99 protein-coding genes, 1 tRNA gene and 1 pseudogene (1 of these 101 only partly in view) are annotated in these 113,340 nt (G+C 67.7%); 52 read left to right on the top strand and 49 right to left on the bottom strand.

The genetic code is table 11. The features are described from left to right. Together cobT and cobS are read left to right on the top strand one after the other, a co-directional pair. Positions 1-792: the 3' portion of a nicotinate-nucleotide--dimethylbenzimidazole phosphoribosyltransferase gene (gene cobT, locus LCM15_RS09925; protein WP_224856661.1), read on the top strand. The gene continues 219 nt to the left of window position 1, outside the view; only the last 792 of its 1,011 coding nucleotides appear in the window; its start codon lies beyond the left edge, outside the window; its stop codon occupies positions 790-792. Beyond that, a complete protein-coding gene (gene cobS / locus LCM15_RS09920; protein ID WP_224855926.1) occupies positions 789-1,538 on the top strand; it encodes an adenosylcobinamide-GDP ribazoletransferase in 750 nt (249 codons plus the stop codon). The genes cobT and cobS overlap by 4 nt, the downstream gene beginning before the upstream one ends. Before the next feature lie 26 nt (positions 1,539-1,564). On the opposite strand, the gene LCM15_RS09915 is transcribed toward cobS, so the two are convergent. Then, positions 1,565-2,482 (bottom strand): threonine/serine dehydratase, encoded by a 918-nt coding sequence (locus LCM15_RS09915; RefSeq protein ID WP_224855924.1) that lies wholly within the window; start codon positions 2,480-2,482, stop codon positions 1,565-1,567. 77 nt (positions 2,483-2,559) lie between these two features. Between LCM15_RS09915 and LCM15_RS09910 the strand changes: the two genes are divergently transcribed. Continuing rightward, a complete protein-coding gene (locus tag LCM15_RS09910) occupies positions 2,560-3,402 on the top strand; it encodes a TIGR00730 family Rossman fold protein (protein WP_224855922.1) in 843 nt (280 codons plus the stop codon). A 72-nt stretch (positions 3,403-3,474) separates the two neighbouring features. On the opposite strand, the gene LCM15_RS09905 is transcribed toward LCM15_RS09910, so the two are convergent. Further along, positions 3,475-5,361 carry a polysaccharide biosynthesis protein gene (locus LCM15_RS09905; protein ID WP_224855920.1) on the bottom strand — a complete coding sequence of 629 codons (1,887 nt, stop codon included), beginning with the start codon at positions 5,359-5,361 and terminating at the stop codon, positions 3,475-3,477. A gap of 392 nt (positions 5,362-5,753) precedes the next feature. On the opposite strand from LCM15_RS09905, the gene LCM15_RS09900 reads away from it, so the two are divergent. Beyond that, a complete protein-coding gene (locus tag LCM15_RS09900) occupies positions 5,754-6,776 on the top strand; it encodes an aspartate-semialdehyde dehydrogenase (protein ID WP_224855919.1) in 1,023 nt (340 codons plus the stop codon). Between the two features lie 717 nt (positions 6,777-7,493). Further along, complete coding sequence (locus LCM15_RS09895; protein ID WP_224855917.1) at positions 7,494-7,817, top strand: hypothetical protein; 324 nt, start codon at positions 7,494-7,496, stop codon at positions 7,815-7,817. 7 nt (positions 7,818-7,824) lie between these two features. Here the strand turns inward: LCM15_RS09895 and LCM15_RS09890 are convergent, their stop codons facing one another. Continuing rightward, entirely contained in the window at positions 7,825-8,472 is a 648-nt protein-coding gene (locus LCM15_RS09890) for a carbonic anhydrase (protein ID WP_224855915.1), read from the bottom strand. A 152-nt stretch (positions 8,473-8,624) separates the two neighbouring features. On the opposite strand from LCM15_RS09890, the gene LCM15_RS09885 reads away from it, so the two are divergent. The 3 genes from LCM15_RS09885 (at position 8,625) to LCM15_RS09875 (ending at position 11,391) form a co-directional block, all read left to right on the top strand. Next, a complete protein-coding gene (locus tag LCM15_RS09885) occupies positions 8,625-9,005 on the top strand; it encodes a hypothetical protein (protein ID WP_224855913.1) in 381 nt (126 codons plus the stop codon). A gap of 176 nt (positions 9,006-9,181) precedes the next feature. Further along, entirely contained in the window at positions 9,182-10,564 is a 1,383-nt protein-coding gene (locus LCM15_RS09880) for a leucyl aminopeptidase family protein (protein WP_224855911.1), read from the top strand. Further along, complete coding sequence (locus tag LCM15_RS09875) at positions 10,561-11,391, top strand: NlpC/P60 family protein (RefSeq protein WP_224855909.1); 831 nt, start codon at positions 10,561-10,563, stop codon at positions 11,389-11,391. The genes LCM15_RS09880 and LCM15_RS09875 overlap by 4 nt, the downstream gene beginning before the upstream one ends. A 99-nt stretch (positions 11,392-11,490) precedes the next feature. On the opposite strand, the gene LCM15_RS09870 is transcribed toward LCM15_RS09875, so the two are convergent. Genes LCM15_RS09870 through LCM15_RS09855 form a run of 4 tightly spaced genes read right to left on the bottom strand, consistent with a single transcriptional unit; the run spans position 11,491 to position 18,198 of the window. Next, on the bottom strand, positions 11,491-13,530 hold the full coding sequence (locus tag LCM15_RS09870) for a hypothetical protein (protein ID WP_224855907.1): 2,040 nt from the start codon (positions 13,528-13,530) through the stop codon (positions 11,491-11,493). Then, complete coding sequence (locus LCM15_RS09865) at positions 13,527-16,325, bottom strand: DUF4159 domain-containing protein (RefSeq protein WP_224855905.1); 2,799 nt, start codon at positions 16,323-16,325, stop codon at positions 13,527-13,529. The genes LCM15_RS09870 and LCM15_RS09865 overlap by 4 nt, the downstream gene beginning before the upstream one ends. Beyond that, positions 16,325-17,200, bottom strand: a complete 876-nt coding sequence (locus tag LCM15_RS09860; protein ID WP_224855903.1) for a DUF58 domain-containing protein — start codon at positions 17,198-17,200, stop codon at positions 16,325-16,327. Before LCM15_RS09860 ends, LCM15_RS09865 begins: the two co-directional genes overlap by 1 nt. Further along, entirely contained in the window at positions 17,197-18,198 is a 1,002-nt protein-coding gene (locus LCM15_RS09855; RefSeq protein WP_224855901.1) for an AAA family ATPase, read from the bottom strand. The genes LCM15_RS09860 and LCM15_RS09855 overlap by 4 nt, the downstream gene beginning before the upstream one ends. A gap of 69 nt (positions 18,199-18,267) precedes the next feature. On the opposite strand from LCM15_RS09855, the gene LCM15_RS09850 reads away from it, so the two are divergent. Next, positions 18,268-18,855 (top strand): DUF1285 domain-containing protein, encoded by a 588-nt coding sequence (locus LCM15_RS09850; RefSeq protein ID WP_224855900.1) that lies wholly within the window; start codon positions 18,268-18,270, stop codon positions 18,853-18,855. A 262-nt stretch (positions 18,856-19,117) separates the two neighbouring features. Further along, positions 19,118-19,573, top strand: a complete 456-nt coding sequence (locus LCM15_RS09845) for a GNAT family N-acetyltransferase (protein WP_224855898.1) — start codon at positions 19,118-19,120, stop codon at positions 19,571-19,573. Between the two features lie 260 nt (positions 19,574-19,833). Here the strand turns inward: LCM15_RS09845 and LCM15_RS09840 are convergent, their stop codons facing one another. Further along, positions 19,834-20,652, bottom strand: coding sequence for a sulfotransferase family protein (locus tag LCM15_RS09840; protein ID WP_224855896.1), 819 nt, complete (start codon positions 20,650-20,652; stop codon positions 19,834-19,836). Positions 20,653-20,824: 172 nt separating this feature from the next. Between LCM15_RS09840 and LCM15_RS09835 the strand changes: the two genes are divergently transcribed. Together LCM15_RS09835 and LCM15_RS09830 are read left to right on the top strand one after the other, a co-directional pair. After that, positions 20,825-22,402: a DUF5928 domain-containing protein gene (locus tag LCM15_RS09835; RefSeq protein WP_224855894.1), complete on the top strand. Its 1,578-nt coding sequence runs from the start codon at positions 20,825-20,827 to the stop codon at positions 22,400-22,402. Between the two features lie 7 nt (positions 22,403-22,409). Then, a complete protein-coding gene (locus LCM15_RS09830; protein WP_224855892.1) occupies positions 22,410-22,778 on the top strand; it encodes a histidine triad nucleotide-binding protein in 369 nt (122 codons plus the stop codon). Positions 22,779-23,081: 303 nt separating this feature from the next. Here the strand turns inward: LCM15_RS09830 and LCM15_RS09825 are convergent, their stop codons facing one another. Next, complete coding sequence (locus LCM15_RS09825; protein ID WP_224855890.1) at positions 23,082-24,008, bottom strand: ABC transporter ATP-binding protein; 927 nt, start codon at positions 24,006-24,008, stop codon at positions 23,082-23,084. A gap of 75 nt (positions 24,009-24,083) precedes the next feature. On the opposite strand from LCM15_RS09825, the gene LCM15_RS09820 reads away from it, so the two are divergent. The 8 genes from LCM15_RS09820 to LCM15_RS09785 all read left to right on the top strand — a co-directional run bounded on the left by LCM15_RS09820 (position 24,084) and on the right by LCM15_RS09785 (position 31,090). Continuing rightward, positions 24,084-24,257, top strand: a complete 174-nt coding sequence (locus LCM15_RS09820) for a zinc-finger domain-containing protein (RefSeq protein WP_224855889.1) — start codon at positions 24,084-24,086, stop codon at positions 24,255-24,257. 53 nt (positions 24,258-24,310) lie between these two features. Continuing rightward, the gene (locus LCM15_RS09815; RefSeq protein WP_224855887.1) at positions 24,311-25,237 is read left to right on the top strand and encodes an AEC family transporter; all 927 of its coding nucleotides are present in this window, start codon (positions 24,311-24,313) and stop codon (positions 25,235-25,237) included. After that, entirely contained in the window at positions 25,234-25,686 is a 453-nt protein-coding gene (locus LCM15_RS09810; RefSeq protein ID WP_224855885.1) for a YaiI/YqxD family protein, read from the top strand. Before LCM15_RS09815 ends, LCM15_RS09810 begins: the two co-directional genes overlap by 4 nt. Positions 25,687-25,690: 4 nt before the next feature. Next, a complete protein-coding gene (locus LCM15_RS09805) occupies positions 25,691-26,311 on the top strand; it encodes an HAD family hydrolase (protein ID WP_224855883.1) in 621 nt (206 codons plus the stop codon). Beyond that, positions 26,308-27,219, top strand: coding sequence for an ornithine cyclodeaminase family protein (locus LCM15_RS09800; RefSeq protein ID WP_224855881.1), 912 nt, complete (start codon positions 26,308-26,310; stop codon positions 27,217-27,219). The genes LCM15_RS09805 and LCM15_RS09800 overlap by 4 nt, the downstream gene beginning before the upstream one ends. Before the next feature lie 377 nt (positions 27,220-27,596). Beyond that, positions 27,597-29,483, top strand: coding sequence for a DNA mismatch repair endonuclease MutL (gene mutL, locus LCM15_RS09795; protein ID WP_224855879.1), 1,887 nt, complete (start codon positions 27,597-27,599; stop codon positions 29,481-29,483). Then, complete coding sequence (locus LCM15_RS09790) at positions 29,480-30,613, top strand: DNA recombination protein RmuC (RefSeq protein WP_224855877.1); 1,134 nt, start codon at positions 29,480-29,482, stop codon at positions 30,611-30,613. The genes mutL and LCM15_RS09790 overlap by 4 nt, the downstream gene beginning before the upstream one ends. A gap of 147 nt (positions 30,614-30,760) precedes the next feature. After that, positions 30,761-31,090 carry a DUF3775 domain-containing protein gene (locus tag LCM15_RS09785; protein ID WP_224855875.1) on the top strand — a complete coding sequence of 110 codons (330 nt, stop codon included), beginning with the start codon at positions 30,761-30,763 and terminating at the stop codon, positions 31,088-31,090. An 11-nt stretch (positions 31,091-31,101) separates the two neighbouring features. Here the strand turns inward: LCM15_RS09785 and LCM15_RS09780 are convergent, their stop codons facing one another. Beyond that, entirely contained in the window at positions 31,102-32,355 is a 1,254-nt protein-coding gene (locus LCM15_RS09780; protein WP_224855873.1) for a DNA polymerase IV, read from the bottom strand. 67 nt (positions 32,356-32,422) lie between these two features. Between LCM15_RS09780 and LCM15_RS09775 the strand changes: the two genes are divergently transcribed. Further along, positions 32,423-32,815: an NUDIX hydrolase gene (locus LCM15_RS09775; protein WP_224855871.1), complete on the top strand. Its 393-nt coding sequence runs from the start codon at positions 32,423-32,425 to the stop codon at positions 32,813-32,815. Positions 32,816-32,828: 13 nt separating this feature from the next. Here the strand turns inward: LCM15_RS09775 and LCM15_RS09770 are convergent, their stop codons facing one another. Then, on the bottom strand, positions 32,829-33,146 hold the full coding sequence (locus tag LCM15_RS09770; RefSeq protein WP_224855868.1) for a hypothetical protein: 318 nt from the start codon (positions 33,144-33,146) through the stop codon (positions 32,829-32,831). A 121-nt stretch (positions 33,147-33,267) separates the two neighbouring features. Between LCM15_RS09770 and LCM15_RS09765 the strand changes: the two genes are divergently transcribed. Next, positions 33,268-34,167, top strand: coding sequence for an SPFH domain-containing protein (locus tag LCM15_RS09765; protein WP_224855866.1), 900 nt, complete (start codon positions 33,268-33,270; stop codon positions 34,165-34,167). Then, positions 34,164-34,430, top strand: coding sequence for an NfeD family protein (locus tag LCM15_RS09760; protein WP_224855864.1), 267 nt, complete (start codon positions 34,164-34,166; stop codon positions 34,428-34,430). Before LCM15_RS09765 ends, LCM15_RS09760 begins: the two co-directional genes overlap by 4 nt. A 38-nt stretch (positions 34,431-34,468) precedes the next feature. Here LCM15_RS09760 and pyrF read toward each other — a convergent pair whose 3' ends face one another. Together pyrF and LCM15_RS09750 are read right to left on the bottom strand one after the other, a co-directional pair. After that, the gene (pyrF, locus tag LCM15_RS09755) at positions 34,469-35,185 is read right to left on the bottom strand and encodes an orotidine-5'-phosphate decarboxylase (protein ID WP_224855862.1); all 717 of its coding nucleotides are present in this window, start codon (positions 35,183-35,185) and stop codon (positions 34,469-34,471) included. 52 nt (positions 35,186-35,237) lie between these two features. Next, positions 35,238-35,561: a hypothetical protein gene (locus LCM15_RS09750; protein WP_224855860.1), complete on the bottom strand. Its 324-nt coding sequence runs from the start codon at positions 35,559-35,561 to the stop codon at positions 35,238-35,240. A 192-nt stretch (positions 35,562-35,753) separates the two neighbouring features. On the opposite strand from LCM15_RS09750, the gene clpB reads away from it, so the two are divergent. Next, positions 35,754-38,369, top strand: a complete 2,616-nt coding sequence (clpB, locus tag LCM15_RS09745; RefSeq protein ID WP_224855858.1) for an ATP-dependent chaperone ClpB — start codon at positions 35,754-35,756, stop codon at positions 38,367-38,369. A gap of 87 nt (positions 38,370-38,456) precedes the next feature. On the opposite strand, the gene LCM15_RS09740 is transcribed toward clpB, so the two are convergent. The 5 genes from LCM15_RS09740 to LCM15_RS09720 form a co-directional block, all read right to left on the bottom strand. Beyond that, positions 38,457-39,884: an amidase gene (locus LCM15_RS09740; protein ID WP_224855856.1), complete on the bottom strand. Its 1,428-nt coding sequence runs from the start codon at positions 39,882-39,884 to the stop codon at positions 38,457-38,459. 160 nt (positions 39,885-40,044) lie between these two features. Further along, the gene (locus tag LCM15_RS09735; RefSeq protein WP_224855854.1) at positions 40,045-41,142 is read right to left on the bottom strand and encodes an ABC transporter ATP-binding protein; all 1,098 of its coding nucleotides are present in this window, start codon (positions 41,140-41,142) and stop codon (positions 40,045-40,047) included. 5 nt (positions 41,143-41,147) lie between these two features. Next, the gene (locus LCM15_RS09730; RefSeq protein ID WP_224855852.1) at positions 41,148-42,062 is read right to left on the bottom strand and encodes a carbohydrate ABC transporter permease; all 915 of its coding nucleotides are present in this window, start codon (positions 42,060-42,062) and stop codon (positions 41,148-41,150) included. Further along, the gene (locus LCM15_RS09725) at positions 42,055-42,927 is read right to left on the bottom strand and encodes a carbohydrate ABC transporter permease (RefSeq protein ID WP_224855850.1); all 873 of its coding nucleotides are present in this window, start codon (positions 42,925-42,927) and stop codon (positions 42,055-42,057) included. The genes LCM15_RS09730 and LCM15_RS09725 overlap by 8 nt, the downstream gene beginning before the upstream one ends. An 84-nt stretch (positions 42,928-43,011) precedes the next feature. Further along, positions 43,012-44,256 carry an ABC transporter substrate-binding protein gene (locus tag LCM15_RS09720; RefSeq protein WP_224855848.1) on the bottom strand — a complete coding sequence of 415 codons (1,245 nt, stop codon included), beginning with the start codon at positions 44,254-44,256 and terminating at the stop codon, positions 43,012-43,014. Positions 44,257-44,468: 212 nt separating this feature from the next. Here LCM15_RS09720 and LCM15_RS09715 point away from each other — a divergent pair, with 212 nt between their 5' ends. The 8 genes from LCM15_RS09715 (at position 44,469) to LCM15_RS09680 (ending at position 54,251) form a co-directional block, all read left to right on the top strand. Further along, positions 44,469-45,206: a response regulator transcription factor gene (locus tag LCM15_RS09715; protein ID WP_224855846.1), complete on the top strand. Its 738-nt coding sequence runs from the start codon at positions 44,469-44,471 to the stop codon at positions 45,204-45,206. Continuing rightward, positions 45,203-46,645 carry a sensor histidine kinase gene (locus LCM15_RS09710; protein ID WP_224855844.1) on the top strand — a complete coding sequence of 481 codons (1,443 nt, stop codon included), beginning with the start codon at positions 45,203-45,205 and terminating at the stop codon, positions 46,643-46,645. The genes LCM15_RS09715 and LCM15_RS09710 overlap by 4 nt, the downstream gene beginning before the upstream one ends. Before the next feature lie 214 nt (positions 46,646-46,859). Next, the gene (locus tag LCM15_RS09705) at positions 46,860-48,251 is read left to right on the top strand and encodes an ethanolamine ammonia-lyase subunit EutB (protein ID WP_224855841.1); all 1,392 of its coding nucleotides are present in this window, start codon (positions 46,860-46,862) and stop codon (positions 48,249-48,251) included. Then, positions 48,248-49,042: an ethanolamine ammonia-lyase subunit EutC gene (gene eutC, locus LCM15_RS09700; RefSeq protein ID WP_224855838.1), complete on the top strand. Its 795-nt coding sequence runs from the start codon at positions 48,248-48,250 to the stop codon at positions 49,040-49,042. Before LCM15_RS09705 ends, eutC begins: the two co-directional genes overlap by 4 nt. 157 nt (positions 49,043-49,199) lie before the next feature. Beyond that, complete coding sequence (locus LCM15_RS09695) at positions 49,200-49,973, top strand: DeoR/GlpR family DNA-binding transcription regulator (RefSeq protein WP_224855836.1); 774 nt, start codon at positions 49,200-49,202, stop codon at positions 49,971-49,973. Positions 49,974-50,247: 274 nt separating this feature from the next. Continuing rightward, complete coding sequence (locus tag LCM15_RS09690) at positions 50,248-51,642, top strand: NAD(P)/FAD-dependent oxidoreductase (RefSeq protein ID WP_224855834.1); 1,395 nt, start codon at positions 50,248-50,250, stop codon at positions 51,640-51,642. Beyond that, the gene (locus tag LCM15_RS09685) at positions 51,639-52,856 is read left to right on the top strand and encodes an NAD(P)/FAD-dependent oxidoreductase (protein ID WP_224855832.1); all 1,218 of its coding nucleotides are present in this window, start codon (positions 51,639-51,641) and stop codon (positions 52,854-52,856) included. The genes LCM15_RS09690 and LCM15_RS09685 overlap by 4 nt, the downstream gene beginning before the upstream one ends. A 3-nt stretch (positions 52,857-52,859) precedes the next feature. Further along, on the top strand, positions 52,860-54,251 hold the full coding sequence (locus LCM15_RS09680) for an FGGY family carbohydrate kinase (RefSeq protein WP_224855830.1): 1,392 nt from the start codon (positions 52,860-52,862) through the stop codon (positions 54,249-54,251). Positions 54,252-54,412: 161 nt separating this feature from the next. On the opposite strand, the gene LCM15_RS09675 is transcribed toward LCM15_RS09680, so the two are convergent. The 3 genes from LCM15_RS09675 to LCM15_RS09665 all read right to left on the bottom strand — a co-directional run bounded on the left by LCM15_RS09675 (position 54,413) and on the right by LCM15_RS09665 (position 57,273). Continuing rightward, on the bottom strand, positions 54,413-55,690 hold the full coding sequence (locus tag LCM15_RS09675) for a TRAP transporter large permease (RefSeq protein WP_224855828.1): 1,278 nt from the start codon (positions 55,688-55,690) through the stop codon (positions 54,413-54,415). 6 nt (positions 55,691-55,696) lie between these two features. Continuing rightward, positions 55,697-56,206 carry a TRAP transporter small permease gene (locus LCM15_RS09670; protein WP_224855826.1) on the bottom strand — a complete coding sequence of 170 codons (510 nt, stop codon included), beginning with the start codon at positions 56,204-56,206 and terminating at the stop codon, positions 55,697-55,699. 65 nt (positions 56,207-56,271) lie between these two features. Then, the gene (locus LCM15_RS09665) at positions 56,272-57,273 is read right to left on the bottom strand and encodes a DctP family TRAP transporter solute-binding subunit (RefSeq protein ID WP_224855824.1); all 1,002 of its coding nucleotides are present in this window, start codon (positions 57,271-57,273) and stop codon (positions 56,272-56,274) included. A gap of 454 nt (positions 57,274-57,727) precedes the next feature. Here LCM15_RS09665 and ggt point away from each other — a divergent pair, with 454 nt between their 5' ends. Continuing rightward, positions 57,728-59,395, top strand: a complete 1,668-nt coding sequence (gene ggt, locus LCM15_RS09660) for a gamma-glutamyltransferase (RefSeq protein ID WP_224855822.1) — start codon at positions 57,728-57,730, stop codon at positions 59,393-59,395. A gap of 32 nt (positions 59,396-59,427) precedes the next feature. After that, the gene (locus LCM15_RS09655) at positions 59,428-60,162 is read left to right on the top strand and encodes an SDR family NAD(P)-dependent oxidoreductase (protein WP_224855820.1); all 735 of its coding nucleotides are present in this window, start codon (positions 59,428-59,430) and stop codon (positions 60,160-60,162) included. A gap of 274 nt (positions 60,163-60,436) precedes the next feature. On the opposite strand, the gene LCM15_RS09650 is transcribed toward LCM15_RS09655, so the two are convergent. From LCM15_RS09650 to LCM15_RS09625, 6 genes and pseudogenes are all read right to left on the bottom strand, one after another. Then, a complete protein-coding gene (locus tag LCM15_RS09650) occupies positions 60,437-61,756 on the bottom strand; it encodes an NAD(P)/FAD-dependent oxidoreductase (protein WP_224855818.1) in 1,320 nt (439 codons plus the stop codon). Then, complete coding sequence (locus LCM15_RS09645) at positions 61,753-62,571, bottom strand: ABC transporter permease (RefSeq protein ID WP_224855816.1); 819 nt, start codon at positions 62,569-62,571, stop codon at positions 61,753-61,755. The genes LCM15_RS09650 and LCM15_RS09645 overlap by 4 nt, the downstream gene beginning before the upstream one ends. Next, positions 62,568-63,458: an ABC transporter permease subunit gene (locus LCM15_RS09640; RefSeq protein WP_224855814.1), complete on the bottom strand. Its 891-nt coding sequence runs from the start codon at positions 63,456-63,458 to the stop codon at positions 62,568-62,570. Before LCM15_RS09640 ends, LCM15_RS09645 begins: the two co-directional genes overlap by 4 nt. Before the next feature lie 3 nt (positions 63,459-63,461). Next, complete coding sequence (locus LCM15_RS22835) at positions 63,462-64,103, bottom strand: TOBE domain-containing protein (protein WP_224856659.1); 642 nt, start codon at positions 64,101-64,103, stop codon at positions 63,462-63,464. Between the two features lie 59 nt (positions 64,104-64,162). Next, positions 64,163-64,943: pseudogene (locus LCM15_RS09630) on the bottom strand (ABC transporter ATP-binding protein); the annotation flags it as partial. A gap of 66 nt (positions 64,944-65,009) precedes the next feature. Further along, on the bottom strand, positions 65,010-66,095 hold the full coding sequence (locus LCM15_RS09625) for a polyamine ABC transporter substrate-binding protein (RefSeq protein ID WP_318246061.1): 1,086 nt from the start codon (positions 66,093-66,095) through the stop codon (positions 65,010-65,012). Between the two features lie 151 nt (positions 66,096-66,246). Between LCM15_RS09625 and LCM15_RS09620 the strand changes: the two genes are divergently transcribed. Further along, positions 66,247-66,906 carry a GntR family transcriptional regulator gene (locus tag LCM15_RS09620; protein WP_224855810.1) on the top strand — a complete coding sequence of 220 codons (660 nt, stop codon included), beginning with the start codon at positions 66,247-66,249 and terminating at the stop codon, positions 66,904-66,906. A gap of 342 nt (positions 66,907-67,248) precedes the next feature. Next, positions 67,249-68,649, top strand: coding sequence for an aspartate aminotransferase family protein (locus LCM15_RS09615; RefSeq protein WP_224855808.1), 1,401 nt, complete (start codon positions 67,249-67,251; stop codon positions 68,647-68,649). A 103-nt stretch (positions 68,650-68,752) separates the two neighbouring features. On the opposite strand, the gene LCM15_RS09610 is transcribed toward LCM15_RS09615, so the two are convergent. Continuing rightward, positions 68,753-69,127, bottom strand: a complete 375-nt coding sequence (locus LCM15_RS09610) for a rhodanese-like domain-containing protein (protein ID WP_224855806.1) — start codon at positions 69,125-69,127, stop codon at positions 68,753-68,755. A 151-nt stretch (positions 69,128-69,278) separates the two neighbouring features. After that, positions 69,279-70,517 carry an MFS transporter gene (locus tag LCM15_RS09605; RefSeq protein ID WP_224855804.1) on the bottom strand — a complete coding sequence of 413 codons (1,239 nt, stop codon included), beginning with the start codon at positions 70,515-70,517 and terminating at the stop codon, positions 69,279-69,281. 143 nt (positions 70,518-70,660) lie between these two features. Between LCM15_RS09605 and zapE the strand changes: the two genes are divergently transcribed. Further along, on the top strand, positions 70,661-71,737 hold the full coding sequence (gene zapE / locus LCM15_RS09600) for a cell division protein ZapE (protein ID WP_224855802.1): 1,077 nt from the start codon (positions 70,661-70,663) through the stop codon (positions 71,735-71,737). A 596-nt stretch (positions 71,738-72,333) separates the two neighbouring features. Here zapE and LCM15_RS09595 read toward each other — a convergent pair. From LCM15_RS09595 to LCM15_RS09585, 3 genes are all read right to left on the bottom strand, one after another. Then, positions 72,334-73,611 carry a bifunctional folylpolyglutamate synthase/dihydrofolate synthase gene (locus LCM15_RS09595; protein ID WP_224855800.1) on the bottom strand — a complete coding sequence of 426 codons (1,278 nt, stop codon included), beginning with the start codon at positions 73,609-73,611 and terminating at the stop codon, positions 72,334-72,336. Beyond that, positions 73,608-74,525: an acetyl-CoA carboxylase, carboxyltransferase subunit beta gene (gene accD / locus LCM15_RS09590; protein WP_224855798.1), complete on the bottom strand. Its 918-nt coding sequence runs from the start codon at positions 74,523-74,525 to the stop codon at positions 73,608-73,610. Before accD ends, LCM15_RS09595 begins: the two co-directional genes overlap by 4 nt. A gap of 68 nt (positions 74,526-74,593) precedes the next feature. Then, on the bottom strand, positions 74,594-75,481 hold the full coding sequence (locus LCM15_RS09585) for a CPBP family intramembrane glutamic endopeptidase (protein ID WP_224855796.1): 888 nt from the start codon (positions 75,479-75,481) through the stop codon (positions 74,594-74,596). A 195-nt stretch (positions 75,482-75,676) separates the two neighbouring features. On the opposite strand from LCM15_RS09585, the gene LCM15_RS09580 reads away from it, so the two are divergent. From LCM15_RS09580 to LCM15_RS09565, 4 genes are all read left to right on the top strand, one after another. Beyond that, positions 75,677-76,255, top strand: coding sequence for a dihydroxy-acid dehydratase (locus LCM15_RS09580; protein WP_224855794.1), 579 nt, complete (start codon positions 75,677-75,679; stop codon positions 76,253-76,255). Between the two features lie 118 nt (positions 76,256-76,373). After that, on the top strand, positions 76,374-77,147 hold the full coding sequence (locus tag LCM15_RS09575) for a DUF6478 family protein (protein WP_224855792.1): 774 nt from the start codon (positions 76,374-76,376) through the stop codon (positions 77,145-77,147). 12 nt (positions 77,148-77,159) lie between these two features. Beyond that, positions 77,160-77,537 (top strand): hypothetical protein, encoded by a 378-nt coding sequence (locus LCM15_RS09570; RefSeq protein ID WP_224855790.1) that lies wholly within the window; start codon positions 77,160-77,162, stop codon positions 77,535-77,537. 102 nt (positions 77,538-77,639) lie between these two features. Beyond that, complete coding sequence (locus LCM15_RS09565; protein WP_224855788.1) at positions 77,640-78,551, top strand: DMT family transporter; 912 nt, start codon at positions 77,640-77,642, stop codon at positions 78,549-78,551. A 61-nt stretch (positions 78,552-78,612) separates the two neighbouring features. Here LCM15_RS09565 and LCM15_RS09560 read toward each other — a convergent pair whose 3' ends face one another. Continuing rightward, positions 78,613-79,122 (bottom strand): Hint domain-containing protein, encoded by a 510-nt coding sequence (locus LCM15_RS09560; RefSeq protein WP_224855786.1) that lies wholly within the window; start codon positions 79,120-79,122, stop codon positions 78,613-78,615. A gap of 123 nt (positions 79,123-79,245) precedes the next feature. Between LCM15_RS09560 and LCM15_RS09555 the strand changes: the two genes are divergently transcribed. The 4 genes from LCM15_RS09555 (at position 79,246) to LCM15_RS09540 (ending at position 88,834) form a co-directional block, all read left to right on the top strand. Then, positions 79,246-79,329, top strand: a tRNA-Leu gene (locus LCM15_RS09555). A gap of 723 nt (positions 79,330-80,052) precedes the next feature. Next, positions 80,053-80,727 (top strand): filamentous hemagglutinin N-terminal domain-containing protein, encoded by a 675-nt coding sequence (locus LCM15_RS09550; RefSeq protein ID WP_224855784.1) that lies wholly within the window; start codon positions 80,053-80,055, stop codon positions 80,725-80,727. A 92-nt stretch (positions 80,728-80,819) separates the two neighbouring features. Then, on the top strand, positions 80,820-87,059 hold the full coding sequence (locus tag LCM15_RS09545) for an MBG domain-containing protein (RefSeq protein ID WP_224855782.1): 6,240 nt from the start codon (positions 80,820-80,822) through the stop codon (positions 87,057-87,059). Between the two features lie 20 nt (positions 87,060-87,079). Next, positions 87,080-88,834 (top strand): ShlB/FhaC/HecB family hemolysin secretion/activation protein, encoded by a 1,755-nt coding sequence (locus LCM15_RS09540; RefSeq protein ID WP_224855781.1) that lies wholly within the window; start codon positions 87,080-87,082, stop codon positions 88,832-88,834. 209 nt (positions 88,835-89,043) lie between these two features. Here the strand turns inward: LCM15_RS09540 and LCM15_RS09535 are convergent, their stop codons facing one another. Both LCM15_RS09535 and pcaQ read right to left on the bottom strand, forming a co-directional pair. Then, on the bottom strand, positions 89,044-89,535 hold the full coding sequence (locus LCM15_RS09535) for a MarR family winged helix-turn-helix transcriptional regulator (protein ID WP_224855779.1): 492 nt from the start codon (positions 89,533-89,535) through the stop codon (positions 89,044-89,046). A 161-nt stretch (positions 89,536-89,696) separates the two neighbouring features. Beyond that, a complete protein-coding gene (pcaQ, locus tag LCM15_RS09530) occupies positions 89,697-90,611 on the bottom strand; it encodes a pca operon transcription factor PcaQ (protein WP_224855777.1) in 915 nt (304 codons plus the stop codon). 183 nt (positions 90,612-90,794) lie between these two features. Between pcaQ and pcaD the strand changes: the two genes are divergently transcribed. Genes pcaD through LCM15_RS09505 form a run of 5 tightly spaced genes read left to right on the top strand, consistent with a single transcriptional unit; the run spans position 90,795 to position 94,277 of the window. Then, positions 90,795-91,583, top strand: coding sequence for a 3-oxoadipate enol-lactonase (gene pcaD, locus LCM15_RS09525; protein WP_224855775.1), 789 nt, complete (start codon positions 90,795-90,797; stop codon positions 91,581-91,583). After that, positions 91,576-91,962: a 4-carboxymuconolactone decarboxylase gene (gene pcaC / locus LCM15_RS09520; RefSeq protein WP_224855773.1), complete on the top strand. Its 387-nt coding sequence runs from the start codon at positions 91,576-91,578 to the stop codon at positions 91,960-91,962. The genes pcaD and pcaC overlap by 8 nt, the downstream gene beginning before the upstream one ends. Then, positions 91,959-92,684, top strand: a complete 726-nt coding sequence (pcaH, locus tag LCM15_RS09515; protein ID WP_224855771.1) for a protocatechuate 3,4-dioxygenase subunit beta — start codon at positions 91,959-91,961, stop codon at positions 92,682-92,684. Before pcaC ends, pcaH begins: the two co-directional genes overlap by 4 nt. Before the next feature lie 4 nt (positions 92,685-92,688). Continuing rightward, positions 92,689-93,381, top strand: a complete 693-nt coding sequence (gene pcaG, locus LCM15_RS09510) for a protocatechuate 3,4-dioxygenase subunit alpha (RefSeq protein WP_224855769.1) — start codon at positions 92,689-92,691, stop codon at positions 93,379-93,381. Between the two features lie 59 nt (positions 93,382-93,440). Continuing rightward, a complete protein-coding gene (locus LCM15_RS09505; RefSeq protein ID WP_224855767.1) occupies positions 93,441-94,277 on the top strand; it encodes a 3-keto-5-aminohexanoate cleavage protein in 837 nt (278 codons plus the stop codon). Between the two features lie 367 nt (positions 94,278-94,644). Here the strand turns inward: LCM15_RS09505 and LCM15_RS09500 are convergent, their stop codons facing one another. Then, the gene (locus LCM15_RS09500) at positions 94,645-95,508 is read right to left on the bottom strand and encodes a helix-turn-helix domain-containing protein (protein ID WP_224855765.1); all 864 of its coding nucleotides are present in this window, start codon (positions 95,506-95,508) and stop codon (positions 94,645-94,647) included. A 93-nt stretch (positions 95,509-95,601) separates the two neighbouring features. Between LCM15_RS09500 and pobA the strand changes: the two genes are divergently transcribed. Next, entirely contained in the window at positions 95,602-96,780 is a 1,179-nt protein-coding gene (pobA, locus tag LCM15_RS09495) for a 4-hydroxybenzoate 3-monooxygenase (RefSeq protein WP_224855763.1), read from the top strand. Between the two features lie 300 nt (positions 96,781-97,080). Here the strand turns inward: pobA and LCM15_RS09490 are convergent, their stop codons facing one another. The 10 genes from LCM15_RS09490 to cyoA all read right to left on the bottom strand — a co-directional run bounded on the left by LCM15_RS09490 (position 97,081) and on the right by cyoA (position 108,345). After that, positions 97,081-98,142 carry a 3-carboxy-cis,cis-muconate cycloisomerase gene (locus LCM15_RS09490; protein ID WP_224855761.1) on the bottom strand — a complete coding sequence of 354 codons (1,062 nt, stop codon included), beginning with the start codon at positions 98,140-98,142 and terminating at the stop codon, positions 97,081-97,083. A gap of 82 nt (positions 98,143-98,224) precedes the next feature. After that, entirely contained in the window at positions 98,225-99,427 is a 1,203-nt protein-coding gene (locus tag LCM15_RS09485; protein ID WP_224855759.1) for an OpgC family protein, read from the bottom strand. Then, positions 99,414-101,201, bottom strand: a complete 1,788-nt coding sequence (mdoH, locus tag LCM15_RS09480; RefSeq protein ID WP_224855757.1) for a glucans biosynthesis glucosyltransferase MdoH — start codon at positions 101,199-101,201, stop codon at positions 99,414-99,416. The genes LCM15_RS09485 and mdoH overlap by 14 nt, the downstream gene beginning before the upstream one ends. Before the next feature lie 11 nt (positions 101,202-101,212). After that, positions 101,213-101,395, bottom strand: coding sequence for a hypothetical protein (locus LCM15_RS09475; RefSeq protein WP_224855756.1), 183 nt, complete (start codon positions 101,393-101,395; stop codon positions 101,213-101,215). Next, a complete protein-coding gene (locus LCM15_RS09470; RefSeq protein ID WP_224855754.1) occupies positions 101,392-103,026 on the bottom strand; it encodes a glucan biosynthesis protein in 1,635 nt (544 codons plus the stop codon). Before LCM15_RS09470 ends, LCM15_RS09475 begins: the two co-directional genes overlap by 4 nt. A 366-nt stretch (positions 103,027-103,392) precedes the next feature. After that, positions 103,393-104,112, bottom strand: a complete 720-nt coding sequence (locus LCM15_RS09465; RefSeq protein WP_224855752.1) for an SURF1 family protein — start codon at positions 104,110-104,112, stop codon at positions 103,393-103,395. A gap of 64 nt (positions 104,113-104,176) precedes the next feature. Continuing rightward, positions 104,177-104,560, bottom strand: a complete 384-nt coding sequence (gene cyoD, locus LCM15_RS09460) for a cytochrome o ubiquinol oxidase subunit IV (RefSeq protein ID WP_224855750.1) — start codon at positions 104,558-104,560, stop codon at positions 104,177-104,179. Next, entirely contained in the window at positions 104,560-105,219 is a 660-nt protein-coding gene (gene cyoC / locus LCM15_RS09455) for a cytochrome o ubiquinol oxidase subunit III (RefSeq protein WP_224855748.1), read from the bottom strand. The genes cyoD and cyoC overlap by 1 nt, the downstream gene beginning before the upstream one ends. Continuing rightward, complete coding sequence (cyoB, locus tag LCM15_RS09450; RefSeq protein ID WP_224855746.1) at positions 105,216-107,210, bottom strand: cytochrome o ubiquinol oxidase subunit I; 1,995 nt, start codon at positions 107,208-107,210, stop codon at positions 105,216-105,218. Before cyoB ends, cyoC begins: the two co-directional genes overlap by 4 nt. Further along, positions 107,200-108,345, bottom strand: coding sequence for a ubiquinol oxidase subunit II (gene cyoA, locus LCM15_RS09445; protein WP_224855744.1), 1,146 nt, complete (start codon positions 108,343-108,345; stop codon positions 107,200-107,202). The genes cyoB and cyoA overlap by 11 nt, the downstream gene beginning before the upstream one ends. Before the next feature lie 409 nt (positions 108,346-108,754). Between cyoA and htpX the strand changes: the two genes are divergently transcribed. After that, entirely contained in the window at positions 108,755-109,702 is a 948-nt protein-coding gene (htpX, locus tag LCM15_RS09440; protein ID WP_224855742.1) for a zinc metalloprotease HtpX, read from the top strand. A gap of 12 nt (positions 109,703-109,714) precedes the next feature. Here the strand turns inward: htpX and LCM15_RS09435 are convergent, their stop codons facing one another. The 3 genes from LCM15_RS09435 to LCM15_RS09425 are packed head-to-tail and all read right to left on the bottom strand — an operon-like array spanning position 109,715 to position 112,720. Continuing rightward, the gene (locus LCM15_RS09435; protein ID WP_224855740.1) at positions 109,715-111,235 is read right to left on the bottom strand and encodes a PhnE/PtxC family ABC transporter permease; all 1,521 of its coding nucleotides are present in this window, start codon (positions 111,233-111,235) and stop codon (positions 109,715-109,717) included. Beyond that, a complete protein-coding gene (locus LCM15_RS09430; protein WP_224855738.1) occupies positions 111,204-111,866 on the bottom strand; it encodes an ATP-binding cassette domain-containing protein in 663 nt (220 codons plus the stop codon). The genes LCM15_RS09435 and LCM15_RS09430 overlap by 32 nt, the downstream gene beginning before the upstream one ends. Next, on the bottom strand, positions 111,863-112,720 hold the full coding sequence (locus LCM15_RS09425; RefSeq protein ID WP_224855736.1) for a putative selenate ABC transporter substrate-binding protein: 858 nt from the start codon (positions 112,718-112,720) through the stop codon (positions 111,863-111,865). The genes LCM15_RS09430 and LCM15_RS09425 overlap by 4 nt, the downstream gene beginning before the upstream one ends. Between the last annotated feature and the right edge of the window lie 620 nt (positions 112,721-113,340).

The raw sequence follows: 113,340 nt of genomic DNA, 5'->3' as shown, positions 1-113,340 counted from the left end.
GGCAATCACGGCGTCTGCGCGCAGGGGGTGAACCCGTTCCCGCAGGAGGTCACCGCGCAGATGGTGGCCAATTTCGAGCGTGGTGGCGCGGCCATCAACCAGCTCTGCGTGCTGAACGGCGCAGAACTCTCGGTGGTGGCGCTCGATCTCGACCGCCCGACCGCCGATGTCACGCAAGCGCCGGCGATGACCGAGGCCGAGACGCTCGAGGCCATGCGCCGCGGGGCCGCCGCGGTCGACCCCGACGCCGACGTGCTGATCCTCGGCGAGATGGGCATCGGCAACTCCACCATCGCTGCGGCGCTGGCGCACGCGGTGTTCGGCGGCGATGCGAAGAGCTGGGTGGGGCGCGGCACCGGCTCGGACACGCCCGCCATCGCGCACAAGGCCGACGTCGTGGCCCGCGCCGTGGCCCTGCACGAGGGGGCGACAGGGCTGCAGATCCTCGCGGCCCTCGGCGGGCGCGAGCAGGCGGCGATCTGCGGCGCGGTGATCGCGGCGCGGCTGGCGCGCATCCCGGTTCTGCTCGACGGCTTCATCTGCACCGCCGCCGTCGCACCGCTGCACGCGGCACGGCCCGGTCTTCTCGATCACTGCCTGATCGGCCATGCCAGCGCCGAGCCCGGCCATCGCGGCATGACCGAGGCGATGGGCAAGCGCCCGATCCTCGATCTGGGCATGGCGCTTGGCGAGGGCTCGGGCGCGGCGCTGGCGCTGGGCGTCCTGCGTGGGGCGCTGGCCTGTCACAATGGCATGGCGACCTTCGCAGAGGCCGGGGTCTCGGGCGGGTGAGGCGGCGGCGCCTCCCCGAGATCCGCCTGGCGCTGATGATGATGACGCGCCTGCCCGTCGGGTCCTTCGAGGGGCCCGCGCCCGAGATCACCCATGCCCGCTGGGCCTTTCCGCTGGCCGGGGTGCCGCTGGCGCTGATCGTCTGGGCGGTGCTGGCGGGGGCGGGGGCGCTGGGCCTGCCGCCGCTCGTCGGCGGGCTGCTGGCGGTCACCGCGCTGGTGCTGGCGACCGGGGGGCTGCACCATGACGGCCTTGCCGATTTCTCCGACGGCATGGGCGGGCGCGACCGCGCGCAGCGGCTCGAGATCATGCGCGACAGCCGGGTCGGCAGCTACGGCGTGCTGGCGCTGATCCTTGCCGTGGGGCTTGGCGCGGCGGCGCTCGCGGCTTTCCCCTCCGGGCCACAGACCGGTCTTGCACTGCTGCTCTGCGCCGTGGTCAGCCGGCTGGCGATCCTCGTGGTGATGGACTGGCTGCCGCCTGCCCGCGATGACGGGCTGGGCCATCTCGCCGCCAGCGCCGGCAAGGACCGGATGTGCTGGCTGCCCGGCGGGCTGCTGTCGCTGCTGATCGTGCCCTTCGTGGGCCTCGCCGGCGTCTTGGCGCTCTTGGTGATGACCGCCGCCGTCTGGATCGTCGGCCAGCGCGCCAAGGCGCGGCTCGGAGGCCAGACCGGCGACGTTCTGGGCGCGGTGCAGCTCTGTTCCGAGATCGCCGGCTGGGTGGTGCTCAGCGCCGCGCTCTGAGCACCCCGAGCCATTGGGTCAGCGGGTCAGCCCAGCGGGTCGGGTGCGATGTTGCCGCCGCAGACCAGCACCGCCACCCGCTCGCCCGGCTCGGGCACGTAGGCGCCCGAGCGCAGCGCGGCGAGCGCCGTGGCACCGGCGGGTTCGACCAGCAGGCGATGGCTTTGCCACAGCGCGGTCTGGGCCTCGGTAATGGCCTCGTCCGCGACCAGGACCGAAGCGCCGAGATGCGCCTGCGCCAGTTCGTGGCAGATGCTGCCCACCCGGCGCGCGCCGAGCGCGTTGGCGGCCACGCCCGAGACCTGCACATCGACCGGCGCCCCGGCGGCGAGACCCGCGTGCAGCGCACAGGAGGTCTCGGGCTCGACCGCGACGACCTTGCGCGTGCCCTGCAGCCAGCCCAGCGATCCGGCGATCAGCCCGCCGCCGCCGACCGCGATCAGCACGGTGTCGGCCTGCAGCCCCTGTTCTTCCCATTCACGCATCAAGGTGCCCTGACCGGCCACCGTGCCGGGGGCGTCGTAGGCGTGGACCTGCATCGCGCCGGTCTCGGCCTCGTAGGCGCGGGCCGCGTCGAGCGCGTTGGCGTATTCGCCCGGCACCACGGTCAGCGCCGCGCCGGTGCGCTCGATCAGCGCGATCTTGGCGGGGCCGGCCATCTCGGGCACGAAGATCTGCGCCTTGTGGCCAAGCCGGGTCGCGGCATAGGCGACCGCCGCGCCGTGGTTGCCGCCCGAGGCCGCGACTACGCCCGCCTCGGGCACCGGCTCGGACAGCAGCGTGTTGAAGGCCCCGCGCGCCTTGAAGCTGCCGGTGTGCTGGAGCTGTTCGAGCTTGAGCTCGACGGGGCGCGTCCAGAGCGTGGCGGTCGTCATGGTGGGGGTGATCTGAGCGTGGCCCTCGATCCGGGTGGCGGCGCTCGAGATTGCGTGTTTCCAGTTCATTTCCGGTCTTCCGATAGTGTCGCGGCAGATCGGCACGCTATAGTCAGTCTAAAGGCAGGACAAGGATACCCCAGAGCATGAACGACGAACGCCATTCCATCTTTCGCGACGCGGGGCGCGATCGGAAGACCGCCGAGGACATTCCCGACACGCCGCAGACTCGCGCTCCCTCGTACCGGCTCGCTTTCGCCGACGAGGGGTTTCTGTGCCGCGAAGAGCTGCGCCCGGTACGCCTCCAGCTCGAGCTGCTCAAGCCGCAGCTCCTGATGGACGAACACCAGATCGACTCGACCGTGGTGCTGTTCGGCGGCGCCCGCATTCCGTCGCCCGCCGAGAAAGCCGGGGCGCGCACGCAGACGCTGGCCGACCTGTCGCATTTCTACGAGGAAGCGCGGCTCTTCGCGCAGAAGATGACCGAAAAGTCGCTGGCCTCGGGCAACCGCGAATTCGTGGTCACCACCGGCGGCGGCCCGGGCGTGATGGAGGCCGGCAACCGCGGCGCGGAGGAGGCCGGCGGTGTGTCGATCGGGCTCAACATCGTGCTGCCGCACGAGCAGGCGCCGAACGAATACGTGACCCCGGATCTGTGCTTCAACTTCCATTACTTCGCGATCCGCAAGATGCACTTCCTGATGCGCGCGCGGGCGATCTGCGTGTTCCCCGGCGGCTTCGGCACGCTGGACGAGATGTTCGAGGCGCTCACCCTGATCCAGACCGGGCGCATGGAGCGAGTGCCGTTCCTGCTGTTCGGGCGGGCGTTCTGGGAAAAGATCATCAACTGGGAGGCGCTCGAGGACGCGGGCACCATCAGCCCCGAGGATCTCGACCTGTTCCGCTTCGTGGAGACCGCCGACGAGGCTGCCGCGATCATCGAGGAGTGGGACCCGGCGCCGCCGCGCGACGATATTCCGGGGCGCTGAGTCGCTGCCTGAAACGAGAAAGGGAGGCCATCGGCCTCCCTTTTTTCTATGCCCGTATGCGGGGAGCCAGCCTCAAACGCGCTGCTTTTCCCCGGCGTTCTCGTCCGATTCGTGGCGCTCGACCCAGCGAGAGATGATGCCGCGGGCCATGGGTTCGTCGAGCGTTCCGATGGCCTGACGAAGATCCTTGAGGGCGGTGGCGATCTCGAACTCGGACAGGTAGCTTTCCTGCGCGCGCATGATCTTGTGGTGCGGCGTGGTCAGCATGTCGGAGGAGATCAGCAGCTCTTCGTGCAGCTTCTCGCCCTTGCGCAGGCCGGTGACCTGGATCTCGATATCACCGTCGGGATTGTTGGCGTTGCGCACGGTATAGCCGGCGCCTTCGATCATCTGCCGAGCAAGCTTGTGGATCGGCACCGGGTCGCCCATGTCGAGCACGAAGACATCGCCGCCACGCGCAAAGGAGCCGGCGAGCAGGACCAGTCGGGCGGCCTCCGAGATGGTCATGAAGTAGCGGGTGACCCGTTCGTCGGTGAGGGTGACCGGCCCGCCGCGGGCGATCTGCTCTTCGAAGAGGGGGATCACCGAGCCCGAAGAGCCCAGCACGTTGCCGAAGCGCACCATCGAGAAGCGGGTGCCGCTGCTGCGGGTGGCGAGATCCTGAACGATCAGCTCGGCCAGCCGCTTGGAGGCGCCCATCACGTTGGTCGGGCGCACCGCCTTGTCGGAGGAGACGAGGATGAAGCGCTCGACCCCGGCCTCGCGCGCGGCCTCGGCGAGGACCTTGGTGCCGATGACGTTGTTGTTCATGCCGGAGAGCACGTTGCATTCGACCAGCGGCAGGTGCTTGTAGGCGGCGGCGTGCAGCACCACCTCGATCTCGTGCTCGCGCATCAGATCCGCCATCAGCGTCTCGTCGAGGACCGAGCCCAGCACCGGCACGATGGTCATGTTGCTGGCGAGATCGCGCAGTTCCTTGTCGATGTTGTAGAGGCTCAGCTCGGCATGATCGACCAGCACCACGCAGTCGGGCTTGCAGGCGATGAGCTGGCGGCACAGCTCGGAGCCGATCGAGCCGCCGGCACCGGTCACCAGAATGCGGCGGCCGCTATAGGCGTGGCTGACGCCGGGAAGCTCGGACTCGAGGCGGTTGCGCCCGAGCAGATCGTCGAGCGACACCGGCGCGACGCGCTTGCGCAGCTCGCCCTCGCCGACCAGCTCGGCAAAGGAGGGCAGGGCGTGCACTTCGCAGCCGATCATGCGCAGGCGATGGGCGATGCGGGCCAGCTGGGGCTGGCTGATCGACGGCATGGCAAGCACGACACGGTCGATGCGCTTGCGGGTCACCAGATCGCCGATCGCCGAGGGGGCGTGCACTCTCAACCCCGCGACCATCTTGCTCTGCAGAGTCGGGTTGTCGTCGACGAACAGCACCGGCTCGACCGCGCGATCGTGGCGCAGTGCCGCCACCAGTTGCTGACCGGTCTGCCCGGCGCCGTAGATCAGCACCCGCATCCGGGTCTGGCCGCGGCGATAGATCTCGAGCAGGACCTGACGCAGGGCGATGCGCCACGTGGCGCAGAGCACCAGCAGCAGTAGAGCAAAGTTCACATGGACCGGCATCGACAGGCTCGGCGCGATCAGGCCGTCGAGCCCCACGCTGAGCACGCCGCAGGTCGCCGCAAAGGCCGCGGTGCGGGTGACGCCGCGGATATCGTAGGCGTTCAGCGTGAAGAGCGGCAGGCCGATCCACCACGACGCGGCGCTGCCCGCTGCCACGAGCACCGCCAGCATCGGCGCGATCTGCAGGGCCGAGGAGCCATCTGGGCTCATCTGGCCGGTCAGTACCAGCGCGGTGAAGAACGCGATCGCGATGGCCGCCGAATCCATGAGGAGGAAGAAGAGTTGCTTTTGCGCTCGCGTCAAAGTTGTGACGATCTTGTAGAGCTTCTGCAGCATGTCTTCCTGTCCTTGACGAACGAAGTTCGTTTAATTCGCGCATTCAAACGGCTGGAGGATCGAGCTTTTGGCCGGCCCGACGGGCGGCGCCAGTCTGTGCCCAACGCGTCCTCAAATCCAGCTCTCGTTTACGCGAGTGCCTAATCTCTATACAAGGTGGATTTGCTGCAACTGCGAGAATTGGCGGGTTTTCACCGATTTGACCCCGGTTTTGCCGTCGAAAGCGGCGCTCGCCGCCGTTTGCAGCAGATCCGACCGGTGACGGAACCCCGGTTTCACACCCCATCTCTCCGAAGCCCCTTTCGCTGAAGGGGGGCATGAGGTATCACGCGCGCCAATCCGACGTGCCGCGGGAGCCGTGCGCACGCGTATTGCAAACGAAGGAGAGCCAGATGGGCTATAAGGTCGTTGTCGCAGGCGCCACGGGCAACGTGGGTCGTGAAATGCTGAACATCCTCGCCGAGCGCGAGTTTCCGGTGGACGAGATCGCGGTGCTGGCATCGCGCCGTTCGCTCGGCACCGAAGTGAGCTTCGGCGACAAGACACTCAAGACCCAGGACCTCGCCACGTTCGATTTCACCGGCTGGGACATGGCGCTCTTCGCCATCGGGTCCGACGCGACGAAAGAGTACGCGCCCAAGGCCGCCGCCGCGGGCTGCGTGGTGATCGACAACTCGTCGCTCTACCGCTACGATCCGGACGTGCCGCTGGTCGTGCCCGAGGTGAACGCAGACGCGGTGCTGGGCTATTCCAAGAAGAACATCATCGCCAACCCCAACTGCTCGACCGCGCAGATGGTGGTGGCGCTCAAGCCGCTGCATGACCGCGCGAAGATCAAGCGCGTCGTGGTCTCGACCTACCAGTCGGTCTCCGGCTCGGGCAAGGAAGGCATGGACGAGCTCTGGGATCAGACCAAGGCGGTCTACAACCCTGTCTCCGAGGTGCCGCCGAAGAAGTACCCCAAGCAGATCGCGTTCAACGTGATCCCGCACATCGACGTCTTCATGGAAGACGGCTCCACCAAGGAAGAGTGGAAGATGGTCGCCGAGACCAAGAAGATCGTCGACCCGTCGATCAAGGTCACCGCGACCTGTGTGCGGGTGCCGGTCTTTGTCGGGCACGCCGAGGCGATCAACATCGAGACCGAGGATTTCCTCGATGAGGACGAGGCCCGCGATATCCTGCGCGAGGCGCCGGGCATCATGGTCGTCGACAAGCGCGAGGACGGCGGCTACGTCACGCCGGTGGAATGCGTCGGCGATTTCGCCACCTTCATCAGCCGCATCCGTCAGGACTCGACGATCGAGAACGGTCTGAACTTCTGGTGCGTGTCGGACAACCTGCGCAAGGGCGCGGCGCTGAACGCGGTGCAGATCGCCGAGGTTCTCGGCCAGAAGGTCCTGAGGAAGGGCTGATCTTTCTGCCACTTCGTTGAGCTGACCATGACGGGGCCCTCGCGGGCCCCGTTTTCGTTTCGGGGCAAAGGCCGGGGGCAGGCTCTCCGAACGGACAGGTGCGCTCGACCGTTGGCCTTCGGTCCTAGCCGTCGGCCCGATGGCGAGGGCGCGGGCGAGCCGGCTAGAACAGGGAGGAGGCGGAGAGCCCGCCATGTCCCTGGCCAATACGGCCCCCGTCCTTACGGAGGAAACCGGTTATGACCATCGATTTTCTCGCGCGCGCCCGCGATCGTCGCATCGAAGCCCTGATCGCCCGCAGCCTGTTGCTCTCCATCCGCCACCGGCGCCCGCCATCGCGGGTCCTCAGGCGGTGGCTGCGTGGGCTCCGCAGGCGCAAGGCCCTCGCTCCCCTCGCTCCCCTCGCGCCCCGTTCGCCCGATGTCTCTCTCGCTCTCTCCGGGGTAACGGGGCGCGGCGTGCCCGGGTGCCGGTTCGGCACGCTGGGCGCCGGCCCGTCAGGTTGCGTTCCGGTGCTTGCCGTTGCGCGGCCTGACGGAGCGTCTGTGACGGTGTTCGGGCGCAAGCGGCGGTCTGCGGTCATAAAGACCCTGCGTGCCCGGGCCCGACAGTGCTGTGCCGAGCGTGGAGACTGCTCATGTTGCCCGGGATGAGCCGCGCGCCTCAATCAGGTCCAATTCAAAGTGCAATTTAATCAAACTGGTAAGGAGATGACAGATGCGTAACGAGTTCCGCGCCAGCGTTGGCGCCGCCCCCCTGACCATGCAACTCGACTGCGAGAGCGCGGCCCTGCTTCGGCAGATCCTGCTGCCGGTCGTCGAGGCCGCCACCGACTGGCCGGGCCTCGCGGGGGCGCTGGCCCGCAAGGGCTATGGCCTGACCTTCCGCAGGGGCCGCATGGTGATCGTGCAGAACGAGACCGGCCGGCCCGTCAGCACCGGGCGTGGTCTCGGGATGCCGCTCGCCGGGCTTGCGGCCCGTCTGGGCCGCCCGTCCCTGCGGCTCAGCCGAGACGGATGCTCGGCTGAACTGCACGCCTGAGCGCGGCTCAGATTTCCTCGAAGCGACCGATCTTCGGGTCGAAGACCTCGATGTTGCCCTTGCCGATCTCGTGCCAGACACCGTGCAGGGTCAGCTCCTGGTTCTCGACCGCTTCGCGCACGAAGGGGAAGGTCATCAGGTTCTCAAGCGAGGTCAGCACCGCCTGATGCTCGAGCGCCTTCGAGATCTCGTCCTCGGGCAGGTCCTTCACCTTCTCGTAGCCGGGGCGGAGGATGTCCATCCAGCGGCCGACGAAGCTCGATTTCTCCTCCAGCGCCGGCGCCCGGCCCGAGCACATGTCGAGACAACCCTGCACGCCGCCGCAGCTCGAGTGGCCCATGACGATGACATGCGCCACCTTGAGCGCGGTCACCGCGTATTCCACCGTGGCCGAGGTGCCATGGTGGTCGCCATCGGGCTCGTAGGGCGGCACCAGATTGGCGACGTTGCGGTGGATGAAGAACTCGCCGGTGTCGGCCCCGAAGATCGAGGTCACGTGCACGCGGCTGTCGCAGCAGGAGATGATCATGGCGCGGGGATGCTGACCCTCCGAGGCCAGTCGTTTGAACCATGCATGGTTCTCGGCATAGCTCGTCGCTTTCCATCCATGAAAGCGCTGCACGAGATATTGCGGAAGCGGCTTTGCGTCCTGCATGTCATTCTCCTGTTCACGTCACGCACCGGCCCCGGAAATACGCTGGATCCAGTAAGAATTCGAGAGAATAAATGCATTCCGCGTAACCTTTTGGGAAGACCTTGCCTCTATCTCTTCTCCGCGGTCGGGGCAGGTGAAGCAGGGAGGCTGCGGTGGATCAGGTGGCAAGGCTGTCGCCGCGCGAACCGGCCGCGGTCGATCCGGACCGCCTCGTGCAGCTTTATGAACGCTTCGGCGCGCAGCACGGCGAGGATCTGGTGTGCCGCGCGATGGAAGAACTGGCCGTCTGCCTCGGGCAGGCCGGGCGCCTCTACGAGGCCGGAAACCGCGACGAACTGCGTCACTGCGCCGGCGTGCTTGCCTCTCTGGCGGACGAGATCGGCATGACGGCGCTACGCCGCGTCGCCGAGAGCGTTGCGCTCTGTATCGATCGCGCCGACGCTGTGGCACTGGCGGCGGTGCTGGCGCGCATGGCGCGGGTCGGCGAGCGCTCGCTCTACGCGATATGGGATTTGCAGGACCTCACGATCTGACGGCGAGGGCGGCTCCGGCGGGCAGGGCGGCTCTGCCTTGCTGGGCACACCAGCGGAGGGCCTGTCCGGCGCCGGAAAGCCGCTGTCGCGCGCGCATCTCCCGGAGGGCCTTGCAGGTGCGGCGGGCTGCGCTAGGCTCGCGCCAATTGTCTCCCCTCCTAGAAAGGCCCCCTCCCATGCCGTTCCGTTTCGCCGATCCCTCGACCCCCTCTCTGCCCCTGCACCTGATCGAGGCCGACGGGCTCGCGGGGTGGCTCGAAGACCAGCCAGAGGCATGGCGTGGCTGGGTCGAGACCAGCGGGTTCTCCGGTGCCATCGGCGAGGCGCTGATCCTGCCCGGCTCCGACGGCACCCCCGCCGCGGCGATCGCGGGCTACGGCACGCCGGCCGCGCGCCGCCGCGGACGGTTCGCGCTGGCCGCCGCGGTGGCGCGGCTCGGCACCGGCACCTATCGCATTGCCAGCGGCCTGCCCGAGGCCGCCGCCGCCGAGGAGGCGCTTGGCTGGTTGCTCGCGGGCTACCGATTCACCCGCTACGCCGGCAGCAACGCCACCGGCGCGCAGCTCGTTGCGCCCGAGGGCGTCGACTCCGCGCGGATCGAGATCCTTGCCGAAGCCGAGGCGCTGACCCGCGATCTGGTGAACACCCCGGCCTCCGACATGGGCCCGCAGGAGCTCGAAGACGCGGCCCGCGCGCTGGCCGGAGAATTCTCGGCACAGATCGAGGTGATCGCCGGCGCGGAGCTGGAGCAGGGCTTCCCGATGATCCACACGGTCGGCCGCGCCAGCACCCGCGCGCCGCGCCTCATCGACATGCGCTGGGGCGAGGAAGGCCCGACGCTGACGCTGGTCGGCAAGGGGGTCTGCTTCGACACCGGTGGCATCAACCTCAAGCCGGGCAGCTCGATGGGGCTGATGAAGAAGGACATGGGCGGCGCCGCCAACGTGCTCGGGCTGGCCCGCGCGATCATGGCGCTGGACCTGCCGCTGCGTCTGCGGGTGCTGATCCCGGCGGTGGAAAATGCCGTGGCGGGCGATGCCTTCCGCCCGCAGGACATCCTGACCTCGCGCAAGGGGCTGACGGTCGAGATCAACAACACCGACGCTGAAGGCCGGCTGGTGCTGGCCGATGCGCTCGCGTTGGCCGACGAGGAGACGCCCGACCTTATCGTGTCGATGGCCACCCTGACCGGGGCGGCGCGGGTCGCGGTCGGGGCGGACCTTGCACCGTTCTACACCGATGACGAGCCGCTGGCGGCGGCGCTGGCAGGCGCGGGCACCGCGCAGGCCGACCCGCTCTGGCGGATGCCGTTCTGGGAGCCCTACGAGGCGAAGATCGAGCCCGGCATCGCCGATCTCGACAACGCGCCGGCGGGCGGCATGGCCGGCTCGATCACCGCGGCGCTGTTCCTGCGCCGCTTCGTGACCGACAGCCCGCGCTACGCGCATTTCGACATCTACGCCTGGAACCCGTCGCCGCTGCCGGCGCGGCCCAAGGGCGGCGTGGGGCAGGGCCCGCGCGCAATCCTCGCGGCCCTGCCGGAGGTGCTGGGCCTGTGAGCGACCGGCGCCTGACCGCCGCCAACGACCGGGTCGTCGCCCGGTCGCTGGCGGCGCAGTTTCCCGAGCTGACGCCGGTCGACCCGGTGGCGTCCTTCGTCTGCGCGCCGGTGGTCGACCTGCTAGGCCGACCGGGCGGCGGGCGCGAGCGTCAGCTGCGCTATGGCGACGCGTTCGAGCTGCTTGAAACCCGCGACGGCATGGGCTTTGGCCTCGCCCCCGGTGCGGGCTACGCGGGCTGGGTTGAGTCCGAGGCGCTCAGGCCCGCCACCGCGCGCGGCACACCCACCCATCGCGTAGCCGTCCGTCAGACCCACGCCTACCCGGCGCCCAACTTCAAGGCGCACGAGAGCTGCGCCCTGTCGCATCTCTCGTCACTGGTGGTCACGGGCCGCGACGGGCGGTTCTGCGAGACCGAGCTTGGCTGGGTGCCGGCAATGCACCTGACCGAGGCATTGGCGTCCGATCCGGTGGCCGAGGCGGCGCGCTATCTCGGCACGCCCTATCTCTGGGGTGGCAACTCGGGCTTCGGCATCGACTGTTCCGGGCTGGTGCAGGCCGGGCTTTCGGCCTGCGGCATCGCCTGCCCGGGAGACAGCGACCTGCAGGAAAAGGCTCTGGGTGAGACGCTGGCGCCGGGCAGCGCGCCCCGGCGCGGAGACCTGTTGTTCTGGAAGGGCCACGTGGCGTGGGTCTCGGACCCCGAGACCATCCTGCACGCCAATGCCCATCACATGGCGGTGGCCTACGAGGGGCTGTCCGAGGCGGTGGCGCGGATCGAGGCGCAGGGCGACGGCCCGGTCACCCGGCACGCGCGGTTGGGATAAGACCACGCTCAGGGCCGGGGTATGGAGCCTGTCCCGGGCGCCGGCCGGTCTGGAGCGCCCGGGCCACCCCCGCGCATCGCGACGGTCGCGGCCCGGGCTCTAGCGTCGGCCCTCGCGCAGCCACGCGCCGATGATGAAGCCCGCGGCCAGCAGCAGCGTCAGCCATGCCGGCAGCAGCGGGATCTGGCGCACGTCCATCGTCTCGTAGGCCTCGCGCGGGGTCAGGCCGATCCAGCCGCGCCCGGCGGCGGGGCGCCCGGCGCTGACTGCGCGGATGCTCGGCAGGCCGTCCTCTAGCGACATCACGCCGCCGCGCATGGTGTCGATCACCGGCTCGAGCGCCTCGCCGCTGGCGATGGTCTGCTCGAACTCGCGCGGGGCCGCCGGGCCGAGGCCGATCACCGCCTCTTCCTCGCCTTCCGACAGGCGATAGAGCCCGATCTCCGGCCCCTCGTAGAGCGCCTCGAACCGGCCGGGGGAGACCTCGGAGAGCGTCACCTCCTCGGTCTCGCCATCGGGGCGGGTCACGGTGACGGCGCCGACATCCTCGTTCAGCGACCGGCGGATGATGCGCATGGTCTGGCCGGTGGCCTCGGCCCACAGCGCCTCTTCCTCGAGCTCGGGCTCCTTCATCATCCAGTGCGCCAGCCGGCGCAGCAGGTCGAGCTGCGGACCGCCGCCCTTATAGCCGCGCGACCAGAGCCAGGCCTGATCCGAGCCCAGAAGCGCCACGCGCCCCTCGCCGACCCGGTCGAGCACCAGCAGCGGCCGGTCGTCGACCCCCGACATCACCACGTCGCCGCTGATCGGCTCGAGCTCGATCTGGCGCAGCCACGGGCCCCAGCTTTCGGGATCGCCCAGACCGGCGGTCACCGGGTGGCGCTCGCCAAGCTCGGTGACGCGCGGGCTGTAGCTTTCGTCGATGACGCGGGCGGTGGGTTCGGCGGGCAGCACCTCTGCCAGCGGCGAGCGATAGATCGAGTCGGCACTGGCGAAATCGGGTCCGGCCGCGACCAGCACGGCGCCGCCCTTCTCGACATAGTTGCGCACGTTTTCCAGATAGATCGCCGGCAGGATGCCGCGGCGCTTGTAGCGGTCGAAGATGATCAGGTCGAAATCGTCGATCTTCTCGAGGAACAGCTCGCGCGTGGGGAAGGCGATGAGCGACAGCTCGGTCACCGGCACGCCGTCCTGCTTCTCGGGCGGGCGCAGGATGGTGAAATGCACGAGATCGACGGAGCTGTCGGATTTCAGCAGATTGCGCCACGTGCGGCCGCCAGCATGGGGCTCGCCCGAGACCAGCAGCACGCGCAGCCGGTCGCGCACGCCGTTGATCTGGACCAGCGCGGCGTTGTTGCGGTCGGTCAGCTCGCCCTCGGCTTCCGGCGTCGAGAAGCGGATCACGTTGAGCCCACCATGCGGCAGCTCGATCGGCAGTTCGACATCCTCCCCGATGGGCACGGTGAACTCCTGCGGCTCGGCGCCGTCGACCGAGATGTCGAGCCGTGTCTGGATCGCGCCCGGCGCGGCGCCGTCGTCCTGCACCCGCAGGGTCAGGGTGACCGGCTCGCCGAGGATGGCGAAGGCGGGGGCGTTTTTCACCACGAGGCGGCGGTCCCAGTCGGTGTCGCGCCCGGTCATCAGCAGGTGCATGGGGGCGGGCAGGTTCGGCGCGCGCTCGAGGTCGTGCAGCCGCCCGTCCGACAGCAGGAAGATCCCGGCGATGCGCCCGCGCGGTTCCTCTGCCATGGCGGTGGAAAGCGCGGTCATCAGCTGGGTGCCGCTGTCGCCCTCGCCGTCGCCCACCTCGATGCGGCGGATCTCGGTGTTGGGGCGGGCCTCGATGCGGGCCTGCAGCGTGTCGGCGGCGTCCTCGGTGACCGAGAGCCGGTCGGCGAGGCGCTGCGAGGCGCTCTGGTCCACCACCATCAGCACGATATCGGACAGCGGCGCGCGGTCTTCCTCCTGAAAGGAGGGCTGGGTGAGGGCGGCCACGAGGATCAGCCCCGCCACGAAGCGCAGCGGCCAGCCGTTGAGCCCGCGCCACAGCGCGAGGATCACGCCGGCCAGCGCCACCGCGCCAAGCGCGTAGATGGCCACCCAGGGCAGCAGCGGGTCGAAGACGATCTGTCCGGTCATTGGCCAAGCCTGTCGAGCAATGCGGGCACGTGCACCTGGTCGGATTTGTAGTTGCCGGTGAGCACGTGCATCACGAGGTTGACCCCGAAGCGATAGGCGATCTCGCGCTGGCGCTCGCCGGCGAAGCCCGAACCGATGCGCACCAGCGGGGCGCCGCGCTCGTCGATCGCCCAGGCGGAGGCCCAGTCGTTGCCGCCGATCACCACCGGGGTCACGTTGTCATTGAGGTTGCGGAACGGCATCCCCTCGACCTGCTCGGCATCCGGGGCCGCGGCCTCGACCCAGACGTCGCGGCTGGCATAGCGGCCGGGGAAATCCTGCAGCAGGTAGAAGGTGCGGGTGAGCACGTGATCCTGAGGGATCGGCTCCAGCGGTGGAATGTCGAGCGGCGCGGCAAGATCCTGCAGCTTGCGGCCCTCGGGGCTTGAGGTGCCGAAGCCGGCCACGTCGGAATCGCGGGTGTCGAACAGGATCATGCCGCCCGAGCGCAGGTAGTCGTTGAGCTTGGCATAGGCGGCGTCGGACGGAATCGGCTGATCGGCGGTGACCGGCCAGTAGAGCATCGGGTAGAAGGCCAGCTCGTCGGTTTCCAGATCCACGCCCATCGGGGCGGCGGGCTCGACCGAGGTGCGGTAGAACAGGATATCCGACAGGCCGCGCAGCCCGGCCTCGGCAAGGTCGTCAAGCTGGCGGTCGCCGGTCAGCACATGCGCCAGCGTCACCTCGGAGGCGGCAAGCATGGCGGCGGCCTCGTCCTCCGGGCTGGCGGCGGGGCTGTCCTGTGCGCGCGAGGGCACCGGCGTCAGGCTCAGCGCGAGGGCCGCGAGAATGGCGGCGGTGCCGGCGCGGGGCCGGGTCCCGCCAAGGCGGCCCGACAGGGCGAGGGAGGCGATGACATCGGCCAGCAACAGCGCGATGGCCCCGGCCAGCAGCCAGCCCGCCAGCGGCGTTTCCTCCGGGCGCGAGAGCCCCTCGACGCTGATGCGCTCGGGCCAGACGGCGGGCTCGAAGACGCTGTCGACGCTGACCACGTTGCGCGCCAGGCTGCGATCCTCGCCCTGGTAGAGGCCGGGGATGAGATCGGGGCCGAGCGGAGCGCTCAGCAGCGCTTCGCCCGCGACGCCCGGCAGGTTGCCCGCATCGCCGACGCGGCCAAAGGCGTCGAGCACCCGCAGCGGCTGCCAGATCGTGCCTTCGAGATCCTCGGGCGCCGGAGCCGCGGGCATCGATGACACGGCCAGTCGCTCGAGCATCTGCACGAACAGGCCCGAGAGCGGCAGGCTCGACCATTCGGCATTGGCGGTGACGTGGAACAGCACGACCTGGCCCTGTCCAACGCGTTTGCGGGTCACCAGCGGCGTGCCGTCGGTGAGCTGCGCGATCACCCGCGCGGCCAGCGTCGGATCGGGCTGCGCCATGACCTGCGAGGTCACGGTCACGTCGTCGGGGATCGCGAGGCCGAAGAACGGGCTGTCCTCGGCGAAGGGCGCGAGCGATTTCGGCTCGCCCCAGCTCATGGCGCCGCCGACGCTGCGCCCGCCGGCGCGCAGGCGCACCGGCATCAGGGGGTCTTCGTCGTTGCGGCTGACATCGCTTGCGGCAAGCCGGGGACCGGCAAAGCGCAGAAGCGTGCCGCCGGATTCGAGCCATTCGAGCACACCGGCCTCTTCGCCCGGCGACAGCGTCGCGACATCGGCCAGCACGATCACGTCGGGGTTGGCCGGCAGCACCTCTTCGAGCGTGCCGTCGAGCAGGTCGGCGGTCGGCTCGAGCGCGCGGTCGAGGAAGTGCAGCGGCGAGAGCAGCTCCAGCCCTTCGCGGTTCTCGTTGCCGGCGATCAGCGCCACTTCGCGGCGGCGCAGGCTGTCATCAGGCAGCGTCACCGCGCCGGCGCTGCGGGCGCCTTCGATCTCGAAGCGGGTGATCCGCGCCCGCAGTTCGGCGGGCAGGTTCAGCTCGAGCTCGGCCTCGGTGGCGGATTGCTCGAAGCGCACCGTGTTGCGCACCAGCACCGCCGGGTTGCCCGCCGGGTCGAGGCCGTGGCCGGCAATCGTCACCTCGGCTTCGGGGCCGGGACGCAGACGGTGCAGCGTCAGCCGGACATGGCCGTCCTCGAACCGGGCCGGGGCCAGCGTGTAATGGGCGCGGGGGCTTTCGAACACGGTCACCTCGCCGCGCGCCTCCAGCGCCGCAAGCAGCAGCGCGCGGCTGTCGCGCGCCAGCCCGTCGGACATCCAGTAGCTGTCGAATTCCTCGTCGGGCAGCATCTCGATCGCCTGCGCGACGCGCGCGTCGTCGGGTTCCCATGGCTCGGGCAGGATGCCGGTGAGCCGCGATTTCAGCACGCCCGCGGCCTGGAACTGCGGTGCCTCCGGCGCGGTCAGGCGCAGCAGCGCCACCGGGCGCGCCGCGCGCTCGGCGCGGGCGAGCAGCGTGTCGAGGGCGGCCTGCCGCTGGCGCCAGTCCGACGCGCTCGACCAGCTGGCATCCATCACCACCAGCAGCGGGCCGGAGCCCGCCTCGGCGCCGCTCTGCTCCTGCGGGTTCAGCACCGGCCCAGCGAGCCCGACGATCACCGCGGCGACGGCGAGCATCCTGATCAGCAGCAGCCACCACGGCGTGCGGTCGGTGACCTGCTCTGCGTCCTTCAGGCCGAGCAGCAGCACCACGCCCGGAAACATCCGGCGGATCGGCGCCGGCGGCACCGCGCGCAGGATGATCCACAGCACCGGCAGCGCCAGAAGCCCAAGCAGCAGCCAGGGCGCGGTGAACCCGAGAGGGCCGAGCATGGTCATCAGCGGCCTCCGTCCATGGCGCGATAGACCCACAAGAGCGCCGACTGGGCGCTCTCGGAGGTATGGTGGCACATGTATTGCCAGCCCGTTAACCGAGACAACCGGTCGAGCCGGTCCTTGCGCTCGGCGAGGCGCTCGAGATAGCGCGTCCGCAGGTCGCCGGCCTTGAGCGTTTCGTGCGCGACGCTGCCGCCGACGCTGTGAAAGATCGTGCGGCCCTTGAACGGGAAGCTCTCTTCGGTCGGGTCGAGCACCTGCAGCAGCACGCCGCGCACGCCGCGATCGGCGGCCTTGGTCAGCGCCGCCTCCACGGGATCGAGATCGCCGAGGAAGTCCGACACGAACATCGCCCGGGCGTGCGGGATGATGCCGCGCGCCTCGGGCTCGGAATAGTCGTCCTCGGTGTCGTCCGAGAGCGCCTCGGCCAGCCGCAGCACCTGCACGTCGCCGTTGCGGGGCGGCAATTGCCAGCCGGTGAAGCCCACCCGCTCGCCGCCGCGGATCAGCAGGATCGCGGTGGCCAGCGCCACGAGGCGGGCGCGCTCGCCCTTCTGTGGCAGGTTCTGGTCCGAGGTGAACCGCATCGACGCGCCGCCATCGACCCAGAGCTGCACGCTCTGGGCGATCTGCCATTCGCGCTCGCGCACGAACTGCTCGTCGCCGCGGGCCGAGCGGCGCCAGTCGATGCTGCGATAGCTGTCGCCCGAGCGCAGCGGGCGGTACTGCCAGAAATCGTCGCCCATCCCCGACCGCCGCCGGCCGTGTTCGCCCAGCAGAACGGTGCCGGCGAGATGCTCGGCGCGCGCCAGAAGCGCCGGAAAGCGGCTGGCCTCCTGCTGCGCGTCGCGACGAAGATGGGTGACGGTGTCGGTCAAGCTGCCGCCTCGGTGCGGGTCAGCCCGCCCGCGATGTCGTCGATGATGGCGCCAAGATCCTCGCCGCGGGCGCGGGCCGAGAAGGTCAGCGCCATGCGGTGCACCAGCACCGGGCGCGCCATGTCGATCACGTCGGCGGGCGAGGGGGCCAGACGGCCCTGCAGCAGGGCACGGGCGCGCACGGTCATCATCAGGGCCTGCGCCGCCCGCGGGCCCGGGCCCCAGGCCACCGTCTCGCGCACCCGGTCGGAGGCGGCGGGATCATCGGGACGGAAGGCGCGCACCAGATCGAGGATCATCTCGACCACCGCGTCGCCCACCGGCATCCGCCGCAACAGCGTCTGCGCCGCCGCCAGCGTCTCGGGGTCGAAGACCCGGTGCGCCTGCGCGTCCTCGGTGCCGGTGGTGGCCAGCAGGATGTCCTTCTCGGTGGAACGGTCCGGGTAGGCCACGTCGATCTGCACGAGGAACCGGTCGAGCTGGGCCTCGGGCAGCGGGTAGGTGCCCTCCTGCTCGATCGGGTTCTGCGTGGCGAGCACGTGGAAGGGCCGCGCGAGCGGGCGGGTCTCGCCGGCGACGGTCACCTCCTTCTCCTGCATCGCCTGCAGCAGCGCCGACTGGGTGCGCGGCGAGGCGCGGTTGATCTCGTCGGCCATCAGGAGCTGGCAGAAGATCGGGCCGGGGATGAACTTGAAGGCCCGCGCGCCGTCGCTGCCGGTCTCGAGCACCTCGGAGCCGAGGATGTCGGCGGGCATCAGGTCGGGGGTGAACTGGATGCGGTTGCCGTCGAGGCCCATCACCGTCGACAGCGTCTCGACCAGTCGGGTCTTGCCGAGGCCGGGCACGCCGATCAGCAGGGCATGGCCGCCGCAGAGCAGCGAGGCCAGCGTCAGCTCGACCACCCGCTCCTGCCCGATGAAGCGGCTGTTGATGGCGCGCTTGGCTTCGGCAAGCTTCACTTCGAGCGCTTCGATCTCGGCGACCAGATCCTCGGCCATGCACTGTCTCCCTTGAAATCCCTTGTTTACGTTTCAACTCTATCTCGGGGTAGATAAATGGCAAAAGCAATGACGGCACAAAATTCCGTGACACCATCTGCAGACGGGCTGGCTGCCTCCGCGCGCGCCATCAAGGAGCGCGGTTTGCCCCCCGTGCACAAGTGGAACCCGCCTTTTCTGGGCGATATCGACATGCGCATCGCCCGCGACGGGACGTGGTACTACCTCGGCTCGCCGATCGAACGGCCCGCGATGGTCAAGCTGTTCTCGTCGATCCTGCGCAAGGATGGCGAGGATTACGTGCTCGTCACGCCGGTCGAGAAGGTGGGAATCACCGTCGAGGATGCGCCCTTCGTCGCCACCGACTTCGACATCACGGGCGAGGGCGAGGCGCAGGTGCTGCGCTTCCACACCCATGTCGGGGACGAGGCCGTCGCCGGGCCAGACCACCCGATCCGCGTCGACATCGACCCCGAGAGCGGCGAACCCTCGCCCTATGTCCTCGTGCGAGCCAATCTCGAGGCGCTGATCGACCGCAAGAGCTTTTATCGGCTCGTCGAGCTTGGCACCGAGCACGAGATCGACGGCGAAAGCTGGTTCGGCGTGTGGTCGTCGGGGCAGTTCTTCCCCATCGCTCCGTCCGAGGCCACCGAGTAGTCGGCTTAAACGACCCAAGCGCGCCAAGGGGGAGTGCTGCGGCGGCCCGCCGTGGGAAGCGGGTCTGTTCCGAGGGATCCGACCCGAATGCAAAGCGCTTTCGGCTTAGTCCGGACTTTCGCGGCGCGCTGTATCGGGGTCTTTCGCGCGGCCGAGGGTCGGTTTCTCCGCCGTCGGTGCGGCGGTCCGGGCTCGCTGGGATGTGCCACGCAGGTGTCACCGGGATCTCGTCATCGTCGCCACCCTGTCCTATGCTGCCGGAATGACGACGACTTTCTCAATCACACGCGCGGCTCTGGACGACGTTCCGAACCTCGTTCCCCTCTACGAACGCTTCTTCGCGGAAGACGCCATCACGGTCGCGCGCCCCGAGATCGAGGCCAACCTGAGGCAGATGCTCGCCGACGACCGGGCCGCGGTGTTCGTTGCGATGGCTGGCGGAGAGGCGGTCGGGCTGGCCTCCGGGAGTCTGACCTGCGGCGTCGAGTTCGGCTGGGCGGCGGAGATGGAAGATCTGTTCGTGGTGCCCGAGAGTCGAGGGCAGGGCCTGGCCCGCCGGCTGGTCGAGGTCACGCTTGCATGGGCCGACGAGCGCGGGGCGCGCCAGACCCTTCTCGTCATCACGCCGGAGGCCGAGGAGGCGCAATCGCTCACCGCGCTCTACGCCAAGTTCGGGTTCGTCCGCTCGGACCGGGTCTTGATGTACCGCACCCAGTGACCGGCCGGGCCTTGCGGCCGGATCGGTGCGTCACACGAAGGCGCCCCATCGCGTCTCCATATCAACTGATTTCGACGCATCCCCAGACCGGGTGATCGGGAAGCACGGAGGCGCCTCAGGGTATCGGACACGGCTTTTCACGACCCTCGCGGCACCTACGCGAAGTCGCTGTGTCCTGTGCAGCCTTTGGTCTGGCGCAGCGATGGCGTGCAGGCGCCGGATGTTCGTGACACCCGGCAGAGTCGCAGGGCAGAGCGCGCCTAGTCGCCGAGCTTGGCGTGCACCTCGTCGAGGTCGATCTCGCCGATGGGCATCTTGTTGGCCGGGGTCTCGAAATCGTATTTGAAGAGCTCGAAGTCGCGCTTGTAGATCTCGTAGACCAGATGCATCGACAGGTCGTCGAAATAGTCCTCGACCGGGTGCAGGCGCTTCGGCCCGTGGCCCTCGGATTCGTTGAAGCGGGGGATGTTGGCCAGATCGACCGCGTGAGGCGTCTGCACATGGTCGAGCACGGCCTGCATCCCGTCGTCGAACTGCTCGGTCCAGAAGATCTTGTCGTAGCGTCCGCCATTGACGATGAAGGTCGAGACATGCCCCGAGATCGCCGACCAGTGGATGTCGGGCTCCATCGGGCGCCGCCAACGGATGGTGTCGCGTACGAAGAGCAGGAAGCGGCGGAAGCTGCGGATCTGGTCGAACCCCTCCTTGCCGTCCTCGCCGCCGACCTCGATGCCGTATTTCTGCACCAACAGCGGCACGAGGTTGCCGCGGTAGCGCTTGCCGTTGCGCTGGATGCCGCAGATCTTGTCGAAGAAGCTCGACAGCACGCGGCTGTAGGGATTGCGCACGCAGGTGAAGGCATAGGAGGCGTGGGTCTTCACATTGGCCCGGATGATCGGCTGGCTGTCGTCCCGGGCCCATTTGTGCAGGCCCTGCCGCGCATCATGGATGTCGCCGTCGTAGAACACGCCGTGATCGGAGTAGTACATGATCTGGCCGATCGTCGAGCAGGCGCATTTCGGCACCACCCGGTACACCATGCTCTCGCTCTCGGTCATCCACGTGCCCGGAAACCCCATCTGCCCTGCCTTTCGTCAATGCGCCCGCCCGGCGCCGCGTGTCCCGGCGGTATCTTATGACGTGTCAGGCGCGCGGGAACTCAAAAAATCAGACAAACGCGGTTTCTTCAACGTCCGTTCGTCTCTATCAACGGACGGAAGCGGGCAAAATGAAGGGCTGACGGTTTCCTGAATGGCAAAGATTGCCTTCATCCTCCTGTGTCACAAGGACCCTGACGCCGTCATCAAGCAGGCGCAGAGCCTGACCGCAGTGGGCGATTACATGGCGATCCACTTCGACGCCCGCGCCCCGAAGGCCGCCTATGACCGAATCCGCACGGCGCTGGCCGACAACCCCAACGTCGCCTTCGCGAAACGGCGGGTGAAATGCGGCTGGGGCGAGTGGAGCCTTGTTCAGGCGACGCTGAACGCCGTCGAAACCGCGGTGGAGGCGTTTCCGCGCGCCTCGCATTTCTACATGCTCTCGGGCGATTGCATGGCGATCAAGTCGGCGGAATACGCTCACGCCTATCTCGACCGGCGCGATGTCGATTACATCGAGAGCTTCGATTACTTCCATTCCGACTGGATCAAGACCGGATGGAAGGAAGAGCGGCTGATCTACCGCCACTGGTTCAACGAGCGCAGCCAGACGAAGCGGTTCTACGCGATGTTCAACCTGCAGAAGCGGCTCGGGATGACGCGCGAGATCCCGGCGGATCTCGAGGTGATGATCGGCTCGCAATGGTGGTGCCTGCGCCGCCGCACGGTGGAGTGGATCCTTGCCTTCTGCCGCGAGCGGCCCGACGTCATGCGCTTTTTCCGCGGCACGTGGATCCCGGACGAGACCTTCTTCCAGACGCTGGTGCGCCACCTCGTGCCCGGGCACGAGATCGAGTGCCGCGCGCTGACCTTCCTGATGTTCTCCGATTACGGGATGCCGGTGGTGTTCTACAACGATCACTACGATCTGCTGCTGGCGCAGGATTTCCTCTTCGCCCGCAAGATCAGCCCGGAGGCGCGCGACCTGAAGCGGCGGCTGGGGGTGCTCTACGCCTCGACGGGGGCGCGTTTCCAGATCTCCAACGAGGGGCAGGCGCTGTTCCGGTTCCTGACAGGGAAGGGGCGCATCGGGCGCCGCTTCGCAGCGAGGTTCTGGGAAGCCGAGAGCTCGCTCGGGCGGGAGCGCGAGCTGCTCATCGTGTTGTGCAAGAAATGGCACGTGGCGAAGCGGCTGACCGCGCGGATCCGTGCGCTGACCGACATCCCCTGCATCGACTACCTGTTCAACGAAGCGGAGTGCGCGCTGCCGGATCTTGGCGGCATCCAGTCGAGCATGAGCAAGCGCCACCGCCACCGGCGGGCGCTGATGCGGATGCTGTTCGAGTTCCATGACACCGATCGGCTGGTGATCTGCCTCGATCCGCAGAACCTCGACCTGCTGGAGGATTTCTGCCGCGACCGCTCGGTCTCGCGGCTGCTGGAGATCGAGTGCCAGTTCACCGACGCCTATCTCCGCGGACATGCGATGCGGGTCGGGCTGGCCGGCGCGCATACGCCGAGGGACACGCTGACCCGCTTGCTGCCGACGATCCGCAACGACATGGTGCACGAGAGCGACCGCATTCGCGATGCGCAGTTCGACAATCACCTGCGGATCCGCGAGATCGATCCGCCCGACGTCAACGCGCGCGCGCTTGCGGCCTTTCTGAGCCTGCCCGAGGACATTGCCCGGGCGCTTGCCGACACCGATCACCTGTTCGCCGATTGAGGATAGAATGCCCTACAGCTACGACACCGACAACATCTTCGCCAAGATCCTGCGCGGCGAGATCCCCAACGACACCGTGCTCGAGACCGAGCACAGCCTGGCGTTCAACGACATCCGCCCGCAGGCGCCGATCCACGTGCTGGTGATCCCAAAGGGCGCCTATGTGAGCTACGACGATTTCGCATCCAACGCCTCGGATGCGGAGATCCTCGACTACACCCGCGCCATCGCAAAGGTCTGCGAGATGAAGGGGGTCGCGGCCGAGGGCTTCCGGATGATCTCGAATGCCGGCGCGCACGGGGTGCAGGAGGTGCCGCATCTGCACGTGCACATCCTCGGCGGCCGCGGCCTTGGCCGGATGCTCGAGCGCGGCTGACCCCTTGATGCAAGGCGGCGCGGCCCGTCGGGCCGCACAGGCTGTCTCACCACCGCCTCCGGGCGGTGGCTCGGGCCCGTGGCCGGCGTGACGCCCTTGCCGGGGTTTGCGCTTTTGTTGCGGTCCGGCCTGCCTCCGGCGGGGATATTTGAGGCCAGAAGAAGACAGGGGCGCGGCGCCTCGTCTTCTCTGGTTCGAAAATACCTCGGGGGAGTCGCGGCGCAGCCGCGGCGGGGGCAGCGCCCCCTCTGCCCGTCGTGTCGCGCGCGGCGCTCTTCATGGCAAGGCCCAAGCCGGTGTGGCTCAGGCGGCGGGACGGGACCGGGTCAGTTCGAGGAAGACATCCTCGAGATCGGCCTGTTCGGTGCGGACATCCTGGATCCGGATGCCGGCGCGGCGCACCAGTTCGAGCACGTCCTCGGCGCTGGTGTCGGTGGCCCGGTAGCTCAGAGCGATGAGCCCGCCCTCGCGGCGCTCGGCGGTGATGCCGGGGGCTTCGGGGAGGGTGTCGGGCCAGGTGTCGGGCTGGATCACCATGGTCTTGGCGTCGATCTGGCCGAGCAGGTTGGCGGTGCTGTCACGCGCCACCACCGCGCCCTGGTTGATGATGGCGATCTCGTCGCACATCTCCTCGGCCTCCTCGAGGTAGTGGGTGGTGAGGATGATGGTCATGCCAAGCTCGCGGTTCAGCCGGCGCACGTTCTGCCAGAGCATCTGGCGCAGCTCGATGTCGACTCCGGCGGTGGGCTCGTCGAGCACGAGGATGCGCGGGTGGTGCACCAGCGCCTTGCCGAGCAGCAGCCGCCGGCGCATCCCGCCCGAGAGCGTGCGGGCATAGGCCTCGGCCTTGTCCGTGAGGCCCACCATCTCGAGGATTTCGTCGCTGCGGCGGTCGCGCTTGGGCACGCCGTAGAGCCCGGCCTGCACCTCGAGCGCGTCGCGCGGGGTGAAGAACGGGTCGAGGTTGAGCTCCTGCGGCATCACCCCGATCGAGGCGCGGCTCTGGCGCGGGTTGCGGTCCTGGTCCCAGCCCCAGATCGAGACCTTGCCGGAGCTTTTCAGCACCAGACCGGCGAGGATGTTGATCAGGGTCGACTTGCCCGCCCCGTTGGGGCCGAGCAGGCCGAAGATCGCGCCCGTGGGCACCGTGAGATCGACGCCCTTGAGGGCCTCCTTGCCGCCTGCGTAAGTCTTGCGCAGCGCCTCGATGCGGATCGCGTCTCCACTCATGCCGAGCCTTGCTCCTGTTCTGGTCTTCGCCCATAACGCAGTTAGTGCAGGTGTGACGAAAAGGAAACCGCAGCGATGGCGACCGAAGCCCCGGAAATCAAGATCGTCGACAGCCACCGCATCGCCTGTGACGGCGGTGAGGGGGCGCTGGGCCACCCGCGTGTCTGGCTGATGATCCCCCCCGAAGAGGGGTTCGTGGAATGCCCCTATTGCGATGCCAAATACGTGCATCGCGATTTCGAGGGATAAGGTCGAGCCAGGCCAACCGGGCGGCAGACACCCGCCGAACCTGACGGGGTGACATGCTCGCCATCTTTCTCAAGACCGTACCGTTCTTTGCCCTGATCGGGCTGGGCTACTGCGCCGCGCGCATCCGCTTCTTTCCCGAGGCGGCGACGGCGGCGCTGACCAAGTTCGTGTTCTACTTCGCGCTGTCGGCGATGCTGTTCCGCTTCTCGGCCTCGCTGTCGATCTCGGCGATCTTCGATGCGCGGCTCGCGGCGGCCTACCTGGCCGGCACGCTGGCGGTCTATCTGGTGGCCACCGGGGCGGCGCTCCTGCGGCGTCAGGATCTGCAGACCGCCGCCATCGAGGCGCAGACCGCCAGTATCGGCAATACCGGGTTTCTCGGGCTGCCCATGCTGGCCTTGCTGCTTGGCGAGGCGGCGGTGGCGCCGATCATCCTGATGCTCAGCATCGATCTGATCGTGTTCGCCTCGCTGCTGGTGATCCTGGTGACGGTGGCGCGCGAGGGCCGGATGTCGCTGGGGGTCTTCGCCACCATCGGCATGGGGCTGGTGAAGAACCCGATGATCGTGTCGATCGTCGCGGGGCTCGCCGTGTCGTCCTCCGGTCAGTCCCTGCCCACCGTGGCGGACGAGTTCGTCACCCTGCTCGGCAATGCCGCGACGCCCTGCGCGCTGTTTGCCATCGGCGCCTCGCTGGCGTCGAAATCCGCCGAGCGGCTGGCGGTGTCGGGCTGGCTGAGCTTTGCCAAGCTGGTGCTGCATCCGCTGTTCGTGGCGGCCGGGGTCTACCTGCTGTTCGCGGTGCCGCCGTTTCAGGCGGCGGTGGCGGTGGCCACGGCCTCGCTGCCGGTGGCGGGCAATGTCTACATGCTGGCGCAGCATTACGGCATCGCGCCGCAACGGGTCTCGGCGGCGATCCTGATCTCGACCGCGTTCAGCATCCTCACCGTGAGCACGGTGATCGCGCTGGTGAACCCGTGAGCGCGCTGTATATCGACGCCGACGCCTGCCCGGTGAAGGCCGAGGCGGAGCGCGTCGCCACCCGCCACAGGATCCGCATGTTCGTGGTCTCGAACGGCGGGCTGCGGCCCTCGCAGAACCCGCTGGTCGAGACGGTGATCGTGCCGGAGGGGCCGGACGTGGCCGACATGTGGATCGCCGAGCGCTGCGGGCCGGGCGACGTGGTGGTGACCGGGGACATCCCGCTGGCCTCGAAATGCATCGCCGCCGGCGCGGCGGTGCTGCGTCACAACGGCGAGCGCTTCACCGAGGCCAATATCGGCCAGCAGCTGGCGATGCGCGACCTGATGGCGGATCTGCGCGCCGCCAACCCGCTGAACCAGGGCGGCGGCGGCAAGGGCTTCACCAAGGCCGACCGCTCGCGCTTTCTCAACGCGCTGGAGCGCGAGATCCGGCAGGCGAAAGGCTAGGCCCATGGCGATCGGCGCGGTGATCTTCGATATCGGCAACGTGCTGCTGCGCTGGCAGCCCGAGCTCTATTACGACGCCCTGATCGGCCACGAGCAGCGGCGCGAGATGTTCGCAGAGGTCGACCTGCACGGCATGAACGAACGCATCGACGCGGGCGAGGACTTCCGCGGCGTGGTCTACGAGACCGCCGCGGCCCATCCCCGCTGGGCCGCGCCGATCCGCCACTGGCACGACAACTGGCCCGAGCTTGCCGCGCCCGAGATCCCCGAGAGCGGTGAGACGCTTCTGGCGCTGCGGCGCAACGGCGTCCCGGTGTTCGCGCTGAGCAATATCGGCGAGGCCACCATGGCGCTGGCCGAGGCCGCCTACCCGGTCCTGCGGGCGTTCGACCGGCGCTATGTGTCGGGTCTCATGGGGGTGACGAAGCCCGACCCGCGAATCTACGAGATGGTCGAGGCGGATTGCGGGCTGGCGCCCGAGACGCTGCTGTTCACCGATGACCGCGCCGAGAACATCGCCGCCGCGGCCGCGCGCGGCTGGCAGACGCATCTTTTCGAGGGGCCAGAGGGCTGGGTCGCGTGCCTGCGTGCCCACGGGCTGCTGAGCGAAGGAGACGACAGATGACCACCCCCGCATTCATCCCCTACGCCGCCGAGGCCAAGCTCGACTGGCACGGACTGGCCGAGGCGTTCAAGGATGGCCACGCCCGCCCCAAGGCCGAGATCGCCGACAGCTTTCTCTATCGTGGCAACGACACGCTGCTGAACCGGGCGGCGTGGATCGACGGGCTCGGGCTGGCGGTGAAATCGGCCACCATCTTCCCCGGCAACCCTGAGCGGGGCCTTGGCGCGGTCAATGGCGGGGTGTCGCTCTATGCCGACGACACCGGCCTGCTCGAGGCCGTCGTGGATTTCCATCTCATCACCAAGTGGAAGACCGCCGGCGACAGCCTGCTGGGGGCGCTGCGGCTGGCGCGGCCTGCCTCGAAGCAGATCCTGATCGTGGGCGCAGGTCATGTCGGGCACTCGCTGTTCGAGGCTTACAGCGCCGGCTTTCCGGGGGCGAGCTTCAAGGTCTGGAACCGGACGATCGCCAAGGCCGAGGCGATGGCCGAGGAGCTTGGCATCGGGGTGGCGCGCGATCTCGAAACGGCGGTGGGCGAGGCCGATATCGTCACCTGCGCCACCATGTCGACCGAGCCGGTGATCCGGGGCGACTGGCTGCAGCCGGGCCAGCATCTCGACCTGATCGGGGCCTATCGCCCGGACATGCGCGAGGCCGACGATGCGGCGTTGCAGCGCGCGCGGGTCTTCGTCGACAGCTACGACACGACGCTGGGCCATATCGGCGAGTTGAAGATCCCGCTCGAGAGTGGCGCCATCGCGCGCGAGCAGGTGCTGGCGGATTACTACTCGATCGAGGCGATGCGGCGGGACAGCGACGACGAGATCACGCTGTTCAAGAACGGCGGCGGGGCGCATCTCGATCTGATGACCAGCCGCTACGTGCACGCGCGCTGGCTTGAGGGTTAAGCCCCGGGGCTTCGGGGCGTGCGGTGGTCGGGGATCAGCTGGTTTCCCGGAACACCTTGGAAACGGGGCGGAACCAGAGCCTGGCGAAACGCCGGCCATAGATCTTCTCGATGGTCTCGTAGGTGAAGCGGCTCACGGGCATGGCGGTCGTCCTTGGTCTGGTCGCGGGGGAATCACGGTGCCTCTCGAGGCGATGTCCCGGCATGTGAGAAGTGACGCATCCTCTGGGCGCAATCATGGAAAAGATGTTGCGTGCGGAGGGTAATTATATGTCTGTAACGCGCCAATCCCGCCTTTGGTTTCCATGTCGCCGCGAAACCCGGTAGGGCTGGGCTTTCCCGTTTCAGAATCGCGGTCTGCCTGCTAGGTTTGGTAGAATGAACACGTTCAGCCCCAATATGCGCCCGATCATTCGGCAGCTCGACGACTCCGCCATTAACCGGATCGCGGCTGGCGAGGTCGTCGAACGGCCCGCCTCGGCGGTCAAGGAGCTGGTCGAGAACGCCATCGACGCGGGCGCGCGCCGCGTCACCATCGAGCTGGCCGATGGTGGCAAGACGCTGATCCGGGTCACCGACGATGGCTGCGGCATGAGCGCCGACGAGCTGCCGCTGGCGCTGTCGCGCCATGCCACCTCGAAGATCGACGGCTCGGACCTGCTCAACATCCACAGCTTCGGCTTCCGCGGCGAGGCGCTGCCCTCGCTGGGCGCGGTCGGGCGCCTGACCATCCAGAGCCGCGCCAGCGGCGAGGAGGCGGCCGAGATCGCCGTCGCCGGCGGCCAGATGGTGGCGGTGAAGCCCTGCGCGCTCAACGGGGGCACCGTCGTGACCCTGCGCGACCTGTTCTACGCCACGCCGGCGCGGCTCAAGTTCCTGCGCTCCGACCGGGCCGAGATGCAGGCGATCTCCGAGATCATCAAGCGCCTCGCCATGGCCGAGCCTTCGGTGGGCTTCACCCTGCGCGACGTGAGCGACGGCAAGGACCGCACCACCTTCCGCGCCGATCCCTGCTCGGGCGATCTGTTCGATGCGCTGCGCGGGCGGCTGGCGCAGGTCATGGGCGGAGAGTTCACCGACAACGCGCTCAACATCGACGCCGAGCGCGAGGGCTTCCGCCTGACCGGGCTGGCGGCCCTGCCGACCTATTCGCGCGGCTCGTCGGTGGCGCAGCATCTTTTCGTCAACGGGCGACCGGTGCAGGACCGGCTGCTGCTCGGCGCCCTGCGCGGCGCCTATGCCGACTATCTCAGCCGCGAGCGGCACCCGGCGGTGGCGCTGTTCGTCGATTGCGATCCGCACAAGGTCGACGTGAACGTGCACCCGGCGAAATCCGAGGTTCGCTTCCGCGAACCGGGGCTGGTGCGCGGGCTGATCGTGTCGGCGCTGCGCCACGCGCTGGCCGAGGCCGGGCACCGCGCCTCGACCACCGTGGCCGGGGCGACGCTGGGCGCGATGCGGCCCGAGCCCTCGGGTCCGCCGCGGGTCTACCAGATGGACCGCCCGTCGCAGGGCGCGCTGAGCGCGGCCTACCGGGCGCAGGCGCCGATGACGCCGGCGGCGCCCTACCAGCCCTACGAGGCGCAGGCGCCGCGCCCGGCCGAGGCGGGCTTTGCCGAGTTCGCCGGGAGCTTCTCGGGCCGGGTCGATCCGGTCGAGGACAGCCCGAAAGGCGCCGACGAAGCGCTGCCGCTCGGCGCCGCGCGCGGGCAGGTGCACGAGAACTACATCATCGCCCAGACCGGCGACGGCATCGTCATCGTCGACCAGCACGCCGCGCATGAGCGGCTGGTCTATGAAAAGCTCAAGCACCAGATGGCCGAGCGTGGCGTCGCGGCGCAGGCGCTGCTGATCCCAGAGATCGTCGAGCTGTCTGCCGACGATCTCTCGCGTCTCCTCTCCATCGCCGATGATCTGTCGCGCATGGGGCTGACCATCGAGGCCTTCGGCGGCAGCGCCGTCGCGGTGCGCGAAACGCCGGCGATCCTTGGCGAGGTCAACGCGAAGGCGCTGCTCACCGACATCCTCGACGAGATCGCCGATTTCGGCTCCAGCCAGCTTGTGCAGGAGAAGATCGAGGCGATCCTCAGTCGAGTCGCCTGCCACGGCTCGATCCGCTCGGGCCGCCGGATGCGCGCCGAGGAAATGAACGCTCTGCTGCGCGAGATGGAGGCGACGCCGCATTCGGGCCAGTGCAACCACGGTCGGCCCACCTATGTGGAGCTGAAGCTGTCGGATATCGAGCGGCTGTTCGGGCGCACATGACCGACCCGCTTTCCCCGATGCTCGAGGACCCGCGCCTCTGGGCCGCCGCCGCGGTGGCGCTGCTGTTTCTGGTGATGATCGTGGTGGTGATCCGCGCCGCCAACCGCGCCGCCCGGCTGGCGCATCCGCTGTCCCAGCTCGGCCAGAGGGTGCAGGCGCTGGGCGAGGGGCAGGAGCGGCTGGCCGGTGGGCTGCATCACGTCACCGAGGCGCAGCTGCAGAGCCAGACCGCGATGCTCGAACTGGTCGAGCGCCGGCTCGCGGAGGTGCAGGGTCACATGTCCGAAAGCCTGCACGGCACCGCGCGGCGCACTGCCCACAGCCTTGGGGAACTGCAGGAGCGGCTCAAGGTCATCGACCGGGCGCAGGAAAACATCACCCGGCTGTCTGGCGACGTGCTGTCGCTGCAGGACATCCTGTCGAACAAGCAGACCCGCGGCGCCTTTGGCGAGATCCAGCTCAACGACATCGTCTCGAAGGCGCTGCCGACCGACAGCTACACGCTGCAGGCCACGCTCTCGAACGGGCGCCGGGCGGATTGCCTGATCCACATGCCAGAGCCGCCGGGGCCGATCGTCGTGGACGCCAAGTTCCCGCTCGAATCCTACGAGCAGCTGCAGCGCGCCGACAAGGGCGACAGCCGCACCCGCGCCGCGCAGGCCTTCCGCCTTGCCGTGCGCAAGCACCTGCGCGACATCGCCGGGCGCTACATCATCGAGGGCGAGACGGCGGATTCGGCGCTGATGTTCCTGCCCTCGGAGGCGGTCTATGCCGAGCTGCACGCGCATTTCCCCGAGGTGGTGCGCGAGGGCTTCAACCTGCGGGTCTGGATCGTCTCGCCGACCACCTGCATGGCAACGCTCAACACCCTTCGGGCGGTGCTCAAGGATGCGCGGATGCGCGAGCAGGCCGGGGCGATCCGTCGCGAGCTGGCGCTGCTCAACGCCGATGTGGAGCGGCTGGGCGCGCGGGTCGAGAACCTCGACCGGCATTTCTCGCAGGCGGCCCGCGACGTGGCCGAGATCCGCATCAGCGCCGACAAGGCGGGCCAACGCGCCCGGCGGCTCGACAATTTCGATTTCGAGGACGGGCGCGGGGAGAAGATCGTGCCGGTGTCGCAGAACTCCTGACGCGGGGGGCTTGCCGTGCGCGATGATCCTGACCCTCCGCAGATCGGCTGAGCGTCACGCACTGGCCCCCGAACGCATTTGCGCAGGATCAAGGACGGGGGCGGGGCTTTGCCGCAGTCTGGGTCTCAGCGAAAGGAGACCGGCAAGATGGAACAGATCAGTGTCAGGAAAGTCGCCCATGTCATCCTGCTGGCCCGCGAGATGGATCGCGGCGAAAGCGAGATGCGCGGCATCATCGAGCGGATGACCGAGGAAGAGCAGGCCGCGCTGGTCGCGATCATGTGGATCGGTCGCGATGCCTTCGATGCCGGTGAATGGGGAGAGGCCTATGCCACGGCGATGGCCGAGGCGAGCACGCCGACCGCCGACTACCTGCTCGGCACGCCGCATCTGGCCGACCACCTCGAGTCGGGGCTCGAGGCGCTGGGGTTTGACGCCCAGGACGAGGAAGACGCGCTGATGCGGCGCGGCTCCTGAGGCCCGGTCGGTCAGCGCAACGCGCGGCCCTTGACGATCGCCTCGTTGCCAAAGCGCGCGCGGATCGCATCCGTCGCGCGCTCGGCGCTGGCGCGCTTCTCGGCCTGCGGGTCGAGCAGGTCGCCGAGCCGGTCTGCCTGATCGGCGGGCACCAGCTCTGAAATGCCGGTGCCGAGCAGGCGATAGGACACGCCCGCGCCAAGCTGGTCGAACATGGCACGCGCGGTGCGGTAGATGCGGTCGGCCATCTGCGTCGCATCGCCGAGCGCATGGCGCCGGGTGATCAGCTTGAAATCCGAGCGCTTCACCTTCAGCACCACCACGCGGCCCGCCAGACCCTTTGCCTTGGCGCGGTCGGCGACCTTCTCGCTCATGCGCCAGAGATGTCCGTCGAGGATGTCCGGGTCCTTGGTGTTCTCGTGAAACGTGGTCTCGTTCGAGATCGACTTCACCGGCGCATTGCGGGTGACGCGGCGGTGATCCTCGCCGCGCGCCAGATGCCAGAGCCGCTCGCCCATGCTGCCGAAGCGCAGCATCAGCCCCTCGCGATCCCAGCGCAGCAGGTCTTCGAAGGTGCGGATGCCTGAGCGCTCCAGCGCATCCTGCCCGGCCTGTCCGACGCCCCAGATCATCCGCACCGGCCGTGGCCGCAGGAACTCCTGCGTCTCGGCCTTGCCGATCACCGAAAAGCCGTGCGGCTTGTCGAGATCCGAGGCGATCTTTGCGAGGAACTTGTTGTGGCTCAGCCCGACCGAACCGGTCACGCCAAGCTCGTCCTTCATGCGCTTCACCAACCGCGCCAGCATCACCGCCGGCGGCGCACCATGCAGGCGCTGGGTTCCGGTCAGGTCGAGAAACGCCTCGTCGAGCGACAGCGGCTCGATGGCCGGGGTGAGGTCTTCCATGAAGCCGCGGATCTGTTTCGATACCTCTGCATAGAGCGCCATGCGCGGTTTCAGCACCACCGCGTCGGGGCAGAGGTCGAGCGCCTTGAACATTGGCATTGCCGAGCGCACGCCGCGGATGCGGGCGACGTAGCAGGCGGTCGACACGACGCCGCGTCTGCCGCCGCCGATGATCACCGGCTTGTCGGCAAGCTCGGGGTTTTCGCGTTTCTCGACGCTGGCATAAAAGGCGTCGCAGTCCATGTGGGCGATGGACAGGCTGCGCAGCTCGTCATGGCGCACGATCCTGGGCCGCCCGCAGGCCGGGCAGCGGGGGCCGCTCTCGAATTCCGTGAGACAGTCACGACAAAGCGCAGGCATGGGTGGTCAATCGCCGCCAAGTGGTTATCTGGGGAGTATAGAGCGTAACCAAGGTGGGGGCCATCGCGTGAGCTTTGCAGGTGCGAAACTGATGCTGTTTCTGGGCGAGGACCTGCTGGTGATCCGGCGCGATGAGAAGCCCGAGATTCCGTGGCCGGGCTACCTCGATTTTCCGGGCGGCGGTCGCGAGGGCGACGAGACGCCAGAAGAATGCGCCCTGCGCGAAACCTTCGAGGAGGTCGGGCTGCGCCTGTCCGAAGATCAGATCGTCTGGTCGCGGCAGCACGGGCCAAGCTGGTTCTTCGTCGCGCATCTGCCGGGCACGGCGATCGCGGAGGTGCGTTTTGGCGACGAGGGACACGGCTGGTCGATGATGCCAGCCGAGGAATACGTTGCCTGCGAAGATGGCATCCCGCATTTCCGGGAACTGCTGAACGCCTATCTCAGCGAGCGGGGGTGAGGTCGGCCCGCGCTCAGGCGGCCCGACCGCCGATCCGGCGCAGCCACTCGACAGCGCCATGCAGCGGGGTCTTGGGTTCGGGCGTGGGGCGCGGCCGGTCCGACAGGCGCGGCTTCAGCCGCGAGCGCAGACGGTTCGGCTGATCCTGCCCGGTCATGGCGTCGGAAATCAGCGCGCGCTCGACCTCGTCGGGGTCCGCGTCCAGCGGTGCGGTGTGGGTACATGCGACGCGAATGCGGCCTTCGTCGGTGTGGAAGGTCACGAGCGCCTGATAGCATTCATCAGCGGCATTATAGGTCAGATTGCCGATCTGAGCTTGGCTCTGTGTCATCGGAGTGTCTCCTGCCTGTTACAGCAAAGAAACGCCAAGACCCGCGCACGGTTCCCGAAAGGCCTTTCACACCTGAGGCCTGCGCGCCATATTGCGCGAACATTTCGTGAGGTCGGAACCTATGTACGTCGAAGATATCCTTCTAGATTTCCTGAGCGGTGGCAACCTCGTGGTGCTGCTGCTCGCGGGCTTTATTATTTTGTGTGTCTTTTTGGGCGTACGCATCGTCCCGCAGTCGGAAAAACATGTGGTTGAGCGCTTCGGGCGCCTGCGGGCCGTGCTCGGGCCGGGCATCAATTTGATCGTACCGTTCCTCGATCGGGTTCGCCACAAGGTGTCGATCCTCGAGCGTCAGCTGCCCAACGCCAGCCAGGATGCGATCACGGCCGATAACGTTCTCGTGGAGGTCGAAACGTCGGTGTTCTACCGCATCCTCGAGCCGGAAAAGACCGTCTACCGCATCCGCGACATCGACGCGGCCATCGCCACCACGGTGGCGGGGATCGTCCGGGCCGAGATCGGCAAGATGGAACTCGACGAGGTGCAGTCGAACCGCGCCGCGCTGATCTCGACCATCAAGGGCAATGTCGAGGATGCGGTCGACAACTGGGGCATCGAGGTGACCCGGGCCGAGATCCTCGACGTGAACCTCGATCAGGCGACCCGCGATGCCATGCTGCAGCAGCTCAACGCCGAGCGTGCCCGCCGGGCGCAGGTCACCGAGGCCGAGGGCAAGAAACGCGCCGTCGAGCTGTCGGCGGATGCCGAGCTTTACGCCGCCGAGCAGGTCGCCAAGGCGCGCCGCATCGCCGCCGATGCCGAGGCCTATGCCACGCAGGTGGTGGCGCAGGCCATCGCCGAGCACGGCCTGTCGGCGGCGCAGTACCAGGTGGCGCTGAAGCAGGTCGAGGCGCTGACCGCGCTGGGGCAGGGCGAGGGCAAGCAGACCATCGTGCTGCCGGCAGACGCGGTCGACGTGTTCCGCGATGCCTTTAGCCTGCTCAAGGGCACGCGGGCATGATCTATGACTGGTGGGTCTGGATGGCGGCGGCGGTGCTGCTGCTGGTGCTCGAGGTGCTGGCGCCGGGCTTCATCTTCCTCGGCTTCGCCATCGGGGCCGGCGCGATCGGCCTCTGGCTGCTGGCGGGCTATGCGATCAGCTGGGTCTGGCTGTTGCTGATCTTCGCCGTGGTGTCGCTGGTGTCGTGGCTGGTGCTGCGGCAGGTCGTGGGCGTGCGCAAGGGCCAGATCAAGCTCTGGGATCGCGACATCAACGAGGATTGAGAAAGGCGCGCGCTCCGGCTGAGGCGCGCCCTTTTCGCTTACCGTGCGCCGAGGGCGGCCAGCTCGCTCTGGATCGCCAGCGCCGCGTCGCGCGGGCTGTCGGCGCGCCAGACCGGACGGCCCACGACGATGTGGTCGGCCCCGGCGGAGATTGCGTTGCCCGGCGTGGCGATGCGCTTCTGGTCGTCTCCGGCGGCGCCCGAGGGGCGCACCCCCGGCGTCACGATCAGCCGGCCCTCGGCCTGCGGCAGGGCGCGGATCGCGGCGGCCTCGTTCGGCGAGGCGATGACGCCGTCTGCCCCGGCCTCGAGCGCCCGGGCGGCGCGCTCCACCACCATCTCGGCGATGTCGCCGTCGCGCATCATGCCATCATCGAGATCGCCGCGATCGAGCGAGGTCAGGATGGTGACGGCGAGGATCTTGGTGTCCTTGCCCGAGGCGCCTTCCTTGGCGGCGCGCACCACGTGCGGGTCGCCATGCACGGTGAGGAAGTCGAGGTCGAACTGCGCCAGCCCGCGCACCGCGTTCTCGACCGTCTGGCCGATATCGAAGAGCTTCATGTCGAGGAAGATGCGCTTGCCGTGCTCCTGCTTGAGCTCGTTGGCGAGCGCCAGCCCGCCGCCGGTCAGCATACCGAGGCCGATCTTGTAGAACGACACCGCATCGCCGATGCGGTCGGTCAGTTGCAGCGCCTGCAGCGCGTTCGGCACATCGAGCGCGACGATCAGGCGGTCATCGGTGCGGGGATCGGACATGGGGGCCTCCGTCTCTAGGGTCGGCCCCTCTTGCGGTGCGTCCGGCCCTGCGTCAAGCCTGCGGGCCGCGCGCCCGGGCAGATAACCGCGCCGCGCCGTCGGCCGGGCCGGGGGGGCGCCGCATCCGCGCCACCGTGTCGGCGTCGAACCAAAGCTCCTGCCGTGCCGTGGGAGCGTCCGGCAGGCGCAGCACCGCGGCCAGAGCGCGGCGCAGGACCGGCCGGTCGAAGGCGCGGTCCCACGGAGCGGGTTTGGGCGGCGCGACATGCGCCACCCGGATCCGGCCGTTCGTGGCGACCAGCGACACGCTGCCGTGGACCAGCGGCCCGTGTTCTGCTGCGTCGATCCCGTCAAAGGCGGTGTGTTCGATATCCATGGCTCAGCCTCCAGCTCGGAGGAGTCATCGCAGCAAAACATGACGATTCCGTTGCAGGCTCATTTTTGTGATCACTGATCTTGAAGCCTCTGCCCTCTGCGACCATTTTCTTATCGAGGCCCGATCCTGCCGTGTGCCGCCCAGCGGGCGCGGCGATTTCCCAACGGGCGCTTATTGGAAGGAGAGACAACCATGAACTTGGAGAAGTTCACGGAGCGGTCGCGTGGGTTCGTTCAGGCCGCACAGACCATAGCCATGCGCGAAAGCCACCAGCGGCTCGCGCCCGAACATCTGCTCAAAGCTCTGATGGATGACGATCAGGGCCTTGCATCCAACCTCATCACCCGCGCCGGCGGTCAGCCGGCCCGCGTGATCGAGATGCTCGAGCAGAAACTGTCGAAAATCGCGAAGGTCGGCGGCGATGCCGGCCAGGTCTATCTCGATCCGGCCACCGGCAAGGTGCTCGACGAGGCCGAGAAGATCGCCAAGAAGGCCGGCGACAGCTTTGTCCCGGTCGAGCGCATCCTGATGGCGCTGGCGATCGAGAAATCCGGTGCCAAGCAGGCGCTGGAGGCTGGCGGCGTGACGCCGCAGAAGCTCAACGAGGCGATCAACGACATCCGCAAGGGCCGGACCGCCGACAGCGCCAATGCCGAAGAGGGCTACGAGGCGCTGAAGAAGTACGCTCGCGACCTCACCGAGGCCGCCGAGCAGGGCAAGATCGACCCGATCATCGGGCGCGACGACGAGATCCGCCGCTCGATGCAGGTGCTGTCGCGCCGTACCAAGAACAACCCGGTGCTGATCGGGGAACCCGGTGTCGGCAAGACCGCCATCGCCGAGGGTCTCGCGCTGCGCATCATCAATGGCGACGTGCCCGAGAGCCTGCGCAACAAGCGGCTTCTGGCGCTCGACATGGGCGCGCTCATCGCAGGTGCGAAGTATCGCGGCGAGTTCGAGGAGCGGCTGAAGGCCATCCTGAAGGAGATCGAGAGCGCCGCAGGCGAGATCATCCTCTTCATCGACGAGATGCACACGCTGGTGGGCGCGGGCAAGGCCGATGGCGCGATGGACGCGTCGAACCTGCTCAAGCCGGCCCTGGCGCGGGGCGAGTTGCACTGCGTCGGCGCGACCACGCTCGACGAGTATCGCAAACATGTCGAGAAGGACCCGGCCCTGGCCCGGCGCTTCCAGCCGGTGCTGGTGCAGGAGCCGACCGTCGAGGACACGATCTCGATCCTGCGCGGCATCAAGGAGAAGTACGAGCTGCACCACGGCGTGCGGATCTCGGACTCGGCGCTGGTGGCGGCGGCGACGCTGTCGAACCGCTACATCACCGACCGCTTCCTGCCGGACAAGGCCATCGACCTGATGGACGAGGCCGCCTCGCGGCTGCGCATGGAGGTGGACAGCAAGCCCGAAGAGCTCGACCAGATCGACCGCACGATCCTGCAGATGCAGATCGAGGTCGAGGCGCTCAAGCTCGAGGACGATGCCGCTTCCAAGGACCGTCTCGAGACGCTCGAACGCGAGCTGGCCGATCAGGAAGAGCGCTCCGCCGAGATGACGGCGCAATGGCAGGCCGAGCGTGACAAGCTGGCCTCGGCCCGCGACGTCAAGGAACAGCTCGACCGGATGCGCGCCGATCTCGAGATCGCCAAGCGCGAGGGCAACTTCGCCAAGGCCGGGGAGCTGCAATACGGCCGCATCCCGGAGCTGGAGAAGAAGCTCTCCGAGGCCGAGGAGGCCGAGGGCGACATCATGGTCGAAGAGGCGGTGCGCCCCGAGCAGATCGCCGAGGTGGTGGAGCGCTGGACCGGCATCCCGACCTCGAAGATGCTCGAGGGCGAGCGCGAGAAGCTGCTGCGTATGGAAGACGGCCTGCACAACCGGGTCGTCGGCCAGAACCAGGCGGTGCGCGCGGTGGCCAATGCGGTGCGGCGCGCCCGGGCCGGGCTCAACGACGAGAACCGTCCGCTTGGCTCGTTCCTGTTCCTCGGGCCGACCGGTGTCGGCAAGACCGAGCTCACCAAGGCGGTGGCCGAGTTCCTGTTCGACGACGACAACGCCATGGTGCGGATCGACATGTCGGAGTTCATGGAGAAGCATTCGGTGGCCCGTCTGATCGGCGCGCCTCCGGGCTATGTCGGCTATGACGAGGGCGGTGTGCTGACCGAGGCCGTGCGCCGGCGCCCCTATCAGGTGGTGCTGTTCGACGAGGTCGAGAAGGCGCATCCGGACGTGTTCAACGTGCTGCTGCAGGTGCTCGATGACGGCGTGCTGACCGATGGTCAGGGCCGCACCGTGGACTTCAAGCAGACGCTGATCGTGCTGACCTCGAACCTCGGCTCGCAGGCGCTGTCGCAACTGCCCGAAGGGGCCGACAGCGCGCAGGCCAAGCGCGACGTGATGGACGCGGTGCGGGCGCATTTCCGCCCCGAGTTCCTCAACCGGCTCGATGAGACGATCATCTTCGACCGGCTCAAGCGCGAGGACATGGACGGCATCGTCGATATCCAGATGGCGCGGCTGCTCAAGCGGCTGGCCAACCGGAAGATCACGCTGCAGCTCGACGAGGGCGCCAAGAAGTGGATGGCCGAGGAAGGCTACGATCCGGTCTTCGGTGCGCGTCCGCTCAAGCGGGTGATCCAGCGCGCGCTGCAGGATCCGCTGGCCGAGCTGATCCTCGGTGGCGAGATTCACGACGGCGATCTCGTGCCGGTGACCGTCGGCAGCGACGGTCTGCTGATCGGCGAGCGCGTCGGGGCCTCGAATCGGCCACGTCCGGACGACGCCGTGGTGCACTGATCCCGTGATCGGGTGAGACATGGAAAAGGCCCGCCATCCGGCGGGCCTTTTTCGTGTGGCGTGGCCTCAGGTGAGGCGCGTGAAACCTCAGAGGTTGGGCGGGCGCGCGTTCGGCCAGTCGGTCGCCTGGTGGTAGGCATCGCCCATTGCCAGAAGCGCCGCATCGCTGCCGGTCGGACCGAAGAGCTGCATCCCCATCGGCAGGTCCGATGGTGAGAACCCGGCCGGCATCCCGAGGCAGGGCAGCCCGGCAAGGCTCACCGGCACCACGATCTCCATCCAGCGGTGATAGGTGTCCATCTTGCGGCCCGCGACTTCCTCGGGCCAGCGCCAGTCCACCGGGAAGGGCCAGACCTGCGCACTGGGCAGGGCGAGCGCGTCGTAGGTTTCGAACAGACGCGCGGCGCGGCGATACCAGAGCGAGCGCGTCTTGCTGGCCTCGTAGACCGCCTCCGCGCTCAGCCCCTGACCCTGCTCGATCTCCCACAGCGACTCGGGCTTGGTGAGCGCGCGCTTGGCCGGATCGGCGGCAAGATCGCGCTTGGCGCCGGCATTGAGCGCCGCGCGCAGGGTGATCCACGATGACCAGAGCTTTTCGGCCGGGTAGGGGGCCTGCACCGGCTCGACGATGGCGCCGAGCTCTTCGAAGACCTTCAGCGCGGCCTCGACCGTCTCGAGGATGCCGGGCTCGGTGGCATAGGCGCCGCCCCAATCGGCAAGCCAGCCGATGCGCTTGCCCTTCAGCCCCTCACCAAAATGGGCGGTGAAATCCTCCGAGGTGCGTCCGAAGGGCACCTCGGGGTTCGGGCCGGCGAGCGCCGACAGCAGCAGCGCCACGTCGCGCGGGCTGCGGGCCATCGGTCCTTCGGTGGCCAGCGTCGACAGGAAGGTGTCGCCGCCGGCGTCCGGCGGCACCAAGCCCCAGCTCGGGCGGAAGCCATAGACGTTGCAGAAGGCGGCGGGGTTGCGCAGCGATCCCATCATGTCCGAGCCGTCGGCCAGCGGCAGCATCCGCGCCGCGAGCGCCGCCGCCGCGCCGCCAGAGGATCCACCGGCGGTGCGCGTGCTGTCGTAGGGGTTGCGGGTGGCGCCGAAGACCGGGTTGAAGCTGTGCGAGCCGTGGCCCCATTCCGGGGTGTTTGTCTTGCCGATCAGGATGGCCCCGGCGGCGCGCAGCCGTGCGGCGACAAGATCGTCCTTGGCGGGCACATGGTCGGCAAAGACCGGCGAGCCGTAGGTGGTGCGCATGTCCTTCGTCGCCACGAGGTCCTTCACCGCGATCGGCAGACCGGCGAGCGGGCCCGGATGCGGCGAGGCGTCCATCGCCTCGGCCTCGGCGAGCAGCGCGTCGCGCGGGCGCAGCGTGACGATGGCGTTGATGGCGGGATTGGTGGCGTCGATGCGGTCGAGCACCGCCTTCATCAGCTCGCGCGCCGAGATCTGCCGGTCGCGCAGCCCCGCCGAGAGATCGGTGGCGGCGGCATCGGTGAGGGTGGCGGGGAGCGGAGGGGTCATTGGCGCGGCCTTTTGCGGATTGGGACGTCGATCCGGAAAGCCTGTCGCGGCCCGCGGTCGGTTGCGGGCGATGGTTCACTGCCGGGCCGCGATGGTCAAGCGGATGCCGGAAGGAAGAGGGGGGCGCGCGACGGACGCGCGCCCCCCAGGATCGCATGGATCAGTTGATACGCTTGCCGCTTTCGGGCTCGAAATACGACACCTTGGAAAGGTCGAAGGCGAGATTGTGCACCGTGCCCGGCGCCGCCTCGGTCTCGGAATGCAGGCGCGCGGTCAGGGGCTTGCCGCCCAGCCGGGTCTGCACGTAGGTGTCGGCGCCCGCGGGCTCGACGATCTCGACCTTGCAGGGTGCTTCCTGCACCAGCGCGCCGACCCGGAAGCCGGGTTCGGAGATGTCCTCGGGGCGCAGGCCGAGGATGATATCCTTGGGCAGGTTCCGTGCGCGCGGATCGGTGAGCCGGATCGGCTCGTGTTCCGGGCGCTCGATCTCGATCAACGTGCCGCCGCTGCCGGACTGGGTCTTGGCCGGAATCAGGTTCATCGCCGGCGAGCCCATGAAATCCGCCACGAAGAGGTTCGCGGGGCGGTTGTAGATCTCCGCGGGCGAGCCGATCTGCTGGATTATGCCGCCCTTCATCACGACGATCTTGGTGGCCAGCGTCATCGCTTCGATCTGGTCGTGGGTGACGTAGACCATCGAGGCGCCGAGCTTCTGGTGCAGGGTCTTGATCTCGGTACGCATCTCGACCCGCAGCTTGGCGTCGAGGTTCGACAGCGGCTCGTCGAAGAGGAACAGCTTGGGATCGCGCACCAGCGCCCGGCCCATGGCGACCCGCTGCCGCTGACCGCCCGAGAGCTGGCCGGGGCGGCGGTTCAGGAAGGGCTCGATCTGCAGCTGCCGGGCGACCTCGGCAAGCTTGCTCTTCTGGGTCTCGGCATCGACGCCGCGCACCTTCATGCCGAAGGTGATGTTCTTGGCGACGCTCATTGTCGGGTAGAGCGCGTAGGACTGGAACACCATCGCGATATCGCGGTCCTTGGGCGAGACATGGGTCATGTCGTGCCCGTCGATCCGGAGCGTGCCGCCCGTGATCGGCTCGAGTCCCGCGATGCAGTTGAGCAGCGTGGACTTGCCGCAGCCCGAGGGGCCGACCAGCACGAGGAAGTCGCCCTTTTCGATCGAGACGTTGATGTCCTTCAGCACCTCGGTCGCGCCGTAGTTCTTGTAGAGATTGTTGATTTCGAGGATCGGGGCCATTGGGGTCATCCTTTGACGGAGCCGGCGGTCAGACCGCGGATGAAGTACTTGCCGGCGACGATGTAGACGAGGAGGGTCGGCAGGGCGGCGATGATCGCGGCGGCCATGTCGACGTTGTACTCCTTCACGCCGGTGGTCGAGTTGACGATGTTGTTGAGCGCGACGGTCACCGGCTGGGTGCCGGCCTGGCTGAACGACACGCCGAACAGGAAGTCGTTCCAGATCTGAGTGAACTGCCAGATCACGCTGACCACGATGATCGGAATACTGAGCGGCAGGAAGATCGCGAAGAAGATCCGCACGAAGCCTGCGCCATCCACCTTGGCGGCCTTCACCAGTTCGACCGGGATGCTGACATAGTAGTTGCGGAAGAACAGCGTGGTGAAGCCGAGCCCGTAGATCACGTGCACGAACATCAGCCCCGGAATGGTGCCGGCGATGCCCATGAGGCCCAGCACCCGTGCCATCGGCAGCAGCACCACCTGGAACGGGATGAAGCAGCCAAACAGCATCAGCGCGAAGATGATGTTGGCGCCGCGGAAGCGCCACTGCGCGATCACGTAGCCGTTCATCGCGCCCAGCAGGGTCGAGATCATCACCGCCGGAACGGCGAGCATCACCGAGTTCCAGAAATACGGCTTCACGCCCTCGCACTGGATGCCGGTACAGGCCTCCGACCAGGCGGTGCGCCAGGCGTCGAAGGTCAGCTCGCGCGGCAGCGACAACAGGTCGCCGGTGCGGATCTCCTCGAGGCTCTTGAGCGAGGTGGTGACCATCACGAAGAGCGGCATGAGGTAGTAGATCGCGAACAGGCCGAGCACGACGTAGAGCAGCCAGCGCAGGGCGATCTTGCCGAAGGAGCGGCCCTGCGGGCGCTCGGAGACGGCGGCGTGGGCGGGGGTTGCGGAGACGTCAGTCATTGCGCGCCCTCAGTTCGGAATAAAGGTAGGGGACCACGATGGCGAAGACGACGAGCATCATGATCATCGCCGAGGACGCCGCCTGGCCGATGTCACCGCGCGAGAACGCCATCGCGTACATGTAGGTGGCGGGAAGGTCGGTGGCATAGCCCGGACCACCACCGGTCAGGGCGATGACGAGGTCGAAGGCCTTGATGGCGAGGTGGGCGAGCACGATGAAGGCCGAGAGGAAGATCGGCGCCATCGAGGGGATGATGATCGATACGTAGACGCGCCAGGTGGGGATGCCGTCGATCTGTGCCGCGCGGATGATCTCGGTATCGACCGAGCGCAGACCGGCGAGGAACAGCGCCATCACGAAGCCCGAGCTCTGCCAGATCGCCGCCATCACGACGGTGTAGATCGCCATGTCGGGGTTCACCAGCCAGTCGAAGGTGAAGGTCTCGAACCCCCAGCCCTTGACCATCGCCTCGAGCCCGAGGCCCGGGTTCAGGATCCATTTCCACGCCGTGCCGGTGACGATCATCGAAAGCGCCATCGGGTAGAGATAGATGGTGCGGATCGCCCCCTCGACGCGGATCTGCTGGTCGAGCAGGATCGCGAGGACCAGTCCGAGGATCATCGACACGCCGATGAACAGCGCCCCGAAGATGTAGAGGTTGTTCATCGCCGTGTCCCAACGCGGCGAATCGAACAGGCGCTCGTACTGAATGAAGCCTTCGATCTCGTATTTCGGCAGCAGGCGCGAGCGGGTCAGCGAGACCCAGGCCGTCCATGCGATGAAGCCGTAAACGAAGATCAGGATCGCGATGAAGCTGGGCGCCAGCACGATCTTTGGCAAATGGGTTTCGAACCACTTGGCCATATTGTCCTCCCCTGAATGTCCCGCCCCGGATGACGGGGCGGGACGGGTCTTGGGTCTTGGTCTGGTGAGGGGCAGGGCCCCGGATTACATCGAGTTGGCGACCGCGTCGGCAAGCATCTGGACCGCCTCGTCAGAGGACATGTCCGAGTTGAAATGCGCCGTCACCACGTCGGTGATCGCACCGGCCTGCGCACCGCGAAGCGCCATGCCGTGGGCGTAGGAGGGGAGAAGCGCGCCGCTCTCGGAGGCGGCGGTCATGTCCTCGGACGACTTCTGCGCGCAGGTGTCGAACTCCTCGAGGGACACGTCGGTCCGCACCGGGATCGAGCCCTTGTTCATGTTGAACACCTTCTGGAAGTTCGGCCCGACGATCAGCTTGGCAAGCAGCTCCTGGCCGGCCTTCTTGTCGTCGCCATCAACGTTGAACATCGCGAAGCTGTCGACGTTGTAGAGATAGCCGTCACCCGGGGTGGAGGCGCAGAGGAAGTCTTCGCCTGGCACCTTGCCGGCGGCGAGGAACTCGCCCTTGGCCCAGTCGCCCATGATCTGGAACGCGGCTTCGCCGTTCATCACCATCGCAGTGGCGAGGTTCCAGTCGCGGCCCGAGAAGTTGTCGTCGACATAGCCGCGCAGGGTGCGCATCTGGTCGAACGAGGCCTTCATGGTGTCCGAGGTCAGCGCTTCGGGGTCGAGATCGACCAGCGCCTTCTGGAAGAACTCCGGCCCGCCGAGGCCGAGCACCACGGTCTCGAACACGGTGGCGTCCTGCCAGGCCTGACCGCCATGGGCGAGCGGGATCACACCGGCTTCCTGCAGCTTCTCGGCTGCGGCGTTGAACTCGTCCCAGGTGGTCGGCATCTCGATGCCGTTGGCCTCGAGCACTTCGGCGTTGGCCCAGATCCAGTCGACGCGGTGGACGTTGACCGGCGCGGCGCACCAGGTGTCTTCGCACTTCATGTGTCCGGCGATCGAGGCGGGCAGGAGATCGTCCCAGCCCTCGGATTCTGCCACCGACGAGATATCGGCCAGAACGCCTTCCTCGTACCATTCCTGGATCGCCGGGCCCTTGAGCTGCACGGCGGTGGGCGCGTTGCCCGAGAGCACGCGGGCGCGCAGCGCGGTCATCGCCGCGTCGCCGCCGCCGCCTGCGACGGGCATGTCGGTCCAGGTGCCGCCGTTCTCGGCGAATTCTTCCTGCAGGACGCCAACCGCCTTGGCTTCACCGCCCGCGGTCCACCAGTGCAGCACCTCGGCCTGGGGCTCGGCATGGCCGGCGGACGCGACAGAGAGGGCCAGCGACGAAATCGCGGCCAGAGTTGTATATTTCATGGAATAGTCCTCCCAAACTAGACTGCCGGTCCCGGCAGCTCCGATACAATTTTGCGCTTTGGGGCCTGACTCGTGCAAGAGCGTTGCGCGGGCTGTTTGCGCCCGAAGGGTGAGATTTTGGGCGTTCTTGTTACAACCTGTTACAGGCTCGCGGATTTCGCTTGCGCGTGATAGAACGCCGCATCGTCTTGGCGAACGCGAAGGAGGGTCATGTGAGCATCTCGAGACTGCTGGTGGTCGACGACGACGACGAGATGCGCGACATGATGACTGAGTATCTCCGCAAGCAGGGATTCATGGCGCTGGGCGCGGCGTCGCTGGCCGAGATCGAGGCGGCGATGGCGGCGGGGCGGATCGACCTGATCCTGCTCGACGTGATGCTGGGGGACGAAAGCGGGCTCGAGATCTGTGCCACCCTGCGCCGCGATCAGGATGTGCCGATCATCATGGTCTCGGCGCTGTCGGCGGATCACCAGCGCATGGCGGGCTACGAGGTCGGTGCCGACGATTACATCGCCAAGCCCTTCAACCCCGATCTTCTTCTGGCGCGGGTGCGCGCGGTGCTGGCGCGCGCCGGGCGCTCGGCCTCGCTGGCCTACCGGCGCCGCACCCGGACCTTCCGCTTCAACGGCTGGCGCTACGATGCCAAGCGCAACGAGGTGCTCTCGCCCGACGGTTACCAGGTCGCGCTGTCCCGCCGCGAGACGGCCTTGCTGCAGGCCTTCCTCGCCAACCCGCATATCCCGCTGACCCGCGAGGAGATCGCCGCCGCGCTCGATGTGACCGGCGAGGGGGATCACAACGACGAGGCGCATGGCCGCGCCATCGACGTGCTGGTCGGCCGGCTGCGCTCGAAGATCGAGGCCGCGCCGAAGGACCCGCGGATGCTGCGCACCGAGCGCGGCGTGGGCTACGTGTTCGCCGCCGATGTGACCTCGGAAGACGCGTGAAACGCTGGGGCCTGAGCCTGCGCGACAGCGGTGCGCTGCTGATGTTCGCCGCAATGGCCGCGGGGCTGGTTGTGGCGGCGCTCTGGGGCGTGACGCAGGCGCGCTGGAGTGGCTACCTCACCGACGCCGAGCGCAGCGGGATGCTGCTCTACAATACGCTCTCGCGCGGCGCCATCGCGCCCGAGGGCATCACCATCACGCCGCTGTCGCCCGACGATCAGGCGCTGGCCGAGGCCGGGGAGTTCTCGCGCATCAGCGGTCTGCCGCGCCCGGCCTATCTTACCATCGCGCCGATCCTGCCCGATGCCACCGGCGGCGCCGGGTTGAGCCTCGTGGTGGTGTCGGACGACCTGCAATACCGGGTCTCGGATCTTGCCACCCATGCGCGGCAGCGCCCGGAGGAGACGCTGGGCCAGCTCACCCGGCTGATGGCGCGCTACTGCAGCCAACCGCTGATCCTCGCCAAGCCCGGCAACGGGCAATGGCTGCGGGTGCGGGGCGACGATCTCTGGGGCTGCGCCGCGGCCCCCACCGACCTGCGTCTGCCGGCCATCGCGCTGGCGCTTCTCGCGGCGGCGGTGATCTTCACGCTGGTCAGCGACACGGCGGCGCGCTTTGCGGGCTTTGCCCGGGCGCTCGGCACCCGCCGACAGCTCGGGGGTCCGGAGAGCTACGAGGCCGAGGGGCCGGCGGAGCTGCGCGCCATCGTCGATGCGGTGAACACCTATCTCGAGACCGAGCGCCAGCGCCTCGAGGCGCGCGCGGTGGTGCTGTCGGGGGTGAGCCACGACCTCGGCACGCCGGCCACGCGGCTGCGGCTGCGCAGCGCGCTGATCGAGGATGCCGAGCTGCGCGCCCGGCTCGAGGCCGATATCGACCGCATGACCGGCATCATCGAGAGCGTGCTCACCCTGACCCGCGCAGAGCTCAACGTCGAGGAACCGCGCGAGCTGTCGCTTGGTGCGCTGGTCGAGGCAGTGGTGGACGACTATCAGGACATGGGCCACCCGGTGAGCCTTGCCGAGAGCGTGCCGGTGACGGTGCAGGGCGGGCGCTCGCTGTTCTCGTCGCGGCGGTCGTCGCAGGTGATCGCGGGCGAGCACCGGATCATCGTCACCGCGCGCCCGGTCTCGATCCAGCGGGCGCTGTCGAACCTGATCGACAACGCACTGAAATACGGCCGCCGCGCGGTGGTGCGGCTCGACGCCGGGGTCGACATGGCGACGATCTCGGTCGAGGACGAGGGCGGCCGCCGCCCGCTCGAGGAAATCGAGGCGCTGATGGCGCCGTTCCGCCGCGGCGAGAACGCGCGCTTCACCGACGGCACCGGGCTTGGCCTCAGCATCGTGTCGACCATAGCGATGATGCATGGCGGCGAGCTGCGCTTTGAAACCGCGCCGCGCGGGTTGCGGGCGGTGGTCACCATCCGCCGCGCCTGACGCAGTCGGGGGTTCTGCCCAAATAAGCGCCGCTTTGCCTCTCGCTGCCGGTCTCGAGGCCGCGCGCAATGGACCGGGGGCGGAACCTTGCCTAACACTCGACGCGAGACCGTTCGGGCATTCGATTCATGCTAATCTGCCCGAACGGGCGAAACCTTGAGCGCGCCTTCGCACAGCGCGTCGGCGCATGGTGTATGTTGAACGGAGGGCTGCGATGTACAGCCATCACGTCGGGGCCGAGCTTTTCCGGTTCCCGGATCTCAGGACCCTGATGGCGCGCGCCACGCCGCTGCGCTCGGGCGACCAGCTGGCCGGCCTCGCCGCCGCCACCGATGTCGAGCGCGTGGCGGCGCAGGCCGCGCTGGCCGATCTGCCGCTCAAGACGTTCCTGAGCGAGGTCGTCGTCCCGTACGACACGGACGAGGTGACGCGGCTGATCATCGACACACACGACAGCGCCGCCTTCGCGCCGGTGAGCCACATGACGGTGGGCGATTTCCGGGACTGGCTGCTTTCGGACGCCGCCGACAGCGCCGCGCTCGCGGCGCTTGCCCCCGGGCTGACCCCGGAAATGGTGGCCGCCGTGTCCAAGCTCTGCCGGACGCAGGACCTGATCCTCATCGCCTCGAAGTGCCGGGTGGTGACCAAGTTCCGCAACACGCTGGGCCTCGAGAAGCGGCTTGCGACGCGGTTGCAGCCGAACCACCCCACCGACGACCTGCGCGGCATCGCCGCCTCGACCTTCGACGGGCTGATGTATGGCTCGGGCGACGCGGTGATCGGCATCAACCCGGCCACCGACAACCTGCACGCCACGGTCGAGCTGCTGCACCTGCTCGACGAGGTGATCCAGGAATACGCCATCCCGACGCAATCCTGTGTGCTGAGCCATGTCACCAACACCATGGCCGCCATCGAGGAGGGCGCGCCGGTCGACCTGACCTTCCAGTCGATCGCCGGCACCGAGGCGGCGAACACCTCCTTCGGCATCACGCTCGACCTCCTGACCGAGGGCCATGAGGCGACCCAGTCCCTCAAGCGCGGCACCGTGGGCCAGAACTGCATGTATTTCGAGACCGGGCAGGGCTCGTGCCTCTCGGCGGACGCGCATCACGGCGTCGACCAGCAGACACTCGAGGCGCGCGCCTACGCGGTGGCGCGCAAGTACCAGCCGCTTCTGGTCAACACGGTGGTGGGCTTCATCGGGCCGGAATACCTCTATGACGGGCGCCAGATCATCCGGGCCGGGCTCGAGGACCATTTCTGCGGCAAGCTGCTCGGCGTGCCGATGGGATGCGATATCTGCTACACCAACCACGCCGAGGCCGATCAGAACGACATGGACGTGCTGCTCACGCTGCTCGGCGCGGCGGGGATCAACTACATCATGGGCATTCCCGGCGCCGATGACGTGATGCTGAGCTACCAGACCACCTCTTTCCACGATGCGCTCTATGCGCGCCGCGTGCTGGGTCTGCGCCCGGCGCCGGAATTCGAGGAATGGCTCGACCGGATGGGACTGATGGCTGCCGACGGCGCCTTCACCCCCGCGAGCCAGCCGCCCGCCGCGCTGTCGCAGCGCCTGTCGCTTCTGGAGGCGCAATGACCGACCCGACCGACTTGACCGATCCCGCCGCGCTTCGGCGCAGAGAGGACCCCTGGTCCGGGCTGCGCCGCCACACCTCGGCCCGGATCGCGCTGGGCCGCACCGGCGTGTCGCTCTCGACCGCGCGCAATCTCGAGTTCCAGATGGCCCATGCGCAGGCCCGCACCGCGGTGCACACGCCGCTCGATCTCGACGCGCTCGAGGCCGATCTCGGAGAGCCGCTGCTGCGGGTGGCGAGCCGGGCGCCTGACCGCGCCGCCTATCTTCAGCGGCCCGACTGGGGTCGCAGGCTCGATGCGAACTCCGTCGCGCGGCTCGAGGCCGTGCGCCCCGCCACCGCGCCCGATGTCGCTCTGGTGCTGGCCGACGGGCTGTCGTCGCTGGCGACGCAGCAATCGGCGCCGGGATTCCTGAGGGCGTTCAGGCCGCTCTTGGCCGAGGCCGGGCTGAGCGTTGCGCCGCTGGTTGTGGCAACGCAGGGCCGGGTCGCCGTAGGCGACGAGATCGCCGCCATCCTCGGAGCGAAGCTGGTGGTGATGATGATCGGCGAGCGCCCGGGCCTGTCGGCGGCGGACAGTCTCGGTCTCTATCTCACATGGGCGCCGAAGGTCGGGCGCACCGATGCCGACCGCAACTGCATCTCCAATATCCGGCCCGGCGGGCAGAGCTACGAGGATGCCGCCTACCGCGCCGCATGGCTGACCCGCGAGGCCTTCAAGCTGCAGCTCTCGGGGGTCGGGCTGAAGGATCGCACCGTGACGGTCGATGCCAGCGCGCAGGTCGAGGGGTGAAGATGCCGTCCGATCCGTCGGTTACGAAGCGGCAGGGGCGGAGCGAACCCCGTTGCAGCGGCGCCGTCCTTGGGTCAAAACGTGGGAACAGGCAGCGCTGTGTGACCGGATCGAAGTCTCCGGGCAGAGCGCACTGCGCAATCAGAAAGGACGCCGCATGAAACCGGCCGCCCGCCGCGAGGCGATCGTACAGCTTGTCGAGGACTGCGGAGAGGTGCACGTGGATGCGCTCTCCGAGCAATTCGAGACGTCACGTGAAACCATAAGGCGGGATCTCAACGAGCTCGACAGCGCGGGGCGCATCCGCAAGTTTCACGGCGGCGCGCGCAAGACCGCGAGCTTCACGGACAACGGCCTGACCGAGGGGCCGTTCGATGCCCGCATGGTGACGATGACGGCCGAGAAGACCGCCATCGGGCGCCGCGCCGCCGAGCTGTTCGACGAGGGCGCCGTGATCTTCGTCGATACCGGCTCGACCACCATCGCCTTCGCCCGCGCGCTGGCGCGGCGGCGTGGGCTCACGGTGATCACCAACTCGCCCGAGATCGCCGGCCTTCTGGCGCGCCCCGAGGGCCATCACCGGCTCTACCTGCTGGGCGGCGAGATCGCCGCCGAGGGGCGTGAGACGCTGGGCGCGCTCGCCATCGAGCAGCTCGGACGCTTCAAGGCCGAGCACGTGGTGCTGACCATCGGCGGCATGACCCGCGGCGAGATCATGGATTACGACCTGCGCGAGACCGAGATGGCCCGCGCCATGGTGGCCCGGGGGGCCAAGCTCACGGTGCTGGCCGATCACACCAAGCTCGACCGGGCGGCGGTGTTCGAGGTCGCGCCGCTCTCGGCGGTCGACCGTCTGGTGACCGACCGCGCGCCGGAACCCGAGCTGGCCGAGGCGCTGGCCGCGGCGGGCGTCGAGGTGGTGATCGCCTGAGACGGGTCGTTCGGCCCGGCTATCGTCTGGGGGCAAACGCCGGCAGGCAACGGGCGTGCGCCCGGTGGCGTCACTGTGCGTAGCGCCTGCCGGAGGGCGGGGCCTTCCCCGTGCAAGGCCGTTTGCCGCAAATTACCGCAGTTTTAGGCGACTTTGGGGATACCGCATTTTTCCATTCAGTAAATATTGTGGATTCGGTCAAAATTGTGCACGTTCAGAAGGTCCGCGGCCCTACAAAGCGCCGGGCAGCTTGATTCTATGACGGAGACGAGGCTTGGCTGATTTTTCTGCCGAAATGGATGTCGCGATCATCGGCGCGGGCGTGGTCGGTTGCGCCATGGCCCGTCGCTTCGCGCTCGAAGGGGCGCGGGTCTGCGTGCTCGACGCCGCGCCCGACATCCTCTCCGGCGCCTCGAAGGCCAACAGCGCGATCCTGCACACCGGGTTCGATGCGCCGCCGGACTCGCTCGAACTGGCCTGCATGCAGGCCGCCTATGACGAATACATGGAGATCCGCGCCGCGATGAACCTGCCGGTGCTCGAGACCGGCGCGATGGTTGCGGCGTGGAGCGAGGACGAGGAGGCGCGGTTGCCCGACCTGCTGGCGCAGGCGCAGGGCAACGGCGTGACCGACACGCGCATCCTCAGCCGCGCCGAGGTGCTGGCGCGCGAGCCGGAGCTGGCCTCTCACGTGCGCGGCGCGCTCCTGGTGCCGCGCGAGCATGTCATCGACCCGTGGTCGGCGCCGCTCGCCTATGCCACGCAGGCCAAGGCGCTGGGTGCCGAATTCCGCTTCAACGCCCCTCTCACCGCCGCGCGCCGCGACGGCGACACGTGGCAGCTCGAGACCGGGGCCGGCCCGCTGATGGCCAAGAGCGTGATCAACTGCGCCGGGCTCTATGGCGACAGGGTGGAAGAGATCCTCATCGGCACGCGGTCCTTCGAGATCCGGCCGCGCAAGGGCCAGTTCGTGGTGTTCGACAAGGCGGCCTCGCAGCATCTGCGCACCATCCTGCTGCCGGTCCCGAACGAACGCACCAAGGGCGTGGTGCTGACCCGCACCGTCTATGGCAACCTGCTGGTCGGCCCGACCGCCGAGGAACAGGAAGCGCGCGACCGTGCCGACGTTACGGTGAGCGAGCTCCACAAACTGATCGCCAAGGCGGTGGCGCTGGTGCCGGCGCTCGAGAACATGCCGGTGACGGCGGTCTATGCCGGTCTGCGCCCCGCCTCCGAGCGCAAGGATTACCGCGTCCATGCCGATGCGGCGCAGGGCTATTACTGCGCCGGCGGCATCCGCTCGACCGGCCTCACGGCGGCGCTGGGGATCGCCCGGCATGTCTTTGCGCTCTGGAGCGAGAGCCATTCGCTGGTCTGGTCGGCGCCCGACGATCCGGTGGTGCCCCGGATGCCGAACCTCGCCGAGCACCTGCCGCGCGATTACCAGATCCCCGGCCATGACGGCATCGTCTGCCATTGCGAGATGGTCACCGCGCGCGAGATCCGTGCCGCGCTCGACAGCCCGCTGCCGCCGGGCGATTTCGGCGGGCTGAGGCGGCGGACGCGCTGCGCCATGGGCCGCTGCCAGGGCTTCAACTGCTTGGGGCGCATCGCCAGCCTGACCGAGGGCAAGCTGCGCGCGCCACTCCTGCCGGAGGACGTGGCATGACCGCGGCCTGTGATGTGGCCATCGTCGGCGGCGGCCCCGCCGGGCTTGGCGCGGCGCTCGAGCTGAGCAGGCTCGGCCTGCGCCGGGTGGTGGTGCTGGAGCGCTTCGGCGAGGCCGGCGGCATTCCGCGCCATTGCGGCCATCCGCCCTTCGGGATGCGCGAGTTCAGGCGCGTGCTCAGCGGCCCGGCCTATGCAAGACGGCTGGTGCACGCCGCCGAGGAGGCCGGCGTCGAGATCCGCACCGACACCACGGTGACCGCGATCCGCCCCGGCGGCGTGCTCGAGCTTGCGACAACCGGCGGAGCGCAGACGCTCACCGCGGGCCGCGTGCTTCTCGCCACCGGCAATCGTGAGCGCACCCGCGCGCAGCTCCTCGCCCCGGGCCTGCGCCCGGTCGGTGTGATGAACACCGGCGCGCTGCAATCGTTGATCTATCTCGAGGGCAAGCGCCCGTTCTCGCGCCCGGTGATCGTGGGCTCGGAGATCGTCGCGCTCTCGGCGCTGCTGACCTGCCGCCGCCACGGCATCAGGCCGGTCGCCATGGTCGAGACCCGCGACCGCCCGCAGACCCGCCGAATCGACATGCTGCTGGCGCGGCTGATGGGGGTGCCGGTGCTCACCGGGGCGGAGCTGTTGAGCATCGAGGGTGCGCCGCGGGTCGAGGCGCTGCGCCTGCGCCACAAGAGCGAAGAGCGCCGTCTCGAGTGCGACGGCATCGTCTTCTCGGGGCGGTTCACGCCCGAGGCCACGGTGGCGCGGCAGAGCGAGCTGGCGCTCGATCCCCGCACCCTCGGGCCGGAGGTCGACGCGGACGGGCGCAGCTCGGATCCGCAGGTGTTCGTGGCCGGCAACGTGCTGCACCCGGTCGAGACCGCCGGCCACTGCTGGGCCGAGGGGCGCCGCGCGGCGCAGGCGATCTTCAGGGACATGCGCAAGACGCCAGAGCGCGCCGCCGGTGCGCGCATCGTGCCGGGCGACGGCCTGCGCTACGTGGTGCCGCAGCGGCTTGCCGCGGGCGCGGCGGCGGTGCTCAATATCCGCACCGACGGGGCTGTGCGCGGTCGTCTGGTGCTGAGCGATGCAAGCGGGCGCGAGCTGGCGGCGCGTTCGGTGCACAGCTATCCCGAGCAGCCGGTGCGGCTGTCGGTGCCGGCACTGGAGTCTGCCGCCCTGACGGGCGATCTTACCCTGCGGCTGGACAGGAAAGACTGAGACATGCGGATTCTGGCGCTCGATCAGGGCACGACCTCGACGCGCGGATTGGTCGCCGATGATCGAGGCCGGGCCGAGATCGTTCATGCGGTCCGGCACCAGCAGCATTTCCCGCAGGCCGACCGGGTCGAGCATGACCCGCTCGAACTGCTTGCCAACATGCGCGCGGCGATTGCGGCGGCGGGTCCGGTCGATGCCATCGCGCTGTCGAACCAGGGCGAGAGCTGTCTCGCCTGGGACGCGGTGACCGGCGAGCCGCTGTCGCCGGTCATCGTCTGGCAGGATCGCCGCACCGAGGCCAAGCTCGCCGCAATGGCAGCGCATGCCGAAACGGTGCGCGCCCGCGCCGGGCTGCCGCTCGATCCGTATTTCTCGGCCGCCAAGCTGGGCTGGCTGTGCAACAGCAATCCCCGGGTGCAGCAGGCGCATCGCGCCGGGCGGCTGAGGCTCGGGACCACGGACGCGTTCTTTCTGCAGCACCTGACGGGACGGGCGCTCACCGACGTGACGACCGCCTCGCGCACCTCGCTGATGGCGCTCGACACCGGCGCATGGGACCCCGAGCTCTGCACGCTCTTCGGCGTGCCGGTCGAGTGCCTGCCCGAGATCCGCCCGACCGTGTCCGACTTTGGCCGGATCGGTGCCGTGCCGGTGACGGCGGCGGTGGTCGACCAGCAGGCGGCGCTTTACGGACATGGCTGCCGCGCGCCGGGCGATGCCAAGATCACCTTCGGCACCGGGGCCTTCGCGCTCGCGGTGACCGGCGCGACGCGGCCCGCCGACGACGCAAGCGGCCTGCTGCCCACGGTGGCGTGGCAGATCGGAGAGAGTACGACCTTCGCGGTGGATGGCGGCGTTCATGCCGCCGGGGCGGCGGTGGAATGGGCCATGCGCATCGGGCTTCTCGACGGACCCGAGGCGCTGGGCGCGTTCGACGCTCCCCCGGCCATCGACCGGGGGCTGGCCTTCGTGCCTGCGCTTGCCGGGCTTGCGGCGCCGCATTGGGACGGCACCGCGGCGGGGCTGTTCATCGGCATGACCGGGGCGACAACCCGCGAGGACATGGCGCAGGCGCTGATCGAGGGTGTGGCCCTGCGCGCCGCCGAGGTGCTCGCGCGGATGGGGCCGGTGGCGCGGCTGTCGATGGACGGAGGGCTGACGCGCTCGGCCTATCTCTGCCAGTTCCTCGCCGACGTGACCGGGGCCGAGATCGCGCTGCCGGCCACCGAGGAACTGACGGCTCTGGGCGCGGCGCAGCTTGCGGCGCTCGGGCTTGGCGGCACGCTGTGCTCTCCGGCACCGCGCGCGGTGGTCACGCCGCGGCCCTGCGACCGGGCGGCGCGGCTGGCGCGGTTCTCGGATGCGGTGTCGCGCGCGCGAGGCTGGCGGAGCTGAGCTCTCCCCGGGCCGACGCCGGGAGCCCCACGCCCGGCGGTTTTTCCGGACTCGCGCTTTCATCCCCTTCCGCAAAAACAAAAAGCGCCGCTCCGGTGGGCGGAGCGGCGCATGTGTTCGGACCTAGGGGAGGGTCGGTCCGAACGGTGTCTTGGCGGACCCTAGCGGAGCAGGCTGAGCGGGCCGGTGATGATCGCCGGGAAGGCCACCAGCAGACCCAGCACGACGAGCTCGGCAAAGAGGAAGGGCAGCACGCCCACCATGATCCTGTCGAGCCGCACCTTGCCGACGCCCGCCACCACGTTGAGCACGTTGCCCACCGGCGGTGTCAGCATCCCGAGCGCGCCGGCGATGGTGAAGACCACGCCGAAATAGACGAGGTCGATGCCGGCGGCCTTGGCCAGCGGGATCACGATCGGCATCAGGATCAGGCTGAGCGGCGTGAAGTCGAGCACCATGCCCAGAAGCAGCGTCAGCACCACGATCATGCCGACCAGAAGCTGCGGCGTGTCCATGAAGGGCTGCAGGAACGCGATCACCTGCGTCGGCAGGTTGGCGATGGTGATGAGCCAGGCCGAGACCATCGAGGTGCCGATCAGGAACATCACCACGGCCGAGGTCTTGCCGGCCTCGACCAGACCTTCGTAGAAGCTCTTGAGGGTCAGCTCGCCATAGACGAACGCGCCCACCAGCGCGGCGTAGACGGCGGCGATCACCGCGGCCTCGGTGGGCGTGAAGATCCCGACCCGCAGGCCGCCGATCACCACCACGGGCAGCACCAGCGCCGGCAGGGCCCGCCAGAGCGCGCGCAGCACAGCCTCGCGGGGCTGACGCTCGAGCGTCTGGAAGCCGCCGCCGCGCGACACGAAGCGCCAGGCGACGATCAGCGACACGGCCATCAGGGTGCCGGGCACGATGGCGGCCATGAACAGCCCGCTGATCGAGACGTTGGCGATGGCCCCGAACACCACGAGCGCGATCGAGGGCGGGATCACCGGGGCGATGACGCCGCCGGCGGCCAGCAGGCCGCCCGAGGAGCCCTCGGGGTAATTTCCGAGCTTCATCATCGGGATCAGAATCGCGGCCAGCGCGGCGCTGTCGGCGATGGCCGAGCCCGAGAGCGAGGCCATGATCAGCGAGGCGCAGATCGCCACGTAGCCCAGCCCGCCCGACACGTGGCCGAAGGCGGCCATGGCGACCTCGATGATGCGACGCGAGAGCCCGCCGCGGTTCATCAACTCACCGGCGAGGATGAAGAAGGGGATCGCCAGCAGGATGAAGTTGTCGGTGCCGAGGATCATGTTCTGGGCGATGATCTGGGCGTTGAAGTAGTCGAGATGCAGCATCAGCGCGATGCCGCAGGCGATCAGCGCCCAGGCGATGGGCAGGCCGATCACGATGCCGAGGATCAGGACGGAGAGAAAGACGACGAAGGTCACGCAGGATCACTCCGCGATATCGGCCGAAGCGGCCTGAAAGAAGGTTTCCGGCTCCATCCGGCCCGACAGGATCAGCGCCATGCGCACCGCGACCACGAGCGCCAGCGCGGCGCCGGCGAGCGTGGCCACCACGTAGATCGTGGCCATCGGCAGGCCGGAAATCGGATAGGAGGAGGAGAAGTTCAGCGTCGCCTGCATCCACGCGCCCTTGGCGAGAAGGTAGTTGCCGTAGAGCATGATCGCGCCGGTTAGCGCCACGATGGCCTTCTTGCCGCCCCTGGGCAGCCGGTCGACCACCAGCGTCATGGCGATGTGGCGTTGCTGGATCAGCGCCAGCACGGCGCCGCTGAGGATCAGGATCGACAGCACGATCCGCGAGAGCTCTTCGGTCACCACGATGCCGGAGTTCATGAAGAAGCGCAGCATCACGTTGACGAAGACCATCGCCACGAGCGCGAAGAGCAGGGCGGCGACGAGAGCCTCGAGCAGTTTCTCGGCGAGGCGCAGGACAGGCATTCAGGGTCTCCTTAAATAAGGAAGGGGCCGGCGCTGGGAGCGGCGCCGACCCCTTGGCGATACGATCAGTCCGCGGCCAGCGTGGCCTGCATCTCCTCATAGAGGGGACGGATCGCATCGGTGAGCAGCTCTTCGGTCACCGGGGCCACCGCCTCGACGATCTCGGCGCGGGCCTCCGGGGTGAACTCGGAGACGGTCATGCCGCCTTCCTCGCTGGACAGGAACGCCTTGGCGTCCTCGACGGCGGCGCGCATGATCTTGCGGTTCTCGAGCGCCGTGGCGTCGGCGGCCTCCTGCAGCATCGCCTTGTCCTCGTCCGAGAGGCTGTTCCAGAATGGCTGGCTCACCAGCAGCACGAGCGCTGAATAGGCGTGCTTGGAGGTGGTCAGGTAGTCCTGCACCTCGAAGAAGTTCACGTCGCGCACGGTGATGAGCGGGTTGTCCTGCCCGTCGACGGTGCCGGTCTCGAGCGCGGTGTAGACCTCGGGGAAGGGCATCGGAACCGGGTTGGTGCCAAGCGCCGAGAAGGTGTTGATGAACACCGGCGCGCCGATCACGCGGAACGACAGGCCTTTGAAATCCTCGAGTGTCTCGATCGGGCGCTCGGAGTTCGACAGGTCGCGGAAGCCGTTGTCGATGAAGGTCAGCCCCTTCATGCCCGAGCCGTCGAGGCCGGCCAGCATCTTGTCGCCGACCTCTCCGAGCAGCACGGCATCGGTGGCCGCGTCGTCTTCGAAGGCGAAGGGCAGGTCGATGAGCTGGAACAGCTCGTTGTACTTGATCAGGTTGGTCGAGGAGGTGATCAGCATTTCCTGCAGGCCGCCCTGCAGCGCGCCGATCTGCTGCGCCTCGTTGCCAAGCTGGCCCGAGGGGAAGTTGGTGACGGTATAGGCACCGTCAGACAGCGCCTCGACCTGCTCGGCGAAGTACTGCACGCCCTCGTCGAACGGGGTGCCCGGGGCACCGAAATGGCCGATCTTGATGTCGCGCGCCGCGGCGGGGGCGGCGATGGCGGCGCTCAGCGCCGCCGCTGCGAGCAGCGTTCCAAGGGGGTTGTAAAAGGTCATGGCGTGTCTCCTTCGGTGGCCCGTGAGCGGTGCGCGCGGGCGAATCCCTGTTGCGAACGGTGTTGGGTCCCGTCGTGTATTTGTGACTGAATATTCACAAAATATCGACTGTTCGGTCAAGTATTCGTCTGTTTTGGCGTTTTTTGCTCACTTTTATCGGGAAATTCAAAAATATTGCCCGGTTTTTGGGCAAAATGCCTAGATTCGTGCGCTGTCGAGAGACAGCCGCTCACGAAATTTCCCCGACACGAAGGCGAATAGGGTCAATTCGGGGCAGGAACAAGTGGGCCCCATGCGCTCGATCCGCGGTTTTTCTGAGGTTTCGACGGCGGCGCCCCGCGCAACCTTGCCAAGATCAGGACGGCGTGGATACTTTGACCGAAGCCACATTTCTCTGCGCCCAGGCGGCAGGGATGGTATCGACCGACAGACCCGGAAAAGAGAGCAAAGACCGATGACCAACGCCCCGACGCCGCTGCCCTTCCTCTGTCGCAAAACCCCCGCAAGCGGATCGCAGGGGGTGGTGGTGACCAACCATCCGCTGGGCTCTGCCGCAGGACACGAGATGATGGCGCTCGGCGGCAATGCCGTCGACGCGGCGGTGGCGGCGCTGCTCACGCTGACCGTGGTCGAGCCAATGATGGTCGGCATCGTCGGTGGCGGCGTCTCGCACCTGCGCCTGCCCGACGGCACCCACACGGTCTATGACTGCCTGTCGCAGGCTGGTGCCGCGGCGACGCCCGACATGTTCACCCCGGTCTCGGACGCACTGCCCGACTACATGGAAACCGCCGGCCGCCGGAACCTCGTGGGCGCGTCCTCGGTTGCGGTGCCCGGCAACCTGCGCGGCTGGTGCCAGATGCACGCAGCCCACGGCGCGCTGCCCTTCGCGGACGTGATCGCCCCGGCGATCCGCCTTGCCGCCGGCGGCTTCCCGGTGACCTCCTACTTGTCGTCCAACATCGCGCGCCATGCCGAGGATATGTCGAAGGATCCCGAGATCTCGCGCCATTTCCTGCCGGACGGCAGCCCCGCCAAGCCGGGCCATCGCCTCGTGCAGGCCGACTATGCCGAGAGCCTGAAACTGGTCGCCAAGGAAGGCGCCGGGGCGCTGCATGGCGGCGCGCTCGGCGCGGCGCTGGTCGAGGCGCTGGCCACCGGCGGCGAGGATGCCGGCCACGTCTCGATGGCCGATCTGACGGGCTATACCGCGCGCGAGCGCGACGCGATCTTCGGCAGCTATCGCGGCCACGACATCGTCGGCCCTCCACCGCCCGCCTCGTCCGGGGTGCACGTGGCTCAGATGCTCAACATGCTCGAGGCCTATGACCTCAGTGCGATGGGCTTTGACAACCCCGAGCGGCTGCACCTGCTGGCCGAGGTGATCCGCGTGGGCTTCGAGGACCGGCGCGCCGCCTCGGGCGATCCGGATTTCGTCGACATCCCCGTCGATAAGCTGATTTCGAAGGACTATGCCGAGGCCTGCCGCGCCCGGATGCGGCCCGCGGGCGGCGCGGGTCATGTGCCGCCGGGCTACGAGAGCAACAACACCACCCACATCACCGTGGCCGACCGCGACGGCATGATCGTCTCGGCCACCCACACCATCAACGGGCTCTTCGGTGCGCGGTTCATGGTGCCGGGCACGGGCATGATCCCCAACAACTACATGTACAATTTCGACCCGCATCCCGGAAAGGCGCTGTCGATCGCGCCGGGCAAGCGGGTGCCGACCTCGATGGCGCCGATGATCGTGCTGAAGGACGGCAGGCCGAGCTTTGCGCTGGGGCTGCCGGGCGCGGTTCGGATCTTCCCCTCGGCGATGCAGGCCATCGTCAACATGATCGATTTCGGCATGACCCCGCAGCAGGCGGTCGAGGCGCCGCGGATCTGGACCGAGGGCGCGCATGTGGAGCTCGAGCCGGGCTACGCGCACCACGAGGAGGCGCTGGCGGCGATGGGGCACGAGATCAAGATCGTGCCGCATATCGGCGGAGGCATGAACGCCATCGCCTTCGGGCCGGACGGTGAAATGACTGGCGCCGCCTGCTGGCGGGCGGACGGAACCGTCTCGGCGCTCGGCGGTGGCCTTGCCGACGCGGGCATTGCGTTCCACATCTAGTGCGTGAGTCGCATGTGCGGAAAGGCCAAGCCATGACAGATCAGAAGACATTGCTGCTGACCGGCGCGAGCCGGGGCATCGGCCACGCCACGGTGAAGGTGTTCCAGGCGGCGGGCTGGCGGGTGCTGACCGTGTCGCGCACCGCGTTCGACTCGCGCTGCCCGTGGCACGCGGGCTCGACCGACCATTTCCAGGGCGATCTGGCCGATGCCGAGGCGCGCGCCGACCTCGTGGCTCGGGTGCGCGAGACGCTTGGGGATGGCAAGTTGCATGCCATCGTCAACAATGCCGGCATTTCGCCCAAGGGCGACGACGGAGCGCGGCTCGGCATCGCCGAGAGCAGCGACGACGTCTGGCTGCAGGTGCTGTCGGTCAACCTGCTGGGGCCGGCGGCGCTGATGCGCGATCTTCTGCCCGAGCTCGAGCAGGCCCGCGGCGCGGTGGTCAACGTGGGCTCGATCGCGGGCAAGCGGGTGCACCCCTATGCCGGTGCGGCCTATGCCTGCTCGAAGGCGGCGCTCGACGCGCTGACCCGCGAGGCGGCGGCCGAGCTCGGGCCGCGTGGCGTGCGGGTGAACCTCGTGACCCCGGGCGAGATCGAGACCGAGATCCTGTCTCCGGGCACCGAGGAGATGACCGAGATCATCCCGCTGCGCCGTCTGGGCAAGCCCGACGAGGTGGCGCGCGTGGTGCTGTTCCTGTGCTCGGAGCAGGCCTCCTACGTCAACGCCGCCTCGATCGACGTGAACGGTGGCCAGCACGCCTGAGGTTCGGGAATTCAGTGAAGGGCCCTCGTCGCGGATTGCTGCGGTGGGGGCGTTTTCGTTTGGGGCAATTGAGCGGAGACCAGCGCGGAATCAAGGCCGCAGGCCGCCGCGCATCGTCGGGCCGCCCCCCGGACCAGCGATTTGGTCGGACTGGGTGCCGAGCTGTGAGGTCCTTCGGGTTCGGCGGGGATAAATCGAGGGATTCTGCACTGGTATCGCCGATCCGCGGCCCGACGATGCGCGGCGGCGTCCTGATCCCGAAAGGTCGTGCCTCTCAAAGATCGAACAGCGTCGCCGTGGCGTAGGCCGGGGCCAGCAGCGCCCTGCGCCAGCGGCCCAGCGGAAAGCGGCGCGGCGGGTGTCGCATGATCTCGGGGTAGGGCCCGCGCGGTGGTTTGTCCTGCACCAGATCGGCCAGCACCATGCCAGTGTGGCTCGCCATGGCGACGCCGTTGCCGTGATAGCCCATGCCCGCAAACAGGCCCGGATGATCCGGGACCGCCCCGGCAAACGGCGTGAGGCTTGCCATCAGGCACACCAGCCCGTCCCATTCATGGGTGATCTCGACATCCTGCCAGCCCGGGAACATGCGGGCGAAATCGGCGCGGATCTTGCGCGAGATCGATGCCCGCGCCCCGGGCGTCGCGGTCAGCCCGCCCCGCATCCCGAACAGGAACCGCCCGTTCGGCATCAGGCGGAAGTAGTGCAGCAGGACCCGCGTGTCATAGGCCATCTGGTGCGAGGTCCAGCCCTGCGCGTCAAGCTGCCTCTGCTCGAGAGGCGCCGTCACGATGACGCTCGACTGCACCGGCAGGTAGCGGGCACGCAGCCAGTCGGGCAGGTCTTCCGAGGAATAGCCGTTGGTGGCGAGGATCACGCGGTCGGCGGTGACCGTGCCATGCGGGGTCTCGAGCTGCCAGCGCCCGTTCCGACGCAGCGCGGTGACCGGACTGTGACCGTGCAGCGCGGCGCCGGCGCCCTGCGCCGCGCGGGCGAGACCCGCGTGGTACTTGCGCGGGTTGAGGGCAAAGCCGACGGGCGTGGTCATAGCGCCGAAGAACGGCCCCGAAAGCCCGTGCGCCGCCATCTCCTCAAGCTCGATGAGTTGCGGGGTAACACCGTATTCGCGCTCGGCCTCCTCGATCCCGTCGCGCATCTTGCCAAAGGCGCGCGGCGAGTGGGCGATCAGGGTCTCGCCCTCGGAATGGGTGTCCGCCTCGATGCCGTGCGCGTCGATCAACTCCTGCGCCGTGGCGACGGCGGCCTTCTCGGTGGCGCGCCAATTGCGCAGGGCCGTCTCGCCGTAGCGCCTGCGCAGATAGGCGCTCGATCCCTTCGAGCCGCCGAGGCAGCAGAACCCGCCATTGCGGCCCGAGGCGCCGTAGCCCGCGTGCGCAGCCTCGAGCACGGTGACCTCGACGCCGTCCTGCGCGAGATGCAGTGCCGCCGACAGCCCGGTGAAGCCGCCGCCGATGATGGCGACCTCGCTGTGGCGCGGTCCGGGGAGCGCGGGCCAGTCTTCCGGCGCGACCGTGTCGGCCCAGTAGCACTTGCCCTGCGGCCCGTAGGCCGGGGCCTCGTAGATGCGTTTCATTCGTTGCGCTCGGCCGCCTGTTCGTCGCGCGCCTGCGCCACGGCGGCGCGCTTGGTCACGATCGAGGCGGTGATGACGCCCAGGGTGACGATGGCGATCAAGAGGGTCGAGAGGGCGTTGATCTCGGGGCTGACACCAAGCCGCACCGCCGAGAAGATCTTGATCGGCAGGGTGGTGGCCGAGGGGCCGGTGGTGAAGCTCGCGATCACCAGGTCGTCGAGCGACAGGGTAAAGGCCAGCAGCCATCCCGATATCACCGCCGGCGCGATGATCGGCAGGGTCACCAGCCGGAACGCCTCGAAGGGCGAGCAGCCGAGATCCAGCGCCGCCTCCTCGAGCGAGCGGTCGAAGCTGGTGAGCCGCGACGACACCACCACCGAGACGTAGCACATCGAGAAGGTGGTGTGCGCCAGCACGATGGTCAGCACGCCCCGGTCGAGCCCGATGCCGATGAACAGCAGCAGCAGCGACAGACCGGTGATCACTTCGGGCATCACTAGCGGTGCATAGATCATCCCCGAGAACAGCGTGCGCCCCCGGAACCGACCCGCGCGCACCAGCACGTAGGCCGCCATGGTGCCGAGCACCGTCGCGATCGTCGATGAGAACACCGCGACCTTGAGCGTCACCCAGGCGGCATCGAGGAACTCCTCGTTGCGCAGAAGCTCGCCGTACCACTTGGTCGAGAAGCCGGCCCAGACGGTGACCAGTCGGCTTTCGTTGAAGCTGTAGACCACCAGCAGGATCATCGGCAGGTACAGGAAGGCGAAGCCGAGCGTCAGCGATGTGACGTTGAACCAGGAAAAGCGTCTCATCCTTCGGCCTCCCGTGCCTTCTGCTCGTTGCGCTGGAACAGGATGATCGGGATGATCAGGATCAGCAGCAGGATCACCGCCACCGCCGAGGCCACCGGCCAGTCACGGTTCGAGAAGAACTCCTCGAACAGCACCTTACCGATCATCAGCGTGCCGGAGCCGCCGAGCAGCGAGGGGATCACGAATTCGCCGATGGCCGGGATGAACACCAGGAAGCAGCCGGCGATGATGCCGTTGCGCGAGAGCGGCCAGGTCACCAGCCAGAAGGCGGCGAGCTTCGAGCAGCCGAGATCCTCGGCGGCCTCGATGAGGCTCTCGTCCATCTTCTCGAGCGCCGAGTAGATCGGCAGCACCATGAAGGGCAGGTAGGTGTAGACGATGCCGATATAGACCGCGGTGTTGGTGTTCATGATCTGCAGCGGCGTGTCGATCACCCCGAGCCAGAGCAGCACCGTGTTGAGCGTGCCCTCGTTCGCGAGGATCCCCATCCACGAGTAGACGCGGATCAGGAACGAGGTCCAGAACGGCAGGATCACCAGCATCAGCAGGGTCGGGCGCCACTCGTTCGGGGCGCGCGCCATGCCGTAGGCGATGGGATAGCCCACCATCAGCGTCAGCAGGGTCGAGACCAGCGCGATCTTGAGCGAGCTGACATAGGCCTTCCAGTAGAGATCGTCGGTGGTCAGGAAGACGAAATTCTCGAAGTCGAGCCCGGAAAAGAAGGTGCGCAGCCCCTCCCAGCCGAGCGACAGGTCGAGCTGTGGCGTGTAGGGCGGCCGGGCCAGTGCCACGTCCGAGAGCGAGATCTTGAGCACGATCACGAAGGGGACGAGGAACAGGACCAGCAGCCAGAAATACGGGATGGCGATCAGCGTGAAGCGGCGCATGGCTTACTCCTCGAGAACGACGCCGGCGGTCTCGGTAAAGCCGATCCAGACCGCGTCTTCCCAGGTGATGTGCCGGTTCGAGAGGCGCCGGGCATTGACCATCTGTGCCTTGACCATGCGCCCGCTCGCAAGCTCGACATGGTAGGTCGAGATGTTGCCGAGGTAGGCGATGTCGATGACCTTGCCGGGCAGAACGTTGGGCCGGTCGGGCTTTTCGAGGTCGATGGTGACCTTCTCCGGGCGGATCGACAGGGTGACCGGCTTGCCGTCGAGCGCCGTGTCGCCATTGGCGACGATGATCGGAGGCTGGCCCTCGGCCCAGTCGATGAGGATGCCACCGGACTTGGTTTCGGTGCCGTGGGGCTTGGCCGCGGGCGCAGGCGCGCGGGCCGCGTCGGGCGTGGGGGTATTCGCGCGCTCGGCGTCGGCCTCGGCCTTGCGGGCGGCGGCGAGCTCTCCGGGGCTGGGTGGCGGCAGTTGCGGCGTCGCGAGGTCGCGCTGGCCGAGGAAGCGGGCGAAGACCTTCTTGTAGATCCACTCGCCGCGCTCGTTGGGCGCGGGCTGACGGGCATCCGCGGGCGCGTCTGCCTGCGCGGTGGGCGGGGGGGCGGTCGTTTCAGTCGCGGGCGCCGGGGCTTCGGCCACGGGCGCCGGGTCCTTGGCGAGGGTCGGCGCCGCAACCGGCGGCTCGGGTTCGGCCGGCCGCAGCCTTGCGGTGCCGGGGATGAGGTTCACGTCGCCGATGAAGTCGGCCACGTAGACCGAGTTCGGCGCCTCGTAGATCACGTCCGGCGTGTCGACCTGAACCAGCCGGCCCTCGTCCATCACCGCAATGCGGGAGGCGACGGTCATCGCCTCTTCCTGATCGTGGGTCACGATCACGAAGGTGGTACCGGTGGTTTCCTGAATGTCCATCAGCTCGAACTGGGTTTCCTCGCGAAGCTTCTTGTCGAGCGCGCCCAGCGGTTCGTCGAGCAGCAGAAGCTTCGGGGCCTTGGCGAGGCTGCGCGCCAGTGCCACCCGCTGCCGCTGGCCGCCGGAGATCTGGTGCGGCTTGCGCTTGGCGAACTTGGTCAGGCGGGTGAGTCGCAGCATCTCCTCGACGCGCTCCCCGATCATCTCCTTGTCCTTGCTCTCGCGCCGCAGGCCGAAGGCGATGTTGTCCCAGATCGACAGGTGCGGGAACAGCGCGTAGCTCTGGAACATCATGTTCACCGGGCGCTTGTTCGGCGGCACGCTGATGATGTCCTGCCCGCCCAGCCAGATATGGCCCTCGGTCACGCTTTCGAAGCCGGCGAGCATCCGCATCATCGTCGTCTTGCCACAGCCCGAGGGGCCGAGCAGGGCGAAGAACTCGCGCTCGTAGATGTTGAGCGAAAGGTTGTCGATCGCGGTGAAGTCGCCGAAGCGCTTGGTCACGTTGCGGAACTCGATCAGAGGCTTCTGATCTCGGTCTTTCCAAGGGGCAAAGACGGTCTGGGCCATGTGGGGGGTACGTCCTGTCAGAGAAAGGCCCGCGCCCTGGCAGGGCGCGGGCCGGTCAGTCGCGGATCAGGTGCCGGACTTGATCTTGGTCCAGAGGCGCGTGACGTCGCGCTGGACACGGGGCTCGAAGGGCGTGGTGGTGTAGGTGTTTTCCATCGCCTCGGGCGAGGGATAGATCGCCGGATCGCCGATCACGTCCTCTGCCAGGTACTCCTGCGAGGCCTTGTTGCCGTTGGCGTAGTAGACGTAGTTCGACGCCGCGGCCATGTTCTCGGCATCCATGATGAAGTTCAGGAAGGTGTGCGCCGCCTCGGGGTTCGGAGCGTCGACCGGAATCGCCATCTGGTCGAACCACATCTGCGCCCCCTCGTCCGGGGCATAGTAGGAGATCTCGACGCCGTTGTCGGCCTCGGCGGCGCGGTCGCGCGCCTGCAGGATGTCGCCGGACCAGCCCACTGCGACGCAGATGTCGCCGTTGGCCAGCGCGTTGATGTATTCCGAGCTATGGAATTTCTGGATGTAGGGGCGGATCGGCATGTAGACCTCTTCCGCCTTGGCGATCACGTCGGGATCGTGGCTGTCGGGATCCTCGCCGATGTAGTTCAGCGCCGCCGGGATCATCTCGGCCGGGGCGTCGAGGAACATCACGCCGCAGTCCGCGAGCTTTTCCATGTTGGCCGGATCGAAGACGAGGTCCCACGAGGTCACGGGGGCGTCCTCGCCGAGGATCTCGCGCACCTTGGGCTCGTTCACACCGATGCCGGTGGTGCCCCACATGTAGTTGATGGCGTATTCGTTGCCGGGGTCGTACTTCTCGGTGCGCTCCGAGATCACGTCCCACATGTTCTCGATGTTGGGCAGCTTCGACTTGTCGAGCGGCTGGAACGCGCCGGCCGAGATCTGGCGCTGCAGGAAGGTGCCGGTGGGGACCACCACGTCATAGCCCGAGCTGCCGGCGAGCATCTTGGTCTCGAGCACCTCGTTGCTGTCGAACACGTCGTAGATCAGGTCGATGCCGGTCTCTTCCTCGAACTTGGCCAACAGGCTTTCGTCGATATAGTCGGACCAGTTGTAGACCCGGACCTCATCGGCCTGCGCCAGTCCGGCGGTCAGGGCGAGGGTCGCGGTGAGGGTCAGAAAGGGTGTCTTCATCATGTGCTCCCGGTTGGTCATGGGGTCTTGTCGCCCCGTGGTCCATGAATTTGATCAAATGTTGCGCCCGTTGGCAACATAAGAGATGTTTCCACGGCCCAAGGTACCGTGCAAGATGGCTTTGCGGGCAGTTTGGTCAAGCAGGAGGCAGATGGTGAATATGCGTGCAGACAGCGCCGGGCTCCCGACCCACGAGGTGGTGTATCGCCGCCTGCGGGACATGATCCTGTTCGGCGAGCTTGCGCCCGGGCAGCCGGTGACGATCCAGGGGCTGGTGGAGCGGCTCGAGGTCGGCATGACCCCGGTGCGCGAGGCTCTGCGGCGGCTGATCGCAGAAGGGGCGCTGGTCTTTCAAGGCAACCGGCGGATCACCGTGCCGGTGCTCGACGCGGCGGCGGTGGAGGAGCTGACGCTGGCGCGCGTGGCGCTCGAGCCGCAGCTTGCGCGGCGCGCGGCAGAGCGCTGCGGGGCCGAGGGCGCGGCCCGGCTGCGGGCCACGGATGCCCGGCTCGATGCGGCCATCGGCAAGGGTGACGTCACCGGCTACCTCGTCGAGAACCACCAGTTCCATGCCGAGTTGAACGACCTCGCCGGGGCGCCGATTCTCACCGACTTGGTCGAGGGGCTGTGGCTGCGCTTCGGTCCGTCGCTGCGGGTGGTCTGCGGCCAGTTCGGCACCCGCAACCTGCCGGACCAGCACAAGGCAATCCTCGACGCGCTCGAGAGCGGCAATGCCGCGGCCGCGGCGGAGGCGATGGAGAAGGACGTGCGGCAGGGCATGGAGCAGATCTCGGCCGCGCTCGAGGGGTGAGGGGGCCGGTAGAAGGGGCATGGGGTCATCGCTGGGCGGCGGTATGGCGGTCCGACTCGTTCAGCCTCGCGGCGTGGTGGAGTCACGTTCCCCGATACCTGTAGCGCTGAGGTGACCTTCCTCTTCTCGCCGGCCTGCGCGGGCGGGTCGTCCCGCAGACCTATTTCCAGCATGACGATGCCGCGGTGAGCCCGCTTTGGGCGTGAGTTCCAGCCTCTCTCGCAGGTGAGCCGCCGGCCACGTTGCGCGCCTCGCGAGCAATGGGATGGCGCGATTCGATTGACAGGAAATAATTTGATCATATTCTGCGGCCAAACCCGGATTCCCCAAGGAGGCTCGGCCATGACGCTGATTTCCACCAATACGCCCACCGCCGAGCTTCAGGCGCTGGACGCCGCTCACCACATGCACCCGTTCACCACCGGGGCCGATCTTGCCCGCAAGGGCGCGCGGGTGATCACCCGCGCCGAGGGCTGCTGGCTCACCGACAGCGAGGGCGAGCGCATCCTCGACGGCATGGCCGGGCTGTGGTGCGTGAACCTGGGCTATGGCCGCAAGGAACTGGCCGCCGCCGCGGCGCGCCAGATGGAAGAGCTGCCCTACTACAACACCTTCTTCCAGACCACGCACGTGCCGGCGATCCAGCTTTCGGCGCGCATCGCCGAGCTGGCGCCGGGTGATCTGAACAACGTGTTCTTCGCCTCCTCCGGCTCCGAGGCGAACGACACCAACATCCGTCTCGTGCGCGCCTACTGGGAAGAGAAGGGCCAGCCCGAGCGCAAGGTGATCATCTCGCGCTGGAACGCCTATCACGGCTCGTCTGTCGGCTCGGGCAGCCTTGGCGGCATGAAGGGGATGCACGCGCAGGGCGGTATGCCGATCCCCGACATCCACCACATCGACCAGCCCAACTGGTGGGCCGAAGGTGGTGACATGAGCCCCGAGGAGTTCGGCCTCGAGCGCGCGCGCCAACTTGAGCAGGCCATCGAGGAGATCGGCCCCGAGAAGGTCGCGGCCTTCATCGCCGAGCCGGTGCAGGGCGCCGGCGGCGTGATCATTCCGCCCGAGACCTACTGGCCCGAGATCCAGCGCATCGTCGACAAATACGGCATCCTGTTGATCGCCGACGAGGTGATCTGCGGCTTCGGGCGCACCGGCAACTGGTTCGGCTCCGAGACCATGGGCATCCGGCCGCATATCATGACCATCGCCAAGGGCCTCTCCTCGGGCTACCAGCCGATCGGCGGCTCGATCATCAACGACGAGATCGCCGGGGTCATCGGCAAGACCGAGTTCAACCACGGCTACACCTATTCTGGCCATCCCGTGGCGGCTGCCGTGGCGCTCGAGAACCTGCGCATCCTCGACGAAGAGGGCATCGTCACCCGCGTCCGCGAAGAGACGGGCCCCTATCTCAAGCAGAAATTCGAGGCGCTGGCCGAGCATCCGCTGGTGGGCGAGGCCAAGATTTCGGGCTTCATGGGTTCGCTGGCGCTGACCCCGGACAAGGCCAACCGCGCGCCCTTTGCCGCCGATGAGGGCACCGTGGGCTATATCTGCCGCGAGCGCTGCTTCGCCAACAACCTCGTGATGCGCCATGTCGGCGACCGCATGATCATCTCGCCGCCGCTGGTGCTCTCGAAGGGCGAGATCGACACGCTGATCGAGCGGGCCACCCGCTCGCTCGACGAATGCCATGCCGAGCTGAAGAAGCAGGGGCTGATGGTCGCAGGCACGCGCTGAGCCTTACGGCAGGGGCGCGCCCCGTCGTGAAAACAACAAAGCCCGGCGTCTGCGAAAGCGACGCCGGGCTCTTTGCGTTTCATCGTGATCCGTGTGGTCGTGGTCAGCTCACCCGGCGCGGGGCGCCGGTGGCCATGTCGGTGCCGATGAAGGGTTTCTTGGCGCCTTTCCACGCGCCAAAGCCGCCCTCGATATGGGCGATCCTGTCGAAGCCCGCCGCGAGCGCGCTCCGGGCGACCTTTTCCGAGCGCACGCCCGAGCCGCAGTGAAACACGATGCGCTTCTCGCCCTGACCGGGCAGCTTTGCGGCGTCGAAGAAGGCGAGCGGCATCAGCAGCGCGCCCTCGATATGCTCGAACATGTATTCCTGCGGGGTGCGCACGTCGATCAGCACGATCTCGTTGCCGTCAAAAGCCTGCTGAACCTCGTCCACGGTCCAGGTTTCGAGACGGCTGTCGCCGACCTGTTCGGTCTTCATGGGAGTCTCCTTTCGACGGGTCCAGACGGTTACATTCCACACTTAGTATGTGTTTACCCTCGCGCAAGAGCAAGACCGCCGGTCCGGGTGCGGCAGACCCGGGGACCGGTCGAGGCCCGTGCGTTTGATACCCGTGCCGGAAGGTAGAGCCTTAGCTGGCGACAGGCACCGGGGCGCGGTGTTCCTTCACCGGCAGGTGAATGATCGCCGAGAGTGCGCCGACGCCGACGCCGATCCACCAGACCAGCGTGTAATCGCCAAAGGCGTCGTACATCCGTCCCCCGAGCCAGACCCCGAGAAAGCCGCCAAGCTGGTGCGAGAAGAACACGATGCCATAGAGCGTGCCCATGTAGCGCAGCCCGTAGAGATGCGCGACGAGGCCCGAGGTCAGCGGCACCGTGGCAAGCCAGAGCGAGCCCATGACGGCACTGAACACGATCACCGAGGCCGGCGTGATCGGCAGCATGATGAACAGCGCCGCGGCGATCGTGCGGCCGGTGTAGATCAGCGCCAGCAGGTACTTCCGCGGGAAGCGCTTCCCGGCCCAGCCGGCGGCCAGCGTGCCGGCGATGTTGGCGATGCCGATCACCGCGATGGCCCATGCGCCGAGCGCCGAGGTGGTGGTGATGCCGACCGAGTGCAGCACGCCGCCGGGCTGGATCGGGCCGCACATCTCCTCGACGAAGGCCGGGAAATGCGCGGTGATGAAGGCCAGCTGGTAGCCGCAGGAGAAGAAGCCGATGAAGATCATGGCAAAGGACGGATCGCGCGCGGCGCGCTTGAGGATCGTGCCCATGCTCTCCTCGATCTCGGCCTTGCTGGCGGCGGGGGCGCGCATCAGGGGCAGCGTGAGCAGCATCGCGAGGATCAGCGCAGCAAAGATCAGGAACACGGTCTGCCACGTGTAGACCCCGAGAAGCGCCTCGGCCAGCGGCGCGCCGATCACCTGCCCGGCGCTGCCTGCGGCGGTGGTGATCGCCAGCGACATCGAGCGGTTGTCGTCCGACGAGGCCCGCCCCACCACGGCGAGGATCACGCCGAAGCCGGTGCCGGCGATGCCGAAGCCCACCAGAACCTCGGCGCTCTGCATCCCCAGCGGCGTGTTGGCACCGGCCGAGAGCACCAGACCCACCGCGTAGACGATGGCGCCGATGACGATGGCCTTGCGGTCGCCGAGGCGCTCGGCCATCGCGCCGAAGAGCGGCTGACCGATGCCCCAGAACAGGTTCTGCAGCGCGATGGCGAGGCTGAACTCGGCGCGCGGCCAGTTGAACTCCTCGGCGATCGGGATCTGGAACACGCCAAAGCTCGCCCGGACCGCGAAGGACACGAGAATGATCAGACACCCGACGATCAGGACCGGGGTGAAGATGCTGGGTTGCTTGGGCATGAGAGGCTTCCTCTGCGGCGGTGCGGCGTCAACCTGAGCCGCGCTTCGGAAGGCGTCAATCGAAGAAATGTGACCGATACAATCACGTATCCTGATGCGTGAGGCATCTACACTTTCCCTGCCGGGCAAGCTATGCGCGGGATATGACCACGCTCACCGACCTTTACGACCAACGCGTTGCCGACGGGCACATCCAGCGCGATCCCGCGCAGGAAGAGGCGCTTCCCGAGTTCGAACGCATCCGCCGCGAGCTGGCCGAGACGCCGGACAAGCCCCGGCGCGGCCTGTTCCGCAAGGCCAAGGCGCCCGAGCCGCCAAAGGGGCTTTACCTCTGGGGCGGCGTCGGGCGCGGCAAGTCGATGCTGATGGATCTTTTCGTCGAGACCCTCGACGTGCCGGTGCGCCGGGTGCATTTCCACGCCTTCATGCAGGAGATGCAGGCCGAGCTGCACCGCCTGCGCGGCGAAGGCGTCGACGATCCGGTCAAGCCGATGGCCAAGGGCGTGTCGGACGCGGTCAAGGTGCTGGCCTTCGACGAGATGCAGATCACCGACATCGCCGACGCGATGCTGGTCGGGCGGCTCTTCGAAGAGCTGTTCCAGGCCGGCACGGTGGTGGTCACCACTTCGAACCGGGTGCCCGACGATCTCTACAAGGACGGGCTCAACCGGCAGCTCTTCCTGCCGTTCATCGATCTGATCAAAGAGCGGCTCGTGGTGCGCGAGCTGGCCTCGGAGCGCGATCACCGGCAGGACCGGCTGAAGGGGGCAGAGGTCTATTTCACCCCCATCGACCGCGAGGCGCGGGCCGAGATCGACCGGGTCTGGCAGGAGCTGACCCACGGCAACGAAGAGCCGCTGGTGCTGACGATCAAGGGCCGCAAGCTCGAGCTGCCGCGCTATCACAACGGCGTCGCGCGGGCCTCGTTCTACGACCTCTGCGGCCAGATGCTCGGGCCGGGCGATTATCTTGCCATCGCTGACGCGCTGCGCCTGCTGGTGCTCGAGAACGTGCCTCGCCTGGGCCGGTCGAACTTCAACGAGGCGAAGCGGTTCGTGACGCTGATCGATGCGCTCTACGAGGCTAGGGTGAAGCTCATCGTCTCGGCGGTGGACCAGCCCGAGAGCCTGTATATCGAGGGGCCGGGGGCCTTCGAGTTCGAGCGCACCGCCAGCCGCCTGCGCGAGATGCAGGCCGCCGATTGGGGCCAGTCCGCCTGAGGCCAAGGGCGCGGGGCCTGAGGCCATAAAAAGAGGGTCCCGAAGGACCCTCTCAGGCTGCTCGATTGATTATTATCGCCTGTTAGTAATCCGGTCGGAGGGCAGGCGCGGTGGCTGACATCGACGCTGAATAGGCGCGACGCTGGCTTCCGCAATGTCTGTGAGTGGCTGAAGTGGCGGGGGCATTCGCCTTGAAGCGCGCCGGTGCCGGGCGGCTGCGCCCGTCGCACGACTCTGCTCCGATCCCGTCTGCGAGGCGATGCCACGCAAGGGCGAATTGTGTCCCCATGTCCCTGTCCCTCGGGCTTGCGCGTGATCTTGCGCCACACGCTGCTTGTTTCATCAACATAGGTGATTTTACGGAGAACCGTCAACATTTTGTGTCGCGGCCAAGAAGTATGTTTGAAATATCCGACAACCCCAAGGGGTTGTGGCCGGAGAAGCTTATAATTGAAGCAGTTTTGCCACGCCGAAATTGCAGACATCGCGGGCGCACCGTTAGCGCCTGAACCGCGCGTGTGCTCTCCAGATATAGGGGGCAGCGAATCACGCGGTCAAGGGAAAGCGGTCGCGCTTAGCGGGCGGAACGGCGCGGCTCAGCCGTTTTCGCGCAGTACCGCCCCGGCGAGGTAGAGCGAGCCGCAGATCAGAACGCGGGCGTGCGGGTCCTTGGCCGCGATGCCCTCCAGCGCCTCGGCCACCGAACCGGCGGTGTCGGCCTGCATCCCGACCGACGCCGCGATGCGCGCGGTCTCGTCGGCTGGCACGGTGTTGGCCTCGCCCGGGATCGAGACGGCGGTGAGGCTTGCGACCTTGCCGGCCATCGGGCGCAGGTAGCCGCTGATGTCCTTGGTGTTGAGCATCCCGCAGATCAGGTGTGTCGGGCGCGCGGACAAGGTGCCGAGATGGCGTGCCAGCGCGATCCCCGCCGCCGGGTTGTGGCCCCCGTCGAGCCAAAGCTCGACGCCTGGCGCCGCCTCGTGCAGCGGACCGCTGCGCAGGCGCTGCATCCGGGCGGGCCATTGCGCTTCGGTGACCGCGGCGTTGCAGGCATCGGCGCCAAGGCCGAGGTGGCGCAGTGCCGCCAGCGCGGCGCCGGCATTCTCGATCTGGTGGGCGCCGGGCAGGTTGGGCAGCGGCAGGTCCATCAGCCCGGTCTCGTCCTGGAACACCAGCCGGCCGCGCTCTTCCCAGACATGCCAGTGCTGGCCGTGGGCGAGCAGCGGCGCGCCGAGCCGCTCGGCGCGGGCCTCGATGACCTCCATCGCTTCCTCGGGCTGCGGGCCGACCACGCAGGGCACCCCGCGCTTGAGGATGCCGGCCTTCTCGCCGGCGATCTCCGCCAGCGTTTCGCCGAGGAACTGTTGATGATCGAGCGAGATCGGCGTGATCACCGTCATCGCCGGGCGCTCGAACACGTTGGTGGCATCGAGCCGCCCGCCAAGACCCGTCTCCATCAGCGTCACGTCGGCGGGCGTGCGCGAGAAGGCGAGGAAGGCGGCGCAGGTGGTGATCTCGAAATAGGTGATGCTCTCGCCGCCATTGGCCTGCCAGCACTCGTCGAGCACGTCCGACAGCTCCGCCTCGGGGATCAGCTCACCGGCGAGACGGATGCGCTCGTGAAAGCGGGCCAGATGCGGCGAGGTGTAGGCGTGGACGCGCTTGCCCGCGCCCTCGTAGCCCGCCCGGATCATCGCCAGCGTCGAGCCCTTGCCGTTGGTACCCGCGGCATGGATCACCGGCGGCAGCTTGCGCTCGGGATGGTCGAGCGCGTCAAGCAGCCGCCAGACCCGGTCGAGGGTCAGGTCGATGATCTTGGGATGCAGCGACATCATGCGCTGCAGGATGGCGTCGGACCCCTGCGGCGCGGTCATGTGTCGTCGGAGATCGCGGTGTCGGGCAGCGGCTCGGGCGGCGGCAGGTCGCCCTGCACCGCGGGCGGCATCCCGGTCAGCATCCGAATGATGGTGGTCAGCTCCTCGCGCATCTGGCGGCGGTCGGTGACGCGGTCGAGCATCCCGTGCTCGAGCAGGTACTCGGCGCGCTGGAAGCCCTCGGGCAGCTTCTCGCGGATGGTCTGCTCGATGACGCGGGGGCCGGCAAAGCAGATCAGCGCGTTGGGCTCGGCGATCTGCACGTCGCCCAGCATCGCGTAAGAGGCGGTGACGCCGCCGGTGGTCGGGTGGGTGAGCACCACGATATAGGGCAGCCCGGCCTCGCGCAGCATCTGGATCGCCACGGTGGTGCGCGGCATCTGCATCAGCGACAGGATGCCTTCCTGCATCCGCGCGCCGCCGGCGGCCGAGAACAGGATGAGCGGACGCTTCAGGCGCTTGGCCTCCTGCGCCGCCTTGATGATGGCGTTGCCCACATACATGCCCATGGACCCGGCCATGAACGAGAAATCCTGCGCGGCACAGACCACCGGGGTGCGGCCGATCTCGCCCGCGGCGACGAGCATCGCCTCCTTCTCGCCGGTGGCACGCTGCGCGGCGCGCAGCCGGTCGGGGTACTTCTTCTGGTCGCGGAAGTGCAGCGGGTCCTGCGTCGGTTCCGGGACGTCGATCTCGGAGAAGATGCCGCCGTCGAACAGGGCCGTGAAGCGCGCCCGGGGCGTGATGTTCATGTGGTGGGTGCAGTTGGTGCAGACCCCGAGATTGTCGGTCACCTCGCGGTGGAACAGCATGGTTCCGCAGCTGTCACACTTCGTCCAGAGGTTCTCGGGCATCTCGCGGCGCGAGAAGATCGAGTTGATCCGGGGACGAACGTAATTTGTGATCCAGTTCATGGCTGCGCCCTTCGCGACTTCGTGTCGCGGCTCACTTATGCCTGCTGCGATGAAAATGCAATCGCGCCTCAGGCCCGAAGGGCAATCCTTGCCGCCAGCCAGCTGAGACCGATCGACGCGAGGTCGAAGGGCAGCAGCGCCCGGATCGCCTCTTCGTCGCCGGCGCCGAAGGGAAGCTGAAAGAGGGCCAGCCCCGACATCGTGCCCTGCGGCGAGATCAGAGCGATGGCGACGAGGTTGTTGACCATGTGCAGCGCGATGGCCGGACCCAGCGTGCCGGCCCGCGCGGTGAGATCGGCGGCGGCAAGGCCGAAGACGAAGGCCCAGCTCATCACAAGCCACGCGTTGCCGCCATAGGTGGCAGGCGTCCAGTGGCCCAGCGCGAAGAGCGCCGAGGGGGCGATGAGCCAGACGGGCGGGTGGGGCAGCCGCGCGGCAAGCTGGGATTGCAGGTAGCCGCGAAACAGCAGCTCTTCGCTGCCGGTCTGGATCAGCAGCGCCGCGAGCGTCAGCGGCAGCAGGGTCAGCCACTGACCGGTCGGCAGGCCCGGTTGCAGATCCTGCGCCATGTCCCACGGCGGCAGGAGGGCGATCACGAGGTAGAGCAGTGCCACCGCGAAGAAGACCCGCCCGAACTGGCGCACTGCCATCGGCATCGGGCCAAAGAGGCTGCGGGCGCGGCGCTGGTGGATCAGTTGCGTGGCGGCGATGGTGCCGATCCCGAGCGTGCCCATGGCGAACAGTAGCACCAGTAGCGTGGTGGGTGTGTCTCCCAGCTGCAGTCCGGTCAGAAAGCTCCGCGTGGTTTCGGGCGGGACGAGCGCCGCGACCACCGCGAAGATGCCCTGCGGCAGGGCGAAGGCCACCAGAACGATCAGGCACAGCCCGATGCTCAGCCGCCAGAGCTCGGTGCGGCGAGCGCTGCCGGTCATCAACAGGAACGGGCGGTAGGACATGGCGGCGGATCCGGCGCGGCTGGAGGGCCGTGCGCCGCTCCTCGAATGGGTCTGAGATAGGGCCTTGGGCGGGAGCCGGCAACCGCCGTGAGCGGTTCGGGGCCGGCGCCAAAGCGACTGCAGGATTCATTTCTTGTTTCAGCGCAAGCGCTTCGCTATCCCGATCTGATCGAGACGGGAGTGGAGCAAGAACGCATGATCTGGAACAGGGCTCTCGCGGGTCTCGCCGCGCTGGCGATGCTGACGGCCTGCGTGCCGACCTCCGGCAGCGCGCCACTGCCGAACGCCAAGCTTGCCGGCGGCGAGATCGTGGTGGCGGGGCCGCGGGGCTATTGCGTCGATCCGGTGACGCTCTCGCGGGGCGCCAGCCGCAGCTTCGCGGTGCTGGCCTCGTGCGACATCCTGTCGGGCAGTGAGGAGGGCACCTTTGTCGAGCCGATGATGGTGACGATCACCGTGGGGCCGCGCCTGCAAAGCCCGGCCATCCCCGCGCCCGAGGCACTGGCCGCCGAAGCGGGTCAGCCCTTCGTCTCGGGCAGCGCGCGCGATGGGCTGGCGACGGCCCTGCTGGGAGACGGCGGCAGCGAGGTGCTGGACAATGGCGATCGGCGCTACTGGCGCGGGGCCTTTGTCGAGAATGGCCACCTGATCGGGCTGGCGCTCTATGCGCCCGAGGGTAGCCGCCTCGTCGGGCGCGACGGCGCCGAAATGCTGAGCCGCGTGCACCGCGAGATCATGCGACTGAGCCCGGACCTCGCACCGGCGCAGGGCTAGACCGGGCCGGCGCCGCCGGGGATTTGACCGTTTATTCGATGCGATTGATTTGCCATAACTGTGTCGAGGGTCACCGCGGGCAGAGTGGCCGGGACACGAGAGGCGGCGGACAGGGCATATGGCGGGCATCGGCGATGGGTGGATGAGCCGGGCGTTCTCGGCCCTGGCGCTGCGGCGCTGGAGCGAGGCGGCGCGCAAGGCAGAAACCGCCGATCTGCGCCAGCTTCGCCGCCAGCGCGCGGCGGCGCGGCGCCTTAAGGACCAACTCGACCGGTTGATCCACGTGGCGGACGGGCGGCTTGCCTTGCCGCTGCTCGGAAACCAGAGCTTTCCGCGCCCGCATGATGCCGACTGGGCGTGGCGCCCCGAGCTCTGGTGCGGGCCGCTTCCGATGGCGGGCCTGTCTTCGGTGCCGTCGCAATCGCGGCTTGGCGGCGAGGTGACGCTATTCCACGATTGCGCCCAGTCCGAGATCACCCTGCGCCAGCTGCGCAACACACGCGAAGCCGACCTCGCCGCCTACGGCCTGCGGCTCGACGTGTTCAAGTTCGACGGCTCCTACCTGTCGCTCGCCATCGATCTGCCCGAGGCAAGCTGCGACGGGCTCAAACGCAAGCACCTGATCCGCTTCGATTCCATCGTCGAGATGGAAAAGCCGCTCGAGATCTTCGCCCGGCTCAATATCCGCCATGGCCCCAACACCGAGCAGATCGTGCGCGAACTGCCGCTGCACGAGGACGAGATCCGCGTGGAGTTCGACCTTGCCTATACCAAGCTCAACGAGAAGCGGGCCGATCGCATGTGGCTCGACCTGATCTTCGAGGGCCCCGAGATGAACCAGGTGATCCTGCGCGATCTCACCTTCAGCCGCCGCCCGCGGGCCGAGATGTAACGGAGACACGCGATGAGCGCCTATTCACTGACCAAGACACGCTTCAAGGAAGGCGTCTGGGAGGGGCTGCTGTCCGCCGCAACCTCTGACGCGCCGCCGCCCGAGATCACCGTGGATTTCGACGGCCACCCGGTGCGCGGGGTCACGGTGAGCGAAACCGACGCGCCGGGGCGCTGGGCGCTCGCGGTGCCGGTGCCGCAGGAGGCGCTCTGCGACGGGGTGCAGACCTTCGCGATCCGCGAGGCCGCCAGCGACGCCGTGCTCGGCAGCTTCACCCTGATCGCCGGCGAAGCGCCGGGCGAGGATCTGCGCGCCGAGGTCTCGCTGCTGCGGGCCGAGCTCGACATGCTCAAGCGCGCGTTCCGGCGGCATTGCCTCGAGACCCTGTAAGCGACTGTTCGCACACGAATAGCGGCATTGCGCCCGCGAGACATTGCACACGGGCAGGTGAGCGGTCACAGTGCCGACATTGGTATACCACCCGGAGCCCCCATGACACCGCTGCGCGGCATTGCGCTGAAAATCACCTCGGTCATCCTGTTCGTGATCATGTCGTCTCTGATCAAGGCCGCGGACAGCGTGCCGACCGGCGAGGCCGTGTTCTTCCGGTCCTTCTTTGCGCTGCCGGTGATCATCATCTGGCTGCTGTGGCGCGGGGACATGGCGACGGGGCTGCGGGCCAAGAAACCCTCTCTGCACGTGCTGCGCGGCATGATCGGCGTCTCGGCGATGGGCTTCAACTTCGCGGCGCTGACCCTGTTGCCGCTGCCCGAGGTGACCGCGCTGGGCTATGCCGCGCCGCTGCTGACGGTGATCTTCGGGGCGATCCTGCTCGGCGAGCAGGTGCGCCTGTTCCGGCTCTCGGCGGTGGCGGTGGGGATCTTCGGGGTCGGGCTGGTGATGTGGCCGCTGCTGACGGTCGGCGAAATGAACGACACCGTGCTTCTCGGCATCGCCTTCGTGATGGCCTCGGCGGTGTTGCGGGCGCTGGTGCAGATCCACATCCGCCGCATGGTGCAGACCGAGCAGACCTCGGCCATCGTGTTCTATTTCACCATGACCTCGACCGTGCTGTCGCTGCTGACCATTCCGTTCGGCTGGGTCATGCCGAGCGGACCGGAGACGCTCATGCTGATCGCCGCGGGGCTGATCGGGGGCGTGGCGCAGATCCTCATCACCTCGGCCTATCGCGGCGCGGAGGCGGGGCTGCTGGCGCCGTTCGACTATGCCTCGATCCTGTTCGCGATCCTGATCGGCTACATCGTCTTTGCCGAGGTGCCGACGACGTTGATGCTGCTCGGCTCCGCGGTGGTGATCTCCTCGGGCGTGGCGATCATCCTGCGCGAGCGGTATCTCGGGCTGCAGCGCAACCGCGCCCGCCCGAACATGACCCCGCAGGGCTGAGCTCAGACAACGGTGTCAGCTGCGCAGGTGGTCGTGGTCGGAGGTTTTGTCGGGCACGGCTTCAGGTAGTCCTCGGCGCCGTGACCGCCGAGGCGAGTTCGAGCCCGTCGGCATAGAGGATATGGGGCGCCTCGAAGCAGAGCCCGATCACCGCGACCTCGCGCGTGCCGATGACCCGGATGAACGCGCCATCGACCAGCGCATGTGCCGGCACCAGTGCCCGCTCCGCGCCGAACAGCGATCTCGCGCGCCAGTCGCGGACGAGGATTTCCTGAGTGGCGGGGAGGATCGTGTCCCTGTCGGGGCGGGAATTTCCCAGCGAGCCCGCGCGGATCGACACCAGCGCCAGTCTCTCCTTGCGGGGATGGATGGCGGCGAGTGTTGCGGTGCCGCTGTCGCGGGTGATGATCCTGTCGCCGGGGGACAGGTATTGCACGGGAAGCGCGCCGTCGAGCGTGAGCACCACGGTGTCCGCGGTCAACGCGTTGCATGTCTGCGACGCCACGATGTGTCGTGCGGGAACAGTCGCGACCCCGATCGTGCCATCGCGCCGGACCGTTTTCACTTCCACGGGCGCCATCCTACTGTGTCTGCCTCCTCCTATCAGACCAGTATGGCACGATTCGCCGCTTTGCCGGCCCGCATTTTCCGCTCGCCATGGCAGCGTGGCTTTGCTAGGACAGCGCGGGTTTAAGCGGGTGTGGCGGAATTGGTAGACGCACCAGATTTAGGTTCTGGCGCCTTTGGCGTGGGGGTTCGAGTCCCTTCACCCGCACCATTTTGATTTTGAGACCATGACATTTCACGCCGCAGGCTCGGTCTGCGGTTGCCTGCGCTTCGTGCGGATGGTCCAGCTTCGCTGCCTATCTGGTCCCTCGGCGTCTTGGCGGGGGCCGGGACAGCGTTCTGGTCTGGCTTGGCGGTCGGTCTCTGAACGAGCGAGAGTGTATTGCCTTCAGGTGCATTTGGAGACGCGCCAGTCACCCGCCGCGCTCTCCCGCTTGGTAGCCATGGTCCATCGCCAACCTTGAGCCAAGAGCCAATCCAGGCGGCGATGCCGGACCAGCCATCACTCTACGTGTCTTGAGGACACCGCTCGAGCCGAGGGTGCATCGCGTGAGGACGGCAGCAGGGTCTGCTCCGGAACAAATGGAGCTCGGCACCAGCGCGCGCGTCCGATTGAGACGCATTTATTTCAAGGGCGGCCGAGCGTGCGTCGGCTCTCACATTGATATCGCAGGATAACTTGCGTCTGTGAGTAATTTTTGGGCAAGGTGGTGATACGGGGCCGCTCACGATTGAGTGAATCCCCTATCGCGCGAGACGGCAGGGGCCAAACCCACCGCAAACACACGCTATGAGATAGTCTCGATTTGCGTGATTAACGCACTTTTCGCGTATGTGTCTGAAATGCATCAAACTTTTTCTAGACAGGTTTTTGCCACAATTCCGCCCCACCTCGCCGAGGACGTGCCCGCGTATGTTGCTAAGCGAGACCGAAATGAACAAGTTCCGCCCGGGTATGGCGCCCGTCCGCGCGCTGCCGCGCAAAACCTCCCGCCTTCTCTCCTTCCTGCTGGCCACCACCGTGTTGACCGTCGCGCCGGTGCTGCGGCCGCTCTATGCGCAGACCGCGCTGCCGGACGGCGCCTCGGTGGCGGCTGGCCGGGTGAGCATTGATCGGGACGGCAACCGCATGACGGTCCGGCAGGGGAGCGACCGCGGCATCGTCAACTGGAACGGGTTCTCGATCGGAGAGGGCGCGTCGGTCGATTTCCGGCTGCCGGACCGCGACTCCGCGATCCTGAACCGGGTCACCGGTAAGACGTCCTCGACCATCGCCGGCGCACTGACCGGCAACGGGCAGGTCTTTCTCATCAACCCCAACGGCATCGCCATCACCCAGGGCGGCTCGGTCAAGGTCGGCGGCGGCTTCGTGGCCTCGACGCTCGACATCGACGACGAGGACTTCCTCGGTGGCCAGCTGACGTTCTCGGGTGAGGGCGCCTCGAAGGGCGTGCGCAATGACGGGGTGATCGCGGTCGGGCGTGGCGGCTATGCAGCGCTTCTCGGCGGCACGATCCGCAACGACGGCCTGATCGTGGCCCCGGCGGGCAAGATCGGCTTCGGCGGGGGGAACGCGCGACGATCGACCTCTCGGGCGACCGCTTCCTGAGCGTCGCGCTGCCGAGCGAGGCCGGCGTCGAGGGCGACGGTGCGCTGATCGAAAACGCCGGCACGGTCTCGGCCAGCGGAGGCCACGTGGTCATGCAGGCCGCCACGGCGCGGCACGCGGCGCGGCACGCCGTGAACCTCTCGGGCGTGGCCGAGGCCACCACGGTCGGTGGCCGGTCGGGCGCGATCGTGCTCGGCGGCGGCGCCGGCGGCAAAGTCACGGTCTCGGGCAGCGTCCGGACGACCGCGGCCTCGGCCAAGGGTGGTGACGTCACGGTGACCGGCAGGACCGTGGCCCTGAATGGCGCAAGCCTCGATGCCTCTGGCGCCGAGGGCGGCGGCTCCATCCGCGTCGGCGGCGACTGGCAGGGAACGGGCGAACTGCTGCGCGCCGACGAGGTCCGCGTCGATGCGAGCACCACGCTCGCGGCGGATGCCCGTTGGGACGGGAACGGCGGCGAGGTCGTGCTCTGGTCGGACGGGGCGATGGCGTTCGGCGGCCGGATCAGCGCCACCGGCGCGGGCACCGGTCGCGGCGGCGACGCCGAGGTGTCGGGCAAGGCGGTCCTGTCCTACGACGGCATCGCCGACCTGACCGGGCCGGCTGGCTTCGGCACGCTGCTGCTCGATCCCTACAACATGACGATCACCGATGCCGAGGGCGCGGGCACAGGCCTCACCGCCTCGGGCGAGGATTCGACCCTCTCCGCGACGGCGCTGGAGCAGCAGCTGGCCACCGCCAACGTGACGGTGGCGACCGGATCGGACGGCGCGCAGGAGGGCGACATCACCGTCGCGGCCGACATCGACTGGAGCGCTGACACCACGCTGACGCTCGACGCCGCCAACGACATCCTGATCAACGCGGACATCGCCGGAAGGGGCGAAGGCTCGGGCGTCGCGCTCAGCTTCGGCGGCGACTACGCGGTCAACGGCTCGGTCACGCTGACCGGCCCGGACGCCGCGCTCTCGGTGAATGGAGACGCCTATACGCTGATCCAGAGCGTCGAGGACCTCGAGGCCGTCAAGAACGATTCCCAGGGCGATTACGCCCTTGTTGCCGATCTTGATCTCGGCGGAAAAGCCTATGACGACGGCGTTGTCGGGACATGGTATTTCGGCGGGACCATCGCTGGTTTTGGGCATGTCATTTCGAACCTGAACATCGACGCTGGAACCGGCGTTGCGGGTTTCGTCCCGCGCACACAGTCCAGCGCGACGATCCGCGATCTGGGGCTTGTCGGAGGCACTGTCGCAGGCGGAACGTTCACCGGTGGTGTGGTCGGGCTCCACTATGGGAAAATCTCGAACGTCTATACGGATGTCACTGTTTCGAGCAGCTCAGGTCGTACTGGCGGTCTCACCGGCAGTGTCGAATCCGGTGGAACGGTTACCGATTCTTACGCGCTAGGGGATGTGACAGCAGTTTACGGGGTCGGAGGGGCTGTCGGTTACAACTACGGCACCCTGTCGAACGTCCATGCCACAGGCAACGTGGTCGCGACCGATGGAAGCGACACTGGCGGGCTTGTGGGCCGCAACCTATCCTCGGGCAGCATCTTCGACAGTTACGCAACCGGCAGCGTCGAAAGCACCAGGACTTACGTCGGTGGCTTGGTGGGCGAAAACGAGGGCAGCATCGTCCGCGCCTATGCCACAGGTTCAGTTGAAGGCCCTGGGGCGGTCGGCGGTCTCGTTGGCGCTAACCGTGCGACGATCGATCAGGTGTACGCCTCGGGACAGGTGACATCTTCCGGGGCTCGCGGCGGGCTGCTGGGTCTCAACTCAGGCGGGACGGTCACCAATTCCTTTTTCGATACCGACACGACCACACAGCCCCGCGACGTCTGGTTCGAGACCCCGGAGGGTGTCACGGATCTGACGACCGAAGAGGCGCGCACCGCAGAGGCCTATGCTGGCTGGGATTTCGACAATGTCTGGTACCAGACCGGTGACATGCGCCCGATCCTGCGATCCGAGCTGACGATGAACGCCAATGGCCCCACCGCGATCGAAAACGATCACCAGCTTGCCCTGATCGGCGCCGATCTGTGGGGCAGCTACGTCCTGACCCGCGACATTGACCTCTCGGCGACCGATGCCGGGACCGACGCGTCGGGCATCTGGAGCGGCCAGGGCTGGGTGCCGCTTGGGGGGACCGGTCCGAGTTTCTACGGCACGATCGACGGTGGCGGCCACGACGTTTCGGGTCTGAAAATCGATCGTAGCGAGACCGTAGCTGCCGGTCTTGTCAGCCGATCCACCAGAGGCTCGGAAATCCGGGATCTGGGGGTGGTGGACGCCTCGGTCGTAGCGGGAAGGCACACCGGTATCCTGATCGGTCGCAGTGCGTCCATGCTGAACAATGTTCATACCTCCGGCTCGGTGGCGGGCTCGGACTATGTCGGCGGCCTTGTCGGCGAAAGCATTGGCACGATCCGTCAGAGCAACAGCGCCGCAAATGTTCAGGGCGATATTGGTGTCGGCGGGCTTGCCGGGCGCCTCATCGCTGGCAGCGTGCAGGATGTCTATTCCTCTGGCACCGTTGAAGGACGATTTGAAGTCGGTGGTCTGGTCGGGATGGTCGATCCAATCGACGCCTCTGTTCAGATTGAACGGGCTTACGCGACCGGCGAGGTCACGGCGGATGGCGATTTTGGCGGGCTGGTCGGGATGATCTTTGCGCCGTCTTCCGAGGACGCAACCACCGGCACCACCAGCACAGTCTCGCTCTCCGACAGCTTTTGGAACACCGAGACCACGGGCGTTGAGGAAGCGGCCGTCGTCTCTTATGGTTTTAGCCGCGAGCCTGAAACAACCGTCTTCATCGAAGGCACGCAGGGCCTGACCACGGCCCAGTTGCAGGACACCGAGGGCTTCATGGCGATGGCCGGCGCCGCGGGCTGGGACTTCGACGGCGTCTGGATGCCGCCGTCCGAAGGCCACAACCCCGAGCTCTACGGAACCTCCGACGTGGTCTTCCTCAACGGCATATCCGGTGGCGTCTCGGCCACCTATGGCGAGACAGAGGCGACGGTAACCGGTGGCCTCGCCGCCTCGACCGGCAGCGCCGGCCGCCTGCTGAGCGACACGACCTCGGGCGACTTCACCGTCGATGTCGACACGACGGGCGGCGTCAATACGGTCGGCTCCTACGCGCTGGCCTCGGACGCCCTGCCCAGCTCTGTCGTGGGCAAGGGCGGCAAGACCTACCGCGTCCTGTCCCGCGTCAGCGGCGACGCGACCGTCACGCCGCGCGCCCTGACCGTCACCGCGAAAGACGCCAGCAAGTCCTATGGCGACGATCCGGTCACGCTGGGCTATACCCTGACCGAAGGCGACCTGATCGGCAGCGACAGCCTCTCGGGCGAACTCGCCAGCGACGGCAACACGGCGACCGCCGATGCGGCAGACTACGACATCACGCAGGGCGGTGTGTCCGCAGGCGACAACTACGCCATCACCTTCGAGAACGGCACGCTGCAGGTCACTCCGCGCGGCATCACGGTGTCGGCGACCGACGCCAGCAAGACCTACGGCGAGACCACCGATCTCGGCTACGAGATCACCGAAGGCGATCTGGTGAACGAGGACAGCCTCTCGGGCGCGCTCGCCAGTGACGGCACCGCGGCTACCGCCGGGGTCGACAGCTACGCGATCACGCAAGGCACCCTCGCCAACGGCAACTACGCTATCACCTTCGATGGCGGCACGCTGCAGGTCACCCCGCGCGGCATCACGGTGGCGGCGAGTGACGCGAGCAAGACCTACGGTGAGACCACCGATCTCGGCTACGAGATCACCGCGGGCGATCTCGTCAACGACGACAGCCTCTCGGGCGAACTCGCCAGCGACGGCAACACGGCGACCGCCGGGGTGGACAGCTACGCGATCACGCAGGGCAGCCTCGCCAACGGCAACTACGCCATCACCTTCGAGGGCGGCACGCTGCAAGTGACCCCGCGCGGCATCACCGTGTCGGCGACCGACGCCAGCAAGACCTACGGTGAGACCACGGATCTCGGCTACGAGATCACCGCCGGCGATCTGGTCAACGACGACAGCCTCTCGGGTGCGCTCGCGAGCGACGGTACCGCGGCTACCGCCGGGGTCGACGGCTACGCGATCACCCAAGGCAGCCTCGCGAACGGCAACTACGCCATCACCTTCGAAGGCGGCACGTTGCAGGTCACCCCGCGCGGCCTCACCGTGGCGGCGAGTGACGCGAGCAAGACCTACGGTGAGACGACAGACCTCGGCTACGAGATCACCGCCGGCGATCTGGTCAACGACGACAGCCTTTCGGGCGCGCTCGCCAGCGATGGCACGGCGGCCGCCGCCGGGGTCGACAGCTACGCGATCACGCAAGGCTCCCTCGCGAACGGCAACTACGCCATCACCTTCGAGGGCGGCACGCTGAAGGTCACTCCGCGCGGGATCACCGTGGCCGCGACCGACGCCAGCAAGACCTACGGCGAGACCACGGAGCTGGGCTACGAGGTCACCGAAGGCGATCTGGTCAACGACGACAGCCTTTCGGGCGCGCTCGCCAGCGATGGCACGGCGGCCGCCGCCGGGGTCGACAGCTACGCGATCACGCAAGGCTCGCTCGCCAACGGCAACTACGCCATCACCTTCGAGGGCGGCACGCTGAAGGTCACTCCGCGCGGGATCACCGTGGCCGCGACCGACGCCAGCAAGACCTACGGCGAGACCACGGAGCTGGGCTACGAGGTCACCGAAGGCGATCTGGTCAACGACGACAGCCTTTCGGGCGCGCTCGCCAGCGATGGCACGGCGGCCGCCGCCGGGGTCGACAGCTACGCGATCACGCAAGGCTCGCTCGCCAACGGCAACTACGCCATCACCTTCGAGGGCGGCACGCTGCAAGTGACCTCGCGCGGCATCACCGTCACCGCGACCGACACCAGCAAGACCTACGGTGAGACCACCGAGCTGGGCTACGAGATCACCGCCGGGGATCTGGTCAACGAGGACAGCCTCTCGGGCGAACTCGCCAGCGACGGCACGGCGGCGACGGCCGGTGTCGAGAGCTACGCGATCACGCAAGGCACGCTCGCCAACGGCAACTACGCCATCACCTTCGAGAACGGCACGCTGCAAGTGACCCCGCGCGGCATCACCGTGGCCGCGACCGACGCCAGCAAGACCTACGGCGAGACCACGGAGCTGGGCTACGAGATCACCGAAGGCGATCTGGTCAACGAGGACAGCCTCTCGGGCGAACTCGCCAGCGACGGCACGGCGGCGACGGCCGGTGTCGAGAGCTACGCGATCACGCAAGGCACGCTCGCCAACGGCAACTACGCCATCACCTTCGAGAACGGCACGCTGCAAGTGACCCCGCGCGGCATCACGGTGGCGGCGAGTGACGCCAGCAAGACCTATGGTGAGACCACGGATCTCGGCTACGAGATCACCGCCGGCGATCTGATCAACGACGACAGCCTCTCGGGCGAACTCGCCAGCGACGGCACGGCGGCGACCGCCGGGGTCGACAGCTACGTGATCACGCAAGGCGACCTCGCCAATGGCAACTACGCCATCACCTTCGAAGGCGGCACGCTCACGGTCACTCCGCGCGGCATCACCGTGGCAGCAACGGACGCCAACAAGACCTACGGCGAGACCACCGATCTCGGCTACGAGATCACCGAAGGTAATCTGGTGAACGAGGACAGCCTGTCGGGTGCGCTCGCCAGCGACGGCACGGCGGCCACCGCCGGGGTGGACAGCTACGCGATCACCCAGGGCAGCCTCGCCAATGGCAACTACGCCATCACCTTCGAGGGCGGCACTCTGCAAGTGACCCCGCGCGGCATCACCGTGGCCGCGAACGACGCGGCTATGACCGAGGGCGGGGCCGTTCCGGAGCTGACCTTCGAGATCGTGGATGGTGAATTGGTCAATGGCGATGCGCTCGCGGGCGCGCTGGCGACCCTCGCGGGACCGGAGAGCCAAGCGGGCGCCTACGATATTACCCAAGGCGCGCTTGCGAACCGCAACTACGACATCGCCTTCGAGAACGGGACGCTGACCATCGCAGCCCGTCCCGTGGATCCGGTGACCCCGCCGGCAACGCCCGAGGTCACGCCCGCGCCCGTCTCCGGCAAGCCGGCAGAGCTTCTGGCGCGTGTGCCGGAGACCGGCCCGACCGCGCCGGGCCGGCTCGCTCCGGCGGCGACGGGGGACGCGGCCTTTGCCGTGGCCGGCAATGGCGTCAACCTCGACGGCTACGTCTCCGGCGCGACCAACGGCGCCCAACAAGAAAACTGCGAGGACGGCACCGAGGCCGCCTGCGACGCGAACTGAGACCAGAAAGACCAGAACCGATGTCATCGAAACCGACCCGGCTGCCCCATCGCGCAGCCGCACTGAGACCCGCCGTTCTTCTCCTTGGCGCAGGCGTCGCGCTGACCGGCGGCTCCGCCCTCGCCCAGACGGCGGGCCAGCTCGCCGAGCCGAGCTATGCCCCGCCCGTGATCTCCGCGGAAGGCGGCGGGGTGGTCCTGCCCGCCGGCACCGGCGCGGCGGCCCCTGCGGGCGCCGAGAGCCTCTTCGTCACCCCCTCGGGCCTGCGCGTCGAGGGGGCGCTGCCGGGCGTCGAGGCCGAGACCGCGGCGATCGCGGAGCGGCTCACCAACCGTCGGGTCAGCGCCGCCGCGCTGTTTGCCGCCGCGTCCGAGCTTGAAGCGGCCTACGCCCGCGCCGGCTATGTTCTGGCCCGCGTCGTGCTGCCGCCGCAGACCGTGGCCGATGGCGCGCCGCTGACCCTGTCGGTGATCGACGGCCATGTCTCGGGCGTCGAGACCGAGGGGCTGCCGCCGCGCGCCGCCTCGCGCGTCACCGAGGTGCTGGCGCCGCTGGTGGGCCAGCGGCAGCTGACGCGGCACGAACTCGAACGCCGCCTGCTGCTGGCCGGGGATATCCCCGGACTCGAGCTCGGCACCACGCTGAAGGCCGGGGAACAGCTGGGCACCACCGTTCTCGTCGAGACCGGCACGGCCCGTCCCGTGACCGGGTTCTTCGCGCTCAACAACGAGCTGTCGGACGATCTCGGCACCACGGCCTTCAGCCTTGGCGCGGACCTGAACAACCTTTGGGGGCAGGGCGAGGTCGTCTACCTGCGGCTCGGCGGCTCCGCCGAGGGGCTCGACGACGATTTCTTCGGGTCCGATCCGTTGAACCGTCAGGTGGTCGCGGGCTTCACGGCGCCGCTCGGCATCGACGGGGTCTGGATCAACGGCGAGGTGGTCGACAGCCGCAACGAACCGGATCGCGACTCCGGCCTGACGCTGTCCGACGGGTTCCGGCGGACCTCGCTCGTGCTTGGCTGGACCGAGCTGCGCAGCCGGACCGCGAACCACACCTTCAGCCTCGGGTTCGACTGGGTCGAGACCTCGCAGGAGCTGCAATTCGGTGACCTCAAGGACGATTTCACCGAGGACCGGCTGCGCGTGCTGCGTCTGACCGCCGAGGGTGACCATGCGAGCCTCGCGGGGGGCCGGGTGCGTGGCACCGTCACCGCGTCTTTCGGTCTCGATGCGTTCGGGGCGCGCTCGGCGAGCGACACGCTGCCGCTGTCGCGGGACGGGGCGTCGCCGGACTTCACCACGCTCGCCGCGAGTGGATCCTACCGCCGCCTGTTCGCCGACGGGGACGTCGCTCTCCGGCTGTCGGGCAAGGCGCAGACCTCGTTCGGTGATGCGCTGCCGTCCTCCGAGATGATGGGGATCACAGGGGCGAACTGGCTGTCGGCCTTCGACACGGGCACGTTGACCGGCGATTCCGCCGCCGTGATCCGGGCCGAGATGTCGCTGCCGCGGACGTATCCCGGACCGATCCAGGCGGCGCCCTACGCTTTCGCGGCGGCCGGTGTGGCATGGCTCGAAGAGCCGACCGCGCAGGAAGAGGCGCGGGCGCAGGGCACGTCCTTCGGGATCGGCGCCGAGTTCGGCGCGAGCCTTGCCGACGCGATGTACCCGGGTGCGGACGCGAGTTTTCGCATCGAGTATGCCCGCGGCAATCTCGACGACGGAACCGGCTTTGACGACCGGCTCAACCTGAGCCTCGTGTCGCGGTTCTGATCCGTTTCACGCTCGGGCCGGTTTGTATCGGCCCGGGCGCGCGACAGGCTTGGTTTCGCTCCGGCGGGTGGTCGTGTTGCCAATTACCCCGCGCATTGAAACCGGGCTGCGGGCGCACCAGTGGGCCAGGTCTTGGACCGCGGCCCGAGGCTGCAGGCCCGCGCTGTACTTCTCAGAGCTTTTCGTGGGATGCCCGGCGGGCCGTGCTGTCAGTCGGTCTCCGAGGTGTCGGAGGCGGGCGTTCCCCCGGCCAAGGGTCTCGGCGCGCGGCTGGTCTCGGCGCTTGTGACCTTCAGGAGCAGAGCGACCAGCGTGTCGCGTTCGTCGGGGGCGAGTTCCCCCAGCATCGCGTCCTGCGCGCGTTGCACCAAGGGGCGGGCCTCGCGCAGAAGCGCCGCGCCTGCTTCGGTCAGGTTCAGGATCCGGGCCCGGCGGTCATTGGGGCTGACGCCGCGCTCGAGCAGCCCGCGGGCTTCGAGCCGGGCCACGACGCCGCCGATGGTGGGACGGTCGATGGCGACCAGCCCCGCCAGCGTCGCCTGCTCGATGCCGGGGTTTTCCCCGAGCATACAGAGCGCCGCGAACTGCATCGGCGTCAGATCGACGCCGGCGGCCTTGGTCTCGGCGGCGAAGGCCGAGACCGAGATCTGGTGCATCCGGCGGATCAGGTGGCCGGGCAGGTCATGGAGGTCGGTTGTCATGGGGCTCCGGAGCGGCTGCGAAGAGGGTTCGGCCACTATGCAACCCGGGGCCGCGGCGGGTAAAGACATATGCCTGCTTAACGCCTGCCTGACGCGGCTTTGCAGCGTGTGAGCTGTCCCGTGCGCCACGCCGGATCGTGCGTTGGTGCCGCCGGGCGGGCTCAGATCCCCAGCGTCTCGATGGCGGCGGTGACGGCGAGGCGGAAGATCTCTTCCGCGGGCGGTGGCGTGGCCTCCGGGCGGGTGACCAGCCCCACGGGCCCGATCGACATGGCGGTGTCGAAGGGCACGCGGGCCAGCCGGCCCTCCTGCACCTCCTTGGCGACCACCCCGGCGGAAATGATCCAGATCGCGTCCGAGTTCGGCACGTAGTTGCGGCCGAACGCGCCAGAGACCGTCTCGAGCCGCCGCGGCGGCACCCCCACGCCCTGAGCGATCAGAAGACGCTCGACCAGCGCCCGGATGGCTGCGCCCTCGGGCGGGTAGATCACCGGCCACTCGGCGATGCGGCGGATGTCCGGCGCCTCGAGCAGCGGGTGGCCGGGGCGCACGACGAAATCGAGATGCTCGTTGTAGAGCTGGGTGAAGGAGATCCCCTGCATCGTCTCGGGCGGCCCGAGCCGACCGAGCACCACGTCGATCTGGCCGCGGCGCAGCAGGTCGATCAGGTAGCCATGCGGGCCGTCAATGATGCGCAGCGTGACCTCCGGCGCGCGTTCGAGAAACGCGTGCGTGACCTGCGGCATCAGCCGCGCGGCGACGCTGGGCAGCGCGCCCACGGTAAAGGCGGTGCTGCCGCCGCGCCCGAGCTGCTCGATCTCGTCGAAGCCCTGTTGCAGCGTCACGAGGCTGCGCTCGGCGAAATGCAGGAAGACCTCGCCCTGCCGAGTCAGGGCGATGCCGGCGCGGCTGCGGGTCAGCAGCGGCGCACCGAGGATGTCCTCGAGCTCCTTCAGGGTCTTGGAAATCGCCGGCTGGGTGACGAACAGAGTTTCGGCGGCCCGCTTGAGGCTGCGCTGGCGCACGATCTCGACGAAGCTCTGAATGTGGCGGAACTTGATCCGGCGGTCGATCATGGCGTTACTTGCTGATTTGGTAAAGTTAAGCGGCCCTGATCTCATTTTACTTTCAAATCGCCGTATGTGAAGACTTGCGGCGAGGGGCAGGCCAGCCTTTTTCGCAAGGTGGCCTGCATATGGGAGCCAAAGACACGCCGCCGGCCCGGCCGGCCGCGTGCACCAGCAAGGAGAGCCACCGACATGCGCTGCCTGCACGTGAATGGGATCGATCTGCACTGGCGCGAAGACGGCGACCCCGAGGGGCGCCCGGTCGTGTTCGCCAATTCGCTCGGCACCGATCTGCGGCTCTGGGACGACCTGCTGCCATTGCTGCCCAAGGGGCTGCGGCTGATCCGCTTCGACCTACGCGGGCACGGGCTCAGCGGCTGCCCCGATGCGCCCTACGAGATGGACACGCTCGTCGCCGATGCCGAGGCGCTGATCGACGCGCTGGAGCTCGAGACGCCGGTGTTTGTCGGCCTTTCGATCGGCGGCATGATCGGGCAGGGGCTCGCGGCCAAGCGCCCCGGTCTGCTGCGCGCGCTGGTGCTGTCGAACACGGCGGCCAAGATGGGCGAGGCGGCCATGTGGGAGACCCGGATGCAGGCGATCCGCGAGGGCGGGCTGGACTCCATCGCAGAGGCGGTCATGCAGCGCTGGTTCGCGCCGGCCTTTCTGCAGAGCGATGCCCTGCCGGCGTGGCGCAACATGATGTGCCGCACCCCGCAGGAGGGCTATCTCGGCTGCTGCGCCGCCATCGCCGGCACGGATCTCTCAGACAGCACCGCGAGACTGGCGCTGCCGGTGCTTGGCATTGCCGGCGCCGATGACGGGGCTAGCCCGCCCGAGCTGGTCCGGGCCACGATCGACCTGATCGACGGCGCCCGCTTCGAGGTGATCGGCGGCACCGGCCATCTGCCCTGCGCCGAGAAGCCCGAGGCCTATGCAGAGATTCTCACCCGCTTTCTGAAGGAGATCGGACATGTCTGATCGTTACGACACCGGCATGTCGGTGCGGCGCAGCGTTCTGGGCGATGCCCATGTCGACCGCGCCGAAGCCGCCAAGACCGAGTACGACCTGCCGTTCCAGACCCTGATCACCGAGGGCGCCTGGGGCACGGTCTGGGCCTCGGACGGCATTGCCCGGCGCGAGCGCTCGATGCTGACGCTGGCGCTGCTCGCCGCGATGGGCAATTTCGAGGAGATCCCGATGCACGTCCGCGCCGCGACCCGCACCGGCGCCTCGCGCAGCGACATCATGGAGGCGTTCCAGCACGTGGCCGTCTATTGCGGCGTGCCCAAGGCGAACCACGCCATCAAACTTGCCAAGCAGACCTGGGCTGAACTCGATCAGGGAGAGGATTCATGAGCCAAGCGGAATTCTACCAGCGCGACCGCGAGCGCCATCCGGCGGCGCTGACGCCGGATTACAAGACCAGCGTCATGCGCAGCCCGCGTGCCGCGTTGATCTCGCTGCAGCAATCCGTCTCGGAGATCACCGGCCCGGTCTTCGGTCATAACGACATCGATCCGATCGACAATGACCTGATCCACAACTACGCCAAGGACGGCGAGAGCGCCATCGGCGAGCGGATCATCCTGCATGGCCGGGTGCTGGACGAGAACGGCCGCCCGGTGCCGAACACCCTCGTCGAGGCGTGGCAGGCCAACGCGGGCGGGCGCTACCGGCACAAGAAGGACAGCTACCTCGCGCCGATCGATCCGAATTTCGGCGGCTGCGGTCGCACGATGACCGATGAGAACGGCTTCTACTTCTTCCGCACCGTGAAGCCCGGCGCGTACCCGTGGCGCAACTGGGTGAACAACTGGCGCCCGGCGCATATTCACTTCTCGCTCTTCGGCACCAGCTTCAGCCAGCGCCTGATCACGCAATGCTATTTCGAGGGCGACCCGCTGATCGCCAAGTGCCCGATCGTGAAGACGATCCCGACACAGGACGGCATCGACAGCCTCATCGCGGCGCTCGACATGAACGCCACGGTGCCGCTCGACTCGATCGCCTACAAGTTCGACATCGTGCTGCGCGGTCGCCGCTCGACCCTGTTCGAGAACCGTCTGGAGGGGAACTGATCCCATGGTGCAGAAACTCGATTACCTGAAAGAGACCCCGTCGCAGACCGCCGGTCCTTACGTCCATATCGGCCTCGCGCCCGGTGCGGCGGGCTTCGACATCTACCGGCAGGAGCTTGGCCGTGACATCGCCGGCCCCAACGCCAAGGGCGAGCGCATCCGCGTCGAGGGCATCGTCATCGACGGCACCGGCAACCCGGTGAAGGACGTGCTGATCGAGACGTGGCAGGCGAATGCGGAGGGCGTCTATGCCCATCCCGAGAGCGCCGGCGAGGTCGAGGAGGGCTTTCGAGGCTGGGGCCGCGTCATCACCGATTTCGAGACCGGCGAATGGGGCTTCGACACCGTCAAGCCCGGCCCGGTGAAGGCGCGCAAGCCGCTCGGCACCGGCCCGCTGCACAAGCCGGCCCATGCCGGCGACGACTGGCTCGGCCGTGGCGACGCGGAGCAGGGCGACATGGCCCCGCATATCAACCTCTGGATCGTGGCGCGGGGCATCAATATCGGCCTCAACACGCGGCTTTATTTCGACGACGAGGCAGAGGCCAACGCCAAGGATCCGGTGCTGAACCTGATCGAGTGGCACAACCGCCGCCCGACCCTGATCGCCAAGCGCAGCGAGCGCGACGGCAAGGTGGTCTACCGCTTCGACATCCGCCTGCAGGGCGAGGGCGAGACCGTCTTCTTCGACATCTGAGACAGCTTACTTGAGGCGTCGCCTTCCCTGGCGGCGCCACCACCTTGAAAGGGACGACCATGGGGAAACCCTGTATCATCTGCGTTGCGATCACCGGATCGCTGCCGACCAAGGACAACAACCCGGCGGTGCCGATCACCGTCTCGGAACAGATCGAAAGCACGCAGGAGGCGTTCGAGGCGGGCGCCACCATCGCCCATTGCCACGTGCGCGACGACGAGGGCAAACCGACCTCGGATCCCGAGCGCTTCGGCAAGCTGCTCGAGGGGCTGAGGCAGCACTGCCCCGGCATGATCGTCCAGCTGTCGACCGGTGGCCGCTCCGGGGCCGGTCAGGCGAGGGGCGGTATGCTGCCGCTGAAGCCTGACATGGCCTCGCTGTCGGTGGGCTCGAACAACTTCCCGACCCGCGTTTACGAGAACCCGCCGGAGCTCGTCGAATGGCTCGCGTCGGAGATGGTCGCATACGGCGTGAAGCCCGAGATCGAGGCCTTTGACTTGAGCCACATCCTCAAGGCGCACGAGATGTGGCAGTCGGGCCAGATCGCGGCCCGCCCCTACGTGCAGTTCGTCATGGGCGTGAAGAACGCCATGCCGGTCGATCGCATGGTGTTCGACTACTACATCCAGACCGTGAAGCGGTTGTTCGGCGAAGAGGCCGCGTGGTGCGCCGCCGGCATCGGTCCGAACCAGATCGTGCTGAACGAGTGGGCGATCTCGCAGGGCGGCCATGCCCGCACCGGTCTCGAGGACAACGTCCGCATCGACCGCAACACGCTCGCCCCGTCCAACGCCGCGCTGGTCACCCGCGCCGCCGAGCTGTGCGACAAGTACGAGCGCCCGGTGGCCGACTGGCAGACTGCGCGCGAGATCCTCGGCCTGCCGCTGGTGGCCTGAGGACGGGGGATTGAAGCTGCGCGAGCGCCGGACCGTGGTTTGGCGCTCGGTGCTTCTAGCCGCTCGTTCGGTCCCGGCCTCATCCGAAGGACCTCGTACCGTGAGCGCGGATGTCGCCAAAGCGTCAGTCCGTGGGGACGGTGAGCGCGTAGGCGCACCCGGGCGAACGTGGCGCAGGACGAGGCCGAAGGCCATCGCGCCATCGCCGGCCCGCCCCCCGGGCTGGCGATCTGGGTGGGCCCGGCGCTAAGTGTCGAGGGTCTTCGGATTTGGCGCGGATAAACCGAGAGGTTCCTTGCAACGGATCGCAATCCCGCGGTTGGGCGCCCGCGCGGCGTCGCGCGTCAACCGACCGGATGCGCCAAAGCTACTCCGCCGGTCGCTCCCCCGAGACCCGCATCCTGTAGGCACTGGGCGTCTCGCCCATCCGCAGCCGGAAGCGCCGCGAGAAATAGGGCGGGTCGGCATAGCCCAGCCGGTAGCCGACCTCGGCCACGGGCAGACGGGTGAAGGCGATGAGGCGGCAGGCCTCGGTCATCACCGCGGTCTCGAGATAGGCCGTGAGGCTCATCCCCGCCGCTCCCCGCACCACCCGGTTCAGGTGGCCGGTGGTGACATGCAGCGCCGAGGCATACTCCCGCGCGCGCCAGCCCTCACCCAGATGCGCGGTGATCAGGGCGTCAAGCTGCTGCATCTGCGTGTTCGGCCCCCTCGGCGAGGCGCCCTTCGCGGTGTTCTCGGCGGCGAGAGCTGCCAGCAGCGCGTGGGTGAGCGCCACGAGCCGCTGGGCGCGAAAATTACCATTCGAGGTGTAGGCCTCCACGACCGAGGTCAGCAGGGCGTCCGCGCCGTCCGACAGCGCGCCGTGTTGCGTCGACCCGAGCCAGTCGCTCAGCGCGGGCGCCTGCGGCCCGAGGCGCGCGACCACCGGCGACGGCACCGACAGAACGGTTCCCTCGGTCCCGCGGGTGAAGGCGAAGCCATGCACGACCTGCGGCGGAATATAGAGGTATTGCCCCGGTTCGAGCCGCCTTTCCAGGCCGTCCAAAGTGACCTGCGCGGCGCCTGACGAGATCTGGAACACCTGCGCCATCTGGGTGTGCCTGTGCGGCGAGATCCTCCAGCCGTGTTGCCCGGCCCGGTCGAGAACCGCCTCGCAATGCACCACGTCGGGAAACGCCGTGGTTTCTCCGAAAAGGTTGAAGTTGGGGATGTGGGCAGGCTGACTCATGCACGATTAGTACCATTCAATGAGGGTCCCGTCCATTCGCGCGGCGCCGCGCGCAAGCTAAGCTCGGCCAATGGAAACGGGAGGATTCTGCGCATGACAACCCTGACGACCCAAGTCGCCATCATCGGCGGCGGCCCTTCGGGGCTGCTGCTGTCGCAACTGCTCAACAAGTCCGGTGTCGAGACCGTCGTCCTCGAACGCTCGACCCGCGACCACGTGCTGTCGCGCATCCGGGCAGGCATCCTCGAATGGGGCACCGTCGAGCTGCTGCGCGCCGCCGGGGTCGAGGCCCGCATGGGCAGGGAAGGCATCCCGCATGACGGCTGCTACCTGACCGACGACGAGCTGATGGTGCATATCGATTTCAAGGCGCTCACCGGCAAGCAGGTCATGGTCTATGGCCAGACCGAGGTGACCGCCGATCTCTACAACGCGCAGGATGCCATGGGCACCAAGGTGCTGCACGAGGTCTCGGACGTGTCGATCCACGACCTCGACCAGTCCAGATCGCGGGTCGAGTTCACCCACGAGGGCAAGCGCAAGGTGCTGGAGTGTCTCTATGTCGCCGGCTGCGACGGCTTTCACGGCGTGTCGCGCAAGACCATCCCCGAGGAGAAGCGCCGCGAGTTCGAGCGGGTCTATCCCTTCGGCTGGCTGGGCATCCTGTCGAAAACCCCGCCGGTCCATGACGAGCTGATCTATTCGAACTCGAAGCACGGCTTCGCGCTGGCCTCGATGCGCAACGAGAACCTCGTGCGCTACTACGTGCAGGTGCCACTGTCGGACAAGGTCGAGGACTGGTCGGATCAGCGCTTCTGGGACGAGTTCAGCCGCCGCATCCCCTCGGAGGCGGCCAGCCGGCTGGTCACCGGCCCGTCGATCGAGAAATCCATCGCGCCGCTGCGCAGCTTCGTCTCCGAGCCGCTGCGCTGGGGCAACCTGTTCCTCGTGGGCGACTCGGCCCATATCGTGCCGCCAACCGGGGCCAAGGGCCTCAACCTCGCCGCGTCGGACGTGTTCTACCTTCACAGCGCACTGATCGAGGCGGTGACCGGCAAGGGCACCGGGGGCATCGACGATTATTCGTCGAAGGCGCTGGCGCGGATCTGGAAGGCCATGCGGTTCAGCTGGCAGATGACCACGATGCTGCACCGGTTCGACGGCGAGGATGCCTTTGCCGAGCAGATGCGCAAGGCCACGCTGGACCATCTCGCACATTCCGAGACCGCGCGGCGCGATCTGGCGGAGAACTATATCGGCCTGCCGTTCTGAGCGCTTGTCACACGTGAAATCAAACCCCGCCACGAGGAGGCTCGCGGCGGGGTTCGCGTTGCTCGGTGCAGGTGTCTGGGCGGCTTCTGCACGGGAACTGAGGGCGGGGAGCGTTGCCGCGCATCGGTCGTGCCGAGAGGGCACGTGCGTCATGAACCTGTTCCATCCCGTCGAAGGCGTGATGCCAGCATCCGGCTTTGAGGTCACTTGCTTCTGACGGGGCGAACCAAGGCATTCTGCGGTGAGTTCACGCGATCATGGCCCGTTGATGCGCGGGGGCGCGCGGGCCGACCCTCGGGATCAGCTGTCCGTCGCGGCTCCGAGCCGCGTCACCTTGCCCGCGATATCCTGCGCCACGGCCAGCGCCCGCCCCGTGGTCATCAGCATCTGCGGCAGCACCATCCATTCCAGCGTCCACGCGACGCCCGAGCGTTCCTGCTCGTGCAGCATGGCGTGGTGCATGGCGCTGACCTGGGTGGCGTTGTAGCGCGCCAGCGTGACCAGCAGCTCGGCGGCGACAGGGTTCTGCTTGTGCGGCATCGCCGACGACCCGCCGCCGCCCGAAAGCGCGATGTCCCCGATCCCCTGCTGTGCCATCAGCGCCACGTCGCCACCGATTTTGCCGAGCGTGCCGGTGACCAGCGACAGGAACGAGGCATAGCCCACGACGCCCTCGCGCATGGCGTGCCACGCCTTCTCCGTCGACGCGAGGCCAAGCTCCTGCGCCATGGCGGCGACCACGGCGTCGGCCTTGTCGCCAAGCGCCTTGCGGTCGCCAGAGGCGCCGCCGATCTGCACCCGCTCGACCTGCGGGCGCAGCGCGACAAGGCGCTCGCGATGCCCCGAAAGCGGCAGGCGCCACGCCAGAACACGGTCGCGCACGGTGATCTCGGTCGCGGCCTGCATCCGGGTGCGGCCCATCAGCGGAGCCTCCCCGAACCGCGCCTCGAGCTCGGCCAGAGCCGTGTCGAGCGCTGCAAGCCGGGTGTCGATCAAGGTGGACGCCTCGCGAAGCGTCAGCGCCAGCGCGGTATCGACGACATCCTGCGAGGTGGCGCCGCTGTGCACGGCCTCGGGCGGGGCGAGGGTCTTGAGCTGCTTCACCAGACGCGGAACAGGCACCCCGTCCTGCGCCATGCCGGCGGCGATGTCGGCGAAGTCGATCTCGGCGCTCGCGATAACGGTGGCGGCCTCGTTGGCCTTGTCACTGTCGAACAGGCCAGCCGCCCCGCAGGCCCGCGACCACGCGGCCTCGAAGGCCAGCATATGCGCCATCTGCCGCTCGGGCGAGAGCAGCGCGGCCATCTCGGGATCGTTGAACAGCCCCGAGAGCCAGGGATGGTCGAAAACGGCGCTGGTCATGGGCGTGCTCCTTGGTCGTCTCCGCCCCGGTTTACAGGTTTCCGGGGCGGATGACAGCGTGCACGGGACCGGAGGAGCGCGGTCAGCTTCTGGCGCGCACCGGTGAGGCCGGCGGCATCTGCGGCACGATCTCGGTCGTGGGGGTGCGCGTGCCGCGCTTGCGCCGTTCGGCCAGCCAGGCCACGCCGAGCATGATCGCCAGCCCGATGGGCAGGACGAGCCATGCCAGCGGCTGCGGATCGAGCATCGCGGCCATCAGCACCTGCAGCGTCAGCGAGGCCAGCGTGCCGACCGAGAACACCAGCAGCCCGTGCTTGCCCAGCAGGCGCAGCGGCGCGGCCACGGGCAGGCCGCTGAGCACGCGCACCTGCGGCAGGCAGGAGAGCACGTAGAACAGCGCCAGCGCGTGCAGCATCCGGGGCGCGGCGACGAAGGTCTTGTCATGCGAGACGAAATGGAAGGGTACGCCGGCGGCGCCGAGCTTGGCCATCTGGTGGTTGAGAAACGCACCAACCCCGGGGGCATAGCGCCACGCCAGAACCACCACCAGCCAGCCGAGCGCGAGGCAGAACAGCGTGCGCGACACCGGCACGAAGCGGGTGCCCTTGCGGGCGTGGATCCCGGTGAGCAGGCCCGCGACGAACAGGATCTGCCAGGCGAAGGGGTTGAAGAACCAGCCGCCCGGGTTGGGGTGGTTGGGCAGGTTCAGCCGCCAGAGCCCGGTGGCGAACCACAGCCCGACCGACAGCGCCGCCAGAAGCTTCGGGCGCTTCATCCCCAGCACCACGGCAAACGGGGTCGCCAGAAGCAGCACGCTGTAGGCGGGCAGGATGTTGACGTAGCCGATCTGATGCAGCAGCGCCGGAAGCGCCATGAGCGTCTCCTGCGGGCGTTCGAAGATGGCCCGCAGGTTGTTCTTCTCGAGCAGTTCGGGGAGCCCGAAGAACTCCGCGCCGGCTGCAAAGATGGCGATGGCCCAGAAGGTCAGCAGGATATGCGCGAGATATAGGGTCCATGCGCGCTTCCAGACCGGCTGGGCGGCGTCGAGGAACGGCTTGCGCGCGAACCCGCCGGAATAGGCCAGCCCCGCCGCGATGCCCGACATGATGAAGAACGCCTCGGCCGCATCCGAGAAGCCAAGGTTGCGGATGGTGAGATATTCGTAGGGATTGCCCGGCACGTGATCGACGAAGATCATCGCCAGCGCGAGGCCGCGGAAGGCATCGATGCGCGGGTCGCGCTCGCGCTTCGGCGCGGGAAGGACGGTTGCGTCAGGCTGCGACATCGGCGGGCACTCCGGCAGGGGGCGTGTCTGGGGAGTGCGGCGCGGGGGCGTTCTGGCGCATCAGCGCGCGGTAGCGGGCCACCACGGGGGCGGGCTTGGCCTCGTCCGGGACGCGAAACAGCGAGTGGGTCAGCGGGCGCGAAGTCATCGCGATCAGCAGCGGCGCGAGGATCATCGGCACGCAGACCGGCAGGATCCAGGGCACCAGATCGACGGACAGCATGTAGACCGCGGCAAGACCGACGATCCCGGTCGCCACGATCCAAGCGCTTGCCTTGAAGGACTCGCCTAGATGCAAAAGACCCTCGCCGCGGGCATTGGCGGGCCAGCCGCCGTCGCGCCCCATGAAGACCTGAATCACCGCGCGCAGCTGGTACATCATCATCACCGGCGCCATCAGCGAGCTGAGCAGGATCTCGAACACCAGCGACGCAAGCGCCTTGAGTGTGCCGCCGAAGCCGCGCACTCGACCGGTCGCTGCGGCGTCGATCAGGATCGCGAGCTTGGGCAGGATCAGCAGGCCCACGATGCCGATGGCCAGCGCGGTGATTTCCTTGGTGCGGTCGCTCGGGAACACCGGGAAGAGCTGGTTCGGGTCGGGAAAATAGTCGGGCGCGGGGGCCAGCACGGTCGCCGCGATGGAGACCAGCAGGAAGCTCGCCCACAGCACCGAGACGATGTAGGACAGGATCCCCTGGAAAAACACGAAGCGGCTCCACGGCGCGAGGCCCGGTGCCGTCAGAAGGCGGATGTGCTGGAGGTTGCCCTGGCACCAGCGGCGGTCGCGCTTGGCGTAGGAGAGCACGTTCTCGGGGCCTTCCTCGAAGGAGCCGCCGAGCGAGTGATCGACCCGGACGCTCCAGCCGGCGCGGGCCAGAAGCGCCGCCTCGACGTAATCGTGGCTGAGGATGTGGCCGCCGAAGGGCGGTTTGCCGCTCAGCTCGGGCAGGGCACAGCTTTCCGCGAAGGCGCGGACACGCACGATGGCGTTGTGGCCCCAGAAGGGCCCGGTGCTGCCCTGCATCCGCTCGAGCCCGCGGGTGAAGATCGGGCCGTGGAAGGCGGCTGCGAACTGCATGGCGCGGCCGAACAGGGAGTGCCCGCCAACGATGCGCGGCAGGGTCTGGAACAGGCCGAGTTTCGGGTCGGCCTGCATCTCGGCGATCATCGCGCGCAGCGTGTCGCCTTCCATCAGGCTGTCGGCATCGAGGATGACGGCAAATTCGTAGGCGCCGCCGGAACGACGGATGAAGTCCTCGATATTGCCTGCCTTGCGACCGCTGTTGTCGGTCCGGCGGCGGTAGAAGATGCGCCCGCCGCCGCTTTGGTCCGAGAGCAGCCTGTCGAAGGCCGCGACCTCTTCGGCTGCCGCGTCGGGGTTCTGCGTGTCCGACAGTACCGCGATGTCGAGCGTCAGCCCGGCCTCGATCGCGGAGGCGTGCATCGCCTGGATGCGGGTGAAGGTGGCCACCGCATCCTCGTTGCAGATCGGCACGAGCACGACCGTCGGCGGCTGTTGCCCGACGATCTGCGCCCGCTTTCGCGGGCGCGCGTGCGGGAGGCCCGTGAGAGCGAGCATCGCCCCCCAGGCCAGCCAGCCGGTGGTCACGAAGATGAGCAGGGTCCGCAGCCCGTCGAGCAGATCGAACCCGTTGGTGGCCCCGGCCTCGGCGATCAGCGCCGCCGCGAAGGACGCAAGCAAAAGCGCGCAGGAGACCGCGAGGGCTCGGACGCGAACGGTTCGGCCATCGGGGGCGGGGGCAGCTCTCTTCATCTTGTCAGTCCTCAGGCGCGCGAGCGCTTCCGGAACAGGCGCATCAGGGCGCTCTCGGAGGTCCGCGCCTCGGCTTCAAGCCGTTGGCGGGGCATCTCGAGCGGGGCCACCGGCGGTGCCCAGTCGGTTTCGGTGAAAGTGGTGGTGGTGGCAGCGGTGTCGCGCGCAATGCGCACATCGGTAGTTTCGATCATTGCTTGATCCATTGATACAACCATGTCTCAGTCAAAGTTCGGCCGTAGCCCCGAAGGGAAGCCTTCAGCTCAACCGCTGATTTGGGCTCGCCCTCTACGTCGATCACGAGCCGCCAGATGTCGGTCCCGCTAATGCGCGACAAGGAGGTCTGCGTGACAGACCCCTGTTGCACAGTGATTTCGGGTTCAACCACGGCGTCCGGGGAAAGGTTCCGCAACAACCCACCGGAGAAATCCACGACGAACTTGCGCTCGTCGGTTTCCTTCTCGACACCCGAGACACCGCCTTCGCCGCTGCGCGTGCGCACGACCTGGCCAAGCTCTTCGCCACGGTCTCCCGGCGGGTTCATGCCCCAGTGCAGGCGGTAGGAAAATTCCAGCGCGTCGCCGGCGCGGGCCGGGTCCTCCGGGACCCAGTAGGCGACGATGTTGTCGTTGGCCTCGAGCTCGGTCGGAATCTCGATCAGGCGCACGGTGCCCTTGCCCCAGTTGCCCAGCGGCTGAACCATCAGCGACGGGCGTTTCTCGTAATGCGCCTGCGCATCGAGATATTGGTCGAACTCGCGCTCGCGCTGCACGAGGCCGAAGGAGGTCGGGCTCTCGGCGCCGAGATAGGAGCTGGCAAGCCGCGACGGGTTCTTCAGCGGGCGATAGAAGGTGGTCTCGCCCACGTTCAGCACCATCGCGCTGCTGTCATGCACCGAGGAGCGGTAATCGTAGAATGCGCCCGGGTCGGCGCCGTCGAACAGGAACATCGAGGTCAACGGCGAGATGCCAAGCTGCGCCACGTCGTTGCGCATGTAGAGCCGCGCAGTGACGTCCATCGTGGTGGTTTCGCCCGGGGTGATGACAAAGCGGTACGCCCCGGTGACCGAGTTGCTTTCGAGCGCGGCATAGAGCGTCATGTGATCGGCGCCGGGCTGCGGGCGTTCAAGCCAGAACTCCGTGAAGCGCGGAAACTCCTCGCCATCCGGAAGGCCGGTGTTGATCGCCAGACCGCGGGCGCTGAGGCCATAGACGTTGTCGCGGCCAAGCGCGCGGAAATAGCTGGCGCCGAGGAAGGCGACGAGCTCGTCCCAAGTGTCGGCGCGGTTGAGCTGGTTGTGCAGACGGAAGCCGGCGACGCCGGGCATGTTGAGATCCTGCGGAACCTCGTCCTCGTAGGACGAGTAGTCGAAATCCTCGACGCCGAAGCCCATCGGCAGGGCCTGGCCGTCGACGACCTCGTGCATCACGATCGGCTCCTTGAAGAGCCACCCGAGATGGAAGGCGTGCAGGCGGAACCGCGAGGCTTCGTCGTCGCCCCAGCGGGCGTGGTCCTTGTCGAACCGGATGCGCTGATAGGCGTCGTAGCCGAGCTCGGCCAGGAAGCCCTGCACCTGCGCGGGGCTGGCGGGGTCCGTCTGGCTGGCCTGTTGCATCCGCTCGGACAGGAGATCGAAGGAGAAGGTCTCGCCTGCCGGCGCGGGCTGCTCGGGCGCGGTGGCGTCCTGCGCGAAGGCCGCGGGCGCCAGAAGGGCTGCGGGCATGACGCTACACAGCGCGCGGATCATGGTCCGGCGGGTGAGGGAGGGGTGGCTGTGATCACGAGGGGTCCGGCGTTTCGGGTCGGGCTTTGTCTGTGAGGGCATCTGTCTTTCCATGTCGTTGATCACAAATTAAAGTCCGCTCTCCCGGGAAGACCATCCTTCGCTTTCGCCATGCGCGTGCCCTTGCCGATGGGGCGCGAAACTGCGCCGGCAACCCGGAGCGAACGCGTCACATGACATACTGGTTCCGGCAAAAACATGCGCAAGCGACCAAAATGTTCGGGGAAACGGCGGATGGGCGGAAACTTGCACAACCTCACCGCGAGCTTTGCTTAAACGCCATGATATTCAGCGATTTAAGGGGAGAGTGCCGGATGTTTGCTCCGGTTTGAATCCAGCGCGTTGCGGCGCCCATATAACAGGCTGTCAGCAAGGGTAGGGATGGTCATAGCAGCGCCAGGCACCTCTTCAACGCGACCGCAGCTCCTGCCTGAGAATCAGCACATAGCCGCTCAGCACCAATACGCCGAGTGCAAACCAAGTCAATGCGTAGCTGAGATGGCTGTTTCGGAACGACACGACGGTCTGACCGCCGCGCGGCCAGCCCTCGGAGCCGGTCTTCTCGGCATCGACGAAATACGGCGCCGCGCGCTCGAAGCCCTTCGCCTCGGTGATCGAGCCGATATCGCGCCTATACCACATTTGCGCGTCAGGGTTGTTGTCGCGCGAGAACAGCCAGCCTTTGTCTTCCGACATACGCAAAAGGCCCGTCACGGTGGTCTTTCCCTCGACACGGGCGAAGTCGCCGGACTGTGCGCGCTCGAGCGGGACGACGCCGCGGTTGACCATCACGATGGTGCCGTCGTCGCGTTCCAGAGGGGTCAGCACGTAGTCCGCGGGGCCGTAATCCGAGGGGGTGTAGATCATCACCTCCTCGTCGTTGAGGAAGCGCCCGGTCAGGGTAACGCGGGTGTACTCGTCGTCCTCGGCGGTGATCGCGGGCCACGCCTCGGGGCCGGGGGCCGGAACCGGGTCTGCATGGATGCGGCTGTCGACGCGCTCGATCAGCTCGAGCTTCCAGTGCAGGCGCTTGACCTGCCAGATCCCGAGGCTGGTGAAGCCGGCGATGCCGATTGCGGCGATCAGCGTGACGATGATCAGGCGCGGCCAGCGGATGGTGCGGGACATCCGGTATCCTCCAAAAAGCAGTCAGGGCCCCGCGGGGCCCTGACGGTTGGGTCTGGATATAGGGTCAGCCCTGCTGGGACTGAAGGCTCTTCATCTGCTCGATGTGTTGTTCCATCTCGTGCATCGGCATCATGTTCTCGTTCATGTTGTGCATGACCCAGAGAGAGCCGGCGAGCACGATGACCAGAATGACGACCGCGAAGATGGCGGCAAAGAAATTCCAGCCTTCCTCGCTCGAGCGCTTGAGGTGCAGGAAGTACACGAGGTGCACGATGATCTGCACCGCGCCCAGCCCCATGATGATTCCGACGAGGGTGGAGCGTGCCATCTCGACCTCGGCCATGACGAGGTAGAACGGGATGATGGTCAGGATCGCGGCGAGCGCGAAGCCGATCATCAGCTGGCCCATGGTGCCGTGGTCGTGTGCGTGGTGGGTATCGGCGGACATCAGATCAACCTCACGAGATAGACGAAGGAGAACACCCCGATCCAGACGAGATCGAGGAAGTGCCAGAACATCGACAGCGTGCCCAGACGCTGCATGTTCGGGCCGATCAGACCGTGCATCCTGATCTGCACCATCAGGGTGATCAGCCAGATCAGGCCGCCCGTCACGTGCAGGCCGTGGGTGCCCACGAGCGCGAAGAAGGACGACAGGAACGCCGACCGGTCTGGCCCGGCTCCGAGATGGATCAGGTGGTTGAACTCGTAGATCTCCATCCCGATGAAGCCGGCACCGAACAGCGCCGTCACCGCCAGCCACATCAGCGTGCCGTTGGTGTCGGCCTTGCCGGCGCGCAGCATGGCAAGGCCGAAGGTCACCGACGAAAACAGCAGCAGCGCGGTCTCGACCGCGATGAAGCCGGGCTCGAACAGGTCCTTGGGGACGGGCCCGCCGGCATAGCTGCCGCCGAGCACCGCGTAGGTGGCGAAGAGCGCGCCGAAGATGACGCAGTCGCTCATCAGGTAGATCCAGAACCCCACCGGGGTGGGGCTGGAATGGGCGTGGGGGTCCTCGTGAGGCCGGGCCTCACGTGCATGATGCATCGGACGGTCGGCCAAGGGCTCGACGATGGATTGCTCTTCCGCGGGGGTCGCAGTGCTCATACGAGAGCTCCTTTCGCCTCGGTCTGGCGCACTTCATCCGCCGGGATGTAGTAGTCGCGGTTGTAGTTGAAGGTGTGGGCGATGCCGACGGCCAGCATGGCGACGAAGGTCGCGATGGCCAGCCACCAGATGTACCAGACCATGGCAAAGCCGAAGATCAGCGCCAGCCCCGAGATGATCACACCGGACGCGGTGCCCATGGGCATGTGGATCGGCTGGTAGTCGGTCGAGAACTCGTAGTTCTCCTTCTTCATCTGCCAGAACGCCTCGCGCCCGACCACGCTCACATCCTCGGGGAAGTTGTACGGCGCCGGCGGCGACTGGGTCGCCCATTCCAGCGTGCGCGCATCCCAGGGGTCGCTGCCGCAGGCGAGGCGCTTGCGGTCGCGGATCGAGACGTAGAAGTTCATGAAGTTGCACAGGATGCCGGCGAGGATCAGCAGCGCGCCGATGGCGGCGACGATGAAGTAGGGCTGCCAGCCTGCATCGGGATACATGTTCATGCGGCGGGTGACGCCCATCAGGCCAAGCGCGTAGAGCGGCATGAAGGCGACGTAGAAACCCACGAACCACAGCCAGAATGCGCGCTTGCCCCAGACTTCGTCCAGCTTGAAGCCGAAGGCCTTGGGCCACCAGTAGGTGACGCCCGCGAACACCGCGAACACCACGCCGCCGATGATGACGTTGTGGAAGTGCGCGATCAGGAACAGCGTGTTGTGCAGCTGGAAGTCGACCGGGGGCACCGCCAGCATCACGCCGGTCATGCCGCCGATGGTGAAGGTCACAAGGAAACCGATGGTCCAGAGCATCGGCACCTCGAGCCGCACGCGGCCCTTGTACATGGTGAACAGCCAGTTGAAGATCTTCACGCCGGTCGGCACCGCGATGATCATCGTGGTGATGCCGAAGAACGTGTTGACGTCTGCTCCGGAGCCCATGGTGAAGAAGTGGTGCAGCCAGACGACGAAGCTCAGCACCATGATGCAGCCTGTGGCCCAGACCATGGTGCGGTAGCCGAAGATCGGCTTGCGCGAAAAGGTCGAGACGATCTCGGAGATGATGCCGAAGCAGGGGATGATGAGGATGTAGACCTCGGGGTGACCCCAGATCCAGATCAGGTTCACATACATCATGGCGTTGCCGCCGAAGTCGTTGGTGAAGAACCGGAAGTCCATGTAGCGGTCGAGCGTCAGCAGCGCGAGCGTGGCGGTCAGCACCGGGAAGGCGGCGACGATCAGCACGTTGGTGATCAGCGCGGTCCAGGTGAAGATCGGCATGTCCATGAGCTTCATGCCCGGCGCGCGCATCTTGACGATCGTGGCGATCATGTTGATGCCCGACAGCGTCGTGCCGACGCCGGCGATCTGCAGCGCCCAGAGATAGTAATCCATCCCCGGCCCGGTGCTGTAGTTCGCCCCCGAAAGTGGCGGGAAGGCCAGCCAGCCGACACGGGCGAACTCGCCCACGAACAGCGAGATGTTGACCAGCAGGGCGCCGGCGACGGTCATCCAGAACGAGAAGTTGTTGAGGAACGGGAAGGCCACGTCGCGGGCGCCGATCTGCAGCGGCATCACGTAGTTCATGAAGCCGGTGACGAAGGCCATCGCCACGAAGAAGATCATGATCACGCCGTGGGCGGTGAAGACCTGATCGTAGTGGTGCGGGGGCAGCCAGCCCTCGCTGCCGCCGGCGGCCATCGCCTGCTGGCCGCGCATCATCAGCGCATCGGCAAAGCCGCGCACCATCATGACGAAAGCGAGCACCATGTACATGATGCCGATCTTCTTGTGGTCCACCGTGGTGACCCAGTTCTTCCAGAACGGCACCCAGAGGCGGAAATAGGTCATCAGCGCGAAGACCAGCAGGCCACCGAGGGCAACGCCGGCGAAGGTGCCGATGAGGATGGGCTCGTGGATCGGGATCCAGTCGAGCGTCAGCCGACCGAAGATCGGCGAAAAGGTTTCAGCCGGTTGGAGGTGCTCAGATGCCATTGATTTCTTTCTCCGTCTGAGTGCCGAACGGGCTGCAGAGCGCGTTGGGGTCCATTGCCAGAACGTAGGCGAGGCCATTGGGCGCCTCGCTGTCGTTCAGCGCCTCGTGGTCGGTGCCATGCCCGGTGCCGTGGCCGCTGCCATGGCTTTCCAGCGGGGGCAGCTCGATGCGGTTGCCGAAGCCGTCGATGGTGCGGCCGCGGTCGTAGCTGTAGGCCGCCGCATCTCCGATGCCCTCGAGGCCGCCGCCGCCATTTTGGTCCACCATCATCATGTGGCCCATGCAGACCTTGTCCTCTTCCACGCACATCTCGACGATGCGGCCGAAGAGGCCGTCTTCCACCGAACCGTAGTGGCGCACCGGCTCGTTCATGCTGGGCTCTTCGAGGGCGAGATAGGTTTCGCGGGTCAGCGGCCCGGCCTCGGCGCGGATGCCCTCGACCCAGGCGTCGAACTCTTCATCGCTCGTGGCGGTGGTGTCGAACACCATGCCGGCAAAGCCGGGGCCCGAGTAATGCGCGCTGCGGCCCGGGTAGACGCCTTCCTCATCGGCGATGAGGTGCAGCTTCGTCTCCATGCCGGCCATCGAGTAGACCATGCCGCCGAGCGCCGGGATCGACAGCGTGTTCATCACCGTCGAGGAGCTCAGGCTGAAATTGATCGGACGGCCCGCGGGCACGACCAGTTCGTTGACCGAGGCGATGCCCTGCTCGGGGTAGATGAACAGCCATTTCCAGTCGAGCGACACCGCCTGAACCTCGACCGGCGCACCGGCCTCGAGATGGTCGAGCGGGCGGTAGGGGTCGAGCCGGTGGGTGTAGACGTAGGTGTAATAGCCAAGCGCCACGATGATCAGGATCGGAACACCCCAGACCACCGCCTCGAGCTTGTTGGAGTGCTCGAACTCGGGATCGTAGTCGGAGGTGTCTTCACGGTCGGCGCGATACCTCAGCGGGAAGTAGACCGACATGAACAGCACGGGGAGGATGACGATCAGCATGAGCAGGACCGAGATGATCAGCAGGTCGCGCTGCTGATCTCCGACCCAGCCTGCCGGTGACAGGACATCGTACTGGCAGCCGGAAAGCGCGACAGCGCCTGCCGCGGCCAGCAGCAGATTTCGGGTTCTATACAAGACTGTGCCTCTTCTTCGGGACCGATCCTGGGGCATCTTGGGGAGAGGGCCGCAGGCCGGCGCGATGTTTGCAGGGCGCGATTTAAGGCCGTCTTTGCGCGCGGTCAGTGCGACGCATGGCCGCGACAGGGGGCGAAACGGCCAGTCTTCACAGGGATTTGAGAATTGATAACCGCGCCGTGCATCATTTCTGCGCAGAAGATGACAGAGTGACGCACCTTTTCCGATGAACCATCCGCCCCGGCTGCAACCAAGGGTTCCGCGGGCGGCTTGAGCGACTCACGTGGAACCTTGACGGGCCGCGCCGGGGCGATCCCGCCGGCCTGCGCGGGGGCTGCATTGTGCGGCCGCGGTCCGACCCTATATCCTCACCGTATCAGCCCTGTCGGAAACAGAGAGGTCCGGGTCCGTGGGATATTTCAAGACTGCCGTTCTGATGGCCGCGATGACGGCGCTGTTCATGGGGCTTGGCTACCTGCTGGGCGGGTCGACCGGCATGGTGATCGCGCTGGTCGTGGCCGGTGCGATGAACGCCTTCAGCTGGTGGTCGTCCGACAAGATGGTGCTGAAGATGCACAACGCGCGGCCCGTCAGCGGCAATGACCGCTCGGGGCTGGTGCAACTGACCGCCGATCTGGCGCGCAATGCCGATCTGCCGGTGCCGGCGGTCTACGTGATCGATACGCCGCAGCCCAACGCCTTTGCCACCGGGCGCAACCCGCAGAACGCCGCCGTGGCCGTGACCACCGGCCTGATGCAGCGGCTCTCGCGCGAGGAGCTGGCAGGGGTGATCGCGCACGAGCTGGCGCATATCAAGAACCACGACACCACCATCATGACGGTCACGGCGACCTTCGCCGGTGCGATCTCGATGCTGGCCAACTTCGCGCTGTTCTTCGGCGGGCGGCGCGAGAACGGGCTGGGCATCATCGGGACGATCGCGATGATGATCCTCGCCCCCATCGCCGCGGCCTTGGTGCAGATGGCGATCAGCCGGACTCGGGAATACGCCGCCGACAAGGCCGGCGCGCAGATCTGCGGTGATCCGATGTGGCTGGCCTCGGCGCTGCAGCAGATCCAGTCCGCCGCATCGCGCATCGACAACGATGCCGCCGAGCGCAACCCGGCCACGGCGCACATGTTCATCATCAACCCGCTGCACGCCCACAAGCGCGACAACCTCTTCGCCACCCACCCGGCGACCGAGAACCGCATCGCCGCGCTACGCCAGCTGGCTTCCGAGATGGGCAGCGGCAGCGCCCGCGTGCCCGAACCGCCGCGCGGGCCGTCCTCGTCCGCTCCGTGGGGAGATGACACGCGCCAGCCGCCGCGCGACCGCTCTGGCCCCTGGGGCTGAGCCGAAGGTGGGTCAGCAGCACTCGTCGCGGTAGCGGCGGGCTTCGCCGAGCGAGGTGCGCCGCCGCAACCCGCGCGAGATCCGGTCGACCGCCGCGGTGAGCAGCCCGGTGGCGATCAGCAGAACCAGCGCCCGGTCGAGCCGCAACTCCGCCAGCGCGCTGTCGATGTAGAAGCCCAGCGTGGCGATCCCCAGAAGCCCCATCACCGCCGTCTCGCGCAGGATGATCTCCCAACGGTAGAGGCACAGCGCGATGAACGGTCCCGAGAGCCTCGGCGCCAGTTCCCAGCCCCAGAGCGTCAGCCCGCGCGGCGCGTCGCGGCGCAGGCCGGGCAGGATCTCCTCGCCTTCGCGGCCCAGGAGATGCGCGATGATGGCGCCGTTGTGCAGCGCCAGCGCGAGGATCGCGGGCAGCATCGACGGCCCGAACACCTGCAGGAAGAGGTAGGCCAGCATGTATTCCGGGAAGCTGCGCAGGATCACCAGCCCGAGATGCCCGACCATGCGCCCGAACCGCGAGGTCACCCGCGGCACGATCAGCCCGAACCCCGCGAAGGCCAGCGCCCCGGTCAGCGCCAGCGCGATCTGCGCCACCAAGACCGTCGCGAGGATGCCGGGCAGCGCCTCACTGACCAGCAGCGGCCTCAGCCAGTCCCAGAGCGCCGCGCCGTCCCAGCCGTCGCGCAGCGGGGCGGGGACGATATCCTGCGTGAGAAAGCGCATCAGCGCGCCCGAGCCCATCGGCGGGCTCTGGATCAGCGACAGGGTGACGACCGAGGCCAGCAGCCAGAGCGGCGCCAGAACCGGGCGCATCCAAAGCCGGATCGAGGCGATCAGCACCACGTAGCAGATCATGATCGCCGAGGCCGCGGCGTAATCGCCCAGCCGGAAGAAGCTGTCGAGCTGGAAGCCCAGCGTCGGCAGCCCGACAAAGCCCAGAACCGCGCTTGCCCGCATCCCGCATTCCAGACGGTAGAGCGTATAGTGCTTCATCACCGCGAGCGCGAGCGGCGCCCGGGCATAGAGAAACCGCGACAGCGCGTCGGTGCCCTTGGGCAGAACCTGCGCCGGGCGCGGATCGGCCTCGTCGAGCTGCTCGGAGAACACCTTGGCGAAGATCCCGGCATAGGGCAGGGCGATGGCCAGAACGCCGGTCATCGGCGCAATGCCCATGACCTGCATCAGCATCAACGCCCAGAACAGCTCGTGCACCGAGCGCAGAGCGATGCAGAGCCAGCGCACGCCCCTCAGGTGATAGAACGGCGCCAGCGCCAGCCCGGCCGACGCACCCGCCGCGACCCCCGCCACGGCAAAGGCGATGGTCAGCCAGATGGCGCGGCCGATCTGCTCCAAGGCGCTGAAATCGGGGCGGATGAAGCCCGAAGCCATCCGCGCCAGCGCTGCGCCGGCGTCGTGGCTGCCGAGGCTCAGGTCGGCAAAGGGCAGCGCCAGCAGCGCCAGCGCGAGGAACAGCGTCAGGACCCGGGGCCGGGTCCAGCGCTCAGCCTGCGTAGAGCGCGGCAATCTCGGCATCACTCAGATCCCCGGGGGCAGCGTCGAACAGGATGGCGCCGCGACGGATGCCGACGAGGCGGGTGGCAAAGCGCCGGGCAAGGCCGACATCGTGCAGCGCCAGCATCAAAGTGGGAAAGCGGCGGCTTGCCTGCTCGAGCAGCACGCCGGCCTGGGTCTCGTCCACCGCCGAAACCGGCTCGTCACCGATCAGCACGCGGCCGCCGCGCCACCACGCCCGGGCCAGCGCCACGCGCTGCTTCTGTCCGCCGGACAGGCCGTGCACCGGGCGGTCGATCTCGGGACCGAGCCCCACCGCCTCCAGCACCTCGGCCACGCCGGCGCGATCCCGCGCCCGGACGCGCAGCAGGTTGGTGAGGTTGTAGAGCGCCCCGTGGTCGTCGAGGCGCCCCATCAGCACGTTGCGCAGCACCGAGAGCTGCGGCACCAGCGCGTGATCCTGCGGCACGAGCGCCACGCGATGCGCAGGCACCAGCCGGTCGTGCACCGCGTTCAGCAGCGTGGACTTGCCCGCGCCGCTGCGGCCGAGCAGCACCACGCGCTCGCCCTCGGCCAGGGCGAAGCTGACCTCGGAGAGCACCGCGGTCCGCCCGTAGCCGAGCGTCTCGTTGTCGAGGACCGTCAGGCTCATTCGATCAGGCCAAGCTCCTTGGCGGTGTCCTCGATCGGCTGGAAGTCCTCGTTGGCGGCGGGGATGAAGGCCTCGCGCGGGAAGGCGGCCAGCAGCTCGGGATCGTCCATGCCGATCAGCGCCGCCTGCACCTTGTCGGCAAAGCCCTCGCCGAAGCGCGCATCGACATCGCCGCGGATCGTCCAGTTGTAGTCGGGGTAGGGCGGGGTCTGCCAGATCACCTTGGCGGTCTCGACCTCGGGGGCGCCCTCTTCGACGGCCTTGTCGTAGACGGCGAAGTTCAGCGCGCCCACCTGCCAGGCGCCGGAGGCCACGAGCCGCAGGGTCTGAGAGTGGTCGCCGGAAAAGCCCACGCGATCGAAGAACGCCTCGGGCGCCTCGCCGGTCTCCTGACGGATCCAGTATTCCGGCATCAGCCGCCCGGAGGTCGAGGTCTTGGCGCCGAAGGTGAAGGACATGCCCTGCGCCTCTTCGGGGAAGCTCTCCGAGGGCTCGAGCCCGGTCTCGGTATTGGCGATGAAGTAGCTCACGAAGATCGGGTCTTCCTTGCCCTGCGCGATGGCGCGGGCCTCGGGCACGGCGAGGCGCGCCTGCACACCGGTCAGACCGCCGAACCACGCAAGCTGGATCTGGTCGTTGCGGAAGGCGGTGACCGAGGCAGCATAGCTCTTCACGGGCACGAACTGCACGTCGACGCCAAGCTCGCCCTCGAGATAGTCGGCCACCTTGGAGAAGCGCTCGACCAGCCGGGTCTCGTCCTCGTCGGGAATGGCGGAGAAATACAGGGTCTGCGCGGAGGCCCCCAGCGCGGTGGTCAGGGACAGCGCGAGGGCGAGGGAGGCGGTACGGATCATCGAACGGGTTCCGGATGCTGGTTTCGGGAGTGGCCGCAGGGCCTGACGGTTGCCTGCGAGTTTTCCCGGCCAAATGCAAGCGACGCGGTCGCCGTGGGCCTTTATCGCGCGGCGCGCCGGGGGGGATTTCGAAGGACGCTGTAGGCCTCTTTCCGGTCCGCCAGCGGGAGGCGTTCAGAGGCGGTCCGAATGAGCCCTATATATACTGTGTCACCGCGTGGGCTCTGAGAGCGCTTCGAGGCGATGGGGTGGGCGAGGTTTTCAGCGCCAGCCGACTCGTTTTCCGCTGCGCCGAGAAAATCCGTCCGTTGTGAGCGCGAGTCAGTAGGGTCGCAGGGGCAGTGACTCGCGGCGGCGACTCGAAACGAGTCGGGTGCCTTTGTGGTCCGAACTGTTAGCGACCCCAACATGTAGTCTCGACCGGCCGCGAAGGGCCCGACGAGCCGACTCTGTGTGGTTTGGCTGCCCCTGGGGCAGGTGGTTTGGTGGGGGTGAGGGGTGAGAAAAATCATCACCTAAGTCTCTGATATCGTTCTTTATTCCACTTGGTTCCGGAAAATCATGACGTTTTCTTAAAAAAGGGGTTGCGGGTATCGGGGGGTATCCGTAAAAGCCCCTTC

This window comes from Salipiger bermudensis, from assembly GCF_020171625.1.
Classification (GTDB): Bacteria; Pseudomonadota; Alphaproteobacteria; order Rhodobacterales; family Rhodobacteraceae; genus Salipiger; species Salipiger bermudensis_B.
The sequence above is the reverse complement of the archived record's forward strand: the minus strand, read 5'-3'. Positions and strand labels throughout refer to the sequence as shown.

Bases quoted from the DNA above. Each gene is read 5' to 3' on its own strand.
- mutL (WP_224855879.1), top strand. From the start codon at position 27,597: ATGAACACGTTCAGCCCCAATATGCGCCCGATCATTCGGCAGCTCGAC.
- LCM15_RS09610 (WP_224855806.1), bottom strand. From the start codon at position 69,127: ATGAAGACCGAACAGGTCGGCGACAGCCGTCTCGAAACCTGGACCGTG.
- LCM15_RS09605 (WP_224855804.1), bottom strand. From the start codon at position 70,517: ATGCCCAAGCAACCCAGCATCTTCACCCCGGTCCTGATCGTCGGGTGT.
- LCM15_RS09785 (WP_224855875.1), top strand. From the start codon at position 30,761: ATGGAACAGATCAGTGTCAGGAAAGTCGCCCATGTCATCCTGCTGGCC.
- LCM15_RS09890 (WP_224855915.1), bottom strand. From the start codon at position 8,472: ATGCAGGACGCAAAGCCGCTTCCGCAATATCTCGTGCAGCGCTTTCAT.
- LCM15_RS09550 (WP_224855784.1), top strand. From the start codon at position 80,053: ATGAACAAGTTCCGCCCGGGTATGGCGCCCGTCCGCGCGCTGCCGCGC.
- cyoC (WP_224855748.1), bottom strand. From the start codon at position 105,219: ATGAGCACTGCGACCCCCGCGGAAGAGCAATCCATCGTCGAGCCCTTG.
- LCM15_RS09505 (WP_224855767.1), top strand. From the start codon at position 93,441: ATGGGGAAACCCTGTATCATCTGCGTTGCGATCACCGGATCGCTGCCG.
- LCM15_RS09850 (WP_224855900.1), top strand. From the start codon at position 18,268: ATGACGGCACAAAATTCCGTGACACCATCTGCAGACGGGCTGGCTGCC.
- LCM15_RS09535 (WP_224855779.1), bottom strand. From the start codon at position 89,535: ATGACAACCGACCTCCATGACCTGCCCGGCCACCTGATCCGCCGGATG.
- LCM15_RS09470 (WP_224855754.1), bottom strand. From the start codon at position 103,026: ATGCCCTCACAGACAAAGCCCGACCCGAAACGCCGGACCCCTCGTGAT.
- LCM15_RS09805 (WP_224855883.1), top strand. From the start codon at position 25,691: ATGGCGATCGGCGCGGTGATCTTCGATATCGGCAACGTGCTGCTGCGC.
- LCM15_RS09740 (WP_224855856.1), bottom strand. From the start codon at position 39,884: ATGACCCCTCCGCTCCCCGCCACCCTCACCGATGCCGCCGCCACCGAT.
- LCM15_RS09685 (WP_224855832.1), top strand. From the start codon at position 51,639: ATGACCGCGGCCTGTGATGTGGCCATCGTCGGCGGCGGCCCCGCCGGG.
- LCM15_RS09580 (WP_224855794.1), top strand. From the start codon at position 75,677: ATGATCTGGAACAGGGCTCTCGCGGGTCTCGCCGCGCTGGCGATGCTG.
- LCM15_RS09750 (WP_224855860.1), bottom strand. From the start codon at position 35,561: ATGGATATCGAACACACCGCCTTTGACGGGATCGACGCAGCAGAACAC.
- LCM15_RS09865 (WP_224855905.1), bottom strand. From the start codon at position 16,325: ATGACCATGCTCGGCCCTCTCGGGTTCACCGCGCCCTGGCTGCTGCTT.
- LCM15_RS09640 (WP_224855814.1), bottom strand. From the start codon at position 63,458: ATGCGCCGCTTCACGCTGATCGCCATCCCGTATTTCTGGCTGCTGGTC.
- LCM15_RS09855 (WP_224855901.1), bottom strand. From the start codon at position 18,198: ATGGCCGAGGATCTGGTCGCCGAGATCGAAGCGCTCGAAGTGAAGCTT.
- pcaD (WP_224855775.1), top strand. From the start codon at position 90,795: ATGCGCTGCCTGCACGTGAATGGGATCGATCTGCACTGGCGCGAAGAC.
- LCM15_RS09910 (WP_224855922.1), top strand. From the start codon at position 2,560: ATGAACGACGAACGCCATTCCATCTTTCGCGACGCGGGGCGCGATCGG.
- pcaG (WP_224855769.1), top strand. From the start codon at position 92,689: ATGGTGCAGAAACTCGATTACCTGAAAGAGACCCCGTCGCAGACCGCC.
- LCM15_RS09735 (WP_224855854.1), bottom strand. From the start codon at position 41,142: ATGGCCCCGATCCTCGAAATCAACAATCTCTACAAGAACTACGGCGCG.
- LCM15_RS09655 (WP_224855820.1), top strand. From the start codon at position 59,428: ATGACAGATCAGAAGACATTGCTGCTGACCGGCGCGAGCCGGGGCATC.
- zapE (WP_224855802.1), top strand. From the start codon at position 70,661: ATGACCACGCTCACCGACCTTTACGACCAACGCGTTGCCGACGGGCAC.
- LCM15_RS09725 (WP_224855850.1), bottom strand. From the start codon at position 42,927: ATGGCCAAGTGGTTCGAAACCCATTTGCCAAAGATCGTGCTGGCGCCC.
- LCM15_RS09915 (WP_224855924.1), bottom strand. From the start codon at position 2,482: ATGAACTGGAAACACGCAATCTCGAGCGCCGCCACCCGGATCGAGGGC.
- LCM15_RS09825 (WP_224855890.1), bottom strand. From the start codon at position 24,008: ATGAGTGGAGACGCGATCCGCATCGAGGCGCTGCGCAAGACTTACGCA.
- LCM15_RS09705 (WP_224855841.1), top strand. From the start codon at position 46,860: ATGTACAGCCATCACGTCGGGGCCGAGCTTTTCCGGTTCCCGGATCTC.
- LCM15_RS09765 (WP_224855866.1), top strand. From the start codon at position 33,268: ATGTACGTCGAAGATATCCTTCTAGATTTCCTGAGCGGTGGCAACCTC.
- LCM15_RS09880 (WP_224855911.1), top strand. From the start codon at position 9,182: ATGCCGTTCCGTTTCGCCGATCCCTCGACCCCCTCTCTGCCCCTGCAC.
- LCM15_RS09585 (WP_224855796.1), bottom strand. From the start codon at position 75,481: ATGTCCTACCGCCCGTTCCTGTTGATGACCGGCAGCGCTCGCCGCACC.
- LCM15_RS09650 (WP_224855818.1), bottom strand. From the start codon at position 61,756: ATGAAACGCATCTACGAGGCCCCGGCCTACGGGCCGCAGGGCAAGTGC.
- LCM15_RS09680 (WP_224855830.1), top strand. From the start codon at position 52,860: ATGCGGATTCTGGCGCTCGATCAGGGCACGACCTCGACGCGCGGATTG.
- LCM15_RS09840 (WP_224855896.1), bottom strand. From the start codon at position 20,652: ATGGGGTTTCCGGGCACGTGGATGACCGAGAGCGAGAGCATGGTGTAC.
- LCM15_RS09900 (WP_224855919.1), top strand. From the start codon at position 5,754: ATGGGCTATAAGGTCGTTGTCGCAGGCGCCACGGGCAACGTGGGTCGT.
- LCM15_RS09780 (WP_224855873.1), bottom strand. From the start codon at position 32,355: ATGCCTGCGCTTTGTCGTGACTGTCTCACGGAATTCGAGAGCGGCCCC.
- LCM15_RS09815 (WP_224855887.1), top strand. From the start codon at position 24,311: ATGCTCGCCATCTTTCTCAAGACCGTACCGTTCTTTGCCCTGATCGGG.
- LCM15_RS09485 (WP_224855759.1), bottom strand. From the start codon at position 99,427: ATGTCGCAGCCTGACGCAACCGTCCTTCCCGCGCCGAAGCGCGAGCGC.
- LCM15_RS09730 (WP_224855852.1), bottom strand. From the start codon at position 42,062: ATGACTGACGTCTCCGCAACCCCCGCCCACGCCGCCGTCTCCGAGCGC.
- pobA (WP_224855763.1), top strand. From the start codon at position 95,602: ATGACAACCCTGACGACCCAAGTCGCCATCATCGGCGGCGGCCCTTCG.
- LCM15_RS09625 (WP_318246061.1), bottom strand. From the start codon at position 66,095: ATGAAGACACCCTTTCTGACCCTCACCGCGACCCTCGCCCTGACCGCC.
- eutC (WP_224855838.1), top strand. From the start codon at position 48,248: ATGACCGACCCGACCGACTTGACCGATCCCGCCGCGCTTCGGCGCAGA.
- LCM15_RS09870 (WP_224855907.1), bottom strand. From the start codon at position 13,530: ATGACCGGACAGATCGTCTTCGACCCGCTGCTGCCCTGGGTGGCCATC.
- LCM15_RS09665 (WP_224855824.1), bottom strand. From the start codon at position 57,273: ATGACCTTTTACAACCCCCTTGGAACGCTGCTCGCAGCGGCGGCGCTG.
- LCM15_RS09670 (WP_224855826.1), bottom strand. From the start codon at position 56,206: ATGCCTGTCCTGCGCCTCGCCGAGAAACTGCTCGAGGCTCTCGTCGCC.
- LCM15_RS09490 (WP_224855761.1), bottom strand. From the start codon at position 98,142: ATGACCAGCGCCGTTTTCGACCATCCCTGGCTCTCGGGGCTGTTCAAC.
- pcaQ (WP_224855777.1), bottom strand. From the start codon at position 90,611: ATGATCGACCGCCGGATCAAGTTCCGCCACATTCAGAGCTTCGTCGAG.
- LCM15_RS09475 (WP_224855756.1), bottom strand. From the start codon at position 101,395: ATGATCGAAACTACCGATGTGCGCATTGCGCGCGACACCGCTGCCACC.
- LCM15_RS09820 (WP_224855889.1), top strand. From the start codon at position 24,084: ATGGCGACCGAAGCCCCGGAAATCAAGATCGTCGACAGCCACCGCATC.
- LCM15_RS09430 (WP_224855738.1), bottom strand. From the start codon at position 111,866: ATGAGCCTGACGGTCCTCGACAACGAGACGCTCGGCTACGGGCGGACC.
- LCM15_RS09760 (WP_224855864.1), top strand. From the start codon at position 34,164: ATGATCTATGACTGGTGGGTCTGGATGGCGGCGGCGGTGCTGCTGCTG.
- LCM15_RS09800 (WP_224855881.1), top strand. From the start codon at position 26,308: ATGACCACCCCCGCATTCATCCCCTACGCCGCCGAGGCCAAGCTCGAC.
- LCM15_RS09835 (WP_224855894.1), top strand. From the start codon at position 20,825: ATGGCAAAGATTGCCTTCATCCTCCTGTGTCACAAGGACCCTGACGCC.
- LCM15_RS09545 (WP_224855782.1), top strand. From the start codon at position 80,820: ATGCAGGCCGCCACGGCGCGGCACGCGGCGCGGCACGCCGTGAACCTC.
- clpB (WP_224855858.1), top strand. From the start codon at position 35,754: ATGAACTTGGAGAAGTTCACGGAGCGGTCGCGTGGGTTCGTTCAGGCC.
- LCM15_RS09695 (WP_224855836.1), top strand. From the start codon at position 49,200: ATGAAACCGGCCGCCCGCCGCGAGGCGATCGTACAGCTTGTCGAGGAC.
- pcaH (WP_224855771.1), top strand. From the start codon at position 91,959: ATGAGCCAAGCGGAATTCTACCAGCGCGACCGCGAGCGCCATCCGGCG.
- pcaC (WP_224855773.1), top strand. From the start codon at position 91,576: ATGTCTGATCGTTACGACACCGGCATGTCGGTGCGGCGCAGCGTTCTG.
- LCM15_RS09720 (WP_224855848.1), bottom strand. From the start codon at position 44,256: ATGAAATATACAACTCTGGCCGCGATTTCGTCGCTGGCCCTCTCTGTC.
- LCM15_RS09425 (WP_224855736.1), bottom strand. From the start codon at position 112,720: ATGATCCGTACCGCCTCCCTCGCCCTCGCGCTGTCCCTGACCACCGCG.
- mdoH (WP_224855757.1), bottom strand. From the start codon at position 101,201: ATGAAGAGAGCTGCCCCCGCCCCCGATGGCCGAACCGTTCGCGTCCGA.
- LCM15_RS09435 (WP_224855740.1), bottom strand. From the start codon at position 111,235: ATGCCGAGATTGCCGCGCTCTACGCAGGCTGAGCGCTGGACCCGGCCC.
- LCM15_RS09615 (WP_224855808.1), top strand. From the start codon at position 67,249: ATGACGCTGATTTCCACCAATACGCCCACCGCCGAGCTTCAGGCGCTG.
- LCM15_RS09465 (WP_224855752.1), bottom strand. From the start codon at position 104,112: ATGTCCCGCACCATCCGCTGGCCGCGCCTGATCATCGTCACGCTGATC.
- LCM15_RS09790 (WP_224855877.1), top strand. From the start codon at position 29,480: ATGACCGACCCGCTTTCCCCGATGCTCGAGGACCCGCGCCTCTGGGCC.
- LCM15_RS09845 (WP_224855898.1), top strand. From the start codon at position 19,118: ATGACGACGACTTTCTCAATCACACGCGCGGCTCTGGACGACGTTCCG.
- LCM15_RS09575 (WP_224855792.1), top strand. From the start codon at position 76,374: ATGGCGGGCATCGGCGATGGGTGGATGAGCCGGGCGTTCTCGGCCCTG.
- LCM15_RS09620 (WP_224855810.1), top strand. From the start codon at position 66,247: ATGGTGAATATGCGTGCAGACAGCGCCGGGCTCCCGACCCACGAGGTG.
- LCM15_RS09895 (WP_224855917.1), top strand. From the start codon at position 7,494: ATGCGTAACGAGTTCCGCGCCAGCGTTGGCGCCGCCCCCCTGACCATG.
- LCM15_RS09500 (WP_224855765.1), bottom strand. From the start codon at position 95,508: ATGAGTCAGCCTGCCCACATCCCCAACTTCAACCTTTTCGGAGAAACC.
- cyoD (WP_224855750.1), bottom strand. From the start codon at position 104,560: ATGTCCGCCGATACCCACCACGCACACGACCACGGCACCATGGGCCAG.
- LCM15_RS09905 (WP_224855920.1), bottom strand. From the start codon at position 5,361: ATGCTGCAGAAGCTCTACAAGATCGTCACAACTTTGACGCGAGCGCAA.
- pyrF (WP_224855862.1), bottom strand. From the start codon at position 35,185: ATGTCCGATCCCCGCACCGATGACCGCCTGATCGTCGCGCTCGATGTG.
- LCM15_RS09645 (WP_224855816.1), bottom strand. From the start codon at position 62,571: ATGAGACGCTTTTCCTGGTTCAACGTCACATCGCTGACGCTCGGCTTC.
- accD (WP_224855798.1), bottom strand. From the start codon at position 74,525: ATGAACTGGATCACAAATTACGTTCGTCCCCGGATCAACTCGATCTTC.
- cyoB (WP_224855746.1), bottom strand. From the start codon at position 107,210: ATGGCATCTGAGCACCTCCAACCGGCTGAAACCTTTTCGCCGATCTTC.
- LCM15_RS09540 (WP_224855781.1), top strand. From the start codon at position 87,080: ATGTCATCGAAACCGACCCGGCTGCCCCATCGCGCAGCCGCACTGAGA.
- LCM15_RS09770 (WP_224855868.1), bottom strand. From the start codon at position 33,146: ATGACACAGAGCCAAGCTCAGATCGGCAATCTGACCTATAATGCCGCT.
- LCM15_RS09830 (WP_224855892.1), top strand. From the start codon at position 22,410: ATGCCCTACAGCTACGACACCGACAACATCTTCGCCAAGATCCTGCGC.
- ggt (WP_224855822.1), top strand. From the start codon at position 57,728: ATGACCAACGCCCCGACGCCGCTGCCCTTCCTCTGTCGCAAAACCCCC.
- LCM15_RS09570 (WP_224855790.1), top strand. From the start codon at position 77,160: ATGAGCGCCTATTCACTGACCAAGACACGCTTCAAGGAAGGCGTCTGG.
- LCM15_RS09595 (WP_224855800.1), bottom strand. From the start codon at position 73,611: ATGACCGCGCCGCAGGGGTCCGACGCCATCCTGCAGCGCATGATGTCG.
- LCM15_RS09565 (WP_224855788.1), top strand. From the start codon at position 77,640: ATGACACCGCTGCGCGGCATTGCGCTGAAAATCACCTCGGTCATCCTG.